Source organism: Amycolatopsis samaneae (assembly GCF_039541975.1).
Taxonomy (GTDB): domain Bacteria; phylum Actinomycetota; class Actinomycetes; order Mycobacteriales; family Pseudonocardiaceae; genus Amycolatopsis; species Amycolatopsis samaneae.
This window is the reverse complement of record NZ_BAABHG010000018.1, coordinates 111,824-202,950: the sequence shown is the minus strand read 5'-3', so window position 1 is coordinate 202,950 and position 91,127 is coordinate 111,824. Positions and strand designations below refer to the sequence as shown.

The window sequence follows — 91,127 nt, the reverse complement described above, 5'->3', positions numbered from 1 at the left end:
GGCGCTCAAGCCGTGACGCTCGGCCGAGTGCGCGGCGCTGGTGGTATCCCCGATGGGCTGAACGACCGTTGACATGGCCGGTGCCGGACGAGGAAGTGCCATGGATTTGAGACTAATCATGGGTGACGCGGACATGAGACGGCAGAGAAAGCCCCGGTCATACAAGATCAACATGTCGTAGCCGGAGAGACCCTACAACACCTGTCTTCTGCTGCTCGTCTTCGGCTTGCCGACGTCGGTATTCCGCCGCCCTGGTCAGGTAGTTCCGGTGTTCCCGCGCGTGGTCCGGGGGAAGGTGCGGCGCGTCCGGGGGAGTCGTGGCGAAGAACCGCGTGAGCGCGGCGTTCGAGCTCACGGCGAGTTCCCCGGAGCGCGGGAACATCGCTGTCTCGTAGCGTGCGACGGCGTCGTCGAGACTGCTCTCCTTCTTGATGGCGTGCGCGAGCTCTGCGCCGTCGAGCAACGCGAGGTTCGTGCCGTGGCCGCCGAAGGGCGCCATCAGGTGGGCGGCGTCGCCGATCAGGGTGACACCGGGGACGTGGTCCCAGGTCAGCGGAGCGGGCAGGGCCCAGAAGCTGCGCTGCACGTAGTCGCCGTCGTTGTCGGCGATCAGCGGGCGCATGACCGCGGACCATCCGCCGAACTCCCGCAACAGGTAGGACCGGACCGCCTCGCGGTCGGCGAGGTCCACGCCTGCCGCGTCATGCCAGTCGAGTTCGGCGCGGAAGGCCAGGTAGCCGCGGACCACTCCGTTGCTGTTGCGCTGGACGATCACCGCGCGGCCGTCGCCGTCGGAGGAGAACATGTGGCCGTCCCCCACGATCGCGGCGACCTCGGGATGCCGGGTGTCCACGTCGTCGAATCGGGCGTCGAGGAAGTGGACACCGAGGTACTGCGGCACCGCGTCGGTGAGCAGCCGGCGAACCGGCGACCAGGCGCCGTCGGCGCCGATGACCAGGTCGGCTTCCGCTCTGGCGCCGTTGGCGAACTCCAGGCGGTGTACCCCGCCTCCGAGCGGGGCCACGCGCACCAGTTTGTGTCCCCAGTGGACCGTGCCGGGCGCCAGGTGTTCGTACAGCATGGTCCGCAGCTGGCCACGGTCGATCTCGGGAGCGGCGTCGTCGCCCTCGGCGGGGGTGAACTCGGCCAGGACGGTGCCGTGGTGGTCGCGGCGGCTCTTGGCCTGGCCCTCCAGCCGGGCCAGCGCCAGGAACGCGTCCATCAGCCCGGCGTCCTCCAACGCGATCTGGCCGGCGTCGGCGTGCAGGTCGAGCGTTCCTCCCGGGTCTCGGGAGTCCACGGCGGTGTCCGCGTCGTATACCGCCGGTCGGAAGCCGTGTCCCTGCAGGACACGGGCGCACATCAAGCCGGCGGGGCCGCCGCCGACGATGGCGATGCGAGGTGGGTTCGTCATGAGGTGAGTCCTTTCCACGGGTGCCGCGGCGGCGTGTTCGTCGCCGATGGGTGCGAGCCAGGCAGCCCGTCTCCACACACCGTACATAGAACCGTTCGAAAAGCCGAACGGTTCTATGTTTTGATCTGTTCAACACAGGCGTTAGGGTGGAGACATGACCGAGACAGGACGCCGCGAGCGTAAGAAGGCCGCCACCCGCCAGGCCTTGGCCGACGCCGCGCTGGAACTGTTTCTGGAGCGGGGCTACGACGCGGTCGGCGTGCGGGAGATCGCCGACACCGCCGACGTCTCGGTGGCCACCCTGTTCAAACACTTCCCCGACGGGAAGGAGGCACTGGTCTTCGACCAGGACGCCGGCCACGAGGCCGCGCTCGTCGCCGCTGTCCGCGACCGCCCCACCGGACAGTCCATCCCCCAGGCGCTGCGCCAACTGCTGCGCGACGAGCGCTCCCGGCAGGTCCGCACCGACCCGCGCCTCGCTGACTTCCTCCGCCTGATCGACACCACTCCCACACTGCGTGAGTACTTTCGGCGCATGTGGCTGCGCCACGAGAACGCCTTGGCCGCGGCGATCGCCGCCGACACCGGACTGCCCGAAAGCGATGCCAGTTGCCAGGCGCTGGCCCATTTCGCCCTCGAAGCCGTCACCCTCGTCCGAGGGCGGGACGACGCCGAGTCCGCACTCGACCAGATCTTCGCCCTGCTCGACGCCGGATGGGCGGGCACGACGAAGGAGTCCACGAGGCGCAGCCACACCTGACCTCACGACCGACGAAACCCTGGAACGCTCACGAAGACCGCTTGGCCACGGCGAGTTCGGCGAGCGCGTCGGCGATCACCCGGGACTTCTCCTCGCCGTCGTCAGTGGCGAGCCTGTCCAGGAAGTCGTCGCCCTGGGCACCGATCTCGGCGCTGCGGGGGAACATGGCCTGCTCGTACTCGGCGAGGGCGGCCTCGACGTCGCCGGGGTGCGCGGCGATGGCCTGGCCGAGTTCGGCGCCGTCGAGCAGGGCCAGGTTGGCGCCTTCACCGTTCGGGGCCGTGAGGTGGGCGGCGTCGCCGAGCAGGGTCACGCCCGGCACCCGCTCCCACCGATGCTCGACCGGCAGGGTGTAGTGGGAGCGGAGGGCCGGGGCGGTGTCGCTCTCGGTGACCAGCGCGGTGAGCTCCGGTGCCCAGCCGTCGAACTCCCGCGCGATCCGGGCGATGACCGCGGCGGAATCGGTGAAGTCGATGTCACCGAACCAGTCCAGCGGCCGGGTGAACATCACGTAGGTGTGCAGGACGTCGCCGCCTTCCCGGTGCGCCAGGATCATCCTGCCCTGCGCGGGCGCCATCAGCGATCCGCCGCCGACCGCTTTCACGGCGGCGGGCCGGCGGGTGTCGGCGTCGAACAGGTACAGCTCGATGGCTGACGTGCCGGTGTATTCGGGGGTGGCGTCGGACAGCAGTGGCCGGACCTTCGACCACGCGCCGTCCGCGCCGACGAGCAGACTCGTGACGACGGTGGTGCCGTTGGTGAAACTCACCTCGTGCCGCCCGTCGCCGAGCGCGCGCACGCCGTCCACCTTGTGTCCCCAGTGGACGGTGCCGTCCGGGAGCGAGTCGAGCAGCAGCTGCCGCAGCTCGCCGCGCTGCACCTCCGGACGGCCGCCCGTGCCGTCGTCGGCCAGGTCGAGCAGGACGGTGCCGTCTCTGTCGACGATCCGGGTCTGTTGTCTGCCTTCCAGGATCAGCGCGCGGAACTCGTCCAGCAGACCCGCCGCCTCGAGGGCGAGTTGCCCGTTGTAGTCGTGGATGTCGAGCATCCCGCCCTGCGCGCGGGCCATCGGTGAGGACTCCGCTTCGTGGACCGTGGCCGGGATTCCGTGTACGTGCAGCACGCGGGCCAGCGCGAGGCCGCCGAGCCCGGCACCGATGATCGTGACGTGGGTGGTCATGTGACTCCTTCGAGATCCGGCCAGGGGCGCCCCTCCGGCCACTCCCTGGTTTCCGATGCACGCAAGGCTGCCGCGCACCGCTGGCACGGAGCGCACACCGCGCTGATACGCCGCCCGCCCCGTGTGCGGACCGCGTGCGCACTCCGGCGGCTGCCTTTTCGTCCTTGAACAGGCGCGAAAACGGGCAACCCGTCCGGCCCGTCGGGCACGCGACCTGCGAAAAGAATCTATTGGCGATTACCGATAAAGACGTTGCTTTGCCGTGATCCAGATCACGACGGCGCCACCTGATTGCCCTCTCGGACATCTTTGCTGGCGAGTTCGAAAAACGCGCTGAAATACACGAGCACTATTCAAGGGGATTGAAATGGGCATCAACGCGAAGGTCATCAAGCGGGGCGTGCTGGCGATTGCCGCGGTGGCGGCGGTGGGTGCCCTTGGCGCGTGCTCGACCGGTCAGCCGGGCAACGCGGCGGCGGCGCCGCAGGGTTCCGGCGGCGTCGGGGGAGGGGTCGGGATCGGCGCGGCCCCGAACGGCGGGACCTACCAGAACGCGGACGTCAACCGTCCCGCGGAGCCCCGGCAGGCCGGGGAAGCCGGCGGCAGGGGCGTCACCACCGGCAGCGAGACGAACTGCGCGAACCTCAAGGTGACGTGGCAGAACCCGAGCCCGGTCAACGACGGCGGCACACAGTGGAAGCTCCCGCTCAAGCTGACCAACCAGACCAGCGTGTCCTGCGTCGTGCGCGGCTTCCCCGGCGTCCGCCTCACCGGCGAGGACGGCACCTCCTGGGACCTGGTCCGCACGAACGACCCCATCACCCCGGTGCGGCTCGGCGCCGGTGAGGACGCCTTCGCCGACCTCACCTACTCCACCGCCGTCGGCCTCGGCGACGGTTCCGGCAAGGGAGCGGGCGACGGCTCCGGCTGGCACGTCGCCACCATGTCGGTGACCCCGCCCAACGGCACCAACACCCAGACCATGCCCTGGGTGGACAGCCTCGACCTGGTCAAGCAGGACGGCGCCACCCACCCCGGCACCTACATCGGCGCGGTCCGCGCCGGCAAATGAAAGACCGGAGCGTAGTGAAGTAGAAAGCGAAAATGCCGTGGGAATTTCGGTCCCACGGCATTTTCGCTGTTCCGGATACGACGCCTCGATATTCGTTTCCGGCCCGGCTGTTCACGTCAACTCGGCCGCGGCCGCCTCCAGCTCGTCGATGCTGCCGGACATGATCGTGCGGACGTGGTCGGTGACGTGCTGGATCGGCCAGTCCCACCAGGCCAGCGCGAGAAGGCGGTCGACATCCGCGTCGGAGTAGCGGCGGCGGATGAGCTTGGCCGGGTTGCCGCCGACGATCCCGTAGTCGGGGACGTCGTCGACCACGACGGCACCGGAGGCGATGATCGCCCCGTTGCCGATGCGGACGCCCGGCATCACCAGGGACCGGTAGCCCAGCCAGACGTCGTTGCCGACCACGGTGTCGCCCCGGCCGGGGAGTCCGGTGATGAGGTCGAAGTGCTCGGCCCAGGAACCGCCCATGATCGGGAAGGGGAACGTCGACGGGCCGTCCATGCGGTGGTTGGCACCGTTCATGACGAACCGCGTGCCCTCGCCCAGTGCGCAGAACTTGCCGATGACCAGCCTCTCCGGCCCATAGTGGTAGAGCACGTTGCGGGTCTCGAATGCGGTGGGGTCCTCCGGGTCGTCGTAGTAGGAGAACTCCCCGACCTCGATCAGCGGCGAGGTGACCAGCGGCTTCAGCAGCACCACGCGCTCCTGCCCTGGCATGGGATGCACGACGGTCGGGTCGGCGGGGACGTTCATGTCGTGCATTCCTCATCGATCGCGGGGACGCTTCCTCCGGAAGAGGCTATGCCCGGCAGTCAGCCGCGCGCCGCGGTGGCCGCCAGGGTGACGTACGGCATCGTGAACCCGCCGCCCATCGCGTCGATCGCGGCACCGACCTCGGCCAGCACCTCCGCCCGCGGCGCCGGTTCGAGCCGGGTGAGTCCGCCGGTGGTGGGCATCAGGTCCAGCCACTCGTCGCGGGTGTAGTGCCGTTCCCAGTCGAAGCGCCACTGCTCGGGCTCGCCGAACCCGCCCGCCTGGCGGATCCCGTCGGCCGCGGTGGCGAACATCGCCTGGTAGACCTCCAGCCCGGTCCGGGACGGGCCGCCACCGCTCGGCGGGACCAGCATCGAGCCGGGCGCGACCCGGCGGCAGGCCGCGTTGTAGGCCGCCGTCACCTCGGACGGCGGGTCGTACACGTGCCCGAACACCGCCAGCCTGCCGCCGGTGCGCAGCACCCGCGCCGCCTTGGCCGCGCCCGCGACCGGGTCCACCCAGTGCCAGGCCTGTCCGGAGACGACCGCGTCGAACACCCGGCCCACCGGGTCCCAGTCCTCGAACTTCGCCACCTCGACCTCGGTGCCGCCGCGGCGGGCGAACTCCGCCATCCGCGTGTCGGGGTCGACGCCGAGCACCGCGCAGCCCGCGGCGGCGAACTGCCGCGCCTCGATTCCGGTGCCGCAGCCGACGTCCAGTACCGCGCGCCCGGGGCTGGCAGCGAGGATCCGTGCCACCAGTGCGTCGGGATAAGGGGGCCGGGCCCGGTCGTAGCGTTCGGCGTCCACACCGAACGACTCCGCGATCTGCCGGGCCTTGTGGGGTTCGTTTCCGGCGGGGCCGGTCTGTTCCCGGGGTAATGTGGGCATGTGCCCACCCTAGTGGGCACATGCCCACTCACCACCACGGTTCGCCGTGGGCGAAAGGAGCGACCCGCAGGTGCCGACCGGGATCCACCTTCGTGACGCGCGCAAACAGCTGTTCGACGCCGCCGAGCGCATCCTGGTCCGCGACGGGCCGAACGCGCTGACCAGCCGCGCGGTCACCACGGAGGCAGACTGCGCCAAGGGTGTCCTGCACCGGCATTTCACCGACTTCGACGGCTTCCTCGCCGAACTCGTCCTCGACCGCATCGCGCGGCTCGAAACGCAGGCCGCCGAGCTCCGCGAAGCCGTCGGGACCCGGACCGTCGCGGACAATCTCACCGAGGCGCTGACCTCGCTGTTCTCCTCGGTCGCCGTGGCGATCATCAGCCTCATCACCTTCCGGGACGAGCTGCGTGCCCGGCTGCGCCGCGACCGGCCGGCCGGGGTGCCGTTGCTGACCGAGGCCGCGGCGATGCTCGCCGGCTACCTCGCCGCCGAGCGCGAGCGGGGCCGCGTCGCGGCGGACGCCGACGTCGACCTGCTCGCGCCCATGCTGCTCGGGTCCAGCCACCTGCTGTTCGCCGACCGGACCGGCGTCCCGCCGACCACCGAAGCCGTGCACAAGATGGTGACCTCGGCCCTCGCCGGTGTCGTGCGCGAACCACGGAGCTGACCTAGCGCGCGAGCCCGTCCGCGCGGGCGTGGAGGTAGCGCTGTTCGGGGAGGCTGGTCGTCAGCCGCGCGGCCGACCGGTACTCCTGTTCGGCGGCGTCCCGTTCGCCCGCCTGTTCCAGCAGGTGCGCCCGGACCGCGTGGAGCCGGTGGTGCCGCGCCGTCCGGTCGTCGGCGGCCAGGGGGTCGAGCAGCGCGAGCCCGGCCCGCGGACCGTGCACCATGGCGACCGCGACGGCGTGGTTCAGGGTGACCATCGGGCTGGGGTCCAGCCGTTCGAGCAGCTGGTAGAGCCCGACGATCTGGGTCCAGTCGGTGTCCTCGGCACGCGCCGCCTCCGCGTGCACGGCGGCGATGGCCGCCTGAACCTGGTACGGGCCGATCCTCGCGGTGGCCAGGGTGCGTGTGATCAGCGCGATGCCCTCGTCGAGCGATTCCCGGTGCCACCGGCCACGATCCTGGTCGACGAGCGGGACGAGGTCGCCCTCCGGCCCGGTGCGGGCCGGCCGGCGCGCGTCGGTGAGCAGCATCAGCGCGAGCAGTCCGGCCACCTCGCCGTCCCCCGGCAGCAGCGCGTGCACGGTCCGGGTGAGGCGGATCGCCTCCGCCGTCAGCTCGGCGCGGTGGAGTTCGGGGCCGGAGGACGCGGTGTAGCCCTCGTTGAAGATCAGGTACAGCACGTGCAGGACGCTGCGCAGCCGTTCCGCGCGGTCGGCCTCCGGTGGCGGCTCGAACCGCGCGCCCGCCGCCTTGACGCGTTGTTTGGCGCGGGTGACGCGCTGGGCCATGGTCTTTTCGGGGACCAGGAACGCGTGCGCGATCTCCGCGGTGGTCAGACCGCCGACCGCGCGCAGGGTGAGCACGATCTGCGACGACGGGGTCAGGCCGGGATGGCAGCAGAGCAGGAGCAGCGTCAGTGTGTCGTCCTCGCCGGACGTCCCCGCGTCGGCGGCGGGCGCGACCAGCGCGTCCGCCGGGATCCCCGCGGCGATCCGATCCTCCCGCCGCCTGCTCGCGAGCTCGCTCCGGAGCAGGTCCGTCATCCGGCGGGACGCGACGGTGACCAGCCAGTTGAGCGGACTGTCGGGGACACCGTCGCGTGGCCACTGCGTCGCGGCGGCGAGCAGGGCCTCCTGCACCGCGTCCTCGGCGGTCTCGAAGTTCCGGTACCGCCGCAGGAGCGCGGCGAGGACCCGCGGCGCCGACCGGCGCAGCAGGTCCTCGACCCGTCCGTCCATCACATTTCCTGGCCCGAGGTGCCCATGATCGGGCGGACCTCCACCGCGGCGAACCGCGCGTCCGGGAAACGGCCCGCGATCTCGGTGGCCCGTTCCACGCTCTCGCAGTCGACGACGAAGTACCCCGCGAGATGTTCCTTGGACTCGAGATAGGGGCCGTCCGTGGCCGCCGGGACACCGTCGCGCACCCGGACCGTCCTGACCTGCGCCGGATCGGCCAGCGCCTCCCCGCCGACGAGTTCCCCGGATTCGGTGATCTCCCGCAGCAGCTCGCCGAACTCGCGGCCCATCTCCTCCCGCGCTTCGCCGGACATCGCCAGTGCTTCCGGCGTCCGGAGAAAAATGGGATGCCCCCAGCTCTTCGGGTTGCTGTAGATCATGATCAGGTACTTCACCGTGTCTCCTCCCGGTGCGCGACACCGTCGAGCATCGCCGCGAGCGACCTCGTCATGTTCCCCTTCAGCTCCGCCAGCCGCCTGTTCACCACGGTGGGATCCCGCTCCGCCAGCACCCGGATCATCGTCTCGCCGGGCCCGTGTTCGAAACTGTGCCGGAGCAGCGTCCGGTCCGCATCGACGGCGGTGAACGTGTACCGCCAGATCGACGCGGGTTCCTTGGCGTCGTAGGTCTCGTCCATGGCGACCCAGGCGAAGGTTTCGCCCAACGACAGCTCGGTGACCTCGCAGATCACCGAAGCCACGAAGCCGTCCGCGTACCGGTTGCGGCCGACGAAGCGGTCGCCCGGCCGAGGCGGATGTCCCGCCCCGTAGAGCCACTCGGTGTGCTCGCACTCCGGGCTCCACTCGCCGTACCTCGGCACGTCGGTGACCAGCTCCCACAGCCGTTCCTTCGGCAGCTCGACCAGTAGCGCGACCTCGGTGCGCGCGCCGGTCACGGTGTCCGTCATGGCGTCCGCCCCTTCAGTTCGCCAAGGCGGCAACGCCGACGAGGTTGCCCGCGGGATCGGTGAAGTGCCCGACCACCAACGTCCCGCCAGGGGCCCGCGCGGGACCGAGCACCCGCTTCCCGCCGAGGCTTTCGGCCTTCCGCAGCGCGACCTCGACATCCTCGACGGCCACGTAGACCAGCACTTTGCTCTCGAAACCCTCCCCGCCCGCGACACCGCCGGGAATGCCGACACCGGTGCCGTCGTGCTCCACGAACCCGTACTCACCCGGTTCGGACACGCCCTCGGCGGCCTGACCGCTCGTATCGAACTCCCAGTCGAACAGGGCTCCGTAGTAGTTCCTGAGCTTTCCGGGGTCACTCCCGATGATCTCGAAGTGCACCACTGGCTGTCCCATCACGATCCTCCTCGACGCGCCCCCGGTGGGCGCTTCGCAGCGGAGGTCGGAGCGGGCGGGCGCGGCACGACATCCTCCGGCGGAAATTTCCGGCGGTTTTCGCCGCTCCTGCCCGCCCCGGGAATATCGCCAACGGCCGCGACGTCGTCTACTCTGGTAGTTGAACTTTCAAATACTGGAGGTCGCGATGACCACACCGGTGCTGTACCTGAGCCACGGCGCGCCGCCGCTCGCGGACGACGCCACCTGGACCAGCCAGCTGGCGAACTGGTCGGCCGGGCTGGCGCGGCCACGGGCGATCCTGGTCGTGTCCGCGCACTGGGAGGAGGCCCCGCTGACCATCGGCGCCACCACGACGGTGCCGCTCGTCTACGACTTCTGGGGCTTCCCCGAGCGCTACTACCAGGTGAAGTACGCCGCGCCGGGCGCACCGGACCTCGCCGGGAAGGTCCGCAAGCTGCTGCGCTCGGACCGGACCCCGGTGCACGAGGCGCCCGATCGCGGGCTCGACCACGGCGCCTACGTGCCGCTGGTGGAGATGTTCCCGGACGCGGACATTCCGGTCCTGCAGATCTCGATGCCGTCGCTGGATCCCCAGGAGCTGTTCGACCTCGGCCGCAGGCTCGCGCCGCTGCGTGACGAGGGCGTGCTGATCATCGGCAGCGGGTTCTTCACGCACAACCTGAGCGCGATGGGCCAGACCGCGGGCAGCGACGGCACCCCGCCCGCGTGGTCGAGCGATTTCGACCACTGGGGTGCCGAGGTGCTGCGCGACGGCGACGTCGACGCGCTGCTGGACTTCCAGCACAAGGCCCCGGCCGCCGCGCTCGCGCACCCGAGGATCGAGCACTTCGCGCCACTGTTCGTGTCCCTCGGCGCGAGCACCGGCGAGGACACCGGCCGGACCGTCATCGACGGTTTCTGGCACGGCCTCGCGAAGCGGTCACTGCAGTTCGACTGACCCGCGCCGGGGTGGGAGCAAGGGACCTTTGCTGTCGCCGCGCGAGGCGGAGACGACGAAGCGGGCCCAGGAGCTGGATGCTCCTGGGCCCGCCTCTGTCAGGGGATCAGTCCGAGATCAGACTCAGCCCTGGGTGCGGAACTTGCCGGTCAGCTTCGCGACCAGGTCGCGGAACATCGACAGCGGCGAGGAGTCGGCCTCGGCCAGCGCCGGGGTCTGCACCTTCGGGGTGGCGTGGACGGCGTCCAGGCCCGGCACCTTGGCGGTCTTCAGCTCCGGCATGCCCGGCAGGCCCTGCGTGGTGGGCAGGCCCGGCACCTCGTCGGCACGCTGGGCCGGGGTCGGCAGCTTGGCCGGGGTCGGCAGCTTCGCCGCGCCACCGCCCACGTTGCCCAGCTTGCCGCCGAGGCCACCCAGGTTGGTCAGCTGGTGCTGCACCGAGGAGAGTCCGGGGAGCTGAACCGGAGCGGCGGGCACCGGCGAGTCCGCGCGCTCGGCGGCGGGCATCGTGGTGGCCGCGCCCGGCAGGCCCGGAAGCCCGGTGGCGGGCAGGCCGGTGGTCGGCAGCCCGGTGGGCAGGCCGGTCGGCATCGCGGGCAGGGTGGTGGCGCCCAGCTCGGAACCGTTCGGCAGGTCGAGCGGCAGCGAGGAGTCCTCGCCGTTGATCGACGTGACGTCCTTGGTGTCCGAGTCCGCGTTCGCCAGGACCGGCGCCTCGAGGTCGTCGGCCGGGACGACCAGGATCAGCGGGTGGTGCAGGTTGACGCCCGAGAGCGAGCCCGAGTCACCGTCGGTGACGGCGTCGCCGCCGACCTGGCCGATGGTCTGGTTGTCGGCCTGGGACTTCGACACGGAACCGACCGCGGCCACGGAGTCACCGAAGGCCTTCGGGTCCGCGGCGGCCGGGATGTCCAGGATGTCGCCGGACAGCGAGCCCTCGACGCCCGAGGTGGACAGGTCCCCACCGGAGGTGCTGTTGGTGGTGTCGGTGCCGGTGCCGTGGGCGATGCCGCCCGCGCCGGAGACCGCGTCGTTGGCGGCCGGGACGATCGGCAGCGCCTCGGCGCCGATGATGTTCCCGGCGATCGCGCCGCCGTCACCGTTGGTCGCCGAGTCGCCACCGGCGATCGAGTTGACGTCGTTCGTGCTGACGCCACGGCCGATGCCCGCGGCACCGACGCCGTGCCCGGCGACCGGCACGGACCCGCCGATGGGGCCCTGCACGATGTTGCCGGCGACCGCGCCGTCCTTGCCGTCGGCGGTGGCCTTGCCACCGGCCTCGGAGTCGGTCAGGTTGTCGCTGGCGCCGGTGCCGATGCCCGCGAGGGCACCACCGATGCCGTGCACCTGCGTGGGCTCCGAAACCGGCACGTGGACCAGGTTGCCCGCGCCGGCGCCCTTGTCCCCGGTCGCGTGGACGTCGCCACCCGCGTTGGAGGTGGTGTCCCCGCTGGCCTTGCCGTGGCCCTGGCCGATGAAGGTGCCGCCGATGCCGAACGCCTGCGTCGGCAGGGAAACCGGCGTGGTGGCGAGGTTCGAGCTGAGGAAACCGTTGTCGTCGTTGGTGTTCCCGCCGCCGCCACCGGAGACGGTCTTGGTCTCCTGCGCCGAGCCGGAGCCCTGGCCGATGAACGAGCCACCGGTGCCGAGCACCTCGACCGGAGCCGCCGCCGGGACCTGGACGATGTTGCCCGAGCCGGAGGAGTCGTTGCCGGTGGTGCCGTCGTACGCGCCCGCCGTGACGTTCTTGGTCTCGGTGGACGAGGCGGTGCCCTGGCCGATGAACGAGCCGCCGACGCCGTAGACCTCGGGGGCCAGCGCGGCCTGGGTGTTGGCCACGTTGCCGGTCAGCGTCGAGTTGTCGGCGGTGGTGTGGCTGCCGTTGCCGGCGTTCGCGGTGACGTCGTTGACGCACCCGGCGGCGTTGGCGTTACCGATGTGCGAGCCACCGATGCAGGTGACCTCGACCGGCGCGGCCAGCGCCGGGTCGACGACGTTCGCCGAACCCGCGGCACCGTCGCCGGTGCTCTGCACGAAGCCGCCGGCGTCGACGTTGCTGCCGGTGGTGTTGCCGCTGGCCTGGCGCTCCAGGCTCGCCGGGTTGCCGGTGGCCGCGTTGCCGATCCAGGCCGCCGCCACGTTGCTGACGTTCGCGACGTCCGCGGTCTGCGGGGCGAGCACGGTGCCGTCCGCGAAGGAGCGGTCGCCGCTCGTCTGGACGTAGGCGGGGGTGTCCTTGAACCCGGGGGTCTTGTCCCCGGCCTTGGCGTCGGCGGTGGAGTTCGAGTCCGCGTGAGCGTTGGAGCCCCACGCGCTCGCCGCGTTGCCGTTGAACTTCACCGGCAGGGCGATCGGCACCGCGCCGACGTTGCCGCTGACCGAGCCGTCGTCGCCCTCGGTGATGATCCAGCCGCCGGAGGTGGCGGCGGTGTCGGCGTCGTACTGGCTGTGCGCGTTGCCGAGGATCCAGGACGCGGCGTTCCCGGTCACCTGGACCGGGGTCGCGAACTGCGGCGCGACCACGTTGCCGGACCCGCTGGCGTCGTTGCCGTTGGTGGTGGTGTTACCGGTCTCGGTCGCGCTCTGGCTGGCCGAGCCACCCTCCACGCGGCCGCTGCCGCCCGCGAGCCCGACGGCGTTCCCGGCGAGCTGGACCGGAGCGGCCCAGTCGAGGTTGACGACGTTCCCGGCGAGCCCGGAGCCCTCGCCGGTGGTGTTGACGTCCTGGTTGTGGGTCCAGGTCTGCTGGTGGTTGCCACCCTCGACCTTCGCGTCGCCGAGGACCGCGACCGCGTTGTCCACGACCTGGATCGGGACGACGACGTCGCCCACGACCTTGTTGCCCTTGAGGTTGTGGCCGCTCGGGGTGAAGGCACCCGCGCCGTCCGCCTTGGTGGCACCGCCGAGGGTGCTCTGGCTGATGGGGCTGGCCTGGTCGAGCTGCTTGGCGGCCTCGTTCGCGGCCTTGGTGACCGGCTTGGTGCTCAGCTCGGTCTGCCCGGCGGGAAGGTCGGCCTGCCCGAACGGCGTGCCGACGGCGTTGCCGGCTTCCTGGATCGGGACGGTGACGTTCAGGTCGAGCGGCGAGGCAGGGGTGTCCGGGCTGACGGGGTTCTCGTCAGCCGAGGCGATGCCGGTACCCAGCATCAACAACCCACCCGTGACCAACGCGGTCTGGAGTCCGCGCTTTGCCCAGGTCTGCATGGGGTATTTCTCCTTATTTTCGGGGTCCCTTGCGGGCTTGTGGGGTGCGGCTCATCGCGAGAAGAAGACGCACCGATATAGGGGGAAAGACAGTGCGGGCGCGCTCGGGCGGCCGCGGCGTGTGCGGGGACTACCAGGAGCGGACGCGGCACCGGCACAACAGAAGGTGGCGGCGAAGGGCGCGTCGGCTGCCCCGCGGTGAAAGTGGATCAGTCAGGAGTGACGCCGGGCTGGTGGCCCGGGGAGAGCGGCGTGTGCCGCAGGCCGGAGCGGGTGGCACCCGCGACGGCGTTGTCGACGGCGGCGGCGACCCAAGCGGGAACGCCGAAGGTCATGCCGTCGAGGTGACCACCGGGGGCAGTACCGCCACCGGGGGCTGTGGGGATGGACGGCGGCGCGAGCGGGAGCTGCACCGGCGTGAGCGGAGCCGACGGCAGATCGCGGTGCCCGTCACGGGAGGACCGCTCGGTGCCGGAACCGTCGAGATCGGAAACGTGCCGCTGGACATCCTGCGCCGCATACGCGGCCTGGAGTGCGGCGGGAAGCTGGACCGTGGCGGGCTCGACCGGACCGGAGACCTGGCCGGGAGCGCCGCCGACGGCGGGGAGCGTGCTCGGCACCGCCGGGAGGACCGGGAGCTCGGGCAGCTGGGGGGTCAGTTCGTGGTGCGCGTTCGGGTCGAGCAGTCCCCAGACCTTGCGGCCGAAGTCGGCCTGCTCGGGCGCCGGGGCGAGGGTGTCGCCGAGGACCTGGCGGGTGTCCTCCGGCTTGCGGGCGATGTGCTCGAACGCGCCGAGCGTGCGCTCCGCCGGGTGCACCACCGCGTCGTCCGCGAGGTCGGACACGGCGCCGGTGACGCGGTCGGAGACCTTCTGCTCGACGGCGCGGTGCGTGCCGTGCTGACGCAGCGAGCCGGTGACCTCGTCACGGGCGGCGTCCACGGTGCACGCGGTGTGCGTGCGGCCCGGCGCGGACCAAGTGGTGGCGTCCTGCTGGCAGGAGAAGTCACTGACGGCACCGCTCGCGGCACCCGCGACGTCGCCGACGAACCGGGACGCGCCGCCGGTGGCGTCGCCGAGCCCGGCGGTGGTGGCGTCGGTGACCGGGGTGACGTCGGCGGTACCGGTGTGCCCGGTGTCGGTCGCGGAGGCGGCGGCGCTGGAGACGAGCCACGCGGCGGCGGTGCCCGCGACGGCGCCACCGACGACGAAGAGCGCACGCGACGCGAGCCGGCCGAAGCGCTTCGCGCCCCGCCTCTCGTTCGCCGCTGCCTTCGCCACGCGTGCTTCTCCTCGTCTGCCTTTGCCGATTTCGGATCTGAGTGACCGCTTCGGGGCGGAATTCGAAATCCGCTCGCCGTTGCGGACCTGAGACAATCAGGCCGCACGGGCGGCACGCATCCTTGACACGGCTTGATGCCACCATCGTGTGATGAGCACAGCGTGTACCCGGCTATGACTTTCCGTGATCGATCCTGGCTGCGGGCGGTTACCGCACAGTCGGGTGAGGCCACTGTCGGCGGCGAGGTGTCGGCTGCGTCACTTCGGGCGAAACGGGCGACGGCACGACCGCGAACGGGGCCAAATCAGCGGCGGGGATCCGTCCGCCCGATACGGTGGGCCGGTGAGCAAGCCTCAGCGCGCGCGGCGCGAAGAACCGTTCCTGTCGGAGGGCGAGGACATCGTCGGCCTCGTCCCCAGGGGACTCCGGGTGAGCGCCGCGCTGGCCTGGCGGTTCATCGTCGTGGCCGCGGCGCTCTACGCCGTCGTCTGGCTGATCGGTTACCTCGGCGTGGTGATCGTCCCGCTGTCGATCGCGCTCCTGCTCGCGGCGCTGCTCGGCCCGGCGGTCTCCCGGCTGGTCAGGTGGCGCGTCCCGCGCGGGCTGGCCACCGGAATCATGATCATCGCCGCGCTCGCGGTACTGGGCGGGCTGCTGACGTTCGTCATCACGCAGATCTCCGACGGCATGCCGCAGTTGCAGCGGCAGCTCACCGAGAGCCTGAACCAGATCAAGGACTGGCTCATCAACGGGCCGCCGCACCTGAAGCAGGAGCAGATCCAGCAGTTCATCAACCAGGCCATCGACCTGGTGCAGAAGAACCAGCTGTCGATCACCACCACGGCGCTGACCACGGCGGGCACGGTCGGCGAGATCCTCACCGGATTCGTGCTGACGCTGTTCATCCTGATCTTCTTCCTCACCGGCGGCGAGGGGATCTGGACGTTCCTGACCCGCGGCGTCCCCACGCAGGTGCGGCGCCGGTTCGACGTCGCCGGTCGGCGCGGGTTCGCCTCACTGGTCAGTTACGTGCGGGCGACCGCGGCGGTCGCCGTCGTGGACGCGGTGGGCATCGGCATCGGGCTGGCGATCGTGGGGGTGCCGCTCGTCGTACCGCTGGCGACGCTGGTGTTCCTCGGCGCGTTCATCCCGATCATCGGCGCGGTCATCACCGGCGGGGTCGCGGTACTGGTCGCGCTGGTGACCAACGGGTTCGTCGGCGCGCTCATCGTGCTGGCGATCGTGGTCGGCGTGATGCAGCTGGAGAGCCACATCCTGCAGCCGCTGCTGCTCGGGCGCGCGGTGAAGCTGCACCCGCTGGCCGTGGTCCTCGCGATCACCGCGGGTCTGGTCGTGGCCGGCATCGCCGGCGCGCTGCTCGCGGTACCGCTGCTGGCCGTGATGAACTCCGGCATCCGGTCGTTCCTGCACGACGGGGACACGGATCCGGGCACCGTCGACGTGCTGAAGACCGCGGCGGCGAAGCCGGGCGGCGGTACCTCGGCGGAGAGGGCGGACGCCGCGGACGAGAAACCGGATCCGGGGAAAACCGAGTCGTGACGCCCCCGGCCACCCGCGACCCGGCGACCCCGCTGTGGCGCGCGGTGATCGTGCTGCGGGTGGTGACGTTGCTGTTCGCCGTCGGCGCGGCGCTCGTGCACCGGGCCGAGTACCAGCGGGCATGGCTGGCGTGGACGGTGCTCGGCGTGATGGCGGCGTGGACGCTGGTGACGAGCACGAGCTACGCCCGCGAGGCCGGGCGCCGGAGCGGGCTCGTCATCGCGGACGTGCTGTTGACCTGCGCGTTGATGCTGACCTCGCCGTTGGTGCTGTCGGACGCCCAGTACGCGCGGACGGCTCCGCTCATCACGACGGTGTGGGTGGCGGTCGCGCCGCTCACCGCGGGCGCGCGGTTCGGCGCGTCCGGCGGGGTGCTGGCCGGGCTGGCCGTCGCCGTCGGCACCGGGTTCGCGCGGATGCGGTTCGACCTCGACGTCGTCCGCGACGGTGTGCTGCTGTGCGCGAGCGCGCTGCTGGTGGGGATGGCCGCGACGACGGCGCGTCGCTCGGCGGAGGTGCTGGCGAGGGCGTTGCGGACGGAGGCGGCGACCGCCGAGCGGGAGCGGCTGGCCCGCTCGATCCACGACAGCGTGTTGCAGGTGCTGGCCAGGGTTCGCCGCCGCGGCGGCGAACTCGGCGGCGAAGCGGCGGACCTCGCCCGGCTGGCCGGTGAGCAGGAGATCGCGTTGCGCGCGCTGGTGACCACGGAGCCGGTGAAGCCGAGCGGCCGGGGCACCACCGACCTGCGCGCGGCGCTGCAACTGCTGGCGACGCCGTCGGTACAGGTGTCGGCGCCCGCGGGCGAGGTCGAGCTGCCCGCGCACGTCACCGAGGAACTGGTCGCGGTCGCCCGCGAGGCACTGTCCAATGTGGAGAAACACGCGGGGCCGGACGCGCACGCGTGGGTGTTGCTGGAGGATCTGGGCGACGAGGTCGTGGTCAGCGTCCGCGACGACGGCCCCGGCATTCCGGACGGCAGGCTGGAAAGCGCGGCGGCGCAGGGACATCTGGGCGTGCTGGAGTCCATCCGGGGGAGGGCCCGCGATCTCGGCGGGAGCGCGGCGCTGGACACCGCGCCGGGCAGCGGCACGGAATGGGAAGTCAGGGTCCCGACCAGGAGGGGTACACGATGACGGACGAGCCGGGCAAGGTGTCGGTGATGGTGGTCGACGATCACCCGATCTGGCGAGACGGCGTGGCGCGCGATCTGGCCGAGCACGGGTTCGACGTGCGGGCGACGGCCCCGGACGCGCCGGCGGCGTTGCGGATCGCGCGCGCGGTGCGCCCGGACGTCGTGCTGATGGACCTCAACCTCGGGGAAACCTCGGGGGTCGACGCGACCAGGGAGATCACCTCCGTGCTGCCCGGGACGAAGGTGCTGGTGCTGTCCGCGAGCGGTGAGCACAGCGACGTGCTGGAAGCGGTCAAGGCGGGCGCGTCCGGGTACCTGGTCAAGTCGGCCTCCGCGGTGGAACTGGTGGACGCGGTGCGCCGGACCGCCGCGGGTGACCCGGTGTTCACCGCCGGGCTGGCCGGGCTGGTGCTCGGCGAGTACCGGCGGATGGCCGACACCCCGGCGGACGGTTCCGGCGGCGCCGAACCGCCGCGGCTCACCGAGCGCGAGACCGAGGTGCTGCGGCTGGTCGCGAAGGGACTGACGGCGCGGCAGATCGCCGAGAAGCTGGTGCTCTCGCACCGCACGGTCGAGAACCACGTGCAGTCGACGCTGCGGAAGCTCCAGCTGCACAACCGCGTCGAGCTGGCCAGGTACGCCATCGAACACGGGCTGGACGAGCAGTAGCGGTCAGAGCGCCACGACACCCTGGCCGAACTCGGCGGGCGGGCGGGCCCTGCCGAGCCGCCAGGCGGCTTCACCGGGATGCCAGGCGCCGACGACGGCGTCGGCGAGCACCAGATCACCCGCGTCGGTCCAGTCCAACCCGGACTTCTTGAGCCCGCTGGGCGACGCGTAAGGCGTCGCCGGGAGGTGTCGCCAGGTCGCCGTGTCGAGATCGAGCAGCCACAGGTCGCGGGTCTGGGTGCTCGATCCCCGCCACGCCGGGTCCACGAACTCGACGGCGACCAGGCGCCCGTCGCGGCTGGGCAGCGCGTTCGACGAGCCGTTGGGCACCGGCCGGGCGAGCTGCCGCCGCGACCGGTCGCGCAGGTCGAGCACGGTGAAGTCGATCAGCCCGCCGAGGAGCAGCCGATCACCCGCGATCGCCATGATGCGCGGGAACTGCTGGAGCGTCCGGCCGGTTTGCGGATCGATCAGCACGTCCTCGCTCTGCGCACCGTCCCCGTTGACCCTGATCAGCAGACCCTGGGCGGTCTCCTGGCGGACGACCGTGTGACAGCTGGCCGTCGTTCCCGGCCCGAACGGTTTCCCGGACAGTGCGACGTGCTGGAGGCGGCAGGTGTCCTGGCCGTCCTCGCGGATCAGCCACAGGCTGTCGCGATCGGCGCCGGGTGCCGCGCTGCGTGTCGTGCCCAGCGAACGCGGCCTGCCAAGGAGATCGGGGTAGACGTGCACGTCGGACGGCTCGCACCTGGCCGAGCACAGTGGCGCGTCCAGCAGGACCAGGGTGGCGCCGACCCGCAGCAGTGAGGTCCGCCGCTGACCGCCCGGCACGCCCTTCAGCGGAGCGAGTTCGCCGGTGTCGGCGTCGAACACGGCGGGCGGGGACGTCGGCAGCGCGAGCCGGACCCCGATCCCGCCCGTCGCCGCCAGACCGGCGAGCCCGGTCGGGGGTGTGGCGGACGCTTCCGGCGCGGGTGACGCCGACTCGGCGGTGCACCCGGCCAGCACGAGACTCGCCGCGAGAACCGCGGCGCGGGCGCGGATTACGGGTCCGTTCAGGGTTTTTCCCCGATCTCCCATGTCATTCAGGGTTTTACCATCGTGACCATGGGCGAGGAAGAGGCTGCCGAGACCGTGACCGAGACGAAGCCGTTGGGCCCGCGCGATCTGCGCGTGTCCGACAGCGAGCGGGAGCACGTGGTCGAGGTGCTGCAGAAGGCGATCGGGCGCGGCATGCTCGACCTGGACGAGTTCACCGAGCGGACCGACCGCGCACTCGCCGCCCGGACCCGCGGTGAGCTGAACGCGGTGCTCGCCGATCTGGCCGGCCTTGTCCACCCGGCCGCCGCGCTGGCCTCGGTGCCGAGTCAGTACGCGCCGCCCGCGGCGTCGTACTCGCGATCGGGTCAGCCGGTGGTGTTGCAGTCGAAGTACGGGTCGATCCTGCGCAACGGCCCGTGGCTGGTGCCCGCCGAGCTGGTCGTCCGCAACAAGTACGGGGGCACGAAGCTCGACTTCAGCCAGGCGGACATCCCGCATCCGGTGGTGCAGATCCACCTGGACTCCAAATGGGGTTCGGTGGAGATCATCATCCCGGAGGGCGCGGCGGTGGACATGAACGCCATCGGCGAGGCCAAGTTCGGCTCGCTGGAGGACAAGACCTACACGAACGGCCGACAGGGGAATCCGCTGTTCGTGCTCAGCGGGCGGGTGCACGGTGGTTCGGTGATCGTGCGGCACCCGCGCCGGGGCATCTTCGGCTGAGCCCCGCCTGACGGCCTCGTTCCGCGGCTGCGCCCGGGGGTCGTGCCGAGGGACGCCTTCGGTGCGTCCAGCGCAGCGAGGGACGCCCTTGGTGCATCCAACGCACCCAGGGCGTCCCTCGGACGCGGCGCCGTACTCACGGAACGCGCCCACAAACGAGCGGGTCCGAAGGCGTCCTTCAGCTCGTCCGGGCAAGCGGGAGCAAAGGTCCCTTGCTCCCCTCCGGGATCAGCGGGCGGCGGCTGCCCTGGCCGCGGCCGGGTCGGTGGCGGCCAGCGCGGCGGCGGCGATCGTCTCGCACTCGGCGAGGGTCACCGACGCGAGCGAGGCGCCGACCGCGCGCACGGCGGGCGCGTTCATCGACAGGCTGGTCAGGCCCAGCCCGGCGAGCACGAGCGCCAGGCGCGGGTCGGCCGCGGCCTCACCGCAGACCCCGGCGGGCTTGCCGGTCGCCTTCGCCGCGTCGCCGATGAACCGCAGCAACCGCAGCAGGCCGGGCTGCCAGGGGTCGTTGAGCTTCGCGACCGCGCCCAGCTGCCGGTCGGCGGCGAACGTGTACTGCGCGAGGTCGTTGGTGCCGACCGAGACGAAATCGACCGCGTCGAGGATTTCCCTGGCGGTCAGCGCGGCCGCCGGGATCTCGATCATCACCCCGGCCCGCGCGATCCCCGCCGCGCGCACCCGATCGGCGAACCAGGACGCCTCTTCGGCCGTCGCGACCATCGGCGCCATGACCGACACCTCGGCGCCGGAATCCCGCGCCGCGCTCGCGATGGCTTCGAGCTGCCGGTCGAGCACGTCCGGCCGGTCGAACGCGATCCGCAGGCCCCGCACGCCGAGCGCCGGGTTCGGCTCGGCCTCGGGGGAGAGGAAGGCGAGTGGCTTGTCGGCGCCGGCGTCGAGGGTCCGGACGATGACGGGCTTGCCCCGGAACGGCGCGAGCACCGCGGTGTAGGCCTTCCGCTGCTCCTCGACGGACGGTTCGCTCGGCGCGTCGAGGTAGCAGAACTCGGTACGGAACAGGCCGACGCCCTCGGCACCCGCGTCGGCCGCGGCCTGCGCGTCGGCCGCCGAGCCGACGTTGCCGTAGACCTTGACGCGATGACCGTCGGCGGTCGCGCCGGTGCCGTTCCACTCGACCGGGCCGAGCGCGGTCGCGGTCACGATCGGCGCGGCCGGGTCGGCGGGCGCGACCGTCCCGGCGTCGCCGTCGACGGCCAGCGCCGCGGCGTCGAGTGCCAGCAGCCCACGCACGGCGACCACCGCGGGGATGCCGAGCGCGCGGGCGAGGATGGCGGTGTGGCTGGTCGGACCGCCCTCCTCGGTGACGAGGGCGAGCACCTTCGCCGGGTCGAGGCCCGCGGTGTCGGCGGGCGCGAGGTCGCGCGCCACCAGCACGCTCGGCGAGGTCAGCTCGGGCACGCCCGGCGGGTCGATGCCGAGCAGCTCGGCGACGAGCCGGTCACGGACGTCGCGGATGTCGCGGACGCGCTCGGCCATGTACCCACCGGCCGCGGCCAGCGCCTCGGCGAACTTCTCCGCGGCCTGGTAGACGGCGCGGGAGGCGGGCAGGTTCTGCGTCTTGACCAGCTGTTCGGCCTGGGTGGCGAGCGCCGGGTCAGCCGCCATCGCGGCGGTGGTGATCAGGATCGTCTCCGCTTCACCGCTCGCGCTCTCGGCCTGCTTTTCCAGCCGCGCGGCGACCGCCTGCGCGGCGGGCGCGATCCGCGCGGCCTCGGCGGCCGGATCGGCGGGGGCGGGTGTCGCGGCGGGTTCGCCCAGCGCCTCGGCGACGCGGACGACGGGGCCACTGGCACGCCCGGGGCTGACGGCGACCCCGGTCAGCGGCTGGCCCGCCGACACACTCGACCCCGCCGACGTACTTCCTACCGCGGAGGCGGCATCCGACTCAGACGACATGGTCTAGACCATAGCTCACATAGGCCGCGATATCGCGGAGTGGCATACGCCACTGTTCCGATCGCACCCGGTCGAGTACCGGACGCACCTCCTCGTGCCACCAGGCCTCGGCGAGTTCCTCCCTGCTCCGCACCGGTCTCCCCGCCAGCGAACGCCGGAATCCCCACGCCTCGGCCGCGTCCGCGAGGCGGAACCAGTCGGCGGACTCGTCGAGCCACAGCCCGGCGCGGACGTCGTCGGCGAGCGGGACGCGCTCCAGGAACGCCCGCTCGGCCCGCTTCTGCGGCAGGTGCGCCAGGGTGATGCACCGCTCCAGGAACGCGGTCGTGCAGATCTTCCGCACCCGCGCCCGGATCGTCGCGGCACCGCGAACCCGGGAGATCGACACGCGGTGGTGGCCGTCTTCGACGAAGTACAGCTCGCCGATCCGCACCAGCCGCACCGGCGGGAGGTCGGCCGAGGTCGCGGCCAGTGCCTCCCAGCGCTCCCGCAGCGCGCGGTTGCGGAGCCGGAACTCACGGTCGAAGTCCCCCGTCCTGGCGACGGTGCCCACGACGGCGTCGAGGACGACGTCCCGCTCGCCCTCGTCGGCTTCGCTCTGTCTGCCGAGCGCCGCGAGTGTCTCGTCGAGCGGCATGATCATCAGGTCTTCACGACGTCGCGCGCGCTGGGCGAGGTGACCACGCCACCACGCCGAGCCGAAGGAGTCCACGGCCATACCAGGTTCAACGTCCCCGGCCGCACCGGTCATTCCGCCAGTTCGGCCGCGGTGGGGTAGGAGGGCTGGGCGCCGTGCCGGGTGACGCTGATCGCGGCCACCCCGACCGCCCGCCGCGCCGCGTCGACCAGCCCCGCCCCGGCCGCGAGGGACGCGGCGAGCGCGCCGGCGAAGGCGTCCCCGGCACCGGTGGTGTCCACCGGCTCGACCTTGGGCGAGGACACCTCGGTGACACCGTCGCCCTCGACCACGACCACCCCGGCCGCGCCCAGGGTGACGACCGCGGCGCGCGGGCCGGATTCGAGCAGCCGCCGCGGGTCCGCACCCGGTTCCGTGTCGAGCAGCCAGGCGGCCTCGTGCTCGTTGACCAGCAGGACGTCGAGCGCGGCGAGCGTCGCGGGCGAGACCTCGGCGACCGGCGACAGGTTGAGCAGCACCCGGACGCCCTTCGCCGCGGCGGCCGCCACCACGTACTCGACCGTCGGCACCGGCAGTTCGAGGGACACGACCAGCACCTTGACGCCGTCGAGAACGGTATCGACGTCTTCCGGACGCAGGCTGGAATTCGCGCCGGGGGATACGAGAATCGCGTTCTCACCGTCCGGCGTCACGGTGATGTACGCGATTCCGGTCGGCCGATCGGTGGTCCGGACCAGCTCGGTGGACACTCCGGCGGCGCGCAGCGAATCGAGCAGCAAGGTGCCGTAGGAATCGTCGCCGACCGCGCCGAGCAAGGCGACGTCCGCACCGAGCCTGCCGGCCGCGACCGCCGTGTTCGCCCCCTTGCCACCGGGGAAAACGGCGGTGTCACCACCGAGAACCGTCTCGCCGCCGGCCGGCCTGCGCTCCACCGGAACCACCAGGTCGACGTTCGCGGGCCCCACGATCAGTACGTCGGCACACATGGGCCCAACTCTGCCACGAAGGGCATTCCCGTTGAGCGGCAACCACCGCATACGGGAAGATGAAGGTTTTTGTAACTTATCCGCCGCACGGTGCGACAATCAGTCGTGCAGCGGACAGTGGCTCACTCGATCGGGGGAACTCAAACCCTCAGGCGTCACTTCGATGACCATTCTCCGCTCTCTTGATGCGTTGCCGCCGTGAAGCGGTGACGTTGCCCCGCCCGGCCTGAGAAACCGGACAGGGCATCGGGTCGCCGGTGCCGATCACGTAGCCCCCCGAGTGATCGGCACCGGCGGCGCCCCCGGGTTCCCCCGCCACGGCCGCTGGCGACGTGGCCGCCGCGATTGCCGGCCGGGAACCGGCGCGTTCGGTGATCAGGCCAGGTCTCTTACCACCTAGAATGTCTGGATGAGCCACCCCACCCGACGGGGTCGCGCGCGGGCAGCGACCGAGCAGGACATCCGGCGGACCGCCCGGACGCTGCTGGTCGAACAGGGCCCGGAGGCGGTCACGTTGCGGGCGATCGCCCGCGAGCTCGGCATCACCGCGCCGGCGTTGTACCGGTACTACGAATCACGGGACGACCTCGTCGAGAACCTGCGGCTCGACGTCTGCGCGGACCTCGCCGCGGAGCTGTCCGACGAGATCGCCGAGCTGCCCGACGACGGCACGCTGCAGCTGTTCGCGATCTGCAAGGGCTTCCGGCGCTGGGCGCTGACACACACCAAGGAGTTCACGCTGGTGTTCGCGTCGCCGACGGGCGGGGTCGGCACCGGATCGGCGAGCGCGCTGCGCCGCTTCGGCGAGCCGTTCGGGCGCATCTTCCTCGCCGCCGCCAGCCGGGTGCTGGCCACCCACGACATCATGACCCCGCCCGCCGACGTCATCCCGCCCGAGATCCGCGACGACCTGACCGCCTTCCAGCGTGAACTCCTCGACGTGCTCGCCGAGTCGGGTCTCGATCTACCGGCCGAGAAGCTCGACCTCGGCGTGACGTACCTGATGATCCAGTTCTGGGCCCGGCTCTACGGGCACGTCACGCTCGAGGTCTTCGGCAACTACCCGATCCCGGTGTCGAAGCCGGACGTCCTGTTCGACTCGACACTGGCCGATCTGGCGCGGGAGATCGGGCTTTCTCCAAACTAGGCGGCGTGGCCGCCGTCGACCGAGAGGATCGCGGCTGTGACGTACCCGCTGCCCGGCGCCGCGAGGTACGCCACGGTGTCCGCGACCTCCGCGGCCTCGCCGTACCGGTCGAACACCGTCAGGGAACGCTGGTCGGCGGCGTAGGGGCCGTCGGCCGGGTTCATGTCGGTGTCGGTCGGCCCGGGCTGGACCAGGTTGACCGTGACGCCGCGCGGGCCGAGCTCACGGGCCAGCGCCTTGGTCAGGCCGACCATCGCCGTCTTGCTCAGCGCGTACAGCGCCATGCCGGGACCGGGCACGCGCTCGGCGACACAGCTGCCGATGGTGATCACCCGGCCGCCGTCCCCGAGGTGGCCGGCGGCCGCCTTGGTCGCCGCGAACACGCCGCGGACGTTGACCGCGAGCACCCGGTCCACGTCGTCGATGCCGGTCGCCTCCAGCGGGCCGACGAACCCGACACCCGCGTTGTTGACCAGGATGTCGAGCCTGCCGAACTCGGCGACCGTGGCGTCGACCGCCCTGGTGACCGCGTCCGCGTCTGCGCTGTCGGCCTCGATCGCCAGCGCCCGGCGGCCGAGCGCCTTGATCCGGTCCACGATCTCGGCCGCCTTCTCGCCACTGCTGTGGTAGGTCAGCGCCACGTCGGCGCCCTCCCCGGCGAGCCGCAGCGCGGTGGCCGCCCCGATGCCGCGACTGCCGCCGGTCACCAGCGCCACCTTGCCGTCGAGCGTCATCCCCGTACTCCTTCGATGTGCGGTTTTCCTTACCGCTTCATCGAATCGGGCTACGCCGCGTGGGGCTGGCGCCTTTCCGCCATCGCGTCAGGGCACCAGCGCCACGTCCGAAAACCGCGCTACAGGACGATGTTCACCAGCCGGCCGGGCACCACGATCACCTTGCGCGGGGTCCTGTCCCCGACCAGCGCCGCGATCTTCTCCTCGGCCAGCGCCGCCTTCTGGACGTCCTCGCCCGCCGCGTCGGCCGGGACGGTGATCCGCGACCGGACCTTGCCGTTGACCTGGATCGGGTACTCGACGGTGTTCTCCACCAGGTACTTCTCGTCCACCACCGGGAACGGCCCGTGCACCAGCGAATCCGCGTGGCCCATGCGCTGCCACAGCTCCTCGGCGATGTGCGGGGCCAGCGGCGCCAGCATCAGCACCAGCGGCTCGGCCAGCTCGCGCGGCGTGGCCTCGGCCGCGCCGTAGGTCTTGGTCAGGTGGTTGTTCAGCTCGATCAGCTTCGCGCCCGCGGTGTTGAACCGCATCTCCTGGTAGTCCTCGCGGACCCCGGCGATCGTCCGGTGCAGCTGCGCGCGGTCCTCGTCCGTCGCGGCGTCGGCGGACACCCTGGTCTCCCCGGTGTTCTCGTCGACGACCAGGCGCCACAGCCGCTGCAGGAACCGCTGCGCACCCACGACGTCCTTGGTGGCCCACGGCCGGGACACGTCCAGCGGCCCCATGGCCATCTCGTAGAACCGGAACGTGTCGGCGCCGTAGTTCGCCGCCATCTCGTCGGGCGTGACGACGTTCTTCAGGCTCTTGCCCATCTTGCCGTACTCCTGGGTGACTTCCGCACCCTCGAAGAAGAACTTCCCGTCCTTCTCCTCGACCTTCTCGGCCGGGACGTACACACCGCGCGCGTCGGTGTAGGCGAAGGCCTGCACGTAGCCCTGGTTGAACAGCTTGCGGTACGGCTCCTTGGAGGAGACGTGCCCCAGGTCGAACAGGACCTTGTGCCAGAACCGCGAGTACAGCAGGTGCAGCACCGCGTGCTCGACACCGCCGACGTACAGGTCCGTGCCGCCCGGGTCGTCCACGCCGTGCTCGGCGGGCCGGGGGCCGACCCAGTACGCCTCGTTCTCCGGCGCGACGAACACCTCGGTGTTGGTCGGGTCCAGGTACCGCAGCTGGTACCAGCAGGAACCCGCCCAGTTCGGCATCGTGTTGATGTCGCGGCGGTAGGTCTTCGGGCCCTCGCCCAGATCCAGCTCGACCTCGACCCATTCGGTCGCCCGCGCCAGCGGCGAGGACGGCTGGCTTTCGCGGTCCTCCGGGTCGAAGGTCACCGGGGAGTAGTCCGCGACCTCGGGCAGCTCGATCGGCAGCATCGACTCGGGCAGCGCGTGCACCCCGCCGTCCTCGTCGTAGACCACCGGGAACGGCTCGCCCCAGTAGCGCTGCCGGGAGAACAGCCAGTCGCGCAGCTTGAACTGCACGGTGCCTTCGCCGTGGCCGTGCTCCTCCAGCCACTCGATGGTCGTCTTCTTGGCCTCGTCGACGCCCATGCCGTCCAGGCTGAGCCCGTTTTCCTGGCGAGAGTTGATCGCCGGTCCGTCGCCGGTGAACGCCTTGCCCTCGAAGCCTTCGGCCGGCTGTACGGTGCGGACGATGTCCAGGCCGAACTTCTCCGCGAAGTCCCAGTCGCGGGTGTCCTGGCCGGGCACCGCCATGATCGCGCCGGTGCCGTAGCCCATCAGCACGTAGTCGGCGACGAACACCGGGATTTCCTTGCCGTTGACCGGGTTCACCGCGTAGGAGCCGGTGAAGACGCCGGTCTTCTCCTTGTTCTCCTGACGGTCCAGTTCGGACTTCCGCGACGCCGCCACCCGGTAGGCCGCGATGGCCTCCGCCGGGGTTTTCGCACCGGAGGTCCAGCGCTCGTCGGTGCCCTCGGGCCACGCCTCGGTGGTCAGCTTGTCGACCAGCGGGTGTTCCGGCGCCAGCACCATGTACGTCGCGCCGAACAGCGTGTCCGGGCGGGTGGTGAAGACCTCGATCGCGGACTCACCGGCGGTGAAGGTGACCCTGGCGCCGTGCGAGCGGCCGATCCAGTTGCGTTGCATGGACTTGACCTTCTCCGGCCAGTCCAGCAGTTCCAGGTCGTCGACCAGGCGGTCGGCGTAGGCGGTGATGCGCATCATCCACTGACGCAGGTTGCGCCGGAACACCGGGAAGTTGCCGCGCTCGCTGCGGCCCTCGGCGGTGACCTCCTCGTTGGACAGCACGGTGCCCAGCCCTGGACACCAGTTCACCGGCGCCTCGGAGATGTACACCAGCCGGTGTTCGTCGATGATCTCGCGCTGCTCCGCACGGGTCAGCTCGCACCAGTTACGGCCGTCGGGCGTGCGGCGCTTGTCCTGCGCGTACTCCGTCTCCAGCTCGACGATCGGACGTGCCCTGCCCGCCTTCTCGTCGTACCAGGAGTTGAAGATCTGCAGGAAGATCCACTGCGTCCACTTGTAGTACCCGGGGTCGATCGTGGAGATGCGGCGCCGCTCGTCGTGGCCCAGCCCCAGGCGCCGGATCTGACGCAGGTAGGTCTGGATGTTCTCTTCGGTGGTCTTGCGCGGGTGCTGCCCGGTCTGCACCGCGTACTGCTCGGCGGGCAGGCCGAAGGCGTCGAAGCCCATCGTGTGCAGCACGTTCCGGCCGATCATCCGGTGGAAGCGCGCGAAGACGTCGGTGCTGATGAAGCCCAGCGGGTGCCCGACGTGCAGCCCCGCACCCGAGGGGTACGGGAACATGTCCAGCAGGAACAGCTTGTCCGAGGACACCGTCTGCCCGTCGACCGCGAGCGGGCCGACCGGGTTCGGCGCCTGGTAGGTGCCGTGGTCGGACCAGTACCCCTGCCAGCGCTGTTCGATCTGGCCCGCCAGCTCCGCGTTGTAGCGGTGCTGGGGAGCCGCGTCGGTCCCGCTCTGGTTCATCGCCGCATTCCTCCGTGCCTGTCCACGTAGAGCCACTCCAGAAACAACTCGACCCCCCAGCCCGAGGGCATGAGGGGTCGCCGCGCTGATCGGCCGTTCGGCCTGGTCAGCGCGGCAGGCTAAGGAGCAGCCGAGCCGTGTTCATGATGTCCATCGTAACCGGCTGGTCAAAGCCGTTCCGACGGGACCGCCAGTGCGATGAACTGGGTCACCTGGGTCGCCGAGAAGTTGTCGTCGCTGACGAGCACGAGGCTGCGCTCGCCGCCGGGCAGCCGCGGCCCCCACGTCATCCCCTCGATGTTGTCCACTGTGGACAACTTGAGGTCGGAAAGGTCGGCCAGCAAACGTTTGCGGACCGGCTTGACCTGCTTGTTGTTGTCCGCGAGCGACGCGACGTCGCGCACGTTGGTGGCGCCCTTGGTGTCGATCTCGAAAATACGGACCTTGTTGCCGACGCCGGTGACGAACGAGCGCTCCAGCACCAGGTAGCGGGTCGGATCGGCCTGGTCGACGGCGAGCAGCGACGAGACGCCGGTGGTCGCGAAGCCGTTCGGCGGGTTCGGCGAGGCGAAGACCTTCTCCTGCGGGTACGCGTACTGCGCGAGCACCGGACCGAAGCGGGACTGGACGGTAATGCGGGACAACGCGCCGTGCGTCGTGGTCGCCTCCGGACCGTCCTGCAGCAGCGGGCCCTCGACGGAACTGGCGACCAGCGTGCCGAACGCGGCGAAGGTGAGTCCTTCGAGGACGAGGTTCTGCCGGGGCCCCGCCTTCGGGGTCATCTTCTCGTTGGCGGGAATCGGCAGGTCACGGACGTATTTCCCGTCGCGGCGGGCCTCGCGGATCGACGGATCGATCAACGTCGTGCCGGTCCGCTCGCCCTCCTGCGCCCAGAAGTAGTGCCCCGTCCACGGGTCGACGCGCAGTTCCTCGGGATCGACGGTCTGCTCGTTCTGCGGCGCCTTCGGGTCGTTCTTCGCGAGCGGCGGGTAGGAGGTGCCGTCCGGGCGCAGCAGCGGATGCGTGCCGGTGATGGCGACCTCGCCGACGCCACGCGCGTCGACCGGGAACTTCGCGGTGTAGAAACGGGCCGGGTTGATCGCGGACCGGTCGTCGCAGATCAGTGCGTACTCGCCGGTGCGGGGGTCGTAGTCGATCGAGGAGAGGCCGCCGACGGTCGTTCCCCCGAACGGCAGAGCGTGCGGGACGGTCCGTTCCCCGATCAGCCGAACCGGGCGGTGACCCGGAGTCGCTTCGGCGGCGGGAACCCCCATCAGGGTGAGCGGCAGGGCGGCGGCCATGGCAGTGATCAACACACGACGTGACAAACGCTGGGACATGGCCTGTAGCACAGTCGATCAGGGTATCCGGCAGGTTGCCGGGACGTCACGCTTATCCTCGTGAGGTGATCGCTGCAGCGCTCGTCCCGATTCTGCTGGGTGTCGTCGTCGGCTGGGCCGGCTTCCTCGGCCTCCGCGAACGGCTGACGCGAGAAAGCAGCATGGGCGTGCGCACCCGTGCGTCGATGCGGAGTGAAGAGGCGTTCAAGCTGGCGAACCGGGTGGCCGGACTGCCGATCCTGGTCGGCGGCGCGATCGGCGTGCTCGCCGGTGTCGCGGCGATCGTCATGCCCACCACCGCCGGGCTGCTCGCCGCCGCCGTCGCGGGGGTCATCGGCATGTTCGCGCTGGTCATCGGCGGTGGACTACTCGGCACCCGTGCCGCCGCGACCATCCCCGCACCCGCGCCGGCCGCCCCGGCCGGATGCAGCGGCTGCGCCTGCGGCGCCGGTGGCTGCGGCGTGCTCCAGCGCGCCGAGAACTGACCCGGAGATCAGTTCCGTTGCAGGTCGCCGGGGTGGGTGGCCAGCAGCGCGAGCGGGACACCCTGACGCCGGAGCACCTGACCCCACAGATCCCGGTGCGGCGAGGCCAGGATGTCGCTCGGCAACGCGGGCACGATCACCCAGTCCTCACGCTCGATCTCCCCGGCCAGCTGACCGGAATCCCAGCCCGCGTACCCGGCGAACACCCGCACCCCGCGCACCTTCGGCACCAACGCCTCCGGATCGGTGTCCAGATCGACCAGCGCCACCGGCCCGCGCACCGCGATCACCCCCGGCACACTCGCCGCCGTCTCCCCGGTCCGCAACGCGGCCAGGCACAACGCCGTCTTCTTCTCCACCGGCCCACCCACGAACACCGCCTGCGGCTCGGCGACATGCGTGCCCCAGTTCGGCAGGACATCGTGCACGGCGACGTCACTCGGACGGTTCAGCACCACCCCGAGCGTGCCCTCGTCACGGTGATCGATGACGAACACCACCGTCCGCCGGAAGTTCGGGTCGAGCATCGTGGGGGCGGCGACCAGGAGCGTTCCCGGCTCAACCTCGGCGTCCGCAGGCACTCGCCCATAATCCCACTCCGGCGCACACGAATTCGTCCGGCACCGGGAACAAACGCATCAACTGCCCCGTTGGACACACTGGTCGGCGCACTCCGTGTCCCCCGGGCTCACTGAAGAACCGCCTTTGTGGAATACCGTTCGGCCGGAGCCACACTGCGCATAGCCGCCGAGAGGCGAGATGGGGTGCGTCGGCCTCCTTCCTGTTCGGGGCTGCCGCCCCTTCCCGGGTGATGCCTCCATATGTGTCTACCCGGGGGGCCGAGCCCCCCGGACCCCCACGGTGCGGTCGGTTCCTGAACCAGCGTGGGCGCGTTCGGCTTCGGGCCTGGCGGCCCTGGCCTTCGTGCCGGTGTGGCCTCGGGTTTGTTTGTCCTGACCCAGCGTGGTCCAGTCATTGACCTTGGGCTTGGTGTCCCTTGCCTTCGGGGTGATCTATGTGGTGGCTGGGTTGTGTTCATGGGTGGGTCATGGGGGGCCATTAGGATTCCGGGGTGACGAGCGGCGCTGGGGTGGTTACGGGGGCGGCCGGGCCGCGCGGACTGGTTCGCGATCCCGAGTTCCGCAGGCTGTTGTTCACCCGCTTCGCCGCGCAGTGGGGCGACGGCGTCTTCCGCGCCGGGCTCGCGGGCGCCGTGTTGTTCAACCCCGAACGCGGCGCGAACGCGCTGGCCATCGCCGGTGGATTCGCCGTACTGCTCCTGCCGTACTCGGTGATCGGCCCCTTCGCCGGCGCACTGCTCGACCGCTGGGACCGCCGCCGCGTCCTCATCTTCGCGAACCTCCTGCGCGGCGTCGCCATCCTCGCCGCGGCCCTCGCGGTCGGACTCGGCGCGAGCGGAATCGGGCTGTTCGCCCTCGCCCTCGCCGCGGAGGGCATGAGCCGGTTCATCGGCTCCGGGATGTCCGCCGCCCTGCCCCACCTGGTGCCGCCGGCGGGCGTCGTCACCGCCAACGCCTTCGCCACCACACTCGGCTCCGTGATCGCGGTCATCGGCGGCGGCTGCGCGATCGGGCTGCGCGCGCTGTTCGGCCCCGACAACGCCGGATCGGCATGGACCACCTCGTTCGCGATACTCGGCACCCTCGCCGCCGCCGCGGTCGCCGCCCGGTTCCGGAAAGGCGTGCTCGGCCCCGACACCGTCGACGAGCCGACCAACCCGGTCCTCGCCGTCGCGCGCGGCTTCGCCGACGGTGCCCGCCACGCCTGGCGCGCGCCGAGCGTCACCGCCGGGTTCATCGCCCTGTTCGCGCACCGGGCGTCGTTCGGCGCCTCCCTGCTGGTGACGACGCTGCTGATGCGCAACTACTTCACCAACGACGGCGTCTTCCGCGCCGGCCTGCCCGGCCTCGGCCAGATGGTCGCGCTCGGCGGCGCCGGCCTGTTCCTCGCCGGCCTGCTGACCTCGTGGCTGCTCCGGCGGTTCGGCAGGCTCCGGGTCGTGCCGGGCGCGCTCCTGCTCGCCGCGCTCGCGCAGTCCGCGCTCGGCCTCCCGATGCTGCTGCCGACCGCGTTGCTCGCGTCGTTCCTGATCACCGGCGCCGGACAGGTGCTCAAACTCTGCGTCGACTCCTCGATCCAGCTCGACGTCGCCGACGAGGCCCGCGGCCGGGTGTTCGCGCTCTACGACACGTTGTTCAACCTCACCCAGGTGATCGCCGTGACACTGGCCGCGTTGTTCGTCCCGGACAACGGCTATTCGCCGGGCCTGCTGGTCGCTGCCACGATCTGCTACCTGCTCGGCGGCGCCGGATACCTGCTGGCCACCCGCCGCGCGGCCCGAGCCTGATTCGCTGGCGCAAACCCTTGCCCACCGGTTCACCCATATGGCCGGTACGACCGGACGACGGGCACTAGTGTTGGCCGCGTCCGATCCAGCTCGAACCACCCCGGGGGCACCGTGACCACCGCCGGCGACGACCGTGCCCGCCTCGAAGCGCGCAACGCCGCGATGAAGGACCAGGTCGACACGCTCCTGGAGCAGTTCGAACGGCAGACGGAACAACTGCGGGACGCGCAGGCCGCGGCCGCCGAGACGACCGCGGTGGTGTCCTCCCCGGACGGGCTCGTCCGCGCGACGATCGACTCGACCGGTTCCCTCGCCAAGCTCGAACTCGCGCCGAACTCCTTCGAGCGGACCACCCCGGCGCAGCTGGCGAACACCATCCAGAACCTCGTGCGGCACGGATCATTGCAGGTCAAGCAGAAGGTCGCGGATCTGATGGCGCCGCTGACCGAGGGCCTCCCGGATCTCGCCGACCTCGTGGAGGGCGCGCCCTCGCTGCGGGGCCTCATGCCGCAGATCCCTGACTTCCTCGCCGAGGAGGAACAGCCGCCCCCGCCGCCGCGCCCGGACTCCCTCGAAGACCCCGACGCCGGGTCGATCATGCGCAACGACCAGGCCGCGCCGCCGCCTCCGCCGCCACCACCTGTGCCCGCACCGAAACCGACACCGCGTCGCGTGCGTCCCACCCAGGATGACGAGGACGAGGAACCACCTTCGTCCTGGCTGCGGAGGGAGTGACCGATGCCGGACGGGCGCGGTTTCACCGCCGATCCGGAAGCGGTCAAGTCCGCGGCCGGGGGGCTCGAAGTAGCCGCGGACAACCTTGAGGACGCGGCGAAGGAACTCCAGAGCGCGCTGAGCGCGCAGGGAGAGTGCTGGGGTGACGACGATTCCGGCAAGGAGTTCGCGAAGGACTACGTGCCGGGTGCGCAGGGCGCCGTCGAGGGCTTCGGCAACCTGGTCGAGGGACTGCGCGGGCTCTACCGCAACGTCGACCAGTCGATGAAGGCACTGCAGGGGGCCGACCAGACCGTCGCGGACACCCTGACGAAGGGCAAGGGGCAGTAATCCGTGGGTATGGAGATGCCCGACGCGGTCAAATGGCTGCTGCCCATCGTCGTCGGGGAGAGCTGGCCCGAGGGTGACGAGGACAAGCTCCGCGCACTGCGCGACGCCTGGCACAACGCGTCGAACGCGATCCCGCAGGCCTCCCAGATCGGGACCACCGCGGCCTCCGGCGTCCTCAACGACTGGAGCGGCGACGGCGCGCAGGCGTTCGGCGAGCAGTGGAAGAAGTTCGTCGAGGGCGACGAGGCCTACTTCAAGAACCTGACCGAGGCGTGCAAGGCACTCGGCGACTCGTGTGACCAGACGGCGCTGGACGTCGAGTACACGAAGTACATGATCATCATCTCGCTGATCATCCTCGCCGCGCAGATCGCGGCGATGATCGCGTCGGCGGCGGTGACCTTCGGCGGGTCGACGGCGGGGATCGCGCCCGCCCAGATCGCCACCCGGATGACCGTCCAGATGCTGTTCCGCCAGCTGATGCAGAAGCTCGCGCAGCAGGGGTTCAAGAAGCTCGCGAAGGAACTGCTGGAGAAGTTCCTCAAGCAGGGTCTCAAGAAGATCGGCAAGGAAGTCCTGAAGAACGAGGCGATGAACCTCGGGATGGACGCGGGGATCCAGGGCCTGCAGATGGCCAAGGGCGACCGCAAGGAATGGGACTGGAACAAGACCAAGGACTCGGCGATCAGCGGCGCGGTCGGCGGTGTCGTCGGCGCGGCGAGCGGGTCCATCGGCCGTGGTGCCACCGAAGGGCTTTCGCACAGCGCGGGCGGGCAGGTCGCCGACGCCGCCATGCGCGCGGGCGCGCGGGGCGCGGTCGAGGGCGTCGCGCAGACGGTCGGCCAGGCCGCGGTCACCGGGAAGCTCGGGGAGCTCACGCCCGACCAGCTGCTCCACGGTGCCACCAGCGGCGCCGTCGGTGGCGCCGCGGGCGGCGCGAAGGAGCAGATCGGCCACATCAAGGAGGCCAACGTCCCGCACGCCGAGCCGTCCGGCGGCGGGCACTCGGGCAACTCCGGTGACGACGGCGGCTCGTCGAACCGGACCGGTTCGGAGCCCTCGTCGCGGTCCTCGGAATCGGAACCCTCTTCGCGGACAACGGATTCCGAGCCGTCTTCACGATCGACGGAATCTTCCTCGCGGTCGGAGTCGGAGCCGTCCAGCCGGTCCTCGGAGTCGGAGCCGTCCTCGCGGTCGTCCGAGCCCTCGCAGCATTCGGAAGCCACGCCGTCGGGAGAGCAGAGCCGGGCGCACGAGCAGGCGCCCAGCCACTCCTCGGAGAACAACGGTCCGGCCGAGCAGCAGTCCCACCAGCCCGCTCAGTCCACTCAGGACGGTGGACAGGGTCAGCACCACACGGGCGAACAGCAGCGTGCGCCCGAAACCCAGCACACCGCGGAAACCCAGCACGCCCCGGAAAGCCGCGCGGCCGAGCACACCGAAGCTCCGCGCCAGGCACCGGAAACCCAGCACACCACCGAGACGCCACGCCAGGCCGAGACACCAAGCGCCCCGGCGTCACAGCAGCCGTCGGATCCCGCGCCCGCGCACCAGGGCGGGGACACCCCGGCACACCGGCCGGCCGACACCGGCACGTCGACCAGTTCCGATCACGTCCAGCAGACCGAGCACCCGGCCGCGCCGCAGGAGGCCGCGCGTTCCGCGGCGGCCCAGACCACCGACGGCCCGGCGCAGCAGCAGGCGCCCGCCACGCAGCAGCCGCAGGCGAACCAGCCCGCGGGCGGTTCCGCGCCGCCGATGAGCGGTGGCGGGATGTCCGGCGGCATGGGCGGCGGTGGCGGTGGCTCGCACTCCTCGTCCGGTGGTTCCTCGGGCGGTTCGTCCTCCGGTGGCTACGGCATGGCGCCTCCGCCGAGCGGCGGTTTCCCGCCCGGCGGCCACACCCCCGAACCCGGCAGGCGCCCGCAGGACAACGTCACCGCCGCCGGGTACACCGGTGGCCAGCCGGAGGGCTTCCCCGGCCAGGGGCAGCCGCCGACACCGCCGCAGGCTCCTCCACCGCCCCCGCCAGGAAACTTCGGGCCGCAACCGGGCGGAATGCCGCCCGCCGGAGGAATGCCTCCCGGCGGTGGAATGCCGCCGCAGGGCGCACCGCGGCCGCCCGGACCACCGCCCGGTGGCCCGCGCCCGAACCAGCCACCGCCGATGCCGCCGCGTGGTGGCCCCGGTTTCCCGCCCGGCGACCCGCGCCGGGGACCCGAGCAGTTCGGGGGACGTCCCGGCCAGCCCCAGGGTGGTCCGCCGCGGCCACCGGGCCCGCCCGGCCCTCCCGGACACCCACAGGGCGGCCCGCCCGGCCGTGGCCCCGGTGGTCACCCCGGGCAGCCGCGCCCCGGCGGCCCGATGGGCCCCGGCGGTCCCGGTCCGCATCCGGGTGGCCGTCCGCCGATGCCGCCCCCGCCGGGCCGTCCGCCGATGGGCCCGTCGAACGGCGACCCGCGATTCGGCCCGCACCAGGGACGTCCGCCGGGCATGCCGCCGCAGGGCCCCGGCCCGCGCCCGCCGCAGCCGTTCGTGCCCGAACAGCCGCGCCCGGGTCAGCCGCCGCACGGCCACGCGCCCACGCACCAGCCGCCGGGCACCCCGCAGCCGCCGCGTGCGCCGCACGAGCAGCCGCGTCCGGTCGAACAGCCGCGTCCGATGGACCAGCGGCCGAGCGAACGCGCGCCGGGACAGCCGACGGGTGAGCCGCCGCGGCCGCGGGAGCGCGTGCCCGAACAGCAGCCGAACGGGCAGCAGGCGCCGCGCCAGGAAATGCCGGGCGAACGCGCCCCCGAGCAGCACACGCCGGGACAGCGACCGCAGCACGAAAACGCCCCGGCACCGGAGCACGCGCCACGCGAGCAGCACACCCCCGGCGAGCCGCCGCGCGCGCAGACACCCGAACAGCACCCGCTGGGCGAGCGCACACCGGAACAGCAGCCACCGCACGAAAACGCCCCGGCGCGGGAGCAGACCTCGCACACCCCGGCGGAAGAGCCGCGCGAAACACCGGCACAGCCACGCGACAAGGCTCCGGCGGAAGAGCACGCACCGCGCGAGCAGACACCGGAGGAGCACACCCCGGCACCGGAACCGCGGGATCACACGCCGGAGCACGAATCGCCGGCGCCGCACGACGAACAGCCCGTCGGCGAGGAGCACACCCCCGGTCCGCACGACGAGGGCCACCCGCCGGTCGACGAGAGCTACCTGCACGATCCGGAGTTCCGCAGCCACGATCCGGCGGACCTCGACCGGATCGTGGAGACCCAGCTCGAACAGGGTCACGTCGACGCCAAGACCGGCGAACTGCGGCACGAGCAGGTCCGCCGCGACGCGCTTGCCCTGCGGGACAAGAACTTCCCGCACATGTCCGACGCGGGCGCGATCGCCGTCCACTCGTACACGCGCATCGAGATGGTGCACCCGCTGACGCACGCCCAGCGCGTGGGCGGCGAGGCGCTCGGCGACCTGACCCCGCAGGCGCGGGCGGTGACCTCCGGGCTCAACGAGATGCCCGAGCACGTCGGCACGGTCTCGCGGATGGTGAACTTCAACGGTCACCCTGGCCGGATGGAGGCGTTCCTGGCGAACTACGCCGAGGGCCGCGTCGTCACCGAACCGGCGTTCCTGTCGACCTCGAAGATCGACGCCGAGCACCCGCGCAGCAAGTTCGCCGGCGAAGTCGAGATGCGCATCGAGTCCAAGACCGGGCGCGACGTCTCGAAGCTCGCGGCGCTGGAGCACGAACGCGAAGTCGTCATGAAGCCCGGCTCGCAGCTGCTCGTGCACGGCGTCGAGATGGGCCGAGGGCACCCGAACCACCCCGAGTACACCCACCGCAATCCCGACGGCAGCATCAACAACGAGCCGAAGTGGGTCGTGCACGCGGAGGAGGTCGCCCCCGGCGACCCTCGGCACCTGGGCACCGAGGAAGCACAGCGGCAGATCGAAGACCGCCGCGAGCGCAACGTCGCCGACGAGGAACGCTTCCAGCGCGAGCAGGAGGCCGAGGAGCGGAAGTTCGAGGAAGAGCACCCCGAGCTCTTCAAGAACAACATCAAGGACATCTTCAAGGTGTTCGGCGGCGGGGACGAGGACCTCCCCGGCGGGCACCCCGAGCCGGAACCGCGCCGCGAACCGGCGAAGCACGAGCCCGAGGGCGGCTGGTCGGAGCTGGCGAAGCCGCTGGAGCCGGGCGGCGAGCCGGTGATCCACCACGACTCCGTCGAGACACCCCAGCAGGAAGCCCGCCTGCTACGCGACAACCTCCGCGGCATCGAAGAGGTCAACACCCGGCACTACTACGCGGAAAACGCGCTGGAGAACGGCTACCGGACGAACTCCGCGGAGTCGATGGTCGCCTACGAGCGGCGGATGAACGGCGAGCCAGGCGAGGCCGCGCCGTCGACCGACGGGATGTCGCACCAGCAGAGCCTCGAGCACGTCAGCGAACGGCTCGGCGGCCGGTGGAGCGAGCAAAACGACTTCGGCGGCATCGCGCGTGAGCTGGGCGAACGCCCGGTCGGCGCGCGGACCGCAGTGGCGTTCGAGCACCACGTGCCCGGCGACCCGCACGCCCCGGCGGACTCACCCGCCGCGCATCCCCACGTGGAGAGCCGGATCGTCGCGGCGGTGAAGACCGAGCACGGCGTCGTGTTCGCCGATCCGCGCAGCGGACGGCTCGCCGAACTGCCCCACGACGCGACCGGGATCAAGGCCATGCCGCTCGGTGGGGGCGAGGCGCCCACGCCGCACCACACCACCGAAACGCACGCGGCACCCGAACACCGCGCCACAACCGAAGAGCCCGGACCGTCCACAAAGGACAACACGGCGGAACGACCGGCCCACGAACAGCCGGCTCACGACCGGACGGACGAGCACGGCGAGCCGGAACGCTCGACGGCCGGGGAACCACGGCACGAGCCGGAGCCGCCGTCGTCGGTCATCGCCGAGCGCCTCGGACAGGGCCCGGAAGCCCCGCCGCGCACCGAGGACTACCTGTTCGACCCGGAGCACCGGGCGACCGACGCCGATCACCGCAGCATCCGCGAGGCGGTCGGCACGCCGCGGATCTACGACCAGATCGTGGAAAACGCGCTGAGCCGCCGGGACGCGCACGAGTCGCTGCGGCACCTGTCCGACGAGGGCGCGATCGCGGTGCACGGCTACACCCGCGGCGAGTACGCCTACCACGTCAACGAGGCGAACCGGTCCGGTCCTGGCCACCCCGGTTTCGAGCTGGCGCAACACAATTCGCGCGCGATCGTGGACGGGCTCAACCAGCTGCCCGACCACGTCGGCGAGGTGGTGCGCGGCATCAACGTGCAGGGCGACGCGCGCCTGGCGAAGCTGACCGCGGATCACTACGTGGTGGGCGAGACGACCGTCGAGACGACGTTCACCAGCGCGTCGATCAAGACCGACGAGTTCGCCAGCTCGAAGTTCGGCGACGACGTCGAGCTGCACATCCAGTCCAAGACGGGCAAGGACATCTCCGCGCTGGCGGAGAACCCCGGCGAGCGCGAATCGCTGTCCAAGCCGGGCACCCAGCTCCACGTGCACAGCAAGGAACTGGTGGTCACGCCCGAGGGCAGGCGGAAGTGGGTCATCCACGCCGAGGAGGTCACCCCGGGCGACCCGCGTCACCTCGGGCCGGAGGACGCGCGGCAGAAGATGGCCGAGCGGCGGGAACGGTTCGCGCAGGAGGCCCCGGAGTACGCCCAGCGCAGGCAGTCCGCGCTGATGGACAAGCTCGGCGGCCCGGTCGAGGCACCGGAGACACCCGCGAAGCCCGCCGCCCCGGAGTCCATTTCGGACCGGCTGGACGGGAACGCGCACGAAACCGGGTACGGCGAGGATTCCACGCCGCACAGCGGCGAACAGGGCGGCGAGCCCCAGCCGGACCACGACGGCGCGACCACCCACGAGCCGCCGGACTTCTCGACCATGGCGCGGGCGACGAATCCGCCCTACGAGGCGGCGATCCACGCCGACACCGCGTCGCCGGAGCAGCGGGCCGCCTACGTCCGGGAGCGGCATCCACACCTCGGCGAGGTCAACCCGGGCTTCCACGAGCCGGGCGCGCTGGAGAACGGCTACATGTCGAACTGCACGCGCACGCCCGAGGCGTACTGGGACCGGCTGCACGGCGGCGACGCGGTGGCGGACCCGATCCCGTTCGGCGAGATGGACAGCCGCGGCACCCTCGACCACATCGAGGAACGCTTCGGCCAGAAGTTCGGCGAACGCGCCGACTACGACGCCGTGATCCGCGAAATGCGGGACATGCCGGAGGACCACCACGCGGTGGTCGCGGTGAAGTACGAGGACGCGAACGGCGTGGAACGCGGGCACGTCGCGATGGTCGTGCACACCCGCGACGGGGTGGCGTTCGTCGACCCGCAGTCCGGCGACCTGATGAACCTGCCCCGCCCGCCGAGGGACATCCGGCTGATGCACGTCGGTGTCCCGCACCCCGAGGGCGCCGTGCACCACACCCCGGCCACGGCCTCGCACGAACAGCCGCAGCACACCCAGCCGTCGCACGAGCAGGCGCCGAAGGAGCCGGTGGCGGCCCAGGAACCGGCCACGCCGAAACCGGACCGGCCGGTGGATCCCCGCATCGCCTTCGCGAAGCCGCCGGAAGCACCGGTCGACCCGCGGATCGCCTACGCGCGGGACGGTGCCGGGCACGGCGTCGACGTCCGGCCGTCGCGGATCGGGCCGGACGGGCGCCCGGTGCCCTCGTTCGCCGAGCACGTCCCGGCTGCGCCGGAGCACGTGGCCGGACATCGCGAACACGGCGGTTACGGCATGTCCGAGCGTCCGCACGAGGAGCACGCGGGCAGTCAGGAGCACGCCGACCCGCACGCGCGGGAGGAGGCACAGCGTTATCTCGACCGTCCGGAGGTCGAGGCGGCGCTGCACGACCACGCGTCGGCGGACTACATCCGCGCGCATCTGGCCGAGCACCCGGAGCTGCTGCACATCCTGCAGGACCCCGGCAACGAGTACCTGACGCGTTCGCTGCTGAACAACCCGAAAACGATCGCGAGCCTCATGCAGCATCCCGAGGCGATCCCGATCCTCGGCGAGGCCATTCACCAGGTGCACGAGCGCGGGTACGACGTCATCTCCGACGTCCACGACCACGGCCCGGAACCGGCGCCGCTGACCACGGAACAGCACGAACTCGCCCAGCGAGTGACCGAAACCGTGGTCGACGCCTTGCCGGAGGAGCGGCACCACGCCAGCTTCGAACGACACCGGATGCGGGAGACCGGGTACGACGAGGAATGGGTGGCCACCGAACGGGCGAAGTGGCCGGAAAACCAGGCGAAACTGAACGCGATCGCCGACCGGATCGCCGCGGAGAACGATGGCCACGCCGGTTACCGGACGGAGCCGAAGGACGACGACCGGGCGCTCGCGAAGATCCGTGGCAAGTACAAGGGCGACGCGTCCCGGCTGACCGATCTGGTCGGCGCCAAGGTTCAGTTCGACACCGTCGCCGACGCCTACGCGGCATTGGCGCGGCTACAGGAGGATCCGTCGCTCAAGATCGTCAAGTTCGATGACCGGTTCGCGTCACGGCAGGAGAGCGGCTACGGCGACCTCCAGCTGAACGTACGGCTCGACAACGGCCATGTCGCGGAGCTACGGCTGCATCTGACGCATATGGACGTCGTGGCCGACTACGAGCACGCCCTGTACGAGGTCCGCCGTGACTTCGAGACCCTCAGCGAGCAGGAGGGGCGGGGAAAGCGGCTCACCCCGGAAGAGGCCATGCTCGACGCGGCGCTGACCGAGCAGGCCCAGATCCGGTTCACGGAGGCGTTGAAGAAAGGGCTGCCGCCCGTGACCGGTGAGGAGGGCGCGTGATGGCGTTCCGGACCCCGATGTTCTTCACCTACTACGCGCAGACCTACCGGGTGGACTCCACGCCGGACGGCGGTCTGATGGGCACCATCCTCAACCTGAACACCGGGCTGTTCGAGGAGAACAACGCCCATATCCGCGAGTGCATCTGGGCTACCGACAGTGCGGACATCAGCCAGGTGTCCGAGAAACGCTTCGTCCAGGAGACCGAGTTCGCCCGTCGCGACTTCCTCAGCGGTGACGGACCGATCTTCGCGCTCTACGAAACGATCAACGGCCTGTACGCGCAGGCTCGGACGGAGGGGCGTTCGCTGCGACCGGAGGAGCGGGCACTGGTCCAAACGCTCTCGGAGCGGACATTCGCCCTGTGGGAGGCGGAAGCCGCGCGCCGGGCCGAGGGCGAGCCGCCCTCGTTCGAGGTCACCTCGCTGGCATCACCGGAAGACGACACGTGATGCGCCGGCAAAGGGCACGATGATTCACGTGGAACAAACCCTGTCCCCCGAAGAACAGCGCGCCCTGCTGATCGACATCGGCAAGCTCGCGCGTGCCCACCGCGTGGACGCCGCGCTGCCGGTCGAGGTCTCCTTCCGACAGGCCGGGAAACACACCGAGCTGGAGGTCCGCAACACCGCGAAGGCGCCGGAGCTGGCCGAACTGTTCACCAGGCTCCGCGCCGGGATGTACACCGCGGGCCGCGGCACCTGGCTCCAGTCGCGGTTCACCCTCGCCCCCGAGGGCACCTTCGACTTCGACTTCGCCCTCGACACCGAACCGGCGTGGACCGAGCCGCCGGGGCAGGGCTCGACCGCCTACCCGGACGAGCTCGCCGAGTTCCCGCGCGAGGAGGCGCACATCCCGGACTGGTGGCGGCTGCGCGCGCAGCTCCCGCTGGGCGTGGTGTTCCGGCACGCGCGCGTCGTCGACTCCTACACCGAGGGCGAACCGCCGAAGGTGGACCGCGAACCGCTGCCCGAGGCGGAGGTCCCGCTGGTGCTCCAGTACCTCGAACGCGAGGCCGTCGTGCTCGCCGGGGACGGGCTGGGGCCGGACATCTTCGCCGGGGACGCGCCGGACGAGGTCCCCGAGCGGTACCACACCGACGGCGTCTGGGTCTGGCACGCGTCCGTGCCGCACTACCTGCGCAAGTACGGGGTCTCACCGGAGCCCGACCTGGTCGCGCACATCCGCGCGAACACCTTCCAGCCGCCCTACGTCGAGCATCTCGTCCGCCGGACGGCGGAGGCCGATCTGCTCGGGCGCCCGAGACCGAGACCGGGGCGCGCGGACGTCAAGCGGACCGAGGGCGACGTCGCGGCCGAGCTGGAGACGACGCCGAACCCGCGGCTGGCCGACGACGAGCTGCTGATCGTGCTGGTCCGCAGGCTCGGCGAGCACGGGGTCTGGCCGGAGGCCTACCGCGTGGGCGAGCGGGCCGACGGGACGTGGTGCCTCAACTTCACCCCGGACGGCTGGGAGGTCGCCGCGTACGCCGACGGGGCCCCGGTCGCCCCGCGCTACTTCGACCGGCTGGAGGACGCGGCACAGCAGCTGCTCGGCGCGTTGCTGCTGCATCCGGCGCGGATGACCGCCGGGCACGAAACGCCGCTGGAGACCGCGAAGGAGCTGGGGGACTGGCCCGTGCAGGCGGCGGCGGGTGAGCCTCCCCTCACCCTTCTCCGGAACAAGCGCATAACGCGGCTGGTAGCGGGTACGGTCGTCCTGCGTTTCGGTGAGGAACCCGGGAACCTCGTGCACCATGACGGGGTACGGTTCGCCACGACGTCCCTGCCACTCGAGCGGGAGCGCGTCGTGCGGGCCTACCGGCTCCGCCGCCCGTTGCACGTGATCACCGGCATCACGGTCGCCTGGGCGAACCTGCCGGGTGGGGCGGTGGCCTACGTGCTGCCCAGGACGATCGCCGAGCACGAGTCCGACGGAAGCCTGGAGAGGATCGAGTAGGTGGAAGCGGCGGAAGCGATTGCCAAGGTCGACGAGTGGCTGCGCGCCGTACACGGCCCCGACGTGTCGGGTCCCGGCGGGCTGCGGATCGACCGGGAAAAGGTACGGCGCATCCCCGAAGGCTGGTCGGTGCCGTACAACACCATCGCCTTCCTCGACGAGGGGAAGGCCGAGAAGGAGATCTTCCCGCCGCCCTCGGTCGTGGTCCGCGAACCCGACGGCGAGCTGCGGCAGGCGCATCCGCATCCCGGCGGGCTGAGCGTCCCGGTCGCGTTCCCCGGTCAGGAGAACTGGCGCGAGGTCGTCGACCCGGAGTACGTCAAGTCCGGCCTCGGTGAGCTGGGCGTGCCGCTGCCCGCGGTCGCGGGCTGGGTCAAGGTCAACGGCGACGGCGTGCAGACCGGCGAGGAACGGGAGAACCCGGAGTACAAGGCCGGGCCGATCCGCCGCGGCTACCCGAAGCCGGAGAACACCCTCGAAACGCTGCTGTCCTTCGCGAGCGTCGGCTGGCTGACCCGCGAGCAGCTGCTGATCGGCCTGCTGCGCTGCGAGGTGTTCGTCCCGCTCGACCTCAAGACCGGCAAGACCGACCGGTTCTACTTCACCGAGGAACGCAACGAGCTCAAGGTCTTCAGCTCGACCCGCAACCTGCCCTCGCGCGAGCACGGCTGGTGGCAGGTCGATCTCGCCACGCTCGCGGAGTTCGAGCATCCCCCGAACCTGGTGATCAACGGCGGCCCGGCGACCTTCGAGGACGTCAGCGGCCCCGAACTGGCCGACATCGCGAGCCGCTTCCCGCGCCGCGAGCCGCGGCTCGACACCCACGGCAAGTGCCCGGAGGCCGAGGAGGACCTGGCGCGCGTGGCGCGGGAAACCGCGACGCGGATGGGTCTCTCCGAGCCGGTCGGCCTGCCGCTCTCCGCGGCCGAGAAGGCCCGCCGGCGCGGCTACGAGCTGACCGCCGAAGAGTGCCAGAAGACGGTCCTCGGCGAGTCCTGGCTGCGGCGGCTCGAACTGCCCGAACCGCCGCCGGGACGTCCCAACGACCTGCGTGCGAACGGGCTGGCCCCGGCCTACGACAACGACGGCGGCACCGTGCCCCGGTTGGACACGTTCGGCAAGTACTTCGAGCGCAACCTCGACGGTTACCGCTACGGCTGGCAGCGCGTCACCGGCGCGTACGTCGGTTTCGCGCTCGGCGAGGCACTCGGCACTGCCGTCGACCGGATGCGGCTGGACGAGATCCACGCCAAGTACGGGCCCGAGGGCGTCACCGATCTCCCGGTGGCCTTCGACCAGCCCGGCCGGATCGGCTCGCTGACCCAGCGGCTGCTGTTCTACACCGAGGCCGTCATCCGCAGCCCGCACCGCGAGCAGCCGGAGTCCCGCGAGGTCGAGCAGCGGTTCGGCGAGGTCGTGCGCGGGGCACTGCGGCGCTGGCTGCACACCCAGGGCGCGCCGCTGGAGGATCCGGACGGCTGGCTGGTCAAGGTGCCGGAGCTGCGCGTGCGCCGCACCTCGGACGACGCGCTGCTCAACGCCTATCACGGGGTGGTGAGCAACGACCCGCAGACGCCGCCGATGAGCGGGGCCGCCGCGCTGATCCCGGCGCTGCCCGCCGCGCTCACCGTCGCCGGGCCCGGCAGCGGGTTCAGCGGCGGCTCGCGGCAGGCCGTGCGCGAACTGGCCGGGCTGACGCACCCCAACGAGTCCGACCTCGCCGCCGCGACCTACCTGACCTGGCTGTTCGAACCGGCGCTGACGAAGGACGCGTTCAGCTACCCGATCTGGAACCTGTCCAGGGAGATCCTCAACCCGGACAACCAGTACCAGCAGGGCGCGGAGTGGGACGCGGTGAAGGCGATGGTGGCGGAGTCCGTCCCGTTCTTCGCCGAGCACGGCCTGCCCGATCTGCGCGCGCCCGAGCTGATCGGCGACGGGAAGAGCACGCTTTCCGTGCTGGGGCGTGCTTTCGCCGCGCTGTCCGGCTTCGAGAACTACCCCGAGCAGGCGCTGCTTCGCGCGGTCAACCACTCCGGGCACAGCGCGCTCACCGGGGCGCTCGCCGGGGCGCTGCTCGGCGCGCGCACCGGAATCCCGGGCCTGCCACAGAAGTGGGTCGATCAGCTGGACCTGCGGTACCTCGTGGAGAACGTCGCCTCGGACGGGTACTGGCACTTCGACCGGCACTCGGCGCTCGGCGCGCTCGGCGAGCAGTGGATTCAGCGGTATCCCCGGCACTGACCGGCCGGGACCGCAAGGATGGGGAACATGAACGCAGAGGAAGCCGTCGCGCGCCTCGAGGACTGGCTGCGGAACACACCGGACGGCGACCGCACCACCGGCCCGGCCGCGCTGCGCGTCCGGCCGGAGTACACCGTGCACCGCGCCGGTGGCTGGAACTTCACGCTGAACGCCGCCGCGTACCTCGACGGCACCGATCCCGGTAAGGGCCTGTTCCCCAGCCCGGTGGTGTTCGTGCCCGACGACGGCGGTGAGATCACCTACGACCTGGCGATGATGGCCCAGAGCACCGGCGACACGGCCGAAACGGGCTTCACCGAGTGGCAGGCCGACGTCGATCCCGAGTTCGACGCCGCCGCGTTCCCCGCCCTGCTGATCCCGAAGCGCGCGGTGCGCGGCTGGGCCCGGCACACCCTGTACGACCAGCCCACCGGCGAGTACCGGGCCAACGACGAGTACCGGGCCGGTCCACTGTGGACGGGCTACCCGGCGCCGGCCACCGACGTCGAAAAGCTCGTCGGGTACCTCAACGTCGACTGGCTGAGCCGCGCCGAGTTCACCGCCGCGCTGCTCGACCGCGACGTCTTCGTCCCGCTCAAGGACGGCGAACCGATCTTCCGGCCGCTGCGTGACGCGCCGTCGGGGGACACCCGTGAGCTGATCGCGTTCAGCGCCTCGGCGAAGGTGCCCGCCGCCTACCCCGAGCGGCTCGTCGGGCAGCCACGGCAGATCCTCAACCGCTGGCGCACCTACGCGATGACGCTCGACCCCGGCGGCCCGACGCCGATTTCGCTGACCTCGCGTGAGCTGTACCTGGTCCGCGACCCGGTGCCCACGGGCGTCGAGGAGCGGGAGCCGGTGACCGCGTTCGCGCCGGAAGCGAGCCCCGAGGTACTCGACGCGCTGCCCGCGATCACCGCCGAGTTCGGCCTCACGCCGTCCGACCTGCTGTCGCGCCACCTCGCGTACGTCGCGAAAAGCGCGCGGGAGAACGGCTACGAGCTGAGCGCCGCGGAGTGCCTGGAGTACCTCCGTGCCTTCGCGCTGCGCTACCGCAACGCCGCGAACCTGCGCAACGGACAGGCCCAGAACTGGCCCGACGATCTCGCCGCCGAGGGCCTGATCACGCACTTCGCCGACGACGGTTCGCCGCGTCCGGTGCCGTGGACGTTCGGGAAGTTCCTCGCCGCGGGGACGCCCAGCGACGCTTTCGCCTGGCACCGCGTCCTCGGCGCGTACGTCGGCTTCGCGATCGGAGACGCCCTCGGCTCCGGCGCCGACCCGGCCGGTCCGCTGCCGCTGGGCGGCCTGACCCGGCAGTTGCTGTGCCACACCGAGTCCGTACTCCGCGGCCTGCCGTCGATCACCGAGACCGGGGAGGTCCCGGCGACCCTCCCGGCCGGTGGCCGCCCGGACGGCTGGATCGCGCGGGCCACCGCCCACGCGGGCCCACCGCCGTCGGACTTCTCCGGTCTGTTCGCGACCGCGTTGGCGGCCACCCTCGCCGGCGGCGTCGAACTGTCCACTGTAGACGGAGAGCGCTACGCGAAGGCCGTCGCTCGCGAGCTGACCGGCACCGCGGCGGGGCCGGAGATCTCGGCGGGCGTCGACCTGCTGGTGACGGTGTTCCGCGCGCTGCTCACCAAGGACGCGTTCGCGCTGCCCGTGCACATCCTGCTGAAGCATCTGCTGAGCGGCGACGACCTCGCGAAGTCCGTACTGGCGCTGCGCGAGGACCGCGCGGCCGACGACGTCGCCCAGTTCGAGGGCATCGGCGACGGCAGGCAGCCGCAGTCCGTGCTGGGTCGCGCGCTGTTCGCCGCCGCCAAGCGCGGGCACGACCCCGCGGCCGCGCTGGAACTGGCCGCCGGGGGCGGCCCGGTGTGCGCCGCGCTCACCGGCGCGCTGGTCGGCGCCCGCGTCGGCGTCCCCGGCCTGCCGTTCGTCTCGTCGCTGACCGACCTCGGCCTGCTGGACAACGCCGCGAGCGACGTCTTCCGGCACTTCAACCGCTTCGGCGTCGCCCGCGAGCCAGCCGAACGTGAGCAGTGGCTCCTGCGCTACCCACTGGGAGAAAACTAAGTGCACGACTGGCTTCACTTCCCGGCAGTACGTTCCCGGCTGCGGGGCAGCCTGCTCGCCGGGGCGATCGGCGACGCGCTCGGCGCGAAGACCGAGTTCGACTCGATCGACCGGATCCGGGAGATCGCCGGACCGGACGGGATCACCGACTTCATCCCCGCCTACGGCGGCGTCGGCCGGATCACCGACGACACGCAGATGACGCTGTTCACCCTCGAAGCGCTGATCAGGGCACACGCGCAGCGGCGCCGCGAGGGCTCGGCGGACGTCGTGCAGTCGCTGCAGCTGGCCTACCAGCGGTGGCTGCACACGCAGGGTGTCGCCTGGGAGCGGGCGCGCGGCCCGGAGTCGGATTCCCCGGCGCCCGACGGCTGGCTGATCACACACCAGGAACTGTTCAGCCGCCGCGCGCCGGGGCTGACCTGCTTCGGCGAGCTGGAGGCGTACGGGCGCACCGGCAAACGCGGCAGCGTGGACCACCCGGTGAACAACTCGAAGGGCTGCGGCGGCGTGATGCGCGCCGCGCCGATCGCGCTGTGGTCGGAGAACCTCGCCGAGCTGTTCACCCTCGGCGCGGAGAGTGCCGCGCTGACCCACGGTCACCCGAGCGGGTACTTGTCGTCGGGCACCTTCGCGGTGCTCATGCACCTGCTGCTGCGGGGCGAGCCGTTGCCCAGTGCGGTGGCGATCGCCCGGCTCGAACTGGAACGGCACGAGCAGCACGAGGAGCAGTCCGTCGCGCTCGACCAGGCGCTGGCGCTGGCTGGGGAAGGGCCGCCGACGCCGGAGAAGCTGGAAAGCCTCGGGCAGGGCAACGTCGGCGAGACCGCGTTGTCGATGTCCGTCTACGTCGCGCTGACCACGCCGGACGCGGATTCCGCGCTGCTCGCGTCGGTCAACCACAGCGGCGACAGCGACTCGACCGGCTCGGTGTGCGGCAACCTCGTCGGCGCGATGTACGGGGAACAGGCGTTGCGCGCGAGCTGGCTCGACCGGCTCGAACTGCGCGCGGTGATCGAGCGGCTCGCCGACGACGCGCTGGCGGAGTTCGCCGACGACGCTCCCGCGGGCGACGATTGGTACCAGCGCTACCCGAACTACTAGGTTAACCTCCAGCATTGGGGATGGGGAGGAACGAACGTGCGTTACCGGGTAGAAGCGGCACATCGCCCGGATGGCCGGTACGCGTCGTGGGGTGACGGCGTGTACTCGGCGCAGCGGTCTACAACGGACGGAACGATCCTGTTGTCCGCGGCCGAAGGCGAGGAGGCACCCGCCGACTTCGACCGCGAGTACGAGGGGCGCCCGGCCCGTGTCGTGCTCGCGAGCGAGGTGCCCGCGACGTTCACCCTGCGGACCTTCTGCGAGTACGACGACGAGCTGTACGAGGTGGCCCCCGGCGACGGCAGGCTCACCCTGCGCTGGACCGGCGACGATCCGGTACGGGCGGCACAGCTGGGGCTGGTCGACTTCTCGACGAACGTCGATCCGCGCCAGGTGACCGCGCTGTGGCAGGTCCGCAACGACTTCGTCGAAAGCCTCGAGAACGCCCCGGAACCCGGCACGGGCGACCAGAACGCGCTGCTGCGCGCGATCGGCCGCACCCTGCGGAACGTGGCACCGGCGGGCTGGCAGCGCGTCGCCGCGCAGTTCCGCCAGGTCGGCGACTACGCCGAGCTCGAAATCCGGGTGGTCGGCGACGACAACGGCCCGGTGTCGGTCTCACTGCCCGCGCCTCCCCGGCTGTCGGCGTACTTCGCGCGGCTGCGCTCGGCGATGTGCAAGCCGGAGGAGGGCGCGTGGTTCCAGGGCACCTTCACCCTGGACGCCCCGGCCAAGTACGACTTCCACTTCGACGACCAGCCCGAGCCGAACTGGCGGGTTCCCCCGAACGACGGCGGCCGCCCGTCGAGCGCGCCCTACGGCGTCGAACTCGCTACGTTCCCTCGCGCGCCGAAGCACGTCCCGGGATGGCTGGCGGTGAAGGCCGGTCTCCCGCTGGACACGACGTTCCGGCGGGCCCTCGTCGTCGACGCGCACAACGAGGGCGAGCGGCCGGTGGTGAACCGGCCGCCGGTGCCGCCGGACCAGGTCCGCGGGCTCCTCGACTACCTCTTCCGCGCGCCGGTCGCGGCACACCGCCCGGCCCCGCTGCCGGACATCTTCGCGCCGCCCGGCGCACCGCCGGACGTGCCGGACGCCTTCCACACCGACGGGTTCTGGATCTGGCCCGCCGCGGTGCCGCACTACCTGCGCAAGTACGGCGTGCCGCCGGAGCCGGAGCTCGTCGACTACATCCGTACGGCGGGTTTCCGCCCGCCGTACGTCCCCGAGCTGGTGCGCGCGACGGCGGAGGCGGAGATCCTCGGCACCCCGCGCCCGGCGCGGTCCGAGGCGGATCTGCCCGACGACAGCCTGCTGACCAGGGTCGCCCGTGAGGGCGAAGTGGGGAAGCTGCGTGCCGCCGAGACGCTCGACCTGCTGCACCAGCGGCTCGTCGAACTCGGGGTCCCGTCCTCGGCGTACCGGATCGGTGCGAACGAGATGCCCGCCGAGGGCGTGTGGACGCTGCGCCGTGCCGAGAACGGCTGGGAGGTCTCGCGGCCGCCCGCCGACCCGCCGGTCGCGTTCGCGAACCTCGCCGGCGCGGCCCGCTTCCTGCTCGGCACGGTGCAGCTGTTCCCGCCGCGCACCGCGGAGGAGTCCGATCAGCCCGCCGACTGGCCGATCCTGCCGATGCGCGGCGAGCCGCCGCTGAACTTCTTCCGCGGCAAGCGGATCATCGTGCTCCCGGCGGGGACGACGGTGCTGCGGTTCGGTACCGAGACCGGCAACCTCGTGCACGCCGAGTCCACGCGGTTCGCCGAAACGTCACTGGCGTTCGACCGCGAACGCGAGCGACGGCACTACCGGGTCCAGCGGACGCTGCGGGTGCTCACCGGGGTGACCGCGCCGTGGAACGGGATGCCGGGCGGCGCGATCGCCTACGTCCTGCCGCGACCGATCGCGCAGCACCTGGAGGCGGGCGCGCTCAGCCGCGTCCAGTAGCGGTGATCAGGACGGCGGGGGACCACCAGTAGTCGGCGAACGGCTCGACGGTGACGTCGGTGTACCCCGCCTCGGTCAGCTGCGTCACCCACGTCGCCGCCGGGTGTTCCCAGTTGGTGCGTTCCTGCGCGGAGACGACGCCGAGCAGGATCGGCAGCAGGAACCCCTGCGCGACGAGCGAGGCATCCGCGTTGTACTCCGCGACCCCGCGCTCGTAGCGGGTAACCAGCGAGCGGAGGTGTTCCGGCGAGCCCTCGACGTACTCGGGGACGTCGAACTCGGCGAGCACCAGCGTGCCCGTGCGCGGCCGCAGTACCCGGAGCACCTCGGCGCGGTCGGCGGGCGGGATCGACTGGAGCGCGAACGTCGACTGGGTGAGGTCCCAGCGGCGGTCCTCGTGCTCCAGGAAACTCTGCGCGGTCGCGCCCCAGGTGTGCACCTCCCGCACCAGCCGCTTCCGCGCCGCCGCCAGCAACGCCCCGGACGGCTCCACCAGGTCGACCCGTTCCGGGGAGTGCCGCGCCCGCGCGAGCGCCGGCACCACCGCGAGCCCGTCCCCGCAGCCGAGGTCGAGCAGCGCCTTCGGGCGCAGCGCGTCGTACCGCGCGGCCAGCTCGGTGCTCAGCCGCCGGTACAGCTCGACGTTCCCGCCGCCCCGGATGAACGTGGTGAAGGCGCTCGGCCGCTCGTACACCGGGCCGCCCGTGGCCGCGGCCAGGTAGGTCCGGAGTTCGGCGGCGAGCACCGAGCCCGCCTCGGCGGCGGCTTCGGCGTGTGCGGTGGCGGCGGGCAGGTCGGCGTTCCGGTAGGCGGCCAGCGCGGCGGCGAGCGAGTCGGTGTTCCTCACCCCTCCGTGTCTAGCAGCACCGGCCTCAGCAGGGCACCCACAAAGTCACCCGCGTGCCGCTGCCCGGGCTCGACTCGACCAGTGCGGTGCCGCCGACCTCGCCGAGCCGGGCGGTGATGGACTCGCTGATCCCGAACCCGGCGGGCGCGGTGTCCGGGCTGAACCCGGTGCCGTGGTCGCGGATGATCACCGCGATGCCGCGGTCGCGTTCCTCGACGCGGACCACGACCTTGTCGGTGCCGGCGTGTTTCATGGTGTTGCGCATGGCCTCGCGTACCGCGTCGCGGATCGCGATCTGCCGGACCTCGGACAGCGTGTCCTCGTCGAGTTCGGCGACCACGAGCTGCGCGCGGAGCCCGTCGCGCGCCATCTCGGCGGCGAGCGCGGCGAGCTTCTCGCCGAGCGGCCGCGAACCGGCCTCGGCCCGGTCGGCGCTGGCGTTCTCGATCAGCTGCCGGACCTCCATCGCCTGCGCCCGCGCGAGCCGTCGCACCTCGGTCAGCCTGCGGGCGGGGTCCTCGGTGCCGCCGAGCGCGATCGCCTCCAGCGTCTGCAGCACGGTGTCGTGCAGCTGGCGGTGCTGCTGGGCGCGTTCGGCGAGCCGCCCGTTACGAATGCCGTACGCGAGCGCGAGCCGGGTGCCGAGCCCGATCATCACCAGCGCGCCGCCCGCGGTGAACATGACGCCGAGCATCGCGGGGTACGTGCCGACCGCGTCGGAGACGTCGACGTGCCCGGTGCCCAGCCAGGTCGCCAGCAGCCGGACGGGGAAGCCGGCCGCCGCGAGTGCCAGCCCGGACGGGATGCCGAGCACGAGCGTGAGCAGCGCGACCTCGCCGAAGAGCTGTTTGGCCGGTACGAGCAACGCGTCGGCGTACGCCTCGTGCGAGACGCTCAGGGCGATGATCACCGGCGAGAGCAGGGTAAACGCGACGTCGACGACGATCAGCCGCGCCGCGCCACGCGGCTTGAACGGCGCGGACCGCAGCAGCCACCACACGCCGTAGGCGCTGAACGCGACGGACAGGAGCGCGATGACGCCCACCGCGAACGCCCCGCTCCCGTGGTGCGTAGCGAGGAAGACGAAGAACGCGCCGGGCACCGCGAACAGCCGGTAGACCAGCGGCACCACGGCGACGTAGCGCGCCGCCCGCAGCAGCAGTCCGTCACGATGTGCCGAGTCCACCGGCCCGGCGATCTTCGAAATCCGGCGCAGCGCGCGCACCGGCGTCGGATCGCCGACCTCGTCGGCCAGCTCGCTCGTCGCGGTGGCCAGCGCGGGCGCGCCCCGGCGCAACAACGTCACCAGGAAACTGGCGCCACGCTCCGGTTGAGGCGCCTCGCTCGCCATCGACCCTCCCTGCCCGGCACGTGGGCCCCGTCCCCGCGCCGAGTGAGGAGTATCTCCAACCGTTGGCGAAACGGTCCAGCGTCCGAACGGACGGCAGCGAATCCGTGATGCGAAATTCGCTCAGCTTTCCCCCGTACGCCGCCGCCCGCCCGGCGAGAGCAAAGGTCCCTTGCTCTCCCCGCGCAGGTCAGCGGGGCCTCAGGAGGGTTCGCCGATGCCGTTCTCGGCCGCCCACCGCTTCAGCTCGGCGACGGCCTCGTCGTGCTCCAGCGGGCCGCGGTCCAGCCGCAGTTCCTTGAGGAACTTCCACGCCTTGCCGACCTCCGGACCCGGCTTCAGGCCCAGCAGCTCCATGATCGCGTTGCCGTCGAGGTCCGGTCGGACGCGGTCGAGGTCCTCCTGCGCCTTGATCCGCGCGATCCTGGCCTCGAGGTCGTCGTAGGTCGCCTGCAGCGCCGCCGCCTTGCGCCGGTTGCGGGTCGTGCAGTCGGCGCGGACCAGCTTGTGCAGCCGGGTCAGCAACGGTCCGGCGTCGGTCACGTACCGGCGGACCGCCGAATCCGTCCACTCGCCCTTCCCGTACCCGTGGAACCGCAGGTGGAGGAACACGAGCTGGGAGACGTCCTCGACGATCTCCTTCGAGTACTTCAGCGCCCGCAAACGTTTGCGTACCATCCGGGCACCGACCACCTCGTGGTGGTGGAAGCTCACCCCGCCGCCGGGCTGGAACTCGCGCGTGGCCGGCTTCCCGACGTCGTGCAGCAGCGCCGCGAGCCGCAGCACGAGGTCCGGTTCCGAGGTCGGCTCGTGCCGGGTCTCCAGATCGATCGCCTGGGCGAGCACGGTCAGCGAGTGCTGGTAGACGTCCTTGTGCTGGTGGTGTTCGTCGATCGCCAGCCGCATCCCCGGCACCTCGGGCAGCACCCGCTCGGCCAGCCCGGTGTCGACCAGCAGCTCCAGCCCGGGGCGTGGATCGGTCGCGAGCATCAGCTTCGAGAGCTCGGCCTGGACGCGCTCGGCGGTGATCCGGTCGATCTCCTCCGCCATCGAGGTCATCGCGTCGACGACGCGCGGGGCCGCGGTGAAGCCCAGCTGGGCGGCGAACCGCGCGGCCCGCAGCATCCGCAGCGGGTCGTCGGCGAAGGACTCCTGCGGCGTCGCCGGGGTGTCCAGCACCTGCTCGTGCAGCGCGCGCAGCCCGTCATGCGGGTCGATGAACGTCTGCGTGGTCAGGTCGATCGCCATCGCGTTGACCGTGAAGTCCCGGCGCAGCAGGTCGCCCTCGATGCTGTCGCCGAAGGTGACCTCGGGGTTGCGGCCGACGCGGTCGTAGGAGTCCGCCCGGAACGTCGTGATCTCGAGCGTCTTGCCCTGCTTCGTGACGCCGACCGTGCCGAACGCGATCCCGACGTCCCACACCGCGTCGCCCCAGGCACTGACGATCGCCAGCACCTGGTCGGGCCGCGCGTCGGTGGTGAAGTCGAGGTCGGCCGACAGCCTGCCGAGCATGGCGTCGCGCACGCTGCCCCCGACCAGGTACAGCCGGTGTCCCGCCTTGGCGAACCGTTTCGCGAGATCGTCCGCCACCGGGGAGATACGCATGAGCTCCGCCACCGTGTTCTGCATCGCTGCGGTGTGCTGGGCAGTACTGTGCTGGGCGGCCTGCTTGGCGACCACGTCGTTCACGGGAATCCCACTACTCGAGGTGTGTGCTCGCTCTGGGCACCACCGGACACGGACACGGTTGGCCAGCGTACCCGGCCACCCGTTTGCTCTAGCATCGCAGCATGTCTGGATCAGCCGGTCGCACCGGCGCCTCGAAGCCGCGAAGGCGACGCAGGCGTCAGCGCGGCAGGCGCCTGACCACGGTCGACGAGACGTCCGCCGGTGGCCTGGTCGTCGATCCGGCCCGCGAACACGCGGTGCTGATCGGCCGCCTCGACCGGCACGGCAAACTGCTCTGGTCCCTGCCGAAAGGTCACATCGAGGACGGTGAGACGGTGGAACAGACCGCGGTGCGCGAGGTGAAGGAGGAAACCGGCATCTCCGCGCGCGTCCAGCGGCCCCTGGGCACCATCGACTACTGGTTCGTGGCCGAACGACGCCGGGTCCACAAGACCGTGCACCACTTCCTGCTCGAGTCGTACGGCGGCGAACTCTCCGACGAAGACGTCGAAGTCACCGAGGTCGCCTGGGTACCACTCGCCGAGCTGGAGTCCCGACTCGCCTACGCGGACGAGCGCAAGCTCGTGCGCAAGGCCAAAGAACTCTTCGCGCACGAACATCGCGCCCCCGAGGGAGCCCCCGAGTGAAGCGGTTCGCCGCCTTCGTCCTTGTCGTCCCGCTGCTCGCGTTTTCCGCCCTTTTCGGCGGTAGCGCGCACGCACAGGTGGAGCAGGAGCCGCCCCGGCTGCGGCTGGACATCACCCAGCTGAACCCGCGGGTGATCACCACCGACTCCAGCACGCTGACCGTCGCCGGGACGATCACCAACATCGGCGACCGGCGGATCTCGACCCCGAAGGTGCGCCTGGAGGTCGGCGAACGGCTGAACAGCGCCAAGCAGCTCGCCGACCGGCTGGCCGGGGCGGGCGGCACCGACCCGTCGCTGACCGACTTCGCGGTGATCGCCCAGGAGCTCGACCCCGGGCGCACCGTCCCGCTGAACATCACCGTCAACCTCGCCGGTGGCCGCGCCGCCTACCAGCTGGGGAAGCCGGGGGTGTACCCGCTGCTGGTCAACGTCAACGGCACCCCGGAGTTCGGTGGCCAGGCCCGGCTCGCCGCGGTCAGCACCCTGGTGCCGGTCGTGAGCGCGCCGGGGAAGCCCGCGCCGGACAAGCCGGCCAAGCCGGCGAGCATGACCGTGCTCTGGCCGATCGCCGACGACGTCCCGCACGTCCAGTCGGCGCCCCTCGGCGGCCCGCTGACCCTCACCGACGACCGGCTCGCGGACGAGCTGTCCACGGGCGGACGGCTGAACGCGCTGGTCACCGCGGCACGCACGGCCGAAACGGACGATCAGCAACTCGCCAAGGCGCTGTGCTTCGCGATCGACCCCGACCTGATCGCGACCGTCGACGCGATGACACGCGGCTACCAGGTCAGGATCGGTGCCGGCACGGTCGAGGGCCGGGGTGTCCAGGCGGCCCAGGACTGGCTGGCCGGGCTGCGCGCACTCGTCTCCGGGCCGGGACGCTGCGTGGTGACGCTCCCGTTCGCCGACACCGACCTCGGCGCGCTGAACCGGATCCGGTCCGGCAGCGGCAGCGCCGATCCCGGGCTGCTGACCAAGGCGGTCACCGGCGCCGGCACGATCACCCAGCTGCTGGGCGCCCAGCCGAAGAACGGCGTGCTCTGGCCCGACGGGACACAGGACGAGCAGACGCTGGCCGCGATGGCGGGCGCCGGGGTGCGCACAGTGCTCACCAGCTCGGCGAACCTCCAGGCGGACGAGCTGGTCACCGCCGGGGTCACGCTCGGCGGCAGCGGGCTGCGGGCCCAGCCGATCGACTCCCTGATCTCCGACGCGTTGAACGGGGTCGCCAACCCCAACCCGCCGATGGCCAACACGACCATGTCCAGCGCGCTGCCCGCCATCGCGGCGCAGAACGGCCTCGCCGCGATCGCCTTCCGCGCCGGGGTCGGCCAGCCCCAGTCCCAGTCCCAGCCCGGCGCCCGGCTGCTGGTCGCGCCGCCGCGGCACTGGGCCGTGCCGCTGTCCGAGGCGTCGGGCTTCCTGCAGCGGCTCGGCGACTACGTCGGCTCGGGGCTGGTCACGACCGCCGACCTGGCGCAACTGCTGTCCTCATCGCCGAGCGGTTCGGCGTCGATGAGCGCCAAGGGCGACCTCGCGGCGAGCCCCGACGGCGACGTGACCTCGACGCTGTCCCGGATCAACGGCCAGGCCGCCGCGCTCCAGTCGGCGATGGTGGCGGACCCGACCAAGCCGAGGCCGGTGCGGCCGGAGGACGTGATCGAACCGGTGCGCGCCGCGCTCCTGCGCGGGGCGTCCACCGCATGGCGCGGCGCGGCGGCCGAGGTCGTGACCGCGAACGCGCAGGGTGACCTCGACGCGATCAGCGGCCGGATCACCGTCGAACGGCCGAAGCAGACGATCGCGCTCGCCTCGGGCGCCTCGCCGCTGCCGGTGTTCGTCAGCAACGAGCTGCCGGTCGGGATCTGGACCCGGATCGACTTCGCCAACAACTCCGGGCTTCGCCTCGAAGAAAAGCGGAACCTGTTCTACCCGGCGGGCGGCAGCAAGAACGAGTACGTTCCGGTCGAGGCGCTGCGCGCGGGAAGGCTCAGCGTCGATGTGTCGTTGAGCACCCCCGGCGGCACCCGTTTGGGTTCACCCGCCCGGTTCGAGCTGACCTCGACCGAGTACGGCGCGATCACCGTCATCGTCACCATCACCGCAGGTGGGGCGCTACTCCTGCTGGCCTCGCGGCGGATCTACCGGCGGGTCAAGGAGGCCAGGTCCGAGCGCGGCGGAACCAGCTGAGACCTTCGGTTCGTTCGTCGTTTGAGTGTTTCGGGGCGTCGCCGATTACCCTGGTTCGACCGGTGTCGCGGCGGCTGCCCCGCCCAGGCACGCCAGAACGAAAACCGAGGATTGGGCACGCGTGGACAATGAGCCGGGTACACCACCCGAGCGTGCGAGTCGTCCTCGGCGCGAAGGCCACCCGCGCGAGCGGAGTGACCGGGGAGAGCCTCCGCCTCGTCCGGTGCGCACCGAACGGCCCGCGTCGAACGAACGTCGCCAGCCCGCCCCGCAGCGCACCCCGCCCCCGGAACGCCGGGAGCGACCGCAGCCACCGGTGAACGGCCGGGGCAGGCCGGTACCACCCGCGGAGAACCGCACCCGCCGGATGGCCCCGGTCGAGCGGTCCGGCCAGACCCCGCCGCCGCCCGGCGCGGCCCCGCAGGGCCCGCCACCGGTCCGGCGCCAGCCGCCGCAGCCACCACAGGCACCACCGCCGACCAAGCAGACCCGGCTGCCCCAGCCCTCCGGCCCGCAGCGCGTCCCGCCCCCGGCGCCCCCGCCTGCCCAGCGGCCGATGTCGCAGACGCCCCCGCCGCCGTCGGCGCCGCCGAGGCAGCAGCCACCGGTGCGCGGCCGCGGCACCCGCCGCCCGGCCCCGGTCCGGCCGTGGGAGGAGGGCCCGCGCCGCGACGCGGAGGCGACCCGGTTCATCCCGCGCACCCCCGGCGTCCCGATGGGCTCACGCTGGCCGGTCGCCGATCCCGACGTCCTGCGCCCCTACGACGCGCTGGCCACGCAGGTCATGCCGCGGATCGCCGACGCGCCGCTGGTGCGTCCGAAACCGGGGTCGACCGCCGAACAGGAAGCGGTCAAGGCCGAGGACACCTCGATCGCCAAGGCGAGCGGCCGGATGGCGATCGCGACGCTGACCAGCCGGATCACCGGGTTCGCCTGGAAGATCATGCTGGCCGCGGCGGCCGGGCTCGGCGTGGTGAACGACTCGTACACCGTGGCCAACAGCCTGCCGCTGATCGTCAACGAACTGCTGCTGGGCGGCGTGCTGACCAGCATCGTGGTCCCGCTGCTGGTGCGTTCGCAGGACGATCCCGACGGCGGCGAGGCCTACACCCAGCGCCTGCTGACGATGGCGATCACGGTGCTCGGCATCGGCACCGTGCTCTCGACGATCGGGGCACCCTGGATCACCAAGGTGCTGATGGACGACAAGGGCCACGCGAACCTGGAGCTGGCCACCGCGTTCGCCTACCTGATCCTGCCCGGGCTGTTGTTCTACGGCCTGTTCGCGGTGCTCTCGGGCATCCTGAACGCGAAACAGATCTTCGGGCCGGGCCAGTGGGCACCGGTGGTCAACAACCTGGTCATCATCGTGACCATCGCGCTGTACGTGGTGGTACCCGGCGACCCGACGATCGACCCGCTCAAGATGAGCGACCCGAAGCTGCTCGTGCTCGGCGGCGGCACCCTCGTCGCGATGGTGGTCCAGGCGCTCTATCTGATCCCGGCGCTGCGCAAGTCCGGTTTCCGGTTCAAGTGGCGCTGGGGCATCGACGACCGCCTCAAGGAGTTCGGCAGCCTGGCCCTGTGGATCCTGGCCTACGTCGCGGTCAGCCAGATCGGCAACATCGTGAACACCCGGGTGCTGACCCAGGGCGCACCGGGCGGCGTGACGATCTTCTCGAACGCCTGGCTGCTGTTCCAGCTGCCCTACGGCGTGATCGGCGTGTCGCTGCTGACCGCCATCATGCCGAGGATGAGCCGGTCCGCGGCCGACGGGGACCACAAGAAGCTGGTCGCCGACCTGTCCTACGCGTCGCGCCTGTCGACACTGACCATGCTCCCGATCTCCGCGGTGATGGTGATCGCGGGCAGTTCGATCGGCGTGGCACTGTTCACCGTCGGCAAGGGCTCGCTCGACTCCGCCGAGCGGCTGGGGGAGGCGCTCGCGGTCTCCGCGTTCGGCCTGCTGCCCTACGCGCTGATGCTGCTGCAGATGCGGGTGTTCTACGCGATGAAGGACTCCCGCACCCCGACCGTGATCATGATCGTGATGACCGTGGTGCGGATCCCCCTGCTGTTCCTCGCGGGCGGCATCCTCTCGCCGGAGAACGTCGTCATCGGCGTGATGATGGTCAACTCGCTCGGCTACATGGTGGCCGCGGTGATGGGGCAGGTTTGGCTGTGGGTGCAGCTGGGCAACCTGCGCAGCAGGCGGGTGATCGGCGTGATCCTCTTCACCGTGTTCGCGAGCGCACTCGGTGTGGCCGCGGCGTGGATCGTCGGCATGCTCGTCCCGTCCGCGTTCGGCGCGACGGCGCAGGCCTGGGCGAAGTTGATCTTGCAGGGCATCGTCGGCCTCGGTGTCTCGTTCGGCGTGCTGATGGCACTCAAGATCCCGGAACTCGACCCGGTCACACGAAGAATCACCCGGCTGATCAAGCGCGGATAACGATTTATGCACGGATGGCCAGCATTCACGCGTCGTATTCTGGGTAACCTCGTATGGGGAGCTACGCGGGAGAGAGAGTGTGGACACGAGACGGAGCGAACAGGCAGGGGGTGCGAGCCAGGTGGGCACCCGGGCCCAGGGAGGGTCGCTTGCCCCCGGTCGGGTCGTCGGTGACGGCCGATATCGTCTGCTCGCCCAGTTCGGGGTGGACGAGCGAGCCGGGGCGCATCTGTGGCGGGCACGAGACGGGCAGCTCAAGCGCGATGTCGCGCTGACGCTGCTGGTCGGTGACCCCGCGGACCCCGAGTCCGCGCGACAGGCGCGGCGCACCCTGGAGCGCGCCGCCCACGCGTCGAAGTTCGGCCACGGCGGGGTCGCCCGCGTACTCGACGTGCTCAGCCTCGGCAGCGGCGTGACCTCGGGCGAAGGACTGCTCGGCGTCGTCGTCGCGGAGTGGACCAAGGGCAGTGACCTGGTCGATCTCGTCGCGCAGCGTCCGGTGGCGCCCGCCGCGGCGGCGCGGATGGTGCAGGCGCTGACCGAGGCGGTCGAGCAGGCCCACCAGAACGGCCTCGTCCTCGGCCTCGATCACCCCCAGCGGCTGCGGCTGACGCCGAACGGCGCGCTGAAGCTCGCGTTCCCCGGCCCGCTGCCGGAGGCGACGCTGCGGGACGACGTCAAGGCACTCGGCGCGGTGCTCTACCTGCTGCTCACCGGACGCTGGGCGCTACCGGGCGGCCCGCCGGCCATCCCGGCCGCCCCGCATTCGCCCGACGGCCGGATCATCCCGCCGCGGTCGCTCGTCCCCGCCGTGCCCGCGGATCTGTCCTCGCTGGCGGTCCGCACCATCGAAGACGGTGGCAACGGCGGCATCCGGACCAGCGCGGCGATCCTGCGGGTGCTGGACCAGGTCGCCGAGGAGGAGGAACGCACCCAGCTGATCAAGGCGGTCGGCACCGAGCCGGAGGCCTCGGGCGACGGCACGGTCTGGACCACCAAGAAGCCGGTCAAGGACGTGGCGCGGCGGCGCAAGCTGGCGCTCGGCGTGACCGTGCTGGTGGTGGCGACGGTGGCGATCCTGGCCTGGGTCGGTCTCATGCTGATCAACCTGTTCCAGGGTGACTCGAAGGCGAGCGGGCCGAACATCAACGTCGCCGCGCCGCCGTCGAGCAGCCAGCCCGCGCAGCCGCCGGGGCAGTCGCAGGCCCCGCCGGCCTCGCAGCCACCCGCCGCCGGGGCCCCGGTGACCCCGCAGTCGGCGACCGTCTACAACCCGCAGGGCAAGGGTGACAACCCGGGCAAGGCGAAGGCCGTGATCGACGGCGACCCGGGCACGACGTGGAAGACCGACCAGTACCAGCAGCAGCTGCCGGTGCTCAAGAAGGGCGTCGGCCTGGCGGTCTCGTTCAAGGACGCGATCAAGCTGGCCCAGGTGAAGATCACCTCGAACAGCCCCGGCACGAAGGTCGAGATCCGCTCGGCCGAGACCAAGAACCCGGCGCTGGACGACACGAAGGTGCTGGCGAGCGCGGACCTGACCGCCGGGGAGACGACGATCCCGCTGCCGCAGCCGCAGCAGGGTCAGAACTTCATCGTCTGGATCACCCACCTGGGCGACGACCACGGCGACGGCTTCCTGACCGAGATCGGCGAGCTGACCTTCCTGCCTGCGGGGTGAGCATCCCGGGGAGGTCAGTAGGCTTCCTCGGGTGACTGCTGCAGCTCCTACGGACGCGGACCTCATAGCGGCGCACGCCGCGGGGGATCCACGCGCGTTCAGCGAACTGGTCGGCCGGCATCGGGACCGCATGTGGGCGGTCGCCCTACGCACCGTGCGGGATCCGGAGGAAGCCGCCGACGCACTGCAGGACGCGTTCATCTCCGCCTTCCGCGCCGCCGGGAACTTCCGGGCGGAGTCCCAGGTCACGACCTGGCTGCACCGGATCGTGGTGAACGCGTGCCTCGACCGGATCCGCCGTCGCCAGGCGCGTCCCACCGTCCCGCTGCCCGAAACCGGGTTCAACGAGCCGGCGTCACCTCGCGACTCGATGGCCGAGCGCGAGACGAGCCTGCTGGTCAGGGCGGCGCTGGAGCAGCTGCCCGAGGAACAGCGTGGCCCGATCGTGTTGGTCGACGTGGAGGGATACTCCGTCGCGGAGACGGCGAAGATGCTCGGGATCGCCGAGGGCACGGTCAAGAGCAGGTGTGCCCGAGGCCGCGCGAAACTCGCGAAGGTTCTCGGACATCTGCGGAACCCCGATGCGATTGCGAACGTCCCTACTAACGAAAGCAAACGAGATCGCGCTACCCCGGGCGAGCGACGGGGTGCCAGGCGGGTTCAGGGCACGCCGGGTGAGGTGGAGGGACGATGACGGACGAAACTCGGGGGATCGGCGAGGCCGTCGGTCCGCCCTGGTCTGTCGATGTACTCGCCGACCTCCACGCCGGGGTGCTGGACGAACGGACCTCGGCCGAGCTGTGGCCCATGGTGCGCGCCGACCCGGAGGCCGTCGCGATCCTCGAAGCGCTCGACTCGACCCTGTCCGACCTCGCGGCGCTCGCCACCGCACCGGTCGAGCCGATGCCCGCGGAGTACGCGGCGAGGCTCGACGCGGCTCTGGCCGCGGAGGCCTCGGCCAGGCAGTCCACGCAGGGGCCGCCCCAGTTTCGTGAACAGCCATGGTCCGGAGTGGCCGCACCTCCCGCGCAGGCACCGGGAGCACCGGCGGAACCCGCCCTCGCCCCGGTGGTCGACCTGGCATCGGCGCGGAGACGCCGGAACAAGCGGATCGGGTGGGGCGCCGGAATCGTGACCGTCGCCGCCGCGGCCATCGCGGCGGTCGCCATCATCGTGCCCGCCACGCAGCAGAGCAGCGGCCCGGCGGGCGGCATCGCCCAGCCCGCGCCATCCGGTCCCACAAGCCCCGGAGGCCCCGTCGGGCCGACCGTGGGCGGGGACGGCAGCGGCTCGCAGGCACTGCTCGGCAAGGCGCTGGGTGTCCGGGACTTCGGCCCGCTGCAGACCGAAGAACGGCTCGACGCGTGTGTGGCCGCCAACGGGCTCGACCCGGCCGTGCGGCCGGTGGGCGTGCAGCCGGTGACGGTCGAGGGCAAGGCCGGGGTGCTGGTCGTCTACACCACCGGCAAGCTCGCGCAGTACCGCATGGTGGCCTTCGGCGCGGACTGCGGCCCCGGCAATCCGGCCAAGCTGTTCGACAAGGTCGTCGGGGAGAAGTAGCGGCTGTCACGGGCGGGAACACCGCCACCTACGATCGTGTTGAGCCTGGTACACGGGTCACTACGAGCGGAGGTCACGGGTGGCTGCCGAGGACATCAGGAACCTGATCATCGTCGGATCGGGTCCTGCCGGATACACCGCCGCCGTCTACGCGGCGCGGGCACAGCTGGAACCGCTGGTGTTCGAAGGAACCCAGTTCGGCGGTGCGCTGATGACGACGACCGAGGTCGAGAACTTCCCCGGTTTCCGCGACGGCATCCAGGGTCCTGACCTCATGGAGGAGATGCGCAAGCAGGCCGAGCGGTTCGGCGCCGAGCTGCGCGCGGAGGACGTCGAGTCGCTGGAGCTGACCGGGGACGTCAAGTACGTCGTCGCGAACGGCGTGCGGTACGCGGCGCGTGCGGTGGTCCTGTCGATGGGTGCCGCGGCGCGGTACCTGCACGTGCCCGGTGAGCAGGAGCTGCTCGGCCGCGGCGTGTCCGCCTGCGCGACCTGCGACGGCTTCTTCTTCCGCGATCACGACATCGTGGTCGCGGGTGGCGGCGACTCCGCGATGGAGGAGGCCACCTTCCTCACCAAGTTCGCCAAGTCCGTGACCATCGTGCACCGCCGCGACGAGTTCCGCGCCTCGAAGATCATGCTGGAGCGCGCCCGTGCGAACGAGAAGATCAAGTGGCAGCTGAACTCCCAGATCACCGGGGTGCTCGGCGACGGCAAGGTGGAAGGCCTTCAGCTGCGCGACACGAAGACGGGTGAGGAGTCCACGCTGGACGTCACCGGGTTCTTCGTCGCGATCGGTCACGACCCGCGCAGCCAGCTGGTGCGCGGCCAGGTCGACCTCGACGAGAACGGCTACGTGCTCACCAAGGGCCGCACTTCCTACACGAATCTCGACGGTGTGTTCGCCGCCGGCGACCTGGTGGACCACACCTACCGTCAGGCGATCACCGCGGCCGGTTCGGGCTGCGCGGCGGCGATCGACGCGGAACGCTGGCTGGCGGAGCACGGCGAGGCCGAGACCGCGCACGAGGCCCCCGAGCTGGTCGGCGGCGGCTACGGCGCGCCCGCGAACTGACTCACCCTTCCCCAGCCGCTCACCCCGATAAGGAGAACCCATGTCCGAAAACACCGTGAAGGTGACCGACAAGACCTTCGTCGACGACGTCCTGACCAGCGAGAAGCCGGTTCTCGTCGACTTCTGGGCCACCTGGTGCGGCCCGTGCAAGATGGTCGCCCCGGTGCTCGAAGAGATCGCGGCCGAGCACGGCGAGAAACTGACCATCGCCAAGCTCGACATCGACGCGAACCCGAACACGGCGCGTGACTACCAGGTGATGTCCATCCCGACGCTGATCCTCTTCCAGGGCGGCAAGCCGGTGAAGCAGATCGTCGGCGCGAAGCCGAAGGCCGCGCTGCTCTCGGACCTGGCCGACGTCATCTCCGCCGACGCCTGATCTCGGCAGCGAAGAACCCGGGCCAGCGGGAATTCCCCCGCCGGTTCGGGTTCTTCACCGTTTCGGGCCTGCGCATCGTGGGTAGCTGATCACTGCGTGAAGATGTGGTGTCGGACACACCCTGTCTCCGGCGCCTTGACGCACCACCCGGGCCTGCGCGCTCACCGAGAGTCCACAGGGCACAATAGAGTCCCTGGGTACCGCCCAGCAGATGATTTCTGTCCCGCATCGAGTTCTTTTCGGTGCCCGAGGAAGAGCGAGGAGTGCATGCGGGTACTCCGCCGCGGCGACGCCGGACCGGATGTCGCCGAGATCAGGTCGATCCTTGCCGCGATGGACCTGCTCCCGCCGGTGACCGATTCCGGGGAGTACGGCGTGTTCGACACGTCCGTGGAGCACGCCGTGCGGGCCTTCCAGCAGCGTCGTGGGCTCATCATCGACGGGCTGGTCGGCCCGGCGACGTACCAGGCGCTCAAGGGAGCCAGCTTCCACCTGGGCAGCAGGCCGCTGCAGTACATGCTCTCCTCGCCGGTGCACGGCGACGACGTGTTCACCCTGCAGGAACGGCTCACCGAACTCGGTTTCGACTCGGGGCGCCCGGACGGGTACTTCGGCCCGCAGACCGAGCGCGCGCTCAAGACGTTCCAGCGCGACATGCGGCTGGCCTCGGACGGGATCTGTGGCCCGGCCACGATCCGCGAGCTGCACCGCCTCTCCTCGCCGCGGGCCCGCGGCGGCCGCCCGGTGTTCCTGCGCGAGCAGGAGCAGGTGCGCCAGGCCGGGCCGCGGCTGCGTGGCAAGCGCATCGTCATCGACCCCGGCCACGGCGGGGACGACCTCGGCGTGATCGCGGGCGGCCTGCGCGAGGCCGACATCGCGTGGGATCTGGCGCGCCGCCTGGAGGGCCGGATGAAGGCCACCGGCATGGAGGCGCTGATCTCCCGCGGCCCGAACCAGAGCCCGACCGAGCTGGAGCGGGCGAGGTTCGCCAACGAGGCCGGCGCGGACCTGTTCCTGTCGCTGCACAACGACGGCAACCCCTCGCCGAAGGCGCAGGGTGTCGCGAGCTTCCACTTCGGCACCGGCAACGGCACCACCTCCACGGTGGGTGAGCTGCTGGCCGGGTTCATCCAGCGCGAGCTGGCCGCCAGGACAGGGCTGCTGGACTGCCGCACGCACTACAAGACCTGGGAGATCTTCACCCGCACCCGCTGCCCGGCGGTCCGGGTCGAGATCGGCTACCTGACCAACCCGGACGACTCGGGCAAGCTGGCCGACCCCGCGTTCCGCGATGTCGTGGCCGAAGGCATCCTGGTCGCCGTCAAGCGGCTGTACCTGCTCGGCGAGGGCGACCAGCCGACCGGCACGTTCACCTTCGCCGACGTCCTGGCCCACGAACTCGCGAAGGCCGAATAGCCCCCACCCGCTTTCGGAGAACACCGCTCCGGCACCACCGTGCCCTCGGTAACCCACAACCGGGCCGAACGTGGCTGAAATTTCATCCACCAGCCGCCGCCACAACACCTAGCGCCCCACCCCGGCCCGGCACACCACACCTAGGGACAGCCCCCGCCCTTCCCGGGGGGCGTCCCCAACAACAGTCTACCCATCCACAGGTTTTCCACGGCCCTCATCAGCAATCTGTGGATAACTCGGCCCTTCTTCCACAGTTGTGCACACATGCCAGAACGAGGGTTTCGCGCCCTCGTGACCTGCTACCGAAGCCGTGCGGAGCGGAAATTCCGGCAGATTCCGCGTGGCATGTCGAGAAGCGCGAAGCAGCTTCTACGTCCCCGGTGAGAGACACTCGAATCCGGAGGACAGCCACCATGAGCAAGACCCTCACCACCACCGAAGCCGTCCAGCAGGCGACCGGCCGCGACTGGGCCGGATGGAACGGCCTGCTCGACGCCTGGGGCGCCACCGAACACCCGCACAAGGACATCGTGGCCTGGCTCGTCGGCGAGCACGGCCTTGGCAACTGGTGGGCACAGACCATCACCGTCGAGTACGAGCGGGCCCGTGGACTCCGCGCACCCGGAGGCGGGCGCGACGGCCGCTACACCGTCAGCGCGAGCAAGACCGTCAACGTCTCCGTCCAGCAGCTCTACGCCGCGTTCACCGACGGCGAGCTCCGCGCGAAGTGGCTGCCGGACGGTGAACTGCGGGAGCGCACCGCCCAGCCGCTCCGGTCCGCGCGGTTCGACTGGGCCGGCGGATCGACGCGGGTCAACGTCGGATTCGTCGACAAGGGTGACCGCGCGCAGGTCGGGCTGGTGCACGAGCGGCTGACGGACACCGACGAGGCCGAACACTTCAAGCAGTACTGGCGAACGCGGCTGGCCACGCTCAAGGAGTTGCTCGAAAACCAGGGCTGAGCGGCGCTACGCGCGCCCGAGGCTCGGTTCGGCGGTAGTGATGGTCACCTGGCCGAGCAGTCGCTCCAGCGCCGCCTCGACGTCTTCCTTCCAGCTGATCGCCGAACGCAGCTCCAGGCGCAGCCGAGGCCACTTCTTGTGCGGGCGGACGGTCTTGAACCCGACGCTCTGCAGGAAGCCCGCAGGCAGGACGCAGTCGTGGCCCGACGCCGGGTCCTCATCGTCCGGCGAGGCGTCGCCGAACGCCTCGATCGCCCGCACCCCGCGTTTCGTCAGGTCCTTCGCGACCGCCTGCACCAGCATCCGGCCGAGCCCGCCGCCGCGGAACTCCGGCAGCACGTGGAAGGCCGTCAGCAGGACCGCGTCCGCGCTCGGCGGCGACGTCGGGAAGGCGAGTGCGCGGGGGACCGCGTTCGGCGGGGCATAGAGCACGAACCCCACGGGGAGGGTGTCGCTGTAGACGATCCGGCCGCAGGAACCCCACTCCAGCAGGACGCTGGACACCCAGGCTTCCTTTTCCACCTCGGTGGCGCCGTACTCCTCGGCCTGCGCCGTGAGATGCGGCGCGACCTCCCAGTAGACACACCGGCGACAGCTCTTGGGCAGATGCTCCAGATTGTCCAGTGTGACGCCCACAACGCGACGCGACACCTGCGACCTCCCTGGATTGCCTCACCCGAAGGACTGACAATCGGCCGCTGACCTGCGAAAGAGCAGGGAGTACCGAAAGAGCCCCCTCTGAGGATAGGCCGATGTGACGAGGGCGGAAAGGGGAGGGGGCCCGAACGGACCCCGGTTACACTCGTTGGATCTACCAGCAGGTAGATCGAGACCGCCGAGCCCCGGGTGAATCCTCCGATGACCGAGAACCGCCCCGTCAAGCCGCATGTCGGCCGCCACAACCTCGACCCGCACCTGGAGCGATACGCCGCCCGCACCGCGGGAATGACCGCCTCGGAGATCCGAGCGTTGTTCGCGGTGGCCAGCAGGCCCGAGGTGGTCTCTCTCGCCGGTGGTATGCCCAACCTCGCCGCGCTCCCGCTCGACTCGCTGTCCGCCCAGGTCGCCGACATCATCGCCGAGGACGGGCTGGTCGCCCTCCAGTACGGTTCCGCGCACGGCGTGCCCGCGCTGCGCGACCAGATCTGCGAGATCATGGCGCTGGAGGGGATCAAGGCGCATCCGGACGACGTCGTGGTGACCGTCGGCTCCCAGATGGGCCTCGACATGGTCACCCGGCTGTTCTGCGACCCCGGCGACGTCGTGATCGCCGAGGGCCCGTCCTACGTGGGCGCGCTGGGCTCCTTCACGGCGTACCAGGCGAACGTCGTGCACGTCGCGATGGATGACGACGGCCTCGTTCCCGAGGGCCTTCGCGAAGCGCTCAAGCAGGCAGAGAAGGCCGGTCAGCGCGTCAAATTCCTTTACACCATCCCGAATTTCCACAACCCCGCCGGTGTCACGCTGGCCGTGGAGCGCCGCGCCGAGATCCTCGAGATCTGCCGCGCGCACGGGGTGCTCGTGGTCGAGGACAACCCGTACGGGCTGCTCGGTTTCGACGGCCAGACCTATCCCGCGCTGCGGTCCCTCGACCCCGAGAACGTCGTGTACCTCGGTTCGTTCTCCAAGACCTTCGCCTCGGGCCTGCGCGTCGGCTGGGTGCTCGCCCCGCACGCGGTGCGCGAAAAGCTCGTCCTGGCCGCGGAGTCGGCGACACTGTGCCCGCCCACCCTCAACCAGATGATCGTGTCGCGCTACCTCGCGACCCACGACTGGAAGGGCCAGATCAAGAAGTTCCGGGAGAACTACCGCGAACGCCGCGACGCGATGCTTTCCGGACTGGAGCAGTACCTTCCGTCCGGGTGCACCTGGACCAAGCCGGACGGCGGTTTCTACGTGTGGGTGACGGTCCCGGAAGGCGTCGATACCAAGGCGATGCTGCCGCGCGCGGTCACCGCCAGGGTCGCGTACGCGTCCGGCACCGGTTTCTACGCCGACGGTTTCGGCAGCCGTCAGATGCGGCTGTCGTACTGCTACCCGACGCCCGAGCGCATCCGGGAAGGCGTGCGCCGGCTCGCCTCGGTGCTGGAGTCCGAAATGGACCTCGCGCGCACCTTCGGTAGCGTGAACAGCCGCACGATCTCGGGGCCGCAGAGCCCATCTCCGGACACGGTCTGACCGGCCGCGCGTCCACGAACAGCGTCAAAGGAGTTCCACGGTGGTCGACCACACCGTTGCCGTGCTCGCCGGTGGGCTTTCGCACGAACGCGACGTCTCGCTCCGGTCCGGACGGCGGCTTTCCGCCGCCCTGCGAGCCGACGGGTTCACCGTGGAGGAGTGGGACACCGACAGCGGGCTGATGGATCGGTTGCGCTCCCATCGTCCCGACGCCGTCGTCGTCGCGTTGCACGGCGGCGAGGGCGAAAACGGCTCCGTGCAAACGATTCTGGAGATGCTGGACGTCCCGTTCGTCGGCACCAGCTCACAGGGCTGCCGCCGTACCTGGGACAAGCCGATCGCGAAGTCGTTGGTGGCCAAGGCCGGATTCACCACGCCGGACTGGATCGTGTTGCCCCACACCACTTTCCGCGAGCTCGGCGCGCAGGCCGTGCTGGACGCGATCGTGGAACGGCTCGGTCTGCCGCTGATCCTCAAGCCCGACCAGGGCGGCTCCGCGCTGGGCGCTCAGGTCGTCCGCGACGCCACCGAGCTGCCGGCCGCCATGGTCGGCTGCTTCGCCTACGGGGACACGGTGCTCGCGGAACGGTTCGTCAGCGGTGTCGAGGTGGCCGTGACGGTCGTCGAAGGGGAGAACGGACCCGAGGCCCTGCCCGCGGTCGAGATCGTCCCGGAGAACGGCGTCTACGACTACACCGCGCGCTACACGGCCGGGCTCACCGACTACTTCACCCCCGCGCGGATCTCGCCCGAAGCGACCGAGGCCGTCGGAAAGCTCGCGGTGTCCACGCACCAGCAACTCGGACTGCGGGACATCTCCCGTACCGACGCTGTGGTGACCGAGGACGGCATCCCGCACTTCCTCGCGGTGAACCTGTCGCCGGGGCTCACCGAGACGTCCACGGTGCCGATGGCCATGGAAGCGGCCGGGCATTCGCTGGGCTCGGTGTTCGGCGATCTCGTCATCCGCGCCATCCGCCGCGCGAGCTGACACCCACCGATACTGAACGACCATGAGCCGGGCGGCCTCCGCCCGGCTCTGTCGTTGGTGCCTCCGCGACCGCTCGCCCCGGTTTCGGAGCGGTACTTTTCGCGACCCGACACCCGATCACCTCAGGTGATCCCGTCTTCACCGCCAGGAACTGTCACCGTGACGAAAGACCCTGGGGTGATCCCTAGTCGGTTTCCGGTGTCTGTTTTGTCGTATTTTCGTCCATCAGCGCGACGATACGTTCAAGATCGTCCACCGACCCGAATTCGAGCACGATCCGGCCCTTGCGGCGGCCGAGGTCGACCTTGACCCGGGTGTCGAACCGGTCGGAGAGCCGGTTCGCCAGATCCTGGAGACCGGGAGCCTGCATCGGCTTGCGCGGCGCGGCCTTCGGCTTGGCCGGCTTCTCGCTCTTCTTGAGCGTGACCGCTTCCTCCGTCGCCCGGACCGACATGCCTTCCGCGACGATCCGAGCGGCGAGCTCTTCCTGACTTTCGGCGTCGTCCAACGACAACAACGCGCGGGCGTGCCCGGCGGACAGCACGCCCGCCGCGACGCGCCGCTGCACGGGGAGGGGGAGCTTCAACAGCCGGATGGTGTTGGTGATGACCGGGCGGCTGCGGCCGATCCGGCTCGCCAGCTCCTCATGGGTCACCGCGAACTCGTCGAGCAGCTGTTGATACGCGGCCGCCTCTTCCAGCGGGTTCAACTGCACCCGGTGGATGTTCTCCAGGAGCGCGTCCCGCAGCATCGACTCGTCGGCGGTCTGCCGGACGATCGCGGGGATCGCTTCCAGTTCGGCCTGCTGCGACGCACGGAGCCGCCGCTCGCCCATGACGAGTTCGTATTCGTCATCGCCGAGCTCGCGGACGACGATCGGCTGCATGAGGCCGAACTCGCGAATCGAGTGCTCGAGTTCGGCCAGTGCCTCTTCGTCGAAGACCTGACGCGGCTGCTTCGGGTTGGGCTTGATCGCACTGACCGGCACCTCGCGGTAGACCGCACCGGCGACCGCGCCGCCGTGGGAACCGGCTGCCCCGTTCGCCGCGAACCAGCCCGAGTCCTCCTTCGACCCGTCCGGGGTCTTGGCGGGCGCCGGGTCGGCGGGGGCGGACGGCGCCGGGCCGCCCGTGTTCGCCGGCCCGGTCGGGATCAGAGCGGCAAGCCCGCGACCGAGTCCTCCGCGTCGTTCAGTCATGAACCGTTTCCTCCTTGACCCAATGCGCCTCGCTCGGCGATCTCCCGCGCCGCGTCGACATAGCTCATGGCGCCCCGTGAACCGGGGTCGTAGGCGAGCACGGTCTGGCCGTACCCGGGCGCCTCGGAGACCTTCACGCTGCGCGGAATGACGGTCTTCAGCACGAGGTCGCCGAAGTGGTTACGCACCTCCTGCGTCACCTGGTCGGCCAGCTTCGTGCGGCCGTCGTACATGGTGAGCAGGATGGTCGAGACGCTGAGTTCGCGGTTCAGGTGCGCCTGGACGAGCTCGATGTTGCTCAGCAACTGACCCAGGCCCTCCAGCGCGTAGTACTCGCACTGGATCGGAATGAGAACTTCCTGGGCTGCCACCATCGCGTTGACGGTCAGCAGGCCGAGCGAGGGCGGGCAGTCGATGAACACGTAGTCGACGCCGATCTCGTCGAGGATCTCCGACGAGATCGCCTCCTTGAGCCGGGACTCCCGGGACGCCATCGACACCAGTTCGATCTCGGCACCGGCGAGATCGATGGTCGCGGGGACGCAGTAGAGATTGGGCGACTGCTCGCTGACCGCGGCCGCCTCGGCGAGGGACACCTCGCCGATGAGCACCTCGTAGATGGAGGGCGTCCCGGATCGATGGTCGACGTCCAGCGCGGTGCTGGCGTTGCCCTGGGGGTCGAGATCGACGACGAGCGTCTTGAGCCCGTGCACGGCCAGCGCCGCGGCCAGGTTCACCGTGCTGGTGGTCTTGCCGACGCCGCCCTTCTGGTTGGCGACGGTCAGCACGCGCCGGTGGGTGGGCCGGGGGAGCCCGCCTTCCTCCGGGTGCAGGACTCGCGCGGCACGGACGGCTTCCTCGGCGATCGGGGTCCAGGCCAGTTCGTGGCCGGTGTTCGCGGAGTCGGACGGTGGGGGAGTCACCGGTCTCGACACCTCCTCTGCATAGACGACTGGTTGACGTTCGCGCCGCGTCGCTTCACGTGGACGGTTTCACGTGGACCGTTTCACGTGGAACACAGCGGCCTGTTCTCCTGCGCTAACTCCTCCTGCCGCGTGACCGAGACGGCTTCGGCGGCAGGCGTTTGATCATCACGACCGTGCTGGGGACGTCGAGTACGTCGGCACCACAGGTGGCGACCACTGGATCGCCGCCGCCGAGCTTGCGGACGGCAGCGCGGTCCCGTTCGATCTCCGCCGCGACGCTCGCCCCCTTGAGGGCGACCAGGGATCCTTCGGGACGAGCGAGAGGGAGGCACCAGGCGGCGAGCCGGGCAAGCGGGGCGACCGCACGAGCCGTGACGACGTCCGCGCCGCTCAGCTCCTGAAGCACGGCCCGCTCCTCCGCGCGTCCTCGGACGACGGTGATCGGAAGTTCCAGCTTCTCGACGACCTCGGCCAGCCAGTCGGTCCGGCGGGCCATCGGTTCGAGGAGAACAATATCCAGGTCCGGCCGAGCGATGGCGAGCGGCACTCCCGGGAAGCCCGCGCCCGATCCGACGTCCACCACGCGAGCCCCTTGTGGGACGTGCTCGTCGATGACCGCGGAGTTGAGGACGTGCCGATCCCAGAGACGGTCGACCTCCCGGGGTCCGATGAGCCCACGCTCGACGCCGTGGCTCTCCAGGAGTTCGACGTAGGTCGCCGCTTGGTCGACGTGGTCGCCGAACACCCGAGTCGCTGCCGTACGCACCGCGGAAGCGACGCCGTCCAAGCTCACTACATCCACTCCTTGTCTGCCGCGTTTCACGTGAAACGCGCTCGGCTGATTGTCCCTGATGCCGCGACCAAATCGAGTCGACAGACCGCAACTGTGGACAAGTCCACTCCGCGAGCGGAGTCGACGCTGAGTTTCACGTGAAACACAGCGATGTAATTCTGCTCCCGAAAACAGAGAAGCGGCCCGCCGGATCCGGCGGGCCGCTTCTCGAAGAGCAGTGCTGCTGTCAGGACACCGGGAAGATCACCACGCGCCGCTTCGGGTCTTCGCCCTCACTCTCGCTCGTGACACCCGAAACCGTCGCGACGGCGTCGTGCACCACCTTGCGCTCGAACGGGCTCATCGGCTGAAGCCGGACGCGCTCGCCACTCGACAACACCGTCTCCGCGGTCGACCGGCCGAGTTCGCGAAGCTCCTCGCGACGGTCCGCGCGCCACCCCGCGATGTCGAGCATCAACCGGCTACGCGATCCGGTCTCCTGCTGCACCGCGAGCCGGGTCAGCTCCTGGAGCGCCTCGAGCACCGTGCCCCGCGGGCCGACGAGCTTCTCGAGATCCTCACCGCCGTCGATGCTCACGATCGCCCGGCCGGCCTCCACGTCGAGATCGATGTCCCCGTCGTAGTCCAACAGGTCAAGCAACCGCTCCAGGTAGTCACCGGCGATGTCGCCCTCCCGCACGAGGACGTCGTCGTCAGTACCTCCCGCCTGCTCCGCGTTCTCCGGTTCCCCGGTGGCCGCGTCGTCCTGATCGGCGTCGATCGTCTCGATCGTCTCCGACATCATTCGTCTCCTCTCCGAACCGGCTCGGCGTCAGCGACGCTTCCGGCCCGACTTCCTGGTCGAGTCTTTGATGAGGCCCGGCACGCCGGTGCCGTTGTCCTTCGCGCCGTTCGAACTGTCGCCGTCCTCACTCGCGGGCTTGGTGTCCGCCTCCGGTGTGGTGTCGGCCGGCTTGTTCTTCTCCGTCGCGGAAGTGGTCTGTGCGAAGCCCTGCGGGGACCCGGCCTTCGTGACCTTCTTCTGGCCGCCGTTGTTCGCCTGGTTCTTCTTCTGCTGGACCGGCTTCTGGCCCGGGCGGGGAGCGGTCGGCTTCTGACCCGGCTTCGGGCCGAGCGAGGCGCGCTTCTCCTTGGCCTCGGTCTTGCGCTGCTCGTCTTCCTTGTCGATCTTCGTGTAGACGACGCGCTGCTGCATCAGCGTCCAGCCGTTGTTCGCCAGCCAGTAGAAGAGGAGGCCGAGCGGGAACAGCGCACCGAAGACGATCACACCGAGCGGGAAGATGTACATCGTCAGCTTGTTCATGATCGCGGTCTGCGGGGTGGCCGACTCCGGGTTCTGCCGGGAGACCGAGTGCCGCGCGGTGAGGTGCGTGGCGATACCGGCGACGATCATCAGCGGGATGGCGACGGGGGCCACGTTCCAGTGCCAGCCCGACGCGCCACTGCCGCCGATCGCGGTGACGCCGTTGTGGATGGCCTCGCCCAGCTTGACCCCGAAGAGCTTCGCCTGGTTGTACGACTCGACGTCGTGCTGGCTGAAGAAGTAGTTCTCGGTCTTCGGCGAGCCGTCCGCCGGCATGTGGCTGAACGCGCGGAGGACCCAGTTCAGACCGATGAAGACGGGGATCTGCAGCAGCATCGGCAGGCAGCTGCCGAGCGGGTTGACACCGTGCTCCTTCTGGAGCTTCTGCATCTCCATCGCCTGGCGCTGGCGATCGTTCGCGTACTTCTTCTGGATCTTCTTCATTTCCGGCGCGAAGTCCTGCATGCGCTTCATCGACCGGACCTGGTTGACCATCGGCTTGAACATGATGCCGCGGACGGTGAACGTCAGGAAGATGATGCCGAGGATCCAGGAGATCGCCGTGGCTTCCCCGAAGACGAACCCGAAGACCTTGTGCCAACACCACAAGATGAAGGACACGGGGTAGTAGATGAAGTCGAGCACTGAGCTACTCCTCGATCGGTGTTTCAGGTCTGCGGTATCGCCACGAGAACGTCTCGGGCACCGGATCGCGGCCGGGCGGGGTCCACGGGCCGCAGCGCAGCAGCCGGCGCAGCGCGAGGTAGGAGCCGCGCCCGGCACCGAACCGGGTCAGGGCTTCGACCGCGTACGTGCTGCAGCTCGGATAGAACCGGCAAGCCGGTGGCAAGAAGGGGGAGATCGCCTTCCGATAGAGCTTGATCGGAAGCAGCAGCACCCAGGCGACCGGTCCGGGACGGGGTCCACCGGGACGTTCGTCAGTGCTGGTTCGCGTACTCGCTGGCATACCGTTCACACCGCTGATTCGTGGTCGGGGGCCGCGTCCTCGGGACGCGTCTGCCTGGGGACACCATCCCCGGCCGACCGGCGGGACGGCAGCAGTCCGAGCCTGCGCAGTGCCGCGTCGAGATCGGCACCGAGTTCCGCGCTGGACGCGTCCGCCGCCGGAGGTAATGCCCTAACGACCAACGCACTCCCGGCGGGCAGGGTTCCGAGCCGGGCAGCGACGAGATGACGCAACCGGCGGGTGACCCGGTGGCGCACCACCGAATTCCCGACGGCCTTGCTCACCACAAAACCCGCCCTGGCCGCCGTGACGGCCTCGGACGGGTCCGTGGTCAACGCGTGGACGACGAGGCGACGCTTGCCTGCCCTGGATCCGCGGCGAAGAACTACGCGGAAGTCCTCACTCCGCCGCAAACGGGCGGCGGCAGGCAGCATGACGTGCCTCGACGCGGTCTCAGGCGGACAGCTCGGCGCGGCCCTTGCGACGACGGGCCGCCAAGATGGCCCGGCCGGCACGGGTCCGCATGCGCAGCCGGAACCCGTGGACCCGGGCGCGTCGGCGGTTGTTCGGCTGGAAGGTGCGCTTACCCTTGCTCACTGCTTCTCCTGTATCTCGGCCGTCGGACGACGGTTTCTGTTCACCGCCGCCTGGCGTGTCGTGCGGGCGCACGGCAGTCTCTGGTGTCTCCTACCAACGTGTGTCCTCGTCACGTCGAGCAACGACAACGTGGGCACGCGAAACGCACCCATCGCATACGGGAGACCTTACGAGGGTACGCACCCCGGCCGGGCGGCCCGCAGGCACCCCCTTCGCCACGCACCGCGATCACCCCTGCCGGTACGGTCGGGGCAGGCACGCGCCATCGAATGGCAACACGCCGTACACCGTGAAATGCTTGCGCCCGAGCATGCCTTGTGGCATCGGGCGGGGCTTGTTAGCGTGCCTCTTTCGGGTCACCGGTCGAGGTGCACGGCGAGCGCGCCGCCGGGTGTGGAGGTACCCACCGGCGTTATGGAGAGCCCGCAGGTGGCGTGGCCGCGGGCCGCCGTACATTAGTGCACAGCTGTGGACAACTATGTGGATACTTGCTGTGCCGGTGAGCAGACCGGTCCAAGATGACGCTCGATGGAGTGACCGGGGCGTGCTTGGGGGGATTTCGCCGTACACGCCGACGAGGGGAGGGGAGCCAGACAGGTGTCCGAGCACCAGCACAATCTAGGCGTCATCTGGGAGCAGGTGGTCCGGGAGCTGTCCGACGGGACCCTCTCACCGCAGCAGCGAGCCTGGATGCGCGTCACCCGGCCGATCGGCCTGCTCGACGGCACCGCGCTGCTCGCCGCCCCCAGTGATTTCGCGAAGGAAGCCATCGAACGCGCCCTGCGTGGCGCGATCACCGAAGCCCTCTCGCGTCGGCTCGGCCGCGCGGTCTCCCTCGCGGTGAAGGTCGACAGCGCGGAGCCGGTGGCTCCCGCGCCGCCCCGCTACGCGCCACCCACTCGGGTGGAAAACGGATCAGGGCCCGCACCCGAGCCGGCGATGCCCGACACCGCGATGCGCGCGCCCGCCCGGCCGGCGCGCCCGGAGCCGACGCCGCCGCCGATGCCCGCCCCGATGCCTCCGCACCAGCAACCGGCGAATCCCGCCGCGGCGGCCGAGGAGTCGGACGACGAAGAGGTGGACGAGGAAGGCGAGGCACTCGCCGCCGTCCACGAGATCTGGCCTACCTTCTCCGGTCAGCCGATCGCGGGCCAGCCGTACACCGCGCCCGCGCAGCCGCAGACGTCGAAGACGAAGCTGAACGAGAAGTACAACTTCGACACGTTCGTCATCGGCGCCTCCAACCGCTTCGCGCACGCGGCCGCGGTCGCCGTCGCCGAGGCGCCGGCCCGCGCGTACAACCCGCTGTTCATCTGGGGCGAGTCCGGGCTGGGCAAGACCCACCTGCTGCACGCGGTCGGGCACTACGCGCAACGGCTGTTCCCCGGCATGCGCGTCCGCTACGTCTCGACCGAAGAGTTCACCAACGACTTCATCAACTCGCTGCGCGACGACCGCAAGGTCGCGTTCCAGCGGCGGTACCGCGACATCGACATCCTGCTGGTCGACGACATCCAGTTCCTGGAGGGCAAGGAAGGTACCCAGGAAGAGTTCTTCCACACCTTCAACACCCTCCACAACGCGAACAAGCAGATCGTCGTCTCCTCCGACCGGCCGCCCAAGCGGCTGGAGACCCTGGAGGACCGGCTTCGCACGCGGTTTGAGTGGGGGCTGATCACCGACATCCAGCCGCCCGAGCTGGAGACCCGGATCGCGATCCTGCGCAAGAAGGCCGCACAGGACCGGCTCGCGGTGCCGGGCGAGGTCCTGGAGTTCATCGCCTCGCGCGTCGAGGCGAACATCCGCGAGCTCGAAGGGGCGCTGATCCGCGTCACCGCGTTCGCCTCGCTGAACCAGCAGCCGGTCGACGTCGGTCTCGCCGAGATCGTCCTGCGGGACCTCATCCCGGACTCGCACACGCCGGAGATCACCGCGCCGACCATCATGGGCGTCACCGCGGAGTTCTTCGACGTGACGCTCGACGACCTCTGCGGCCCCGGCAAGACGAAGGCGCTCGCCACCGCGCGGCAGATCGCGATGTACCTCTGCCGCGAGCTGACCGAGATGTCGCTGCCGAAGATCGGGCAGACCTTCGGCGGCCGCGACCACACGACGGTCATGCACGCGGACAAGAAGATCCGCAAGGAGATGGCCGAGCGGCGCCGCATCTACGACCAGGTCCAGGAACTGACCTCGCGGATCAAGCAGCGCGCACGCCAGTAGTTCTTCCCGCTCTTCTCACGGCTTCGGGGCGTCCACGACTCAGGTGGGCGCCCCGAAGCCGTTCTTGTCACGTATCCAGCGTCGTGAGCGCGAATGCCGTGTGCGCAAGGACGTACGCCTTCTCTCGCTGCTTCACGCGCGTACGGCCGTGTACATGCGCGAAGCAGCGACGCGATCTGAAGCACACTTCGCCACGTACGCAAAACCGTTGATACACAAGGGAGTTTCCCCATGCTGTGGGCACTTTGCCCACAGTGCCAACGAATCTCTCAGCTGCGACGACGCGGGTTTCGTCCACAATGCACTCACAAGCAGTCCACAGTGCATCCACAGTGTTGCCCACACCGATTCCACAGGTTGCCCACACTCGATACACATCCCGCGTCAGCCACTCATCCGGGCGATTCGGGTCACGCCGCACGCGCACATCCCCTGGGTACAACTCGGTGCACAGCTGGGGATAGACCTGGGGACAACTGGGGCTGGCTGTGGACGAATCGGGGGCCGCTCGAATCCATCCACCGATCGCCCGATTCATCCACCGAACCGCCACCAGGGCTCTCCACACCCTCGCCCTCGCTCCGACCTGCGCGAACGAGCTGTGTCCACACAATCCACAACGCCTACTACTGCTACTGCCCTTAGATCTTTTTAAGAAGGGAACAAAACAAAAACAGGCGGCGGACGAATCTGGGGACAGCCGGTGAACTGTGTCGCTTTGTCGACAAATCGAAGGGGAGGCCGAGGTGACGGCCACGCCGCTGACGGCCTAACGTGGATGCCTGCACCTGGTCCGCGTCGAACGCCGTCCCGGTGCGGGGGTAGGGAGCAGAGGCGAGGTCGCCTGCGCGGGCGCAGGTGTTCCCCGACGACCTTCACGAGCCGCAGGGGCTCGGCTGTCGAAAGGATGCGCGCATGAAGATCCGCGTCGAGCGCGACGGGCTCGCCGACGCCGTCGCGTGGGTGGCGAGAAGCCTCCCGTCCCGGCCTCCGGTACCGGTGCTGGGCGGTGTCCTGCTCGACGCGGGGTCGGACGGGGCGGCGGACGCGCTCACGGTTTCCGGCTTCGACTACGAGGTCTCCGCGACGGTCGGGGTCCCGGCCACCATCGCCGACGGCGGCCGCCTGCTCGTCTCCGGCCGCCTCCTGGCCGACATCACCAAGGCGCTGCCCGCGCAGCCGGTCGAGATCTCGGTCGACGGCGCCCGCGCGACGATCACCTGCGGCAGCGCCCGCTTCAGCCTGCCGACCATGCCGGTCGAGGACTACCCGCAGCTGCCGTCCCAGCCCGCGTACGCCGGTGAGCTCGCCGGTGACGCCTTCGGCCAGGCGGTCACCCAGGTCGTCGTCGCGGCCGGCAAGGACGACACCCTGCCGATGCTGACCGGGATGCGGCTGGAGATCTCCGGCGACAAGCTCACGCTGGTGGCCACCGACCGCTTCCGGCTCGCGATGCGCGAGTTCACCTGGCAGCCCGCCGAGGGCCTCGCCGATGCCGCGGTGCTCGTCCCCGCGCGGACCCTCGCCGAGGCCGCCAAGACGCTCGGCGCGAGCGGCGCCACGATCCGGCTCGCGCTCGCCAGCGGCGACGGTCTCCTCGGCCTCTCCGGTGCCGGTCGCTACACCACCACCCGGCTGCTGGACGCGGAGTTCCCGCCGTACCGCCAGCTGCTTCCGGCCAGTCACTCCTCGCGGGCGATCATCGAGGTCTCCGCGCTCGCCGAGTCGATCAAGCGTGTGTCGCTCGTCGCCGAGCGCGGCACGCAGGTGCGGCTGGAGTTCGCGGACGGCTCGCTGCGGCTGTCCGCCGGCGGCGACGACGAGGGCAGCGCGGAAGAAGAGCTGCAGGTCGACTACGAGGGCGAGCCGGTCACCATCGCGTTCAACCCCGGCTACCTCGTCGACGGTCTCGGCGCGCTGCACGCGGATCGCGCCGAGCTGACGTTCACCACGCCGAACCGTCCCGCGCTCATCAAGCCCGCCGACGCCGAGGGCAACGTCGTCCCCGGCTACCTCTACCTCCTGATGCCGGTCCGCCTGCCCGGCTGACCCGCTTCTTCGTTAGTACGTAAGGGGAACTCCATGGTTCAGCTGGGTCTGATCGGCCTCGGCAAGATGGGCTTCAACATGCGTGAGCGGCTGCGCACGGCCGGTCACGAGGTGGTCGGGTACGACCGCAACCCCGAGGTGACCGACTCGACGTCGCTCGCCGACCTGGTGTCCAAACTGGACGGTCCGAGGATCGTCTGGGTGATGGTGCCAGCCGGTGACCCGACGCGGCAGACGATCACCGAGCTGAGCGAGCTGCTGTCCGAGGGCGATCTCGTGATCGACGGCGGCAACTCGAAGTACACCGACGACAAGCTCAACGCCGACCTGCTCGCCGCGAAGAAGATCGGGTACCTCGACTGCGGGGTGTCCGGTGGCGTGTGGGGCAAGGACAACGGCTACGGCCTGATGGTCGGCGGCGCGGCCGCCGACGTCGCCCGCGCGATGCCGATCTTCGACTCGCTGCGTCCGGAGGGGCCGCGCGAAGAGGGCTTCTCGCACGCGGGTGCGGTCGGTGCCGGGCACTACGCGAAGATGATCCACAACGGCATCGAGTACGGCATGATGCAGGCCTTCGCCGAGGGCTTCGAGCTGCTCGAAGCCGCGAAGGTCGTGGAGGACGTGCCCGCGGTGATCAAGGGCTGGCAGCGGGGGACCGTGGTCCGCTCGTGGCTGCTCGATCTGCTGGTCCGCGCGCTCGACGAGGATCCGGAGCTGGACGACCTCGAAGGCTACGTCGAGGATTCCGGTGAAGGCCGGTGGACGCTGGAGGAGGCGATCGACCACGCCGTCCCGGCGCCGGTTCTCTCCGCCGCGTTGTTCGCGCGCTTCGCTTCGCGCCAGCAGCAGTCGCCCGCGATGCGGGCCGTGGCCGCGCTGCGCAACCAGTTCGGCGGGCACGCCGTGAAGAAGGTCGGCGGCTAGGTCTGGGGAGTTTTGTACCTGAGACATCTCCAGGTCACCGACTTCCGGTCCTGGGAGCAGGCCGATCTCGCGCTCGAACCGGGGCCGACCGTGCTGGTCGGCCAGAACGGCCGGGGCAAGACGAACCTGCTGGAAGCGATCGGCTACGTCGCGACGCTGGGCTCGCACCGCGTCGCGACCGACGCCCCGCTCATCCGGCACGGGTGTGAACGCGCGCTGGTGCGGGTCGCGGTGGTCAACGACGACCGCGAACTGACCGTCGAGCTGGAGATCACCGCCGGGCGGGCCAATCGCGCCAGGGTCAACCGCGGCGCGGTCGGCAAGCCGAGGGACGTGCTCGGGATCCTGCGTACGGTGCTGTTCTCGCCGGAGGACCTGTCGCTCGTCCGGGGTGACCCGAGCGAGCGTCGCCGGTTCCTCGACGAGCTTCTCGTGCTGCGCGCACCGAGGTATGCCGGTGTCCGCGCCGACTACGAGAAGGTGCTCAAGCAGCGCAACGCCCTGCTCAAGACCGCGGGGAAACGACGTACCGGCCGTGAGGACCCGTACGCGTTGTCGACCCTCGACGTCTGGGATGACCACCTCGCGGTCGCGGGCGCGGAGTTGCTGGCCGCGCGGCTCAACCTCGTCGCTGACCTGGCGCCATACGCGGCGTCCGCGTACATGGGGGTCGCACCGGATTCGCGTCCGGCGAAGATCGCGTACCGGTCTTCGCTCGGCGAAGCGCTTCCCGCCGGGTACGGCGTACCGGGTGAGGCGCGTGCCGATCCGGAAGTGCTCAAGGGTGTGCTGCTCACCGCGATGGGCGAGGCCAGGACGGCCGAGCTGGAACGAGGGGTGAGCATGGTCGGCCCGCACCGGGACGAGCTCGAACTCGTGCTGGGTGAGGCGCCGGCGAAGGGGTACGCGAGCCACGGCGAGTCGTGGTCGTTCGCCCTCGCGCTGCGACTGGGAAGTTACGAACTCCTGCGTGGCGAAGCCGGGGAGCCGGTGCTCCTGCTGGATGATGTGTTCGCCGAGCTGGACCGTAAGCGCCGGTCCCGGCTCGCCGAAGTGGCGGCGGGCGCCGAACAGGTGCTGGTGACCGCCGCCGTCGACGAGGACGTGCCCGCTGAGCTGGACGGATGCCGGTTCTCCGTGGCGGAGGGCGAGGTCAAGCGTGCCTGAAAACCCCGAAACACCGGCTAGCCGACCACGCGGGGTGACCGGCGCCACAGCGGTTACCCACCTTTCTGGGGATAAACCTGTGGACAGTGTGGATAACACCGTGAACGCGTTATCGCCCCGCGTGACCGAACGGCCGGATGAGGGGCTTGACATCCCTCGGACCGGTGTTCGCCCCAGTGGCGAGCAAACTCCTGGTACGCAGCGTGAGAACGGCGCTGCGCCGAACGGGCGTGACCTGGCTCACGCGGCTCTCGAAGCCGCGAAGGCCAAGGCGAAGGCGCGGGGTGGACCGCCCGGGTTACGCACAGGCAGGCTGACCGGTGGCGGGCAGAACCCGCGGCGCCGTCGTTGGTCCGGGCCCGGCGCCGACGCGCGCGATCCGCAGCCGCTCGGCAGGCTCACCTCCCGGCTGATCACCGACAGTGGCTGGTCGGAGCGCCTTTCCTCGGCGCGGGTCTTCGGGCAGTGGGCCCGGCTGGTCGGGGAGAACGTGGCCGAGCACGCGCACCCGGTCTCGCTCAAGGACGGCGAACTGACCGTCCAGGCCAGTTCGACCGCGTGGGCGATGCAGCTGCGCACCCTGCAGCGCCAGCTCCTGGCCAAGATCGCTGCCGGTGTCGGTAACGGCGTCGTCAAGCGGATGCGCATCCAGGGGCCGACGGCGCCCAGCTGGCGGAAGGGGCCCCGGCACGTCCCCGGCCGTGGCCCGCGTGACACGTACGGCTGACAGCGGTTGCGAGACGCACTCAGAGTTCCCCCACAACGCGTCCATAAGTGCTCTGAAACGTCAAGACTCTGCTAGGAACGATTTCGTGGCTCTGTGAGCAAGCCAGGGGTGTCCTTGCCGCATGTCTGCGGACGCGGCCAAGTACACTGGTGTCGAGTGGGATTCCGCTCGCGCGAGACGAGGAGACAACACGCCGGTGACCGAGAACAAGAGCGAGTACAACGCGTCGTCCATCACCGTGCTCGAAGGCCTCGAAGCGGTCCGTAAGCGCCCCGGTATGTACATCGGTTCAACCGGTGAGCGCGGCCTCCACCACCTGGTGCAGGAGGTCGTGGACAACTCCGTCGACGAGGCGATGGCCGGGTACGCCACCAAGGTCGAGGTTACCCTCCTCGCCGACGGCGGCGTCCGTGTTGTCGACGACGGCCGCGGCATCCCGGTCGACATGCACCCGAAGGAGCAGAAGCCGACCCTGGAGGTCGTGCTGACCGTGCTCCACGCGGGTGGCAAGTTCGACAGCGACTCCTACGCGGTCTCGGGCGGTCTGCACGGCGTCGGTGTTTCGGTCGTCAACGCGCTGTCGACCAAGCTGCTCGCGGAGATCAAGTACCGGGGCCGGAACTGGCGCCAGGAGTACACCAACCAGGTGCCCGGCGAGCTCCAGGACCTCGGCCCTGCCGAGGACACCGGCACCACGATCACGTTCTGGGCCGATCCGGAGATCTTCGAGACCACGACCTACAACTTCGAGACCATCTCCCGGCGGCTGCAGGAGATGGCGTTCCTCAACAAGGGCCTCACCCTCTCGCTGCGCGACGAGCGCGTCGCCGACGAGGAAACCGAGCAGGACGCCGAGGGCAAGCAGGCCCGGATCAAGGAAAAGACGTACTGCTACCCGGGTGGGCTCGAGGACTTCGTCAAGCACATCAACGGCAGCAAGGACCCCATTCACCCGACGGTGATCTCCTTCGACGCCAAGGGCACTGGCCTCGAGGTCGAGGTCGCCATGCAGTGGAACAACGGGTTCACGCCGTCGGTCTACACCTTCGCCAACACGATCAACACGCACGAGGGCGGCACGCACGAGGAGGGCTTCCGCGCCGCGTTGACCCGCGTCGTCAACTCCTACGCGCGCGACAAGAAGCTGCTCAAGGAGAAGGACGCGAACCTCACCGGTGACGACGTCCGCGAGGGCCTCGCCGCGATCGTGTCGATCAAGCTCTCCGAACCGCAGTTCGAGGGCCAGACCAAGACCAAGCTGGGCAACAGCGAGGCCAAGACGTTCGTGCAGCAGACGTCGAACGAATGGCTGGCCGACTGGTTCGAGCGCAACCCCACCGAGGCCAAGACGGTCATCAACAAGTCGATCTCCTCGGCGCAGGCGCGGATGGCCGCGCGCAAGGCGCGGGATCTGGTCCGCCGCAAGGGCGCGCTCGACATCGGCGGGCTGCCGGGCAAGCTCAAGGACTGCCGCTCCACCAAGCCGGAGGAGTGCGAGCTCTACATCGTCGAGGGTGACTCGGCCGGCGGCTCGGCCAAGGAGGGCCGGGACTCGATGTACCAGGCGATCCTGCCGATCCGCGGCAAGATCATCAACGTCGAGAAGGCCCGCATCGACCGCGTCCTCAAGAACACCGAGGTCCAGTCGCTGATCACCGCGCTGGGCACCGGCATCCACGACGAGTTCGACATCTCGAAGCTGCGTTACCACAAGATCGTGCTGATGGCCGACGCCGACGTCGACGGCCAGCACATCACCACGCTGCTGCTGACCCTGCTGTTCCGGTTCATGGCGCCGCTGATCGAGCACGGGCACGTGTTCCTCTCCCGCCCGCCGCTGTACAAGATCAAGTGGCCGCGGACGGACCCGGAGTACGCCTACTCCGACCGCGAGCGCGACGCCGTCATCCAGGCGGGTGTCGAGGCCGGCAAGAAGCTGCCGAAGGACGACGCGATCCAGCGGTACAAGGGTCTCGGCGAAATGAACGCCGAAGAGCTGTGGGAGACCACCATGGACCCGGCGAACCGGCTGCTGGGCCAGGTCACGATGGACGACGCCGCCCAGGCGGACGAGCTGTTCTCCGTGCTGATGGGCGAGGACGTCGAGGCCCGCCGCTCGTTCATCACCCGCAACGCCAAGGACGTGCGCTTCCTCGACGTGTAGCCCGGGCGCCAGCGCCCGCCCAGCCTCTGTCCTCTTAGGACTGTCCATACGAGAAGGACGACATGACGGAAACCTTGCCTCCGGCGCCGGACCACGACCGGATCGAACCGGTCGACATCCAGCAGGAGATGCAGCGCTCCTACATCGACTACGCGATGAGCGTGATCGTGTCGCGTGCGCTGCCGGACGTGCGCGACGGTCTCAAGCCGGTCGCGCGCCGGATCCTGTACTCGATGTTCGACTCGGGCTTCCGCCCGGACCGCGGGTACAACAAGTGCTCCCGCGTCGTCGGCGACGTGATGGGCAACTACCACCCCCACGGTGACTCCGCGATCTACGACGCGCTGGTCCGCCTTGCGCAGCCGTGGTCGATGCGGTATCCGCTCATCGACGGGCAGGGCAACTTCGGCTCGCCGGGTAACGACCCCGCGGCCGCCATGCGGTACACCGAGTCCCGCCTCGCGCCGCTGGCCATGCACATGCTGGCCGACATCGAAGAAGACACCGTCGACTTCTCCGACAACTACGACGGCCGCACGCAGGAGCCGGACGTCCTGCCGTCGCGCTTCCCGAACCTGCTGGTCAACGGCGGTACCGGGATCGCGGTCGGCATGGCGACCAACATCCCCCCGCACAACCTGCGCGAGGTCGCCGACGGCGTTGTGTGGGCCCTGGAGAACCCCGAGGCCACCGACGACGAGCTGCTCGCCGCGCTGCTGGTACGGGTCAAGGGCCCGGACTTCCCGACCAAGGGGCTGATCCTCGGCACCTCCGGGATCGAGGACGCCTATCGCACCGGCCGCGGATCCATCCGGATGCGCGCCGTGGTCGAGGTGGACGAGGACGCCAAGGGCCGCACCATCCTGGTCGTCACCGAGCTGCCCTACCAGGTCAACCCGGACAACCTCGTCGAGAACATCGCCAACCTCGTCCGCGACGGCAAGGTCACTGGCATCTCCGACATCGCCGACGAGACCAACAGCCGCCGCGGCATGCGCATCGTGATCACGCTCAAGCGGGACGCGGTCGCCCAGGTCGTGCTGAACAACCTCTACAAGCACACCCAGCTGCAGCAGAACTTCGGCGTCAACATGCTCGCGCTGGTCGACGGGGTGCCCCGCACCCTGCGGCTCGACCAGATCATCCGGCACTACGTCAAACACCAGATGGACGTCATCGTCCGGCGCACCCGCTACCGGCTGCGCAAGGCCGAGGAACGCGCCCACATCCTGCGTGGTCTGGTCAAGGCGCTGGACATGCTGGACGAGGTCATCGCCCTCATCCGGCGGTCGCCCTCGGCCGACGAGGCCCGGCCCGGACTGATGAGCCTGCTCGACATCGACGAGATCCAGGCCACCGCGATCCTCGACATGCAGCTGCGCCGCCTGGCCGCCCTCGAACGTCAGCGCATCATCGACACCCTGGCCGAGATCGAACTCGAGATCGCCGACCTCAAGGACATCCTGGCGAAGCCCGAGCGGCAGCGGCAGATCATCCGCGACGAACTGATGGAGATCGTCGACAAGTACGGCGACGACCGGAAGACCCAGATCATCCCGTTCGGCGGTGACGTCTCGATCGAGGACCTCATCGCCGTCGAGGACGTCGTGGTCACCATCACCCGCACGGGGTACGCCAAGCGGACGAAAACCGATCTGTACCGCTCGCAGAAGCGCGGCGGCAAGGGCGTCCAGGGCGCGACGCTGAAGCAGGACGACATCGTCCAGCACTTCTTCGTCTGCTCCACGCACGACTGGATCCTGTTCTTCACGAACAAGGGCCGGGTGTACCGGGCGAAGGCCTACGACCTGCCCGAGGCCAACCGCAACGCCCGCGGCCAGCACGTCGCCAACCTCCTCGCCTTCCAGCCGGACGAGCAGATCGCCCAGGTCATCGAGATCCCGAACTACGAGGTCGCGCCGTACCTGGTGCTCGCCACCCGCCGCGGCCTGGTCAAGAAGACCAAGCTCGGCGACTTCGACTCCAACCGGGCGGGCGGTCTCATCGCCGTCAACCTGCGCGAAGGGGACGAACTCGTGGGCGCGGTGCTCGCCGCCGCGGAGGACGACCTGCTGCTCGTGTCCGCCGAGGGCCAGTCCATCCGGTTCCACGCCACCGACGAGGCGCTGCGGCCCATGGGACGTGCCACGTCCGGTGTGCTCGGCATGCGCTTCAACGACGGTGACGAACTGCTCGCCATCAGCGTCGTCAAGCCGGAGAAGTTCCTGCTCGTCGCCACCGACGGCGGATACGCCAAACGCACCCCGATCGAGGACTACCCGGTGCAGGGCCGCGGCGGCAAGGGGGTGCTCACCATTCAGCACGACCGCAAACGTGGCAGGCTGGTAGGCGCACTCATTGTCGACGCCGACGACGAGCTCTACGCCATCACCTCCAGCGGCGGGGTGATCCGCACGCCGGCCGGGGACGTCCGGAAGGCGGGCAGGCAGACGAAGGGGGTGCGGCTGATGAACCTCGGCGAAGGAACGACCCTTCTCGCCGTCGCACGCAACGCGGACGAGCCCTCGGACGTCGCCAACGACGACAGCAGTGAGCAAGGAGAAGAAACCACGGACACGGCGTCGGAGTAACCGCGGCGCCACCAGACGGGTAAGGACTGACTCTTCGTGACACCATCCGAGAAGCCCGACGCGCAGGGTTCCAACGGGGCTTCGGCCAGCCCGCCGTGGCAGCGGGTCGGCAAGGACAGCGGCGCGGCCGAGCCGGACGCGCCCGCGTCGAGCGGCCTGGTCACGGACGATGTGCTGTACTCGGGGAACGAGCAGGGCGGACAGCGAGCGAACGAAGGCGGCGACTACCCCGTGGTCAGCGGAAGCGCCGCGCGCCGGCTGTTCGGCGGCGAGGCCGAAGGAGAGCCCGCGGCGGCGCCTTCGGCCGCCCGCACCCGCTCCACCCCCACCGCGCTCCGTCGCCCTGGCCGCGGCCCCCGCCGGGCCAGCCTGCAGATCAAACGCTTCGACCCGTGGTCGGTGCTGAAACTGGCCCTCGTCCTCGGCGTCGCCATGTTCTTCGTGTGGCTCGTCGCCGTCGGCGTCCTGTACACCGTCCTCGACGGCATGGGCGTCTGGGACAAACTCAACGGCACCTACTCGTCGCTCGTCGGCGGCGAAGGCGCCAACGCGTCCGCGGAACCCCTCATCAGTGCCGGTCGCGTCTTCGGGATCGCGGCCATCCTCGGCGCGATCAACATCGTCCTCGTCTCCGCACTGGCCACGGTCAGCGCCTTCATCTACAACGTGTCCGCCGACCTCGCGGGCGGCCTCGAAGTCACGTTGTCCGAACGAGAGTGACCCGGTTACCGGGCGCCCGAGGGCGTCCGGTAATCTAGTTCTCGTTCGACGGGCCTATAGCTCAGGCGGTTAGAGCGCTTCGCTGATAACGAAGAGGTCCCTGGTTCAAGTCCAGGTAGGCCCACTCGATTCACCCGGTCATGTCCGTGGAAAGCACGGACCTTGATCGGGTGTTTTTCGTTTCTGGGGGCCGAGCCCCCAGACCCCCACGGTGCGTCAGCTCTCGACCCGGCGTGGTCGGCGTGGCCTCGGGCGTGGCCGCCCTCCGCCGCCTGCCGTTGGGTGACTTCGGGCGTGGCCGCCCTTGTCCGTGGGAGGAGTTGCTAGCGGAGCTTGCGTGGCGAGCCGTGGTGGTGGAGCGCCTGGGGTGTGGGTACGGGTGAGCCCTGCCGGGAAGAGAAGGCCGGCAGGGCTCTGGGGGCGCGGTCGGTGGTGGCTCGCTGCGGGAGGCGAGCCGGTGAGGCACTGTGCGCACCGACCGGTTGGTATAACCCGTGGGGCGGGGCCGGTGTTCCGGTTGCGGGGGTGTGACGTTGGATACGGTGGGCTGGTTCCACGTGGAACGTGGGGGAACCGGGCGACTGGCGGAACTCGGGGTGCAGTAACATCGCAGGGTAAGGGAAGCAACTTGGAGAAGGGGGCTTCAGTGAAGAAGCTGTTGGCACTCGCGGTCATCGCGGGCGGCGTTCTGTTCGTCGTGAAGCGCAACAAGGCCGCCAAGGCTGAAGCCGACCTCTGGCGTGAGGCGACGGCTCCGGAGGGCTCCTTCGGCTCCGCGTCGAGCAACGGCTCCGCGCCCGCCAAGGCCGCGGACGCTTCCCGCAACAACTGAGTTCGGACGGGCGACGGCCTCGCCGCCGCCCGCATCCGGGGCTGTAGCTCAATTGGTAGAGCACCGCCTTTGCAAGGCGGGGGTCAGGGGTTCGATTCCCCTCAGCTCCACGCGTGGGAGGCTTGTGCCCGCGGAGGGCGCGGGCCTTGCGCCTTCCGCGTGTCTTGTGGGGGCGCAGCCCCCACACCCCGCTCGGGGGCAAGCCCCCGAACCCCCACCTGTGGTTGCGTTCTGTGGGCGGGCGACACGTCGATTTCCTGTCGAAACTGATCCGGTGCGGATTTGTCGCGCTCGGCGACGGCCGAGTCCTCTTCTTCGCCAGTCGCCTTTTCTTGCTGTGGCAGGGAATCTTGCGGTGGGGGTTTCTTGGGCGCTGGGGTGGCTGTCCGGGGTGACGAAGAATTGTTCGTTTCTGGAGTGGTGGACGAATCACTTGCGGAAATGAATGGCGGATAGAAGATCTCGCGGGTGCCTTAGTTTCCTGCCGCGATGGCTACGTGGAGGGCGGCGGGGTCGTTCAGGTGGCGCAGGATGCAGTCGGCCAGGTTCGCGCGGGAGAGCCGGATGCCGCCGCGGACGTTGCGGTCCACGGCGGTCCGGTAGGTGCCGGTACGCGGGCCGTCGGTCAGCATCGGCGGGCGCACGATCGTCCAGTCCAGGTTGCTGGCACGGACCGCCTCCTCCATGACCCGCATGTCGCCCCAGGGATTCCGGAGCACCCGGCTGAGGATCGGCTTCGCGAGGAAGCGGGTTACCGGGCCGTCTCCCTCGGTGGCCATACCGCCGTTGCTGACCACGAGCAGTCGTCGCGTGCCCTGTCGCCGCATGGCTTCGATGATGCTCCGCGTGCTGTCGGTCTGGATCGTGGTCGGCTTCAGATCGGGCGAGCCGATCGCGGTGATGACGGCGTCGGCGCCCGCGACGTGCGGGGCGATCGAGTCCGGGGTCATGACGTCGGCGGTGACCACGGTGAGGTTCGGGTCCGTCCTGGTGAGGCGGGCGGGGTCGCGGACGACGGCGGTGACCTGGTGGCCGGCAGCGCAGGCCTGGTCGACGAGCTGTTTGCCGGTTCCGCCGGTCGCGCCGAACAGGGTGATTTTCATCGATCCTCCGGTTAGTGAGTGCTTACTAACCACTATAGTGGGTGAGTACTCACTTACTTGTCAACCGGAGGTGCCGGTGAGCACTCGCGACCAGATGCTCGACGCTGCCGCGCACGTGATGCGCACCCGTGGGCTCGCCCGCGCGACGACCAAGGAGATCGCCAGGGCCGCGGGGTTTTCCGAAGCCGCGCTGTACAAGCACTTCCGTGACAAGACGGACCTGTTCCTCGCGGTGCTGAGCGAGCGGGCGCCGAGTTCGCTCACCACGTTGCTCGGCGGGCTGAACGACCGCGTCGGGCAAGGCAGCGTCTCCGAGACCCTGGAGGAGGTCGCGCGCGAGGCGATTCGCTTCTACAACCACAACTTCCCGATGGCGGCGTCGATCTTCTCCGAGCCACAGTTGCTGGCGGCGCATCGCGAGACCATGCGTGAGCGCGGCGTCGGGCCGCAGCATGTCACCGAAGTCCTGGCGGACTACCTTGCGGCGGAACGAAAACTCGGCCGCATCCGGCCGGACGCCGATCCGCGTGCCGCGGCCGGGCTGCTGCTGGGCGCGTGTTTCCAGCGCGGTTTCCTGAGCCACTTCGTCGATCAGCAAGGCGACGACGACTTCGCCGGAGACCTGGTGCGGACGTTGGTGTCCGGGCTGGTCGAAGCACCCCGGGAACGGGGTTAGCCTGGGTGGATGGGGTGGCCGATCCAGCGCGTGGACCTCG

At 70.5% G+C, this 91,127-nt stretch carries 74 protein-coding genes and 2 tRNA genes (1 of these 76 cut by a window edge); 45 read left to right on the top strand and 31 right to left on the bottom strand.

Annotated features, from left to right (window positions below):
• Nucleotides 1-157: 157 nt before the first annotated feature.
• Nucleotides 158-1,414, bottom strand: coding sequence for an FAD-dependent oxidoreductase (locus ABD987_RS37495; RefSeq protein ID WP_345405730.1), 1,257 nt, complete (start codon nucleotides 1,412-1,414; stop codon nucleotides 158-160).
• Nucleotides 1,415-1,568: 154 nt separating this feature from the next.
• Here ABD987_RS37495 and ABD987_RS37490 point away from each other — a divergent pair, with 154 nt between their 5' ends.
• On the top strand, nucleotides 1,569-2,174 hold the full coding sequence (locus ABD987_RS37490) for a TetR/AcrR family transcriptional regulator (protein WP_345405727.1): 606 nt from the start codon (nucleotides 1,569-1,571) through the stop codon (nucleotides 2,172-2,174).
• A 28-nt stretch (nucleotides 2,175-2,202) separates the two neighbouring features.
• On the opposite strand, the gene ABD987_RS37485 is transcribed toward ABD987_RS37490, so the two are convergent.
• Nucleotides 2,203-3,354, bottom strand: a complete 1,152-nt coding sequence (locus tag ABD987_RS37485) for an FAD-dependent oxidoreductase (RefSeq protein WP_345405724.1) — start codon at nucleotides 3,352-3,354, stop codon at nucleotides 2,203-2,205.
• Between the two features lie 367 nt (nucleotides 3,355-3,721).
• Here ABD987_RS37485 and ABD987_RS37480 point away from each other — a divergent pair, with 367 nt between their 5' ends.
• Nucleotides 3,722-4,426 carry a DUF4232 domain-containing protein gene (locus ABD987_RS37480; RefSeq protein WP_345405721.1) on the top strand — a complete coding sequence of 235 codons (705 nt, stop codon included), beginning with the start codon at nucleotides 3,722-3,724 and terminating at the stop codon, nucleotides 4,424-4,426.
• Between the two features lie 111 nt (nucleotides 4,427-4,537).
• Here ABD987_RS37480 and ABD987_RS37475 read toward each other — a convergent pair whose 3' ends face one another.
• On the bottom strand, nucleotides 4,538-5,182 hold the full coding sequence (locus ABD987_RS37475) for a CatB-related O-acetyltransferase (protein WP_345405718.1): 645 nt from the start codon (nucleotides 5,180-5,182) through the stop codon (nucleotides 4,538-4,540).
• A gap of 59 nt (nucleotides 5,183-5,241) precedes the next feature.
• Nucleotides 5,242-6,009, bottom strand: a complete 768-nt coding sequence (locus ABD987_RS37470; RefSeq protein WP_345405760.1) for a class I SAM-dependent methyltransferase — start codon at nucleotides 6,007-6,009, stop codon at nucleotides 5,242-5,244.
• A gap of 133 nt (nucleotides 6,010-6,142) precedes the next feature.
• On the opposite strand from ABD987_RS37470, the gene ABD987_RS37465 reads away from it, so the two are divergent.
• Nucleotides 6,143-6,742: a TetR/AcrR family transcriptional regulator gene (locus ABD987_RS37465; RefSeq protein WP_345405715.1), complete on the top strand. Its 600-nt coding sequence runs from the start codon at nucleotides 6,143-6,145 to the stop codon at nucleotides 6,740-6,742.
• 1 nt (nucleotide 6,743) lies between these two features.
• Here the strand turns inward: ABD987_RS37465 and ABD987_RS37460 are convergent, their stop codons facing one another.
• Genes ABD987_RS37460 through ABD987_RS37445 form a run of 4 tightly spaced genes read right to left on the bottom strand, consistent with a single transcriptional unit; the run spans nucleotide 6,744 to nucleotide 9,283 of the window.
• The gene (locus ABD987_RS37460; RefSeq protein WP_345405712.1) at nucleotides 6,744-7,979 is read right to left on the bottom strand and encodes an RNA polymerase sigma factor; all 1,236 of its coding nucleotides are present in this window, start codon (nucleotides 7,977-7,979) and stop codon (nucleotides 6,744-6,746) included.
• Nucleotides 7,979-8,374: a YciI family protein gene (locus ABD987_RS37455; protein WP_345405709.1), complete on the bottom strand. Its 396-nt coding sequence runs from the start codon at nucleotides 8,372-8,374 to the stop codon at nucleotides 7,979-7,981. The genes ABD987_RS37460 and ABD987_RS37455 overlap by 1 nt, the downstream gene beginning before the upstream one ends.
• A complete protein-coding gene (locus tag ABD987_RS37450; protein WP_345405706.1) occupies nucleotides 8,371-8,886 on the bottom strand; it encodes an SRPBCC family protein in 516 nt (171 codons plus the stop codon). The genes ABD987_RS37455 and ABD987_RS37450 overlap by 4 nt, the downstream gene beginning before the upstream one ends.
• A 13-nt stretch (nucleotides 8,887-8,899) precedes the next feature.
• Nucleotides 8,900-9,283: a VOC family protein gene (locus ABD987_RS37445; protein ID WP_345405703.1), complete on the bottom strand. Its 384-nt coding sequence runs from the start codon at nucleotides 9,281-9,283 to the stop codon at nucleotides 8,900-8,902.
• Between the two features lie 187 nt (nucleotides 9,284-9,470).
• Between ABD987_RS37445 and ABD987_RS37440 the strand changes: the two genes are divergently transcribed.
• Nucleotides 9,471-10,244 carry a dioxygenase family protein gene (locus ABD987_RS37440; RefSeq protein WP_345405700.1) on the top strand — a complete coding sequence of 258 codons (774 nt, stop codon included), beginning with the start codon at nucleotides 9,471-9,473 and terminating at the stop codon, nucleotides 10,242-10,244.
• Nucleotides 10,245-10,367: 123 nt separating this feature from the next.
• Here the strand turns inward: ABD987_RS37440 and ABD987_RS37435 are convergent, their stop codons facing one another.
• Nucleotides 10,368-13,448 (bottom strand): beta strand repeat-containing protein, encoded by a 3,081-nt coding sequence (locus tag ABD987_RS37435; RefSeq protein WP_345405697.1) that lies wholly within the window; start codon nucleotides 13,446-13,448, stop codon nucleotides 10,368-10,370.
• A gap of 209 nt (nucleotides 13,449-13,657) precedes the next feature.
• Nucleotides 13,658-14,728, bottom strand: coding sequence for a hypothetical protein (locus tag ABD987_RS37430; protein WP_345405694.1), 1,071 nt, complete (start codon nucleotides 14,726-14,728; stop codon nucleotides 13,658-13,660).
• Nucleotides 14,729-15,071: 343 nt separating this feature from the next.
• Here ABD987_RS37430 and ABD987_RS37425 point away from each other — a divergent pair, with 343 nt between their 5' ends.
• Genes ABD987_RS37425 through ABD987_RS37415 form a run of 3 tightly spaced genes read left to right on the top strand, consistent with a single transcriptional unit; the run spans nucleotide 15,072 to nucleotide 18,090 of the window.
• Nucleotides 15,072-16,289, top strand: a complete 1,218-nt coding sequence (locus tag ABD987_RS37425) for an AI-2E family transporter (RefSeq protein WP_345405692.1) — start codon at nucleotides 15,072-15,074, stop codon at nucleotides 16,287-16,289.
• Nucleotides 16,286-17,422 (top strand): MacS family sensor histidine kinase, encoded by a 1,137-nt coding sequence (gene macS, locus ABD987_RS37420; RefSeq protein ID WP_345405690.1) that lies wholly within the window; start codon nucleotides 16,286-16,288, stop codon nucleotides 17,420-17,422. The genes ABD987_RS37425 and macS overlap by 4 nt, the downstream gene beginning before the upstream one ends.
• Entirely contained in the window at nucleotides 17,419-18,090 is a 672-nt protein-coding gene (locus tag ABD987_RS37415; RefSeq protein WP_345405687.1) for a response regulator, read from the top strand. Before macS ends, ABD987_RS37415 begins: the two co-directional genes overlap by 4 nt.
• A gap of 3 nt (nucleotides 18,091-18,093) precedes the next feature.
• On the opposite strand, the gene ABD987_RS37410 is transcribed toward ABD987_RS37415, so the two are convergent.
• Nucleotides 18,094-19,170: a hypothetical protein gene (locus ABD987_RS37410; RefSeq protein WP_345405684.1), complete on the bottom strand. Its 1,077-nt coding sequence runs from the start codon at nucleotides 19,168-19,170 to the stop codon at nucleotides 18,094-18,096.
• Nucleotides 19,171-19,197: 27 nt separating this feature from the next.
• On the opposite strand from ABD987_RS37410, the gene ABD987_RS37405 reads away from it, so the two are divergent.
• Nucleotides 19,198-19,854, top strand: a complete 657-nt coding sequence (locus ABD987_RS37405; RefSeq protein WP_345405681.1) for a DUF1707 SHOCT-like domain-containing protein — start codon at nucleotides 19,198-19,200, stop codon at nucleotides 19,852-19,854.
• A 228-nt stretch (nucleotides 19,855-20,082) separates the two neighbouring features.
• Here the strand turns inward: ABD987_RS37405 and ptsP are convergent, their stop codons facing one another.
• Genes ptsP through ABD987_RS37390 form a run of 3 tightly spaced genes read right to left on the bottom strand, consistent with a single transcriptional unit; the run spans nucleotide 20,083 to nucleotide 23,397 of the window.
• On the bottom strand, nucleotides 20,083-21,774 hold the full coding sequence (ptsP, locus tag ABD987_RS37400) for a phosphoenolpyruvate--protein phosphotransferase (protein WP_345405678.1): 1,692 nt from the start codon (nucleotides 21,772-21,774) through the stop codon (nucleotides 20,083-20,085).
• Entirely contained in the window at nucleotides 21,764-22,492 is a 729-nt protein-coding gene (locus tag ABD987_RS37395) for a hypothetical protein (protein ID WP_345405675.1), read from the bottom strand. Before ABD987_RS37395 ends, ptsP begins: the two co-directional genes overlap by 11 nt.
• A 29-nt stretch (nucleotides 22,493-22,521) precedes the next feature.
• The gene (locus ABD987_RS37390) at nucleotides 22,522-23,397 is read right to left on the bottom strand and encodes a ribokinase (RefSeq protein WP_345405672.1); all 876 of its coding nucleotides are present in this window, start codon (nucleotides 23,395-23,397) and stop codon (nucleotides 22,522-22,524) included.
• Nucleotides 23,398-23,806: 409 nt separating this feature from the next.
• On the opposite strand from ABD987_RS37390, the gene ABD987_RS37385 reads away from it, so the two are divergent.
• Nucleotides 23,807-24,544: a TetR/AcrR family transcriptional regulator gene (locus ABD987_RS37385; protein WP_345405669.1), complete on the top strand. Its 738-nt coding sequence runs from the start codon at nucleotides 23,807-23,809 to the stop codon at nucleotides 24,542-24,544.
• Here ABD987_RS37385 and ABD987_RS37380 read toward each other — a convergent pair.
• The 3 genes from ABD987_RS37380 to ABD987_RS37370 all read right to left on the bottom strand — a co-directional run bounded on the left by ABD987_RS37380 (nucleotide 24,541) and on the right by ABD987_RS37370 (nucleotide 29,554).
• Complete coding sequence (locus ABD987_RS37380; RefSeq protein ID WP_345405666.1) at nucleotides 24,541-25,278, bottom strand: 3-oxoacyl-ACP reductase family protein; 738 nt, start codon at nucleotides 25,276-25,278, stop codon at nucleotides 24,541-24,543. The genes ABD987_RS37385 and ABD987_RS37380 overlap by 4 nt on opposite strands.
• Nucleotides 25,279-25,397: 119 nt before the next feature.
• Nucleotides 25,398-28,253 carry a leucine--tRNA ligase gene (leuS, locus tag ABD987_RS37375; RefSeq protein ID WP_345405663.1) on the bottom strand — a complete coding sequence of 952 codons (2,856 nt, stop codon included), beginning with the start codon at nucleotides 28,251-28,253 and terminating at the stop codon, nucleotides 25,398-25,400.
• 167 nt (nucleotides 28,254-28,420) lie between these two features.
• Nucleotides 28,421-29,554: an esterase-like activity of phytase family protein gene (locus ABD987_RS37370; RefSeq protein ID WP_345405660.1), complete on the bottom strand. Its 1,134-nt coding sequence runs from the start codon at nucleotides 29,552-29,554 to the stop codon at nucleotides 28,421-28,423.
• Nucleotides 29,555-29,658: 104 nt separating this feature from the next.
• Between ABD987_RS37370 and ABD987_RS37365 the strand changes: the two genes are divergently transcribed.
• Complete coding sequence (locus ABD987_RS37365; protein WP_345405657.1) at nucleotides 29,659-30,078, top strand: SdpI family protein; 420 nt, start codon at nucleotides 29,659-29,661, stop codon at nucleotides 30,076-30,078.
• 8 nt (nucleotides 30,079-30,086) lie between these two features.
• Here ABD987_RS37365 and ABD987_RS37360 read toward each other — a convergent pair whose 3' ends face one another.
• On the bottom strand, nucleotides 30,087-30,659 hold the full coding sequence (locus ABD987_RS37360; RefSeq protein WP_345405654.1) for a YqgE/AlgH family protein: 573 nt from the start codon (nucleotides 30,657-30,659) through the stop codon (nucleotides 30,087-30,089).
• A gap of 491 nt (nucleotides 30,660-31,150) precedes the next feature.
• Here ABD987_RS37360 and ABD987_RS37355 point away from each other — a divergent pair, with 491 nt between their 5' ends.
• The 10 genes from ABD987_RS37355 (at nucleotide 31,151) to ABD987_RS37310 (ending at nucleotide 50,734) form a co-directional block, all read left to right on the top strand.
• Nucleotides 31,151-32,446 carry an MFS transporter gene (locus tag ABD987_RS37355; protein ID WP_378214246.1) on the top strand — a complete coding sequence of 432 codons (1,296 nt, stop codon included), beginning with the start codon at nucleotides 31,151-31,153 and terminating at the stop codon, nucleotides 32,444-32,446.
• Between the two features lie 111 nt (nucleotides 32,447-32,557).
• Nucleotides 32,558-33,181 carry a YbaB/EbfC family nucleoid-associated protein gene (locus tag ABD987_RS37350; protein WP_345405651.1) on the top strand — a complete coding sequence of 208 codons (624 nt, stop codon included), beginning with the start codon at nucleotides 32,558-32,560 and terminating at the stop codon, nucleotides 33,179-33,181.
• Between the two features lie 3 nt (nucleotides 33,182-33,184).
• Nucleotides 33,185-33,511 (top strand): WXG100 family type VII secretion target, encoded by a 327-nt coding sequence (locus tag ABD987_RS37345; RefSeq protein ID WP_345405647.1) that lies wholly within the window; start codon nucleotides 33,185-33,187, stop codon nucleotides 33,509-33,511.
• A gap of 9 nt (nucleotides 33,512-33,520) precedes the next feature.
• Entirely contained in the window at nucleotides 33,521-41,401 is a 7,881-nt protein-coding gene (locus ABD987_RS37340; RefSeq protein ID WP_345405644.1) for a WXG100-like domain-containing protein, read from the top strand.
• A complete protein-coding gene (locus ABD987_RS37335; protein WP_345405641.1) occupies nucleotides 41,401-41,853 on the top strand; it encodes a hypothetical protein in 453 nt (150 codons plus the stop codon). The genes ABD987_RS37340 and ABD987_RS37335 overlap by 1 nt, the downstream gene beginning before the upstream one ends.
• Before the next feature lie 19 nt (nucleotides 41,854-41,872).
• Complete coding sequence (locus ABD987_RS37330) at nucleotides 41,873-43,360, top strand: TNT domain-containing protein (protein WP_378214245.1); 1,488 nt, start codon at nucleotides 41,873-41,875, stop codon at nucleotides 43,358-43,360.
• Nucleotides 43,361-45,604, top strand: coding sequence for an ADP-ribosylglycohydrolase family protein (locus ABD987_RS37325; RefSeq protein ID WP_345405635.1), 2,244 nt, complete (start codon nucleotides 43,361-43,363; stop codon nucleotides 45,602-45,604).
• A 27-nt stretch (nucleotides 45,605-45,631) separates the two neighbouring features.
• On the top strand, nucleotides 45,632-47,686 hold the full coding sequence (locus ABD987_RS37320; protein ID WP_345405632.1) for a YrhB domain-containing protein: 2,055 nt from the start codon (nucleotides 45,632-45,634) through the stop codon (nucleotides 47,684-47,686).
• The gene (locus ABD987_RS37315) at nucleotides 47,687-48,790 is read left to right on the top strand and encodes an ADP-ribosylglycohydrolase family protein (RefSeq protein ID WP_345405629.1); all 1,104 of its coding nucleotides are present in this window, start codon (nucleotides 47,687-47,689) and stop codon (nucleotides 48,788-48,790) included.
• 36 nt (nucleotides 48,791-48,826) lie between these two features.
• Nucleotides 48,827-50,734 carry a TNT domain-containing protein gene (locus ABD987_RS37310; protein ID WP_345405627.1) on the top strand — a complete coding sequence of 636 codons (1,908 nt, stop codon included), beginning with the start codon at nucleotides 48,827-48,829 and terminating at the stop codon, nucleotides 50,732-50,734.
• Here the strand turns inward: ABD987_RS37310 and ABD987_RS37305 are convergent.
• From ABD987_RS37305 to ABD987_RS37295, 3 genes are all read right to left on the bottom strand, one after another.
• Nucleotides 50,718-51,581, bottom strand: coding sequence for a class I SAM-dependent methyltransferase (locus ABD987_RS37305; protein ID WP_345405624.1), 864 nt, complete (start codon nucleotides 51,579-51,581; stop codon nucleotides 50,718-50,720). The genes ABD987_RS37310 and ABD987_RS37305 overlap by 17 nt on opposite strands.
• Nucleotides 51,582-51,606: 25 nt before the next feature.
• Nucleotides 51,607-52,932, bottom strand: coding sequence for a sensor histidine kinase (locus ABD987_RS37300; RefSeq protein WP_345405621.1), 1,326 nt, complete (start codon nucleotides 52,930-52,932; stop codon nucleotides 51,607-51,609).
• A gap of 198 nt (nucleotides 52,933-53,130) precedes the next feature.
• Nucleotides 53,131-54,558 (bottom strand): CCA tRNA nucleotidyltransferase, encoded by a 1,428-nt coding sequence (locus ABD987_RS37295; RefSeq protein WP_345405757.1) that lies wholly within the window; start codon nucleotides 54,556-54,558, stop codon nucleotides 53,131-53,133.
• Nucleotides 54,559-54,719: 161 nt separating this feature from the next.
• Between ABD987_RS37295 and ABD987_RS37290 the strand changes: the two genes are divergently transcribed.
• From ABD987_RS37290 to ABD987_RS37245, 10 genes are all read left to right on the top strand, one after another.
• Complete coding sequence (locus tag ABD987_RS37290) at nucleotides 54,720-55,244, top strand: NUDIX hydrolase (RefSeq protein WP_345405617.1); 525 nt, start codon at nucleotides 54,720-54,722, stop codon at nucleotides 55,242-55,244.
• Nucleotides 55,241-57,439, top strand: a complete 2,199-nt coding sequence (locus tag ABD987_RS37285) for a DUF6049 family protein (protein WP_345405614.1) — start codon at nucleotides 55,241-55,243, stop codon at nucleotides 57,437-57,439. Before ABD987_RS37290 ends, ABD987_RS37285 begins: the two co-directional genes overlap by 4 nt.
• Before the next feature lie 556 nt (nucleotides 57,440-57,995).
• Complete coding sequence (gene murJ, locus ABD987_RS37280; RefSeq protein ID WP_345405754.1) at nucleotides 57,996-59,888, top strand: murein biosynthesis integral membrane protein MurJ; 1,893 nt, start codon at nucleotides 57,996-57,998, stop codon at nucleotides 59,886-59,888.
• Between the two features lie 121 nt (nucleotides 59,889-60,009).
• Nucleotides 60,010-61,566, top strand: coding sequence for a protein kinase family protein (locus tag ABD987_RS37275; RefSeq protein ID WP_425551100.1), 1,557 nt, complete (start codon nucleotides 60,010-60,012; stop codon nucleotides 61,564-61,566).
• 31 nt (nucleotides 61,567-61,597) lie between these two features.
• A complete protein-coding gene (sigM, locus tag ABD987_RS37270; protein WP_345405608.1) occupies nucleotides 61,598-62,260 on the top strand; it encodes an RNA polymerase sigma factor SigM in 663 nt (220 codons plus the stop codon).
• On the top strand, nucleotides 62,257-63,126 hold the full coding sequence (locus ABD987_RS37265) for a hypothetical protein (RefSeq protein ID WP_345405605.1): 870 nt from the start codon (nucleotides 62,257-62,259) through the stop codon (nucleotides 63,124-63,126). The genes sigM and ABD987_RS37265 overlap by 4 nt, the downstream gene beginning before the upstream one ends.
• 79 nt (nucleotides 63,127-63,205) lie before the next feature.
• A complete protein-coding gene (gene trxB, locus ABD987_RS37260) occupies nucleotides 63,206-64,201 on the top strand; it encodes a thioredoxin-disulfide reductase (RefSeq protein WP_345405602.1) in 996 nt (331 codons plus the stop codon).
• Between the two features lie 40 nt (nucleotides 64,202-64,241).
• Nucleotides 64,242-64,580 carry a thioredoxin gene (gene trxA / locus ABD987_RS37255; protein ID WP_345405599.1) on the top strand — a complete coding sequence of 113 codons (339 nt, stop codon included), beginning with the start codon at nucleotides 64,242-64,244 and terminating at the stop codon, nucleotides 64,578-64,580.
• Nucleotides 64,581-64,847: 267 nt separating this feature from the next.
• Nucleotides 64,848-65,996, top strand: coding sequence for an N-acetylmuramoyl-L-alanine amidase (locus tag ABD987_RS37250; RefSeq protein WP_345405596.1), 1,149 nt, complete (start codon nucleotides 64,848-64,850; stop codon nucleotides 65,994-65,996).
• 413 nt (nucleotides 65,997-66,409) lie between these two features.
• Nucleotides 66,410-66,958, top strand: a complete 549-nt coding sequence (locus ABD987_RS37245) for a DUF4287 domain-containing protein (RefSeq protein ID WP_345405593.1) — start codon at nucleotides 66,410-66,412, stop codon at nucleotides 66,956-66,958.
• Nucleotides 66,959-66,964: 6 nt separating this feature from the next.
• On the opposite strand, the gene ABD987_RS37240 is transcribed toward ABD987_RS37245, so the two are convergent.
• Complete coding sequence (locus ABD987_RS37240; protein WP_345405590.1) at nucleotides 66,965-67,609, bottom strand: GNAT family N-acetyltransferase; 645 nt, start codon at nucleotides 67,607-67,609, stop codon at nucleotides 66,965-66,967.
• Nucleotides 67,610-67,816: 207 nt separating this feature from the next.
• Here ABD987_RS37240 and ABD987_RS37235 point away from each other — a divergent pair, with 207 nt between their 5' ends.
• Complete coding sequence (locus ABD987_RS37235; RefSeq protein ID WP_345405587.1) at nucleotides 67,817-69,136, top strand: aminotransferase-like domain-containing protein; 1,320 nt, start codon at nucleotides 67,817-67,819, stop codon at nucleotides 69,134-69,136.
• A 40-nt stretch (nucleotides 69,137-69,176) separates the two neighbouring features.
• Nucleotides 69,177-70,127 (top strand): D-alanine--D-alanine ligase family protein, encoded by a 951-nt coding sequence (locus ABD987_RS37230; RefSeq protein WP_345405584.1) that lies wholly within the window; start codon nucleotides 69,177-69,179, stop codon nucleotides 70,125-70,127.
• Nucleotides 70,128-70,311: 184 nt separating this feature from the next.
• Here ABD987_RS37230 and ABD987_RS37225 read toward each other — a convergent pair whose 3' ends face one another.
• The 8 genes from ABD987_RS37225 to rpmH all read right to left on the bottom strand — a co-directional run bounded on the left by ABD987_RS37225 (nucleotide 70,312) and on the right by rpmH (nucleotide 75,911).
• Nucleotides 70,312-71,325, bottom strand: coding sequence for a ParB/RepB/Spo0J family partition protein (locus tag ABD987_RS37225; protein ID WP_345405581.1), 1,014 nt, complete (start codon nucleotides 71,323-71,325; stop codon nucleotides 70,312-70,314).
• Nucleotides 71,322-72,248 (bottom strand): ParA family protein, encoded by a 927-nt coding sequence (locus tag ABD987_RS37220; RefSeq protein ID WP_345405578.1) that lies wholly within the window; start codon nucleotides 72,246-72,248, stop codon nucleotides 71,322-71,324. The genes ABD987_RS37225 and ABD987_RS37220 overlap by 4 nt, the downstream gene beginning before the upstream one ends.
• 115 nt (nucleotides 72,249-72,363) lie before the next feature.
• Nucleotides 72,364-73,044 (bottom strand): 16S rRNA (guanine(527)-N(7))-methyltransferase RsmG, encoded by a 681-nt coding sequence (rsmG, locus tag ABD987_RS37215; protein WP_345405575.1) that lies wholly within the window; start codon nucleotides 73,042-73,044, stop codon nucleotides 72,364-72,366.
• A 226-nt stretch (nucleotides 73,045-73,270) separates the two neighbouring features.
• Nucleotides 73,271-73,825, bottom strand: coding sequence for a Jag family protein (locus tag ABD987_RS37210; RefSeq protein ID WP_345405572.1), 555 nt, complete (start codon nucleotides 73,823-73,825; stop codon nucleotides 73,271-73,273).
• Between the two features lie 30 nt (nucleotides 73,826-73,855).
• Nucleotides 73,856-74,992, bottom strand: coding sequence for a membrane protein insertase YidC (gene yidC, locus ABD987_RS37205; protein WP_345405569.1), 1,137 nt, complete (start codon nucleotides 74,990-74,992; stop codon nucleotides 73,856-73,858).
• A gap of 4 nt (nucleotides 74,993-74,996) precedes the next feature.
• A complete protein-coding gene (gene yidD, locus ABD987_RS37200; RefSeq protein ID WP_345405566.1) occupies nucleotides 74,997-75,314 on the bottom strand; it encodes a membrane protein insertion efficiency factor YidD in 318 nt (105 codons plus the stop codon).
• A 5-nt stretch (nucleotides 75,315-75,319) separates the two neighbouring features.
• The gene (gene rnpA, locus ABD987_RS37195) at nucleotides 75,320-75,748 is read right to left on the bottom strand and encodes a ribonuclease P protein component (RefSeq protein ID WP_345405562.1); all 429 of its coding nucleotides are present in this window, start codon (nucleotides 75,746-75,748) and stop codon (nucleotides 75,320-75,322) included.
• Between the two features lie 19 nt (nucleotides 75,749-75,767).
• Complete coding sequence (rpmH, locus tag ABD987_RS37190) at nucleotides 75,768-75,911, bottom strand: 50S ribosomal protein L34 (RefSeq protein WP_345405559.1); 144 nt, start codon at nucleotides 75,909-75,911, stop codon at nucleotides 75,768-75,770.
• A gap of 597 nt (nucleotides 75,912-76,508) precedes the next feature.
• Here rpmH and dnaA point away from each other — a divergent pair.
• From dnaA to ABD987_RS37135, 11 genes are all read left to right on the top strand, one after another.
• Nucleotides 76,509-78,134, top strand: coding sequence for a chromosomal replication initiator protein DnaA (dnaA, locus tag ABD987_RS37185; protein WP_345405556.1), 1,626 nt, complete (start codon nucleotides 76,509-76,511; stop codon nucleotides 78,132-78,134).
• A 915-nt stretch (nucleotides 78,135-79,049) separates the two neighbouring features.
• Entirely contained in the window at nucleotides 79,050-80,183 is a 1,134-nt protein-coding gene (dnaN, locus tag ABD987_RS37180; RefSeq protein ID WP_345405554.1) for a DNA polymerase III subunit beta, read from the top strand.
• Nucleotides 80,184-80,216: 33 nt separating this feature from the next.
• Nucleotides 80,217-81,107, top strand: a complete 891-nt coding sequence (gene gnd, locus ABD987_RS37175) for a phosphogluconate dehydrogenase (NAD(+)-dependent, decarboxylating) (protein ID WP_345405551.1) — start codon at nucleotides 80,217-80,219, stop codon at nucleotides 81,105-81,107.
• Between the two features lie 12 nt (nucleotides 81,108-81,119).
• Nucleotides 81,120-82,274, top strand: a complete 1,155-nt coding sequence (recF, locus tag ABD987_RS37170) for a DNA replication/repair protein RecF (protein WP_345405548.1) — start codon at nucleotides 81,120-81,122, stop codon at nucleotides 82,272-82,274.
• 235 nt (nucleotides 82,275-82,509) lie between these two features.
• Nucleotides 82,510-83,001 carry a DciA family protein gene (locus ABD987_RS37165; protein ID WP_345405751.1) on the top strand — a complete coding sequence of 164 codons (492 nt, stop codon included), beginning with the start codon at nucleotides 82,510-82,512 and terminating at the stop codon, nucleotides 82,999-83,001.
• 196 nt (nucleotides 83,002-83,197) lie between these two features.
• Nucleotides 83,198-85,165, top strand: a complete 1,968-nt coding sequence (gene gyrB / locus ABD987_RS37160; protein WP_345405545.1) for a DNA topoisomerase (ATP-hydrolyzing) subunit B — start codon at nucleotides 83,198-83,200, stop codon at nucleotides 85,163-85,165.
• Between the two features lie 62 nt (nucleotides 85,166-85,227).
• The gene (gene gyrA, locus ABD987_RS37155; RefSeq protein WP_345405542.1) at nucleotides 85,228-87,756 is read left to right on the top strand and encodes a DNA gyrase subunit A; all 2,529 of its coding nucleotides are present in this window, start codon (nucleotides 85,228-85,230) and stop codon (nucleotides 87,754-87,756) included.
• Nucleotides 87,757-87,792: 36 nt separating this feature from the next.
• The gene (locus tag ABD987_RS37150; protein WP_345405539.1) at nucleotides 87,793-88,476 is read left to right on the top strand and encodes a DUF3566 domain-containing protein; all 684 of its coding nucleotides are present in this window, start codon (nucleotides 87,793-87,795) and stop codon (nucleotides 88,474-88,476) included.
• Nucleotides 88,477-88,526: 50 nt separating this feature from the next.
• Nucleotides 88,527-88,600 (top strand) — tRNA-Ile (locus ABD987_RS37145).
• A gap of 522 nt (nucleotides 88,601-89,122) precedes the next feature.
• Nucleotides 89,123-89,308 (top strand): DLW-39 family protein, encoded by a 186-nt coding sequence (locus ABD987_RS37140; RefSeq protein ID WP_345405536.1) that lies wholly within the window; start codon nucleotides 89,123-89,125, stop codon nucleotides 89,306-89,308.
• A gap of 37 nt (nucleotides 89,309-89,345) precedes the next feature.
• Nucleotides 89,346-89,418, top strand: a tRNA-Ala gene (locus ABD987_RS37135).
• Between the two features lie 363 nt (nucleotides 89,419-89,781).
• Here ABD987_RS37135 and ABD987_RS37130 read toward each other — a convergent pair.
• A complete protein-coding gene (locus ABD987_RS37130; protein WP_345405533.1) occupies nucleotides 89,782-90,411 on the bottom strand; it encodes an NAD(P)-dependent oxidoreductase in 630 nt (209 codons plus the stop codon).
• Nucleotides 90,412-90,487: 76 nt separating this feature from the next.
• Here ABD987_RS37130 and ABD987_RS37125 point away from each other — a divergent pair, with 76 nt between their 5' ends.
• Nucleotides 90,488-91,087: a TetR/AcrR family transcriptional regulator gene (locus ABD987_RS37125; RefSeq protein ID WP_345405530.1), complete on the top strand. Its 600-nt coding sequence runs from the start codon at nucleotides 90,488-90,490 to the stop codon at nucleotides 91,085-91,087.
• A gap of 9 nt (nucleotides 91,088-91,096) precedes the next feature.
• On the top strand, nucleotides 91,097-91,127 hold the 5' portion of the coding sequence (gene lipB, locus ABD987_RS37120; RefSeq protein WP_345405527.1) for a lipoyl(octanoyl) transferase LipB. It continues 605 nt past the right edge of the window; the window shows 31 of its 636 coding nt (coding positions 1-31); it begins with the start codon at nucleotides 91,097-91,099; its stop codon lies off the right edge, out of view.

Bases quoted from the DNA above. Each gene is read 5' to 3' on its own strand.
- dnaN (WP_345405554.1), top strand. From the start codon at position 79,050: ATGAAGATCCGCGTCGAGCGCGACGGGCTCGCCGACGCCGTCGCGTGG.
- gyrA (WP_345405542.1), top strand. From the start codon at position 85,228: ATGACGGAAACCTTGCCTCCGGCGCCGGACCACGACCGGATCGAACCG.
- ABD987_RS37345 (WP_345405647.1), top strand. From the start codon at position 33,185: ATGCCGGACGGGCGCGGTTTCACCGCCGATCCGGAAGCGGTCAAGTCC.
- ABD987_RS37225 (WP_345405581.1), bottom strand. From the start codon at position 71,325: ATGACTGAACGACGCGGAGGACTCGGTCGCGGGCTTGCCGCTCTGATC.
- ABD987_RS37265 (WP_345405605.1), top strand. From the start codon at position 62,257: ATGACGGACGAAACTCGGGGGATCGGCGAGGCCGTCGGTCCGCCCTGG.
- ABD987_RS37445 (WP_345405703.1), bottom strand. From the start codon at position 9,283: ATGGGACAGCCAGTGGTGCACTTCGAGATCATCGGGAGTGACCCCGGA.
- ABD987_RS37495 (WP_345405730.1), bottom strand. From the start codon at position 1,414: ATGACGAACCCACCTCGCATCGCCATCGTCGGCGGCGGCCCCGCCGGC.
- ABD987_RS37245 (WP_345405593.1), top strand. From the start codon at position 66,410: ATGAGCAAGACCCTCACCACCACCGAAGCCGTCCAGCAGGCGACCGGC.
- ABD987_RS37460 (WP_345405712.1), bottom strand. From the start codon at position 7,979: ATGGACGGACGGGTCGAGGACCTGCTGCGCCGGTCGGCGCCGCGGGTC.
- ABD987_RS37450 (WP_345405706.1), bottom strand. From the start codon at position 8,886: ATGACGGACACCGTGACCGGCGCGCGCACCGAGGTCGCGCTACTGGTC.
- ABD987_RS37290 (WP_345405617.1), top strand. From the start codon at position 54,720: ATGTCTGGATCAGCCGGTCGCACCGGCGCCTCGAAGCCGCGAAGGCGA.
- leuS (WP_345405663.1), bottom strand. From the start codon at position 28,253: ATGAACCAGAGCGGGACCGACGCGGCTCCCCAGCACCGCTACAACGCG.
- ABD987_RS37405 (WP_345405681.1), top strand. From the start codon at position 19,198: ATGGGCGAGGAAGAGGCTGCCGAGACCGTGACCGAGACGAAGCCGTTG.
- ABD987_RS37395 (WP_345405675.1), bottom strand. From the start codon at position 22,492: ATGGCCGTGGACTCCTTCGGCTCGGCGTGGTGGCGTGGTCACCTCGCC.
- ABD987_RS37320 (WP_345405632.1), top strand. From the start codon at position 45,632: ATGAACGCAGAGGAAGCCGTCGCGCGCCTCGAGGACTGGCTGCGGAAC.
- ABD987_RS37415 (WP_345405687.1), top strand. From the start codon at position 17,419: ATGACGGACGAGCCGGGCAAGGTGTCGGTGATGGTGGTCGACGATCAC.
- ABD987_RS37485 (WP_345405724.1), bottom strand. From the start codon at position 3,354: ATGACCACCCACGTCACGATCATCGGTGCCGGGCTCGGCGGCCTCGCG.
- ABD987_RS37490 (WP_345405727.1), top strand. From the start codon at position 1,569: ATGACCGAGACAGGACGCCGCGAGCGTAAGAAGGCCGCCACCCGCCAG.
- ABD987_RS37385 (WP_345405669.1), top strand. From the start codon at position 23,807: ATGAGCCACCCCACCCGACGGGGTCGCGCGCGGGCAGCGACCGAGCAG.
- ABD987_RS37475 (WP_345405718.1), bottom strand. From the start codon at position 5,182: ATGAACGTCCCCGCCGACCCGACCGTCGTGCATCCCATGCCAGGGCAG.
- ABD987_RS37295 (WP_345405757.1), bottom strand. From the start codon at position 54,558: ATGCAGAACACGGTGGCGGAGCTCATGCGTATCTCCCCGGTGGCGGAC.
- murJ (WP_345405754.1), top strand. From the start codon at position 57,996: ATGTCGCAGACGCCCCCGCCGCCGTCGGCGCCGCCGAGGCAGCAGCCA.
- ABD987_RS37370 (WP_345405660.1), bottom strand. From the start codon at position 29,554: ATGGCCGCCGCCCTGCCGCTCACCCTGATGGGGGTTCCCGCCGCCGAA.
- yidD (WP_345405566.1), bottom strand. From the start codon at position 75,314: ATGCCAGCGAGTACGCGAACCAGCACTGACGAACGTCCCGGTGGACCC.
- trxA (WP_345405599.1), top strand. From the start codon at position 64,242: ATGTCCGAAAACACCGTGAAGGTGACCGACAAGACCTTCGTCGACGAC.
- ABD987_RS37340 (WP_345405644.1), top strand. From the start codon at position 33,521: ATGGAGATGCCCGACGCGGTCAAATGGCTGCTGCCCATCGTCGTCGGG.
- ABD987_RS37335 (WP_345405641.1), top strand. From the start codon at position 41,401: ATGGCGTTCCGGACCCCGATGTTCTTCACCTACTACGCGCAGACCTAC.
- ABD987_RS37235 (WP_345405587.1), top strand. From the start codon at position 67,817: ATGACCGAGAACCGCCCCGTCAAGCCGCATGTCGGCCGCCACAACCTC.
- ABD987_RS37130 (WP_345405533.1), bottom strand. From the start codon at position 90,411: ATGAAAATCACCCTGTTCGGCGCGACCGGCGGAACCGGCAAACAGCTC.
- ABD987_RS37210 (WP_345405572.1), bottom strand. From the start codon at position 73,825: ATGTCGGAGACGATCGAGACGATCGACGCCGATCAGGACGACGCGGCC.
- ABD987_RS37330 (WP_378214245.1), top strand. From the start codon at position 41,873: ATGATTCACGTGGAACAAACCCTGTCCCCCGAAGAACAGCGCGCCCTG.
- ABD987_RS37380 (WP_345405666.1), bottom strand. From the start codon at position 25,278: ATGACGCTCGACGGCAAGGTGGCGCTGGTGACCGGCGGCAGTCGCGGC.
- ABD987_RS37435 (WP_345405697.1), bottom strand. From the start codon at position 13,448: ATGCAGACCTGGGCAAAGCGCGGACTCCAGACCGCGTTGGTCACGGGT.
- ABD987_RS37480 (WP_345405721.1), top strand. From the start codon at position 3,722: ATGGGCATCAACGCGAAGGTCATCAAGCGGGGCGTGCTGGCGATTGCC.
- ABD987_RS37440 (WP_345405700.1), top strand. From the start codon at position 9,471: ATGACCACACCGGTGCTGTACCTGAGCCACGGCGCGCCGCCGCTCGCG.
- ABD987_RS37300 (WP_345405621.1), bottom strand. From the start codon at position 52,932: ATGGCGAGCGAGGCGCCTCAACCGGAGCGTGGCGCCAGTTTCCTGGTG.
- ptsP (WP_345405678.1), bottom strand. From the start codon at position 21,774: ATGTCGTCTGAGTCGGATGCCGCCTCCGCGGTAGGAAGTACGTCGGCG.
- ABD987_RS37390 (WP_345405672.1), bottom strand. From the start codon at position 23,397: ATGTGTGCCGACGTACTGATCGTGGGGCCCGCGAACGTCGACCTGGTG.
- gnd (WP_345405551.1), top strand. From the start codon at position 80,217: ATGGTTCAGCTGGGTCTGATCGGCCTCGGCAAGATGGGCTTCAACATG.
- rnpA (WP_345405562.1), bottom strand. From the start codon at position 75,748: ATGCTGCCTGCCGCCGCCCGTTTGCGGCGGAGTGAGGACTTCCGCGTA.
- ABD987_RS37250 (WP_345405596.1), top strand. From the start codon at position 64,848: ATGCGGGTACTCCGCCGCGGCGACGCCGGACCGGATGTCGCCGAGATC.
- ABD987_RS37410 (WP_345405684.1), bottom strand. From the start codon at position 19,170: ATGGGAGATCGGGGAAAAACCCTGAACGGACCCGTAATCCGCGCCCGC.